A 115,343-nucleotide genomic window follows, 5' to 3' on the forward strand; every position below is an offset into this window, starting at 1 on the left:
TTGACTTTGCTAGCTTGTTTCTTACTTTTTTTGGAAACATCTTTTTGTTTCCTGTCCTATGAATTGATTGGTGAAACATCTGTTTCATCGCTTTTTCATCTTCGTTTTGTTCAGTTTTCAAAGGTCATTCTTTCTTTTGTCCTGTGCGCGCTTAACGCATCAGCAACGTTTATAAATATACCAACTTTTTATGCATTCGTCAATAGTTTTTCTCATTTTTTTTTAATATCCTGAAAAACAATTTGTTTTTAACTGTATAAATGATTATTTTAGCACGTTTAGGTAATGTATATTTGAACTCCTTTTTCTTCAAACTGTAGCTTTAGAACGGGATCAATTTCGCTTCCTGTAATAATATACGAGAGGTCATCGAGTTCTGCATATTTATATAGTGACAGTCGGCCGAATTTTGTATGGTCGGTCACGAGAATGACTTCGTCGGCGGAGTGGATCATTTCTTGTTTAGCGGGGACGAGATATTCGTCGTAGTGCATTAAACCTTTGTCGCTATCTAAAGCCGGAGTTGTCACGAATGCTTTGTGGACGTGCAAATTGCGCAGGGTGCCACTTGTAATCATGCCGTTTAAGATGTAGGTTTCTGGATAGACGACTCCACCTGTTACAATAATTTTTGATTTTGAGAAACGCAAAATGGAAGCTACATTGATATCATTTGTGATGACGGTTAGGCCTGAACGTTCTTTTAGCGCTTCTGCGATATGACCCGTTGTAGTACCAGCATCAAGTAGAATCGTGTCGCCTTCTTCGACCATTTCCGCAGCATAGGTCGCAATTTTCTTTTTTTCTTCATAGCGGACTTCGCTTCGTTTCTTCCAATCGGGTTCTGAAACGACCTTTTCTTCTATCATAACGCCACCGTGGGTTCGCTTTAGTTTTTTGTCTTTTTCTAGTGCTGTTAAATCGCGGCGGATGGTGGCTTCGTGAACTTCAAAGTGTTTCGCAAGTTCGCTTACCGTTGCAATCTTTCTTGAGCGTACATATTGGACAATCGCGCGCTTTCGTTCAATAGAGAGCATTATTTTTTCTCCTTTCCTACAAAAGAAAAGAGCCCTTACGAAACGCAAGGACTCCTCGAACATTTTAGTCGTTTAAGCGTTTTTCAAGTTCCGCTTTTTTCTCTTCAAAACCTGGTTTACCTAGGAGCGCGAACATGTTTGCTTTGTAAGCTTCCACACCTGGTTGGTCAAATGGATTCACGCCGTTTAAGTAACCGCTAATGCCTACTGCTTTTTCAAAGAAGTAAACAAGGTAGCCAAATGTGTATGGGTCAAGCGCTGGCACTTCGACTACAAAATTCGGTACTTCGCCGTCAGTATGCGCAAGAAGCGTTCCTTCAAATGCTTTTGTATTCACGAAATCAACCGTTTCGCCTGCTAAATAGTTTAAACCGTCAAGATCAACTTCTTCTTTATTAATGGTTAAATTATGACGCGGAGTTTTCACTTTGACTACCGTCTCGAAAAGATTGCGACGACCGTCTTGAATGTACTGACCTAGTGAATGTAAATCAGTTGAGAAGCTCGCGCTGGACGGGTAGATACCTTTTTGGTCTTTCCCTTCGCTTTCGCCAAACAATTGTTTCCACCATTCATTGAAGTACTGCAAACCTGGTTCGTAGCTGATTAAAAGCTCTGTTACCTTGCCTTTTCTGTACAGCACGTTACGTGCTGCCGCATATTGATACGCGATATTTTCTTTTAAAGAAGGTTTTGAGAAGTCTTTAGATGCAGCTTCTGCGCCTTCCATCATTTTTTTAATGTCTACACCGCTCACTGCGATTGGTAGAAGTCCTACTGCAGTTAGTACAGAGAAACGACCGCCAACATCATCTGGAACTACGAAAGTTTCATAGCCTTCGTTATCAGATAATGTTTTAAGCGCGCCTTTTGCTTTATCTGTTGTGGCATAAATACGTGATTTCGCTTCTTCTTTGCCGTATTTTTTCTCTAAGAGTTCTTTAAATACGCGGAATGCGATGGCAGGCTCTGTTGTTGTACCTGATTTTGAAATCACGTTTACAGAGAAATCACGATCGCCAACAACTTCGATTAAATCGTGTAAATAAGTGGAGCTAATGCTGTTTCCTGCGAAGAAAACTTGTGGCGTTTTACGCTCTGCTTTATCCAGCACATTATAGAAGGAATGATTTAGTGTTTCAATCGCGGCGCGTGCCCCTAAGTAAGAGCCGCCGATACCGATGACGATTAAAACTTCGGAATCATTTTTAATTTTTTCTGCTGATTTTAAAATGCGTGCGAATTCTTCTTTATCGTAGTTACTTGGCAAATCAACCCAGCCAAGATAGTCACTTCCCGCACCAGTACCGTTATGTAACATATCATGCGCTGCTTTTACTGCAGGTTCCATGTACGCTAATTCGCGTTCTTCAAAAAAACGCAATGCTTTGGAATAATCAAAACTAATGTGTGTCATTATTTTCCCTCCAAAAATTATAAAGATTTCTGTTTTAACTTTATCTCAAAAGGCGAACTTTAGCAAGGATTGTCGCTAGCTGACAGGAAATTCATTATGATGATCATAGAGCACACCTTTGTCAAAAATCAGTTTATTGAGCGGCGTCTTTTCTAACTCGAGAAGGCTGTCTGCTGTAGGAATCGACAACCATTTCACACGAAAGACGCTTTCATCGTTTTCTGGCCAATTAAAATCCCCCATTGCAGTTGCACGGAACACAATTGTGCAAACGTGTTCCCACTCTGTCCTGCGCTCTTTACAAAAAAGGAGACTGTCGACGGAAATCGTCACATTCGTTTGTTGTTTCACTTTAAGAACGAGCGCTTCTTCCATTGTCTGGTCTTTCTCAACTACGCCCCCCGGGAACCCCCAAGAAAGATCCCGTTTACGCACTGCTAAAATCTCATCTTTTTTCTCATTGTAGATAAATCCTTCAACGTTAATCGTTCTTTTCATGGTATCCTCCCTTTTCGTTTGAAAATGATTAAACTACCTGAACTAATTAAAAACTGAAATGGCTATTACCCTAAATTTAGTTTGACTAATTGTCAATTGATGAAATACTGATTAAAACGTGAATTATCTGACTTTTTGAAATAAAGCTTCGGAAGCTCCTTGTCGAAAGAAGTTTCCAAACATGCTTACTTATCTGCTTTTTCAACCCATTCTTGCAGTTTATCTCGGAGTGTGTTAAAACCTTCGTCTGCACCTTTTGTTTCTTTTTTAGGCGAGGAATTTCTCTCTGGTTTTACTTCCTCGGTCGCACGAATCGAAAGACTAATTTTATTATTTTCTTCATCCATATCAAGAATTTTAACTTTCACTTCTTGTCCGATTTCTAAAAAATCATGGATATCTTTAACAAAACCGTGCGTCACCTCTGAAATATGCACAAGCCCTTGCGTTTTATCATCAAGCGCCACGAACGCTCCGTATCCTTGAATACCTGCGACTTTCCCTGTTACAACGTCGCCTACTTTAAATGTACTCATCTACAAACACACCCACTTTCCAAAATACCGATAATGTACAATTATACCACTTGCTTAGGATTACCACAATTATTCATTACTTTGATTAAAGCTGATGCAGCTTTCTAAAATTGTGTTACAATGGCATTATAAAAAAAGAAATGCTTGTCGAAGGAGGAACTAAATATGAGTCAATTTGATGAAGTAATTCCGCGCCTAAATACAAATTCTGAAAAATGGGACGGGGCGGAAGCCTTATTTGGAAGGAAAGATATTATCCCCATGTGGGTTGCTGATATGGATTTCCGGGCGCCGAAGCCTGTTTTAGATGCCTTCCGAAAACGAGTTGACCACGGTGTTTTCGGCTATACGAAATGTGAAGATGGCATGACGAAAGCCATTTTGAATTGGAATAAAACGCGGCACGGATTTGATGTGGATTCGGATGCGATTTTATATAACGCCGCTGTTGTCCCTTCGATTTCACTCGCGATTCGGGCGCTAACGAAACCTTCAGAGAAAGTCTTGATGCATTCGCCAATTTATCCGCCGTTTTTTAAGGTGACTGGCGATGAAACGAAACGCGAAGTCGTGCTTTCACCGTTAAAACACACGGGCACGCGGTTTGAAATTGATTTTGCCGATATGGAACAGAAGCTTGCCCAAAATGATATTCAGCTATTTTTACTTTGCAATCCGCAAAATCCGGGCGGAATTTCCTGGAAAAAAGAAGAACTTACGCAATTGGTTGAGCTTTGTGCACGTTATAATGTGCCGATTGTGTCGGACGAGATTCATGCGGATTTAGTGATGAAAAACCATGTACATACGCCGCTTGTTAAGGTGGCACCGTATTACAAGGAGCAAATTATTACGCTGATGGCACCAACGAAAACGTTTAATTTGGCGGCTTTGAAAGTGTCCTACTTGATTATTGATAATCCAGATTACCGGGCGAAATTCCGTGAGTTACAGCAATATGTGCATGCGCCAGGCATTAATGAATTTGGTCAAATCGCGCTTGAAGCGGCTTATAATGAAGGTGCGGAATGGCTAGATGAGCTGCGCGATTATATTTACGAAAACTTCCAATATGTCAAAGCTGAATTGAATACGCATTGTCCTGAAATCGGCGTGACGGAGCTTGAAGCGACTTATCTGATGTGGCTTGATGCACGGGCGCTCAAAAAAGATGAAGCGACGCTGTATCAAGATATTATCGATGCGGGTTGCGGCGTTCAAATGGGGTCAGGTTTTGGCGCGGTGGCCGATAAATTTATCCGCCTGAATATTGCTTGTCCGCGTGAAACACTTAAAAAAGGCGTGGCTGCACTAATTGCGGGGATTCAAAAATAGTAAACTAAAACCAGACTGAAATGGTCTGGTTTTAGTTTGTAGAAAAGGCTACATAAAAGGCATCTCGCACGTTTAGCACGACGACAAGCGGTAAATATCGGCGTCTGTAAATCAGGTTTTTGGTAAACCACATGGAACCTTGTTATACTAAAATTGTAGTATGGTTTTTAGGAGGAACGAGGAAAATCGTTTTTTCTTTATTTTTGTAAAAGGAGTTGGAGAAGTTATGTTTTTAGGGCTACGTGAAATGCTCTATTCAAAATTGCGATACATACTTGTGACAGGCATCATGGTTTTGATTATGTTGCTCTCACTGATTTTATCAGGCCTTGCAAATGGTCTGGCATACGATAACGCTTCTGCAGTTGCGGATAACGGGGTTCCGTTTTATGCGATTGCGAAAGATGCGCAAGGTAAAGTGTCACGCTCACTTTTTGATGAAAGCGAGTTGGCAAGTGTTCAAGAGGATAAAAGTGTGAAGGAAGCAGCGGTGCTTGGGCAATCGATGCAAACATTGAAACGCGAAAGTGATGATAAGAAGTTCAGTATCGCTTTTTTCGCCATTCAACCTGGCACTTTCCTCGATCCAAAAATTTCATCTGGTAAAGGGCTTGAAGTGACGAAACCCGATGAAATCGTAGTAGATTCTTCTTTGAAAAAAGATGGGATTAAACTTGGCGATATTTTGATGGACGACCAACTTAACAAAGAGCTAACGGTTGTTGGTTTTACGGAGAATAAAAAATATAGTCACGCGCCCGTTGTTTACATCAACATGCCGACTTGGCAATCTATTAATCCGGTTTTATACCACCAAAAAACACCGCAAGTTAGCGCGATTGCAATCCAGCCTAAAGGCGATACTGTCAATTTAGCGAACAAAGACTTGTCTGTTTTAACGCAAGCTGAATTTTTAGACCAGATTCCGGGCTATTCGGCGGAACAAATGACGCTAAATATGATGATTTATTTCTTAATTGTGATTGGCGGCTTTATTTTAACGGCGTTCTTCTATGTGATGACGCTTCAAAAGACGACACAATTTGGGATTTTAAAAGCGCTAGGCACCAAGTCCGGCTATATCGCGGTGAGCGTGATCACACAAGTTATCGTGATTTCCCTCATAAGCATTTTAATCAGTGTTGGGGTTACGCTCTTGTTGCCGAACGTGTTGCCTGAGGCGATGCCGTTCCGCTTGTCGAGCTTCACAATTAGCTTATATAGCGTGATTTTCTTCGTTGTAGCGCTGATTGGTTCACTGCTTTCGATGTGGAAAATTAATAAGGTTGATGCGCTTGATGCAATTCGCGGAGGTGATGAATGATGCGTCCAATTTTACAATTTGAAGGTGTAACGAAAAACTATAAATCTGGTCCCACTACGATTCATGCTTTGCGTGAGACCCATTTTGAAGCAAACAGCGGTGAGCTCATTGCGATTGTTGGACCGAGTGGATCTGGTAAGAGTACTTTCTTGTCACTGGCGGGGGCGCTACTTACGCCTACAGATGGCAAAATCATTTTAAACGGGCAGGAAATTAGTCAGCTAACGAAAAAAGAACAGACGCAAATTCGTCTGACGGAAATTGGTTTTATTTTTCAAGCGGCGCACTTAGTCCCTTACCTTCGCGTGGTGGACCAAGTCCGTTTTATCGGGCAACAAGCGAAGCAAAATAAAGATGCGGTGACCGAAAAGAGTGTCTCCCTTTTGAACCACCTTGGTCTCGAAACTCGGACAACTTTTTATCCAAAAGATTTATCTGGTGGTGAAAAGCAACGGGTTGCGATTGCGCGGGCCTTAATTAATTCGCCGTCCATCATTTTGGCGGACGAACCGACGGCAAGCTTAGATACTGAGCGGAGTCGAGAGGTTGTACAGTTGCTCCGTAGCGAAGTAGAGGGCACGGAGCGCGCGGCGATTATGGTGACGCATGATGAGCGCATGCTTGACTTATGCGACCATGTTTACCGCATGGAAGACGGGCGTTTGACGAAAGAACGTTAACAATTAAAAAAAGCGTGGGAAAACTCTAAACCCACACAAAATCAGAGTGATGACAAATGGCTAGATTCTAGGCAAAACCGAGTACCGCACCGGAGCGTACTTGAGTACGTGAGGAGCGGAACGCAGGTTTTAACGACGAAGATGGCCGTTTGTCATCACTCTGAAGCGTAGGAACGATGTTCCTACGCTTCTTTATTTATTTTCTTCAATCAATTTAAGCGCTTGAGCGTAAACTGTTTCGCCGTCCATTTTCCCGTATGCCATCATATCAATAACATCAACTGGAATGCGTCCTGCGGCTGCATCTTTAACTGTTTTTTCTTGGTAACGCACTTGCGGACCAAGCAACACGACATCAGCATCTTTAATAACTTCATTAATTTCAGCTATTGAGTAAGCAGCAATTTTTGCTTCATCGCCTTTTGCAGCGGCTGCTTTTTCCATTTTTGTAACGAGTAAGCTTGTGGACATCCCTGCCGCACAGATTAAAACGATATTATTCATTTCTATTCTTCCTTTCCAATTAAACGGCTATTGTTGTAACACCTTCATTATACAATACGTGTAGTATTTTAAACAAGTAAACGTTATCAACAACTTTATCTCACTAAATACACACGCATTTTTAAAATAAACTAAAAATAGATTGCACTTTTCCCCCAAAAGAGCGATAATAGACAGAAAATACGTAAAATTTCGCTTAAATTAAACTAGACAGGAGCTGTATACATGAAAGTCGTTAAATTTGGTGGAAGCTCTCTAGCTTCCGGACTTCAACTGAATAAAGTATTAGATGTAGTGAAAAGTGATGCTATGCGCAAAATCATTGTCGTTTCTGCGCCTGGAAAGCGTTTTTCAGATGACACGAAAGTAACTGACCTTCTCATTGATTGCGCGGCAAAGGCCTTGCTTTCGGAAGACACGACGGATATTTTCAATCAAATCGTCGCACGCTATCACGATATTGTGTTGGACACTGGTATGAGCGAGGCCGTCATATCGGAAATCAGCGACAATTTAACGACCATTTTGCAATCTGATAAATCCAATCCCGACCAATTTATGGATAAAATGAAAGCGAGCGGCGAGGACAATAACGCAAAATTAGTTGCCGCGTTTTTCAACCACAAAGGTCTTCCTGCAACTTATGTTAACCCTAAGGACGCGGGGCTTTTCGTGACCGAAGACCATGCTCATGCGCGTGTTTTGCCTGAGTCTTATGATAATCTTTTCGCGCTTCGCGATTACCCGGGACTTGTTGTTTTTCCTGGTTTCTTTGGCTATACGAAGTCTGGTGAGATTACAACATTCTCACGTAGCGGTTCAGATATTACGGGCGCGATTGTCGCAAACGGGATTCAAGCGGAACTTTATGAAAACTTCACCGATGTTGATGCTGTTTTTGTTGTAAACCCTGCTATTGTTAAAAAACCCCAGCAAGTGGCTGAACTTACGTACCGCGAGATGCGTGAACTTTCTTATGCCGGCTTTTCTGTGTTCCATGACGAAGCGCTCATTCCAGCGTTTCGGGCGGGTATTCCAGTCCACATAAAAAACACGAACAACCCCGAAAGCACTGGGACGCGTGTGATTCATGAAAGAGATACTTCGAATGGTCCTGTTGTAGGGATTGCCAGCGATGACGGATTTTGCAGCATTTACATTAGCAAATATTTGATGAACCGCGAAATCGGTTTCGGTAGACAAGTCCTCGAGATTTTAGAACAAGCGGGACTAAACTACGAACATATGCCGTCTGGAATCGATGATTTAACGATTATCTTGCGGGAAAATCAACTCGATGCGGCGTTAGAAAAAAAACTAATCCACGAACTCACGCACAAACTAAATGCCGACCTAGTTTCCATCCAGCACAACCTCTCCCTCATCATGATTGTAGGCGAAGCAATGCGTCAAAACATTGGGACAACATTCCGAGCTAGCCGCGCCCTCTCTCATGCAAACGTCAATATTGAAATGATTAACCAAGGCTCTTCCGAGGTTAGCATCATGTTCGGCGTCAAAAAAGAAGATGAACGTACAGCCGTTCAAGCCCTTTATAATGAATTTTTTCAAGAAGTAGAGGTATAATAAAAAGCGAGGACAATTTGTCCCTCGCTTTTTCTGTTATTCAACAATATTAATTTTTTCGATGACAACATCATGGACTGGTTTATCTTGTGCGCCTGTTTGAACGCTTGCGATATTATCTACAACGTCCATTCCTTCGATGACATGACCGAAAACAGTGTGGCGTCCATCTAACCATGGTGTCCCGCCTTCTTTGTAAGCTTCAATAATTTCTGTAGGGAAACCAGCTTCTTCCATTTGTCCAATCATTTCTACTGGCATATCCGGTTTTTGTACAATGAAGAATTGGCTTCCGTTTGTGTTCGGACCTGCATTGGCCATTGATAAAGCACCACGCAAGTTAAATGCGTTTTTTGAAAACTCATCTTCGAATGCCTCACCCCAGATGCTTTCACCGCCTGTTCCGATTCCGTCAGGGTCGCCGCCTTGAATCATAAATTCAGGGATAACACGGTGGAAAATCAAGCCATCGTAGTAGCCATTTTTTGCGTGTGTCACAAAGTTCTCAACGGTTTTTGGTGCCACCTCTTTGAAAAGCTTCAGCTTAATTGTGCCGCGATTTGTAACCATTTCAGCTAAGATTTCGTTCTCAGCGATTTCTTTTGATAATTGTGGGTATGTCATATATGATTAGCTCCTTTGTCATAATTTACCTTCCAAACCAGATTATTAAAAGATTTACGAAAACCGCAACCATATAAAGCACTAAAATTGTTGCGAGTGTCCATATGATAATTTTTTTAACCATGAGGCGCTCCTTTTGTTAGAAGAGCGACTCTTGCCGCTCTGATTTATTCAGTACTTCTTTATTCTAATAAAAAACTGCGCGTTTTGAAACTAAAACGAACGGAGATGTCAAAATATGTCAGTAAAAAAACGCAATTTATACATTTGCATGCTGGCGAATTTACTTATGTCTGCTAGCACAACGATGATTATGCCCTTCTTATCTCTTTATATTGAAACTTTCGGTGACCATGATCCGGCTTACGTACAAAAATGGGCTGGCTACATATTCGGCGTCACCTTTCTAGTCGCCTTTATATTTTCACCGATTTGGGGACGGATTGGCGACCGATTTGGCTATAAAAAAATTCTCATCTTTACTTCATTTGGTATGGCGATTAGTATTTTTCTAATGGGCTTTGCTCATTCCGTGACATACTTATTTATTTTGCGAATCTTCATGGGGATAGTCACTGGGTTTATCGGGATTTCAAACGCGTTTATCGCGCGCCAAACGGATAAGCATGAGGCCGGCAAAATCCTTGGTACGCTCCAACTCGGCGGGGTTACAGGAATGCTATTCGGTCCGCTAATTGGTGGTGCTATGGCGGATTTATTTGGTTTTAAAAACACCTTTACTGTAACGGGAATCGCGATTTTAATTGCTTCATTTCTCGTTGCCTTTGGTTTAAAGGAAGTGCGAAGCGAAACACAAAAAACAGGTCGGCCAATTTATTCGCGGAGAGCCGTCTTGAAGAAAATTTTCACCCTAAGAGTGCTCTTTACAGTGATGGTCATTACAGCGCTTATCCAAATTGCGAACTTCAGTGTTCAACCGCTCCTTGCGCTTTATGTGGGGGAGATGACGCATTCGTCTAACGTCGCTTTCATGTCTGGGCTTGCCTTCTCGGCTACTGGGTTTGGTAATCTTGTTATGACGCGTAGTTGGGGGCGTCTTGGCGATAAGTATGGCTATGAGAAAATCTTAAATATTTTACTAATACTTGCGGCGCTCACAGTGATTCCGCAGGCGTTCGTCTCGCATTTATGGACGTTCATTATTTTTCGCTTTTTATTCGGCATTGCGATTGGTGGTATGGTTCCTTGTATCACGGCGTATATTCGACTCGCTGCTCCTGGTGCGATGCAAGGCGAAATGCTTGGTTATAACCAAAGCGCGCGTTTTTTAGGAAATGTCATTGGGCCAATTCTTGGTGGAACGCTCGCGGGCTTCGTTGGCATCAACAACGTCTTTTTATTCATGAGCGGCATGTTTTTCGTCGCCTTCTTCATTTTACTCTACGCCCTTCACGCGGATAGAAAACGCCATCTGAACGTGGATTGATTAGAAAAATGAATTTGCGCCATTCAAAACGGAGACAAAAACTCCGAAGATTGCCGTTTGTCATCAGTATAAAAAGTGAAAAAACTCTAAACTTAAACCAAACAAAACGGACTACACACAATCAGACTGATGACAAATAGTGAGATTCTCACGCATTGCCGAGTACTGCACCGGAGCGTACTCGAGTACGTGATGACTGAAAACAGGAAGGGCGTAGTTTGCCCGACCATGTGAGACGTTAGGCGAAGCGGAGCGGAACGCAGGCAAAAACTCCGAAGATTGCCGTTTGTCATCTGTATGAAAGGTAAAAAAACTCTAAACTTAAGCCAAACAAAACGGACTACGCGCAATCAGACTGATGACAAATAGTGAGATTCTCACGCATTGCCGAGTACTGCACCGGAGCGTACTCGAGTATGTGATGACTGAAAACAGGAAGGGCGTAGTTTGCCCGACCATGTGAGAAGTTAGGCGAAGCGGAGCGGAACGCAGGCAAAAACTCCGAAGATTGCCGTTTGTCATCAGTCTGAAAGGTGGAAAACTTGTTAAGAGAACAAGTTTTCCACCTTTTTTTCCACCAAAAAAGTATGCTATAATAAATTGTATTTGCTTTTTTTCAAAAAATGTAAGTACTTGCTTAAAAAATAAAAACGTTACGTTTGAAATAGATTATCAAAAAGGAGGAACCGACTTTGTCATTGTTGCATCTTGCAATCATTCTGCCATTTATCGTGGCACTTATTATCCCGCTTATTTATAAGTGGACGAAAAAAATTCATACTGGTTGGCTTGTTCTACCGGTTCCAATCGTGCTCTTCATTTACTTTTTAACTTTTATTCCGGAAACAATGCAGGGAGCTACAACAGAAACCTTTGCTTGGATTCCTGAATACGGAATTAACTTCACTGTCGTTGTAGACGGTCTTAGCTTATTGTTCGCCCTTTTAATTACGGGAATCGGTTCGCTTGTTGTGTTCTACTCTATTTATTATTTAGGAAAAAACAAGGAACGCTTAAACAATTTTTACGCCTTTCTGATGATTTTTATGACAGCGATGCTTGGCGTTGTACTTAGTGATAACCTCATCGTTCTTTATCTATTTTGGGAATTGACGTCCATTAGTTCTTTCCTTCTCATCGGCTACTGGTATCACCGCGAGCGTTCTCGTTATGGCGCTAGAAAATCAATGATGATTACTGTTTTTGGCGGTTTAATGATGCTCGGCGGATTCCTAATGCTGCACATCATGACGGATAGCTTTTCCATTCGGGAAATCCTCGCAGCTAGTGAAGCTATCTCACAAAACGCCCTTTTCATTCCCGCAATGATTTTAATTTTACTTGGCGCGTTCACAAAATCCGCTCAAGTACCTTTTCATATTTGGCTTCCTGACGCGATGGAAGCTCCCACACCTGTCAGCGCTTATCTTCACTCCGCTACAATGGTTAAAGCAGGTATTTACATCGTAGCACGCTTTACACCGCTTTTTGCCGTTTCATCAGTTTGGTTTTGGACGGTCACCATTGTCGGCAGCATTACACTCCTTTGGGGCTCGATTAATGCGACGAAGAAAAATGACTTGAAAGCCATTTTAGCTTACTCCACCATCAGTCAACTTGGTTTAATCATGACACTGCTCGGAGTCGGGGCCGCCAGCTTACATTTTGATAATTTAAGCGATGATATTTACGTTCTTGCCGTTGTCGCTGCCGTCTTCCACCTTTTCAACCATGCAACATTCAAAGGAAGCCTGTTTATGATGACGGGGATTATCGACCACGAAACCGGCACACGTGACATCAGACGCCTCGGCGGACTTATGCGCATCATGCCTATCACCGCAACAATCGCGTTCATCGGAACATTCGCGATGGCCGGATTACCACCTTTTAACGGCTTTTTGAGTAAAGAAATGTTTTTAGAGAGCCTTGTTAACCTCACGCACCTTAATCTTTGGAATGCGGATACTTGGGGAATATTTATTCTAATTAGCGCGTGGATCGCTAGCGTGTTTACGTTTACGTATAGCATGATTATTTTCTTTAAGACTTTCACTGGCAAACAAAAGCCGTACTTATTGCCAAAGAAACCACATGAGGCACCTTTTGGCTTATTGCTACCTCCATCGATTTTAGCATCACTTGTACTTTTGATTGGGCTATTTCCCAATTTGATTGCCGCACCAATTTTAGAACCAGCTGTGAAATCCATTGTGCCATCGCTTGCGACAAATGATGATTTCCACATTCACATCGGCCTTTGGCACGGCATTACACCGGCCTTACTTATGACTATAGGCATCATCATTGTTGGAACACTAGTTTATAAGACGCATCGTTACTGGAAGCCATTTATTACAACACGAGTACCTAAAATGCTCCGAATTGGCAAAAGCTATGATAGAGGCATGTCTTACCTTGAACAAGGTTCCTACCGCATGACGATGACCATCATGACAGGGTGGCTACGCACCTATTTGAACTACATGTTATTTGCTTTTATTGTTCTTGTCCTTGGGTCACTCATTCTGACAGGCTCACTAAATTTTAACTTTGATAACTTAACGGCTATCACACTTGTGGACTATGTTTTAGCCGCGGTAATTCTTGTGACCTTAGTAGGTACGGTCTTCTCGAAATCGCGCATTACGTCCATCATCTTGCTTGGTGCGATGGGCTACACGATTAGTATTTTCTTTGTAATCGCTCGTGCTCCAGACCTTGCGCTAACGCAGCTCGTGATTGAAACGATTTCTGTTGTACTCTATTTACTCGTCTTCTATCATTTGCCACAGTTTAGTAATATTGAAGAAAAGCCGCGATTCTTTTCGGTTAAAACGTTTTTAAGTATTGGGGTCGGCATCACGATTACACTCGTCGCATTATCTGCCTACGATACAACGTTTTATGATTCTATTTCGCAGTACTATATCGATAACACATATAAAGAAGCTGCCGGAAAGAACATTGTAAACGTGATTCTTGTTGACTTCCGTGGTTTTGATACATTGTTCGAAACGACTGTTCTTGCTATTGCATCTATTGGGATTTTCCAAATGATTAAACTACGACTTACGAAACGGAGGGATAAAAATGAAAACCAATGACGTACTGCTCCGCAATGTTACAAAAGTGGTGGCATTCATCATCTTTTTATTTTCACTGCACCTCTTTTTCGCGGGGCACTATAATCCCGGCGGCGGCTTTGTTGCTGGACTTACGAGCGCTGGCGCCATCACGCTTACCCTCCTTGCTTACGATATTAAAACGGTGAAAAGCATGCTCAATATGAATACGATAATCATTACAGCTATTGGTCTTATTTTCGTCGTAGGTACTGGGCTGCTGGGTGTTTTCAGCGGAAAGCCGTTTTTGACGCATTTATATGGACATGTCGACTTGCCCGTTCTAGGCGATACGTCCCTTCATACTGCGACATTATTTGACTTAGGCGTCTATCTTGTCGTTGTCGGCGTAACGCTGACGATTATTCAAACGATTGGGGAGAGTGACTAAATGGAATTATTAATGTCTATCCTCATCGGCTTAATGTTTGCCGCTGCTGTCTATTTAATTTTATCAAAAAGTTTATTGCGGATTATTATTGGAACGGCGATTTTAAGTCACGGCGTCAATTTGCTCGTTTTAACGATGGGCGGAATTAAACGTGGTGATGTGCCCATTTTAGGCTTGAAAGTCACCGCCTCTTATAATGATCCACTGCCACAAGCGCTCATTTTAACCGCCATTGTTATTAGCTTTGGTGTCACCGCTTTTTTCCTAGTTTTAGCTTACCGAGCTTATCAAGAATTAGACAGCGAGAGCGTATCCAAAACGAGAGGACATGAAGCCGATGATGAATAATATTATTTTACTGCCCATCTTTATCCCGCTAGTCGGCGCTATTATTTTAATGTTAGTGCCAAAAAAAGTCATCGTTCAGCGCACGATTGCTCTGATTATGAGTTTACTACTTGTTGCTTCAGACCTTTTCTTACTCTTTTATGTAAAAAATAACGGTATCACAACGCTCAATATTGGCAATTGGCGTGCGCCCTTTGGGATTACAATCGTAGCCGATATGTTGGCCGCTCTTCTAGTCGTAACAACAAGTTTAGTGTTAACTTGCGTTATCATTTATTCGTTTTACACTATTGGCAAAGCCCGCGAAAAGTTCCTTTACTACCCGTCAGTTCTGTTTCTCATCGTCGGTGTAAATGGCTCCTTTTTAACAGGTGATATTTTCAACTTATTCGTGTTTTTTGAAGTGATGCTCATGGCGTCTTACGTCCTGCTCGTCATTGGGGGCACACAAATCCAACTGAAAGCGACCATTAAATACTTGCTCATCAATGTGGTCGGCTCTGCTTTTTTCGTCGTTTCAATCGGTATTTTATATTCAATGATTGGTACGCTAAACATGGCGGATATTTCTCAAAAAATCAATGCCCTTAACGGTGCAAATACAGGCATGATAAGCGTTTCCGCCGTTATGTTTCTGTTCGTTTTTGGGTTGAAAGCTGGACTCTTTCCGCTTTACTTCTGGCTACCGGGCTCCTATTTCGCGCCACCAATGCCAGTCCTCGCCCTCTTTGGCGCACTTTTAACAAAAGTTGGCGTTTATGCAATTATTCGGACGTATAGCTTATTTTTCGCAAAAGAAACCACATTCGCGATGCCACTCCTCGGGGTTTTGGCGCTCTTAACTATTATTCTAGGCGTAATTGGGGTTATTAGTTATTACGATATGAAAACTATCGTTATCTATAACATTTTAATTGCGATTGGCGCGATTTTGTTCAGTGTTTCCATCATGACTCGCGAATCCATGACCGGTGCCGTTTACTACCTGATTCACGATATGATCATTAAATCGGCGCTTTTCCTCATAATCGGGGTTATTATGGCGATTACTGGCACGTCTACGGTGAAAAAATTCAGCGGTTTAATGACCGTAAAGCCGACACTTGGCTGGTCGTTTTTCATCGCGATTTTAGCGATTGCCGGGATTCCACCACTGAGCGGATTTTTTGGAAAACTATTGATGGTAGAAGGCGCCTTTAGTACTGGCGAAATTTTCGGGGGTATCGTCATCCTGCTATCAAGCTTATTCGTTTTAATGTCACTCATCAAAGTGTTCACTCGCGGATTTTGGGGTGAGAAAAGCGGCAAATTCAATCTCGCTATTCCCTATAAGAAAATGATGTTTCCGGTCGTTATTTTACTCGCTTGTTCCGTTTTATACGGCGTCTTTTCAAACGCGCTTTATCCGTTTATAAGCGATGCTGTTGATCCAATTATCGATCCGAATATTTATATTAATGCTGTGATAAAGGAGTGATGACACATGGCGTTTCAATTGATTATTAACGTTATTTTAGCTTGCTTTTGGATGTTCCTTGAGTCATCCTTCACGTTCGGTACATTTATTATCGGCTTTGTGATAGGGATTGTGCTACTGTTCTTCATGCGGCGCTTTCTTGGCTCAACGTTTTACTTGTTCCGTCTTTTTGCGCTCATTAAGTTGCTATACAATTTTTTGCGCGATTTAATTGCATCGACCATTCATGTGAGCCGCATTATTTTAAAAAAGGATATGAACATCCGTCCAGGGATTTTTAGATATGATACTTTGTTAGAAACTGACTGGGAAGTAACCATGCTTGCGCTTATGATTACGCTCACGCCTGGAACGCTCTCCATTGATATTTCTGACGATTATAAATCGATTTATGTTCATTCGTTACATGTTCCAAATATCGAAGAAGAAATTGCCACCATTCGAAAATCATATGAGGGTGCCATTATGGAGGTGTTTCACGGATGATTTTAAAGATTGCCCTATCCATCGCACTTTTACTTTATTCCATTTCCACTTTCCTGTACTTGTACCGTATTTTAAAAGGTCCTACTACGTCAGATAAAGTCGTGGCACTCGATTCTATCGGCATGAATTTAGTCGCCACTGTCGCACTTCTATCAATGTTTTATGACACAAATGCCTATTTAGACGTCATTCTTTTAATTGCGCTTCTTGCGTTTATCGGAACGGTTTCCTTCTCCAAATTTATTGAGAAAGGCAAGGTGATTGATCGTGAACGTGATAATTGAAATCATTATTTCTATTATGGTTCTCCTCGGCGGTTTATTAAGTATTTTAGCCGCTATTGGTGTCATTCGCCTGCCAGACGTCTATACGCGCACACATGCGGCTGGTATTAGTAATACATTCGGTGTTAGCATTCTCTTATTCGCAACTGTTGGGTTCTTTTTCCATTCCGGCGAAGGTTTCAATGCCCGCGTTTTGCTCGCCGTTTTCTTTATTTATTTAACGACGCCTGTCGCTTCCCATCTTATCAACCGTGCTGCCTATGACACAGGCGTGCCGCTTGCAATTCGGATTCGCGACCAATTGCGTTCGGTCAAGAAAGATGAAATTAAAGCAAGGAAAAATTTAATTATTCGTCAGGAGCAAATTGAAAAAGCACGTCAGGAGAAAGAGGAACTCGAGGACCGCCTAGACTACGAGCTTCGCGAGGAACAAATTGATGCCCGCGAACGCAATGAGGACTTAGAGCGCGAGCATGACGAGCAGACCATCGAGGAAGAGGCGGATGATTCGGAAAATCAAATCATCGAACAAGAAGATAGCCATACTGAAAAGAAACAAGACGATTAAATTAAAAAACCCGATTCCACGTGAGGATTTCGGGTTTTTGTTTACTCAATGCGTTTTTTCTTGACGGCAATTGTTACGCGGCTCACGCAAATGATTTGGTCTTCGCTTTCAATTTGAACTTGCCAAACTTGGGTGGTGCGACCGATATGTATAGGTTCTGCTATAGCGTAGATGTCGCCACTCTGAACGCTCCTCAGATGACTGGCGTTGATGTCTAGCCCGAAGGCGATTTCGTCTTCTGCGACTGATAGCGAGGCGCCAATGCTTGCTGCGTGTTCTGCGAGCGCCACCGAAACGCCACCGTGCAGAAAGCCAAAGGGTTGTTTCACTTTATCCGTAACTGGCAATTTTAGTTTAACGTAACCTTTTTCAGCGGACACAACTTCAATTCCGATATTTTCTCCAAAATCCATATTTTCACCGTCCTTTTTCTTTTATTATAAAGCTTTTCGGGAATTTGGCAAAAATTGGGTTTTCATTATTTTGATTGTGGTAAAATAAGAACAAAGAAGAAAGACTGGGGAGATTGCTATGACCATTTTTGAAAATGTACCTTTGGTAGCCTCGATTGTTGCCATTTTGTTTGCTCAATTTGTTAAAGTTCCGATTCGTTTGATGATTTCAGGAAGGTTTGAATGGGGACTAATGTTTTCAACTGGTGGCATGCCTAGCTCCCACTCTGCTGCTGTGACTGCTCTCATGACCACGCTTGCGATTGAACATGGCTTAGGTTCGCCATTTTTCGCGATTGCTGTAGTATTTGGCATCATCGTCATGTTTGACGCGACCGGCGTTAGACGCCAAGCAGGGGAACAAGCTGCGGTTTTAAATAAACTTGTGAGTGATTTCCAAGAATTTGTGGAACATGCGAAAGGTTTAACGGCTTCTGAACAAGCTGAAAAACAAAAACATTTAAAGGAACTTTTGGGGCATAAACCGATGGAAGTTTTCTTCGGCGCCATCACCGGTATAATAATTGGCTTTTTAATCGCCTTTTTGATGGGAAGTTTGTAAAGATTCACCAATCTGTCACAGCATTTCTATTTTCATCATGCTAAAATGAAGATAATGCTGGAACAGAGGAAGTGATATTTTTGATTACCGTGGTAAAATTCTTAGACACCCGAACCGAAGAACTCGTTAATTACTGGTTGAGCACCTATTATGTTCGCTCAGAAGAATATGCGATTCGCAGACACGCGATAGGTTTTTTAGATGCCGAGCGCCGCGAAGCTATCCTTCTTTTTAAAGAAACACTGCACTGTTTTGGAAAAAACGAGAGTATTCCTTACCTTAATGAAATTGTTGAAGACCGCCGTGATATGCAAACACCATTTCATGACGCTTATATAAATTTAGAAACTTTTTTTACAGCAATGACCGAGTTCTTAATGATTCATTACGAAAAGAAAACATTAATGTGCTCACAAGAAGCGCTTTTCGAGGTGATTTTAGAAATCCGTAGAATAGAAGCGTCAGCTTGCTTGACATTGGTGAATGGGTATCATTCAGTGTGAGGCATCGAAAAGATATGAAGAATCGTCCTTCAATAAGACTAATTTTTAAGGAAAAAGCATAAATCTAGTAATAATCACATTTTTAAATGGATTTTACTGGACTTATGCTTATTTACTTTCCACAGGCATTAAACTCTTTCTTCACCTTCATTTACTATATGATAGTAATGAACCCCGTGTTCTTTCTTCCAATTAGTAACAAGTTCTTGATATCTATGCTCATCTTCATCAACGTATCCCTTAAATACAACTCGGTCTATATTTTCTTCATTAAAAAAGAAAGTTTCTTCTGGATGAATCCCTTCTGGATAAGCACATGCCACATAATCAAAAAAGATCTCTTCCTTGTCTTTTTTAATTGCTTGATTACGACCAATGACCATTAACTTTTTATTACCTTGTTTTAAATAAATAATTGTCCCAAGTTCTAGCATATTTTCCTCCTTCCTCTCTATGATTGCACATGTATTCTTTTAACGAGCAATACTATCTTATCAGCTTAGAAATTACAGATATATTTAATGCTAGCGAAGGATATATCACTTAGCATAGCATTTTTTAGTTGCCTTTATATCTGATTTAAACGTAAATTAAGCCTTTTTACTGCTGTTTCTCATTTACTCTCAGTAACTACAATACTATATACTTTAGGCAATCTCATAGTACCAATTCCAGTATATAAACAAACCAATAAGAAAAAAATAAAAATAAAATAAAATATTAGAGAATGATATAAAATAAACATGATGCATCCAAAAACAACAAAGAACGTAAGAATCAAAAAGATTAAAATATTTTTCATATAGAATAGAAATGCATCAAAAGAGGATGATTTAATCTGAATATTTATCGTTTCACTTCCAACTAGCTGTTTGAGAATCTGTTGATTTCTCTTAATTACAAAAAAATAACTCAAAAAAATCAACAAAGCACTCACTGTCAGAAGAATGATTGAAAACAAACTAGATAAGTTGGTATCCAAAGCATTCACGTATTTCCGAGAAGAAAAACCGCCTATAGCAACCACACTCAGAACTATTCCTGTAACTAAGCTTGAATCTACAGGTCGCTTTTCGAGAATAGCCTTGCTTTTATCTTCTGCTATTAGTAAGTATGCATTTTTTTTCCTAGACCAAGTAAACACCGAAGCTAACCAGCCTTTTTTGGAAGCCATATCGATAATATATTGCTTATTATTATATTGTATAATCTTAAATTGAGTATTTTTAGTTCCCTTTATTTCTTGATTCATATTACCGCCCTTTCCACATCGGTCCGGTTATTACTAATTTATCAGCAGATTCTACAACAGCTTGTCCAAAATCATCTAATTTATTACCTACATAGTCAACACCGTCTTGAATTTTCAAAAAGTTATTTTGATATACCCAATCTGCTCCATATGATACCGCTACCCCTACACCAACAGCAAGGCTAGCTACCCAGCCACCTGGATTAGAAAATGCCACAAGTGTCAATCCAGCCCCCCCTAATCCTGCTCCAGCAGTAAAAGTTCCATGGGCAATACCTTGACCAATTGTTTTCCCATCATTCACATCTTGCCAGGTACCGATCCCAATTCCAACAGCTGTCGAGGCATATCCTCCATACTTCGCTACTTTTCCTAAGCTTTTCCCAAAACTAATAGCTCCTGGATCTAATGTTTTTGCTCCAGCAAGTTTTCCAGATTGTTCAATTGTAAATAGCAATAATTCATTACCTGTGTCAGCCAAGATACTGTCTTTATTATCCTTCAAATATTTCATAATAGGCTCCGGAATCTGGTTACCTGGATTTTGGCCTATATAAGCATCAAGACGACTAATATCCCGTTCACTTAGATGAGGCACTTTCTTCGCAATAGCATCGATTTCTGCTTTCGATACGACATTCAGCTTATTTAACTTATTAAGCCAATTTATTGACGCATCAACAGCTGGTACAAATGAATGAGTTGAATTATCATAGCTTCCACTATTCAAATAAGAAATCCCTGTTGAAACATGCTCCAGTAATTGATTAGATAAGTCATATAGTTGAGCACAGCTCGAATCAAAATCATGTAGCTTTTGAATTTGTTCAATTACTTCTTGCGTTCTCATTAATCGATTTTGTGAAACTGCAATGTAGTTTTGATTAGTTGACTGTGCTTCATTTAAATAATTAGATAATGAATTCATTTGAGTAACTAAGCTTTGTATATTATCAGCATCAATTTTTGCTGATGGAGAACTATCTACTTGTACCGCAAATTGTTCTTTAAAAACTTGATTGGCATCTATAATGGCATCATTAGCTGCAATTAGTCCGTCTATGATAGGTATATGTATGTTAATGAAGTGATTTCTCATATTCTCATAAGTTTTTCCCTTTAAAGAATCTATTTGATGTAGCTTAGAGAAAGTAGCTTTCAACTGTTTGTTAGCTTCATTTTTTTGTTTTAGAATGGCATCAATACTTTTAATTTGTTCATTAATCTCAGACATATCAATTCTTAATCCCATTTATTACTAATCCTCCCTCGCCTCAGTTCTATAGTTTTTTTCTAGCTCTCTTATACTTTCTTGTAATTGTATCTTGTCCCTTTTCATCTCATCATAACAATCATAAAACTGCTCATTTGTCATTTTTTCTTCTTGAAATAGTTCATCCTTTGCCTGAAAAATAAAATGCTTTGCTTCTTCACCCTGCCAATAATATTCTAGTTCGTCAAACAGTTGCTTTCCTTTACGTAAAGCTAACTGATAGTCTTGCTGCGCTTCTTTCAACTTTGCTATTCTTGCATCATGTTTTTCATATTCTTCCTCTGCTACTAGCAATTGATAGCGAATTATTTTTAGCTTCTCAAATAAATCATTCAACTTAATCACCTCTATTTAATCCAGCGCATCCCGGAAGCAATTTCGTGATCCATCTCGGAAAAAGTTGTAGCTGTCTGAATTATCCTTTCAATGCTTTCTTGTAAGGAACTGGCATATTGATCAGTATAAAGCAAACTATTACTGAAAGCTTCTTTCATTTTTTCACTTGGTGTAACAGTTGAAAATGATCCATTTGGTGTGATTTTTTTTGTTTCTTGTAGCTTTTCACACTTCCTTTTCAAATCATCAGCAAATTGTTGAGCATCTCTTTGATTCGATTTAATTTCTGGCATCATAACTCACTCCTACTAAACTTATATCACATTTGTACTTTAGAATACTTGTACTACATGATTGTCTTTGCGTTTGGAATACCCCATAATCAGTTACACAATTCACAATACCTCCTGAATATCCGACGAATAACAAAATTACTTCATTCCTAAATACAATTTTTTCTTTCATTTCGGTTTATTTACTCATATGTATACGATACCATAAATTAATTGGCTTGTCTGTATTGAATTCGTGATTTTTTTAACTTCTTGTTTCAGATTTTTTATCCGCTCGCTTCCAGAGCTCATTCAAAATAATAATGACAATACTACCCATAAAAATACTTGTAGCAAGAAGCAAGAAATTCCCGGTAAACAAAGTCGAATAATGATTTTCAAGAACTCCAGACACCCTTCCCGAGTAACCAGCAGCAATTGTAAAAATAAAAAGCACAGCAAGATATCCGTAAACTAATAACTCAGTAATTACCAAAAGAAAGTTCATGCTAAATTTGTTCAAGTATATACCTCCTAGTTTTAATTTTCAAAAATAACACATCTACAATTTCAATATATATTAACCTCCCATTAAAAAACACTCCCTTTAAAGTAGATACTAGAATTTTTTGATTTCTAGTATCTACTTTAAAGGGAGTGTTTCACTCATTTAGATAATGTAATAGCTGCTATTTATAAAACTTAAACTTACCTTTATTCACCATCACGCTAGGTCCGCCGATTTGGAGCAGTGCCCGGTCATCGATAACCTTTTTCATCACAGATGCGGGGTAGCCTTTTAAGTTTTTGCCGAACACAATTCCGATGGCGTCGTTATCGCCGATAGAACAAACTGTTCCTTTTTCGTGATACTCGAAATCAACAAGATCCGTGTCGCCAGTTGCAAGTTTCGCTAAATTTATAGCCGCGATATCGGCTTGTTGCATCGCGATTTGTGCAGTTGGTGGGTACGGACGATCATTGGCTGGGTTAATGATTAGTGAGCAATCGCCTACGATAAGAATTTCTTCATTGCCTGGCACAGTTAAGTTGTTATTCACTTTCACACGGCCGCGGCCTTGTTCAAATCCAGAAGCTTCAATTACACTGTTGCCACGAACGCCGGCTGCCCAAATAATTGTGCCCGCTTTAATTTCTTTCACTTCATTTTCACTTGCAGCATATTTCACGCCTTCTGCGGTCGCTTCTTTTACTGGTTTCCCAACTAAGAATTCTACGCCGCGGTCTTCCAAAACGCCCACGCCATAATCTACTAATTTCGCATCAAATTGTGGCAATACTTTAGGCGATGCTTCCAAGCAGAAAATGCGTACTTTTTCGCGCGGTACGTCATACATTTTCACAAGTTCAGGAATACGATTAGTTAGTTCCCCTAAGAACTCAATGCCCGTAAATCCTGCACCACCAACGATAATCGTTAGCAGTTCGTCTTTTTGCTCCGTTTTCCACTTCGCAAATTGTGATTCAATGTGGGCGCGAATTTTCTTAACAGATTCCACACTCGTAATCGTTAACGCATATTCTTTCAATCCAGCAATACCGAAAGTTTCAGCTTCCGAACCTAAACCAATTAACAGATAATCATAGGAAACCTCACCATTATTCGTTAAAGACACCGTTTTCTCTTCTTTATTGATTTTTACAACCGTATCTTGAATAAAAGTGGTTTTGCTTGGATCAATGACTTTGTCTAAGGGATACACGAGTTTTTCAGGTTCAAGTGTCCCTGCCGCTGCCTCATGCAACCAAGTCGTTTCGTGGTGATAGTCATTCTTGTTTACAAGTACAAGTTCAGCATCTGCATTTGAGTTTTGCAATTTCTTTAACGTTTTTAATCCACCGTAACCAGCACCTAGAATGACGATTTTCGGTTTATTCATCTGTAATCACATCTACTTTCCCTTTATATTTTTTTCACAAACTAAATTAAATCGCGAATATTCTCCGTGTTTCTTATGTAGATTGCGCTAAAAATCTACCTTAAGTGAAATGTTCCACTTATAGTTTCTATGATAGACGTTTTAGGCAAGTATTTCAAGAATTGATGCTTAGAAAAATTGGTACATTTAAGGCTTTCTAAGTGGTACAGTCATTTTTCACACCTTGAAATGCAACTGCTAATTATTTAGACCGTTTTGTTCATATTTTAACAAAAATTGGTATGGTGTACTGGAAATTTCCCCCATATAGTCCTCCTACCCAACATTGTGAAATTCGAAACATATGGTTTTAAGCAAAAGTTGCATCGCTTTTAATTTTTTTATGCTAGAATGGATATATTATTTGATTGAAAGGGGAGTTTATTTTGGATGATAAAACCAAAATTTATGATATAACCATTATCGGCGGCGGCCCCGTTGGACTTTTCGCAGCTTTTTATGCCGGCATGCGCAAAGCCAATGTGAAAATCATCGAAAGTTTACCCCAACTAGGTGGCCAATTAACCGCGCTTTATCCTGAAAAATATATTTATGATATTCCCGGATTTAAAGCTGTGCGTGCCCAAGAACTTATCAATAATTTAACTGAGCAAATGCAACCGTTCAATCCTAGTATTTGTCTTGAAGAAGCCGTTTTGCAAGTGGAAAAACAAGCGGATGGCACATTTGAAATTACTACAACGAAAGATGTTCATTATAGCAAGACCATCATTATTACAGCCGGAAACGGTGCGTTTGAACCGCGTAAACTTCAATTAAAAGAGGCGGAGCAATTTGAGGGTGCGAATTTGCACTATTTTATCAACGACTTAAATCGCTTTAAAGGGCGACGTGTTGCTGTTTGTGGCGGCGGTGATTCAGCAGTCGACTGGGCATTAATGCTTGAACCTATCGCGAAATCAGTTACGATTATTCATAGACGCGGAGCGTTTCGCGCGCATGAGCATAGTGTCGCAAACCTTGAAAAGTCTTCCGTAACAGTTTTAACCCCATTCATTCCAACTGCGCTACACGGGACAGAAGCGGGCATCGAACGAATTGTTTTAGACGAAGTAAAAGGTTCTAGAACAGAAACGCTCGAAATTGATGATTTTATCGTTAATTACGGCTTCGTGAGCCAACTTGGTCCTATTAAAGACTGGGGTCTAACTATCGAAAGAAACTCCATTGTCGTGAATTCAAAAATGGAAACATCGATTCCCGGCATCTATAGCGCAGGCGATATTTGTACGTATGACGGCAAAGTTAAACTCATCGCCACTGGATTTGGTGAAGCGCCGACAGCCGTCAATAATGCTATTAATTTCATCGACCCGACAGCACGCGTTCAACCGATGCACTCCACATCCATGTTCGCTTAAACCAAAAAGGAACCTAGCTCTTCAGCTAAGTTCCTTTTACTCGTAAAAACCCTATCATAGTGTCTTTCTTTTCATCATCTTTTTATTTATTGATGCTTAATTAAGCGTCTATCTTTATCATTGTAAATCTGTTCCTGAATGTTCCGCATTCTTACCTTAAGCTCTGCCAACTCACGTTCCATCGTGGCACTTTCTTCTTTTTTCTCTCTGAGTTTTGCGCGTATCCTCCTTAACAAATTTATCACCTCATATATTCTTTTTTCTCTATGATTAAATGGTATCATAAAACGAGGCTTCAAAACGTAAAATACCCTAGAAACCCTATTTTTAGTCCTAAATAACAAATGTAAGCATAATTTTCACATTTTGTGTAGACTGTTCAGAATTTTCAGCCTCAGTTTTATTTTGCTCCGTCAGGGGAAAAAGACAACTACCAAAACTAAAAGGAGGCCAATTTATGAATGTTTTAGTTATTGGAGCAAACGGTCAAATTGGAAAGCAAATTGTGCGCGAGTTGGCACTGGAAAAAGGTTTCTTTGTGCGCGCCATGATTCGTAAAGCAAGCCAAATGGACGAATTAGAAAAACTAGGTGGCAAGCCCATTATTGCTGATTTAGAAAAAGATTTTAGCTACGCTTACGATGAAATCGACGCCGTCATTTTTGCCGCCGGTTCTGGCGGGCATACAGGTCCCGAAAAAACCATTAGCGTTGACCAAGATGGCGCCATCAAAGCCATTCAATTTGCCGAAGAAAAAAATATTAAGCGTTTCATTCTAATCAGCTCCATTTTAGCTGGCGAACCTGAAAAAGGTCCCGCATCGCTCGCAAATTACTTAACCGCAAAAGGTCATGCCGACAATGCGCTGTTAGCAAGTCAGTTAGACTTCACCATTTTGCGTCCCGTCACTTTAACAAACGACTCGCCTACGGGGCTTGTGGACGATGCTAGCGAATTTGGCCAAGCTACTATCACCCGCGCTGATGTCGCACAATTTGCGTGCGCTATTTTGTCTGAGGCGACCACATACAGGAAAATTTATACTTTCCAAAATGGCCAAACTCCTATCTCCAATTATATTCACTAAAAAAGCCGAGGATTTCCTCGGCTTTTGATTTATTTAAATTGGATTTTCTTCAAGAAATGCATAAATGTTACGTAATAGTTCAGCGGCATCATTTCCGCGCACCACTTCGCCGTCCACAAGCGCAAAAAGACTTGTCGCACATAAATCGCAGTAGGTGAGGCAGTCATATTCCACGACGTCCAAATTTGGATCTTCATTCAAACGCTCATAGACTTCCTGTGCCCCGCTCGCTAAATTATTGACGCAAAATTCCACAATCGGATTCACGTTTTTTTACTTCCTTTCTTTACAACGGAAGCCTTTCACACTTCGTCTTTCTACATCGTCGGAACATAGCCACGATCAGTCATCACTTTATAAATATCCTTAAGTCTTGGGTTTCCTTCTGCAATAATTTCATCGTCCACCACAATGACGGGGTACATATAATCTTCATCGACAAATTTCCTCGCTAAGTCCCTTACATTAGAGTCAACTTGCTCTGGGTCAAAAATATCGACATATTCAACTTCAAACGGTTGATCTTGAAACTTTCTCGAAACAGCTGCACGTAGCCATTCTTCCGTTTCTTTTGAAGAAGGTGCACCCACACAGCTCGCGCAAATAACAGAAGAACCATACACATAAAGTTTCGCTTGATTTTCCATCGCAACTCACCTCACACACATTGTACTAAAAAAAACTAGCAAAATCGACTTTTCTGTTTCAAATGAATAAATGTGAATTTTACTGATTAGATATTCATTGACAGTGTTTAAGCAGTATATTATAATAATTAAAACAATTCTGTCACTTTAACGCTTGTTGGTGATAAAGCGGCAAATGAATACTGGTTGTTTCCGTGAAAAAATCACGGTTTATATAACAACACTCCCTTTTTGGCTGGTTAAATAACCAGTCTTACGCGGCTTTACCTACCGCGTTTTGCCCGTTCCTTTCTGAGCCTTAGGAGCGGGCATGTTTTATGTCAAGTGCTTCCATCTCTCCTTCACTCCTGTTATAATAATGAATATCACTTGAAAAGGAGTTTTGTTTGCGTATGGAAGAAATTAGTTTTGATGCAGTTGACAAAGCTTTACAAAAGTTCCGTCCGTATTTACTCCGAGATGGTGGCGATTATGAACTTATTGATGTGACGCCAGATGGCATAGTTAAAATTAAACTTCTTGGCGCTTGCGTAACCTGTCCCAGTTCGGATATGACTCTAAAAATGGGCATTGAACTCACACTTTCAGAGAAAATTTTTGGCTTTAAAGAAGTCGTTCAAGTTTTTTAAGGAAAATGTTAAATGAAACGTAACCGCGCCATAATCTGACTGATGACAATGCGGATTGTCGCGTTTTAGTACGAGGAGGAATTTTACATGGTAGAAAAACAAAGTGTTTTAGAACAAAAAGCGCGTACAATGCTGACTGAACGCGGCGTAACAATTGATGACATCGCCGATTTAGTTTTATTTCTACAAAAAAAATATCATCCGAAGTTAGAACGATCGGTTTGTATTGAAAATGTCGAACAAGTTTTAAGTAAACGCGAAGTGCAAAATGCCATTTTAACAGGCATTCAATTGGATATTTTAGCCGAAAAAGGCGAATTAATGCAGCCGCTACAAAATATTATTAGTAACGATGAAGGTTTGTATGGTGTTGATGAAATTTTGGCGTTGTCCATTGTTAACGTCTATGGCTCCATCGGTTTTACCAATTATGGCTATATTGATAAAGTAAAACCTGGCATTTTAGGAAGGCTGAATGAACATAATAGTCAAGACGTTCACACCTTTTTAGACGACATTGTGGGAGCTATTGCAGCTGCGGCCGCGAGTAGACTTGCCCATAGTTATCACGATGATATTGTGCAGTGAAATGAAACAAAGCCTAGCAGCTCGAGATTGCTAGGCTTTTACTATTTTAATCTGATATTATTAGCGCTTCATATGGTCTTAGTTGAAGCGTGCCTTTTAGTGCTCGGCCTTCCTGTTCGTAGTTAGCAAGCAATACTTGTCCGCCTTTGTCTAACCATGTTAATTCGCGCAAGTCGATGGTCGCTGACTGCTCATAAAAGTTAGCAACGACTAATAAATGGCCCTTTGCTGTATTCCGCGTATAGGCAAAAATTTGGTTATCGTGAAGGAATAGCGGTTGATAATCTCCTTCTGCAAGAATCTGTTGTGTTTTACGAAGCTTAATGAGTTGCTGATAATATTTAAACACTGACTTTGCCGCTGCCTGATCCGCCGCAGCATTCACTGTTGTTGCGTTTTTGCCGGCGCCAATCCAAGGTGTACCAGCAGTAAAACCATTTGCCTCACTCGTATCCCACGTCATTGGTGTGCGACCATTATCGCGCGACTTATCCGCTAAAATGGCCAATGTTTCTAGTTCGCTATTTCCAGCCATTTTGAGCCTCTCATAGGCATTCAGTGATTCCACATCACGATACTCATCGATTGAACGGAAAGCAGGATTACCAGTAGCAAATTCTTCCCCTTGGTAAATATAGGGCGTCCCTTGCATACCATGCAACATTGTGGCTAGCATTGTCGCACTTTCATAGCGATATTCTTCATCGTTACCAAACCTCGTTACTGCGCGTGGCTGATCATGATTATTCCAAAACAATGCGTTCCAGCCTCCGCCTTGATACATGCCAGTCTGCCAGTCTGCAAATAATTGTTTCAATTCAATAAAATTAAATGGTGCTTTAGTCCACTTTGCTTTATCTTTATAATCAACTTTTAAATGATGAAAATTAAACACCATATCTAGTTCTTCATTCTCTGGATTCGTATAAGCGACACAACTTGGCAAACTTGTTGAGGACATTTCTCCAGTTGTTAGTGCATCTGGAAAGTCGGTTAAGACTTCTTGATACATTTCGTGTAAAAATTCATGAATTCTCGGACCATCTGTATAAAACTTGCGGCCATCATCAGTCGCCGATAATAGGCTATCATCTAAGAAGCGCTGATCTTTCGATAGTAAATTGACCACATCTAGACGAAATCCGTCAATTCCCTTTTTAAGCCACCAACGCATCATCTGATAAATTTCTGCGCGCAACTTCGGATTTTCCCAATTCAAGTCAGCCTGCGTCACATCAAATAAATGTAAGTAATAATTTTCAGTTCCCTCGTTGTATTCCCATGCGCTACCACCAAATTTTGACTGCCAATTATTCGCTTGCTCGCGCCATATATAATAATCATAATAGGGATTCTCGCGTCCCGTTTTTGCCTGTATAAACCACTCATGTTCCGTTGAAGTATGATTAACAACTAAGTCCATAATGATTTTTATTCCTTTTTGATGCGCTTTAGCAAGTAATTCATCAAAGTCAGCCATCGTGCCATATTGGGGGTCAATATTATAATAATCAGCAATATCATAGCCATTATCGCGCTGCGGCGATACATATATCGGCGTCAACCAAACATAATCAACGCCTAGTTCCTCTAAATAATCTAAACGTGCAATAATTCCTTGAATATCCCCTATGCCATCACCATTACTATCCTGAAAACTTTTCGGATATATTTGATAAACAACAGATTGTTTAAAATTTGTACTCATTTCTTAGCCTCTCTTCAATCAAATGCCTTTTGGTATTTTATCTGTTCTACATACCGAAATCTGTATCCTCTGGCGTTATTATTTCTTGTCCGCCAGCTTTTTTCACTGCCATTTTATGGAATACAAAAGTTAGCGTCATCGGCACCGCAATCGCTACAATCATTGCAATGGCGAACGGTAACCAATCTTGCGGTTGAATGGATAGAATTCCTGGCAATCCGCCGACACCGATAGCATTAGCCATTACACCGCTGACAGTGGATACAACGGCGGCACAAGCAGATCCAATAATCGCAGCATAAAACGGATAACGGAATTTCAAGTTGACTCCGTACATGGCTGGTTCAGTTACGCCAAGCCAAGCTGAGATAGTTGAAGATGTTGTGACTGATCTCGTTTTCGAATCTTTGTATAAGAAGTAGCATGCAAAAGCGGCAGCACCTTGCGCAATATTGCTTAAAGCAATCATCGGCCAAATCATTGTTCCACCAAGATTAGCAATCAACTGTAAATCAACTGCAATAAAGGTATGATGTAATCCCGTAATCACAAGCGGCGCATATGCTAGACCAAAGATAATCGCTCCAATGAAGCTGAACGACCCTGTCAACAACCATTCAAAGAAGAAGGCAATGCCGTTCCCTACTTCTCGTGAGATTGGTCCAATAATCGTATAGGATAATACTAACGTAACTAATAAAACTGTAATTGGAATAATGACCATTTTTAAAGCATCGTGGATATATTTGTTTAAAAACGTTTCCATTTTGGCAAGGACAAGACCGCCAATTAAAGCTGGTAGCACTTGTGCTTGGTAGCCCACTTTTTGAATCTCAAACCAGCCGAAATCCCAAACGGGTACTTCACCTGCTGCATTAGCTGCTGCATAGTCGTAAGCATTCAGCAATTGCGGGGATACTAACATAATTCCGAGCGTAATTCCAAGTACTGGTGTTCCACCGAATTTTTTCACAGTAGACCAACAAATCGCGACCGGGAGGAAATGGAAAATTGCTTCCCCGGGAACCCACAAGAATGCATTCAGCGAATCCACCCATGGATACATTTGTGCTAACGTTAAACCGCCATCAAATTTGATTTCACCAATGATATTGCGCAATCCTAAAATTAAACCGCCTGCTAATAAGATTGGAATAATTGGTACAAAAATTTCTGCCAAGTTAGCAATTAGGCGTTGCACGATATTTTGATGTTGTAAAGCGTCTTGTTTTACTTCTTCCTTACTTACTTTTTCAACACCGCTCACTTCCGCAAAATCTTTATAAAAGTCAGCAACTGCATTTCCGATAATGACTTGAAACTGTCCTGCACTCGTAAAAGTTCCCTTCACGTCGTCAAGCGTCTCAATTTTTGCTACATCAGCCTTGCTTTCATCTTTTAAAACAAATCGAAGTCGTGTCACACAATGCGTTAATGACACAATATTCTCTTTTCCGCCAACATAATCAAGCAACAGCTCAGCTTGTTCCGTATATTTCCCCATACTTTACCCTCCTAAATTGAAAGCCTTTACATAATACTATAACTTGTTCGAACATGATTGTCAACGTGTTTAAACAAGTTTGTATGAAAAATAATTTTAGGCATAAATAAAATAAGCATATATTCAGTAAAAGCCCGTTTATAATAGGGAATGATTACTGAATGTATGCTTTTAACGCCGGGCAATGTCGGTAAAAACAAAGCGGTCCGGGCGATGTCTTGACTGAGTATATTCAAATAATACGCCGTTTTGTAAGTAAACAAAGTTATGGACAACCGCAACTAGATCAAAATCAAGCATATCAAGATGTTCATAATCATCAGCTGTTGCACGTTCAATCACAATATTTTTTTTGGCAATACCAATTTCAATCGCCAACTCTTTTTCTATAAATGTATAAATCGATTTTTGAGCAATTTCTGGGGTTAATCCCGGTATGAGCTCCCGCGCAAAATAATTCACATCAAGAATAATCCGTTCATTTTGGAGCGAACGTACTCGCTTAATATGCGTTAATACAGTATTAGGTGCAAAGCCGCTCTTGTTTGCCAACTGCTCATCAGCAATCATATGTTCAAACAAGGCTACATCAGTTTGGAAGTTTTCCTTCGTGCGCACCATAACTTCTTGAAAGCTTTCAAGACCGTTAATGGCAAACTCAAAAGAACGATTTTCCAGCACAAAAACACCCTTGCCTTTCTTGCTCACGACTAAACCATCACTAATTAACGAATCGATTGCTCGGCGAATCGTATTTCGACTTACACCATACTTTTCAGTCAATTGGCTTTCAGAAGGCAGCTGTTGCTGATATTCATTATTTATAATTTTAGTTTTTAAGTCCTCATAGATTTGATAATATTTGTTCATGTTGCAAAGCACCACCTAAACTGTATTTTATCATACATCGCGAATTGTTGAAATCAAATTTAGTTGGCAGATTTCCGTATTTCCACCTGCCGAACGGAGTTTTTATTCATCGCTAAAATGGTAAATTGCCAGCCAGATTCTTCTACGACATCGCCGCTATCCAAATTGAAATTTTGTAAAAACAGCCAGCCGGATAATGTGTGCACGCCTTGCCCGACAAGTTCGATTCCTAAAACTTCCTCTACGCTAACAAGCGGTTCCGAGCCTTCCACAACAAAATGGTTTTTTGCAAGTCGGCGAATCCCTTTCGGATTTTTCGCTTCCTCCATATCGCCGACAATAATTTCCATCACGTCTTCAAGTGTCACAATGCCCGAAGTCCCGCCGTACTCATCTGTCAAAACAGCGAAATCCGCCGCACGCTCCTGCATTTTCACAAGCAATTCTTCGAGCATAATACCTTCAAACATTTCAAGCGCTTCTGTTATAAAGGGGCGAATTGATTTTCCTAGGATATTCTGGTCTTCTCCAAGCCCTGCCATGACACCGCTCACTTGAAGGATACCGACAATTTTATCTTTGTTGTTTTCTTCGGTGACTGGAAAAATGTGATACGTATGTTGGGCGGTCAATTTTAGTAAGTCAAGAACTGTAGCCGTTTCGTCAATCGTAGCGACTTTCAGGCGGGGGATCATAATTTCATTTGCGGGGACGTCCGCAAGTTTGAAAATATTTTTCATATATTTGAATTCTTGCTGATTTAAAAGTCCTTGGCGGTAGCTATCTTCGAAAATAATCTTTAACTCGGTTGGCGTCATTTGCTCACTATTCGCTTGATTTTTAGCCCCAAAAGGTTTTGTAATGAGGTTGGCGGAGCGATTTAGTAGCCAGTTTAGCGGGAAAGTTAACTTATACCAATATACGAGCGGACGCGCGATAAGGAGCGCCACTTTTTCTGTGCTTTGAATGGTCAGCGTTTTCGGTGCTAGTTCACCGAGAACGACATTGAAAAATGTGATGAGAATGAACGAGACAAAAATGGAGATGGGGCCTTCGAGCGAACTCGGCAGCGGCAACCATTCAAATACTGGCGCAAGGAATTTTTGCATAGTCTCTTCGCCAATCCAGCCCATTGCAAGTGCTGCTAGTGTATTGCCAAGCTGGCAAGCCGCCAAATAATCGTTCATATTTTGCGTCACGCGTGCAACGTATTTTGCGCGCTTATTGCCACTTTCGACAAGACTTATAACGGTTGGCCTGCGAATCGCGACAATGGCAAACTCAGATGCTACGAAAAATGCCGTTGCTACAATTAGAAATACAACAAAAAGGTCATTCAAAATATCCACGCTCACCCCTCCTTTTTCCCAAGTAAAAAAGCGTCACAAAAACGCTCTTAAAATTGCCACTCTGCTAAACTAGAAAGCGCATAAGTAGGCTGAATTTCCTTTTGTGCCAGCGCTTCTTTGGAAGTAAAACCTGTGTGGACAATAAGCGTGTCCATCTCCGCATGAATCCCCGCTAAAATGTCCGTTTCATAATTATCGCCAACCATAATCGCGGCGTCCTTCGTTACGCCAAGCCGCGCGAGCGCTTGATTCATAATAATTCGCTCGGGCTTTCCGATGATTGTGGGCGCCGTTTCACTCGCAACCGATACCATCGCCGTAATCGAGCCGTTTCCAGGGAAAAGTCCACGTTCAGTCGGAATTGCCGCATCGGCATTCGTCGAAATAAACCGCGCCCCGCCGCGAATCGCAAGCACTGCCGTCGCCACTTTTTCGTACGTCAAGCTCGTGTCCATGCCCACAACGACAAACGCCGGGTTCTCCGTCTGCACCTCAAATCCCGCATCAAACAATGCCGTTTCAAGCCCTTTTTCTCCTATGAAGAAAACGCTTCGTTCATCGGTTTGTTGCGTCATAAATGCGGCTGTCGCCTGCGCCGAAGTAAAAACATCCTCTGGTGTGGCTGGAATTCCCATTTCATTCAAGCGTTCGCTCACCTGTTCAGGCGTTTTCGTTGAATTATTCGTCACAAATAAATGTGGAATATTTTTTTCATTCAACGTTTTAACGAACGGAATCGCATCTGGAATCACCGCTCCGCCGCGATACATCGTTCCATCTAAATCAATTAAATACGCATCGTATGGTTTCAAACTAAAAACGCCTTTCTATTTCTTAACTTTTTTCAAAACAAAGTATGCACAGCCAAAATTACAGTATTCGTATAAATATTCTTTTAGCGTGCTAATTTTATTGTCGTAAGTAGATTTGCGATTGTTATCTTCAAAAAAACCTTTTAGACGCAGTTGGTCGTAACCATAGTCACCAACGATATAATCATAGCGAAGTAAAATATCGCTAAAGCGTTCCATTAGTTTTTCTTCATCGAAACATTCACGGTAATTCGTTAGCAGTTCATATTCTTGTTTTTCTATTGTAATCATTCTTTTTCCTCCCCGTACAGTTTTTTTAGCTGCCATGTTAAAATATCACGGAGTAATTCCGGTGTATATACTTCTTTTTTCTTTACTTGTTTAATAATCGGGAAAAATGGTGCGTAAACGAACGTATCGTGGGTCACAATTCGGTAGTTCCGACTAGGGTCAATGGGTTTTCCGTCCCAGAGTGGCGCGCTAGAAGTGGGGTCAAAGCCCATGCGTTTCATTAAAACGGCACCGAAAATTTCGCCGCGAAAGCCAAATCCTTTTAAGGGGAATTCTCTAAGCTCGTCTTGTTTACGGACGATTTCCTGAATTAAAACTTCAAGCTCTTGCCCTGAAAGCGTCACCGCAATTAAATTCAGCGGATGCGGCAAGAGTTGGTGGATGTCAAACGCGGTTACGTCACCTTTTTCAAGGTCCGACATATAAATTCCGGCATTCGTTAAAAAGGTATCCGCCCCGCTAAAAGCGCAAGCTGCCTCGTAGAATACCTCTGCGATTTTTGACTCTCCAAACCAATTATGCTCTAACTTTTCAGGGAGTGCAACCACTTTTTTAGAAAGCATATTTTTTCCTTTTTCAAAAAAGGCGGCAATTTGCGCCTCCTCATCATTTGGCGCGGGGAGCGTCTCCGTTTTGTATACTGTAGCTGTTTTCCCTAAAACCGCGTTTTCATCACTGAAGGTCACGGTCACTTCGCCAACATATTCGCCCCATCTGCCGCACGCGGCAAGTAGCGTCGAGCCAATTGTTTTCCCGTTTTCAAGAAGATGATGCGTATGGCTTCCTAAAATCACGTCAATTTCGGGAATTTCCACTGCGATTTGTTCATCGGACGGCAACCCAAGGTGCGAAAGCAAAATGATGAAGTCAGTATCTGCATCAAGCGCCGCAATTTGTTCGCGGATACACTGGATTGGTTCTCTAATGCCCCAGCCAAGCGATTCATAATACTCGCTAAACGCCGCCGTCACACCAATAACCGCCATTTTAATCCCGTTAACTTCCTTATAAATAAAAGGCAACGCCCAGTCCACTCGCTTTGTTCTTGCCACGTCGCTATATACATTCGCACATACGACCGGAAAATTAGCATTATCATAAAGCGTTGAAAGCTGTTCATGGGACAATGTTGTACCTTCATTATTTCCAATTGTCACCGCATCATACGCTAATTCATTTAGCAATTCCACATTCGCTTTTCCCGCACTGCCTTCTGTTAACGGATGAACGCGGTCCAAAAAATCACCAATGTCAAACAAAAGGCTGTCGCTCGCATTTTCTTCCTTTTTTTCAGCCAAAAAGGTTTTGATTCGCGGCCAATTTTCCAAGTGACTATGGATATCGTTCGTATGCCAAATTTGGAGTTTTTTCATAGCATCATCCCCTTTTTCTCCCTCTATTGTAGCTTAAAATCCTGTTTTTGACACGCAACTCCGCTCCCGCTCTTTTCATTTTACTTTTTTTGGCGTATGATAAAAAGATGATGACTAACAGAAAGAAGTGAACTTATGGACACGCAAACGATGATGATACTGATTATCGCCATTTTTGCCGGAATACTCGGATCAATTCTCGGGCTTGGCGGCGGAATTATTATTACACCTGCGCTAACGCTCATTTTTGGCATCGACATTCAGTATGCAATCGGCGCAAGCATTATTTCCGTCATCGCGACCAGCAGTGGCTCCGCGATTGCTTACATAAAAGATCACATCACAAATCTCCGCGTCGGCATGTTTTTAGAAATCGCCACCACAATCGGCGCAATAACCGGGGCCTTCGTTGGCGGACTGCTATCCGCAACCGCGCTCTATATTATTTTCGGTCTACTCCTCCTTTATTCCAGCTATAATATGTTTAAAAAAGTAGGTTCCGAATTTCCTGTCAACGTAGAAAAAGATTCTATCGCTACCAAATTGAAACTCCACGATAGTTATTACGACAAGGCGCTTCGAAAAGAAATTCCGTACAATGTTGCAAACGTAAAAGCAGGGTTTGGCGTCATGTACGGAGCCGGCGTCGCAAGCGGCTTACTTGGAATCGGCAGTGGTGCGTTTAAAGTCATGGCACTCGACGTCTTCATGAAAATGCCGCTTAAAGTGTCCAGTGCAACGAGCAACCTTATGATGGGCGTGACCGCTGCCGCAAGCGCGACCGTATACTTATTCAAGGGCGACATCGATCCAACCATTGCGGCCCCAGTTGCCATCGGCGTTTTAATCGGCGCCACAATTGGAACGCGCGTTATGCAACGCCTAAAAAGCAAAGTCATTCGCATCGTTTTCATCCCAGTGCTTTTATACGTTGCTATCCAAATGATTCTTGAAGGATTGGGGTGGATTTAATTGGCGAGCGATAAACAAAAAGAAGAAGAAATGTATCACGTTGAAATTATCGTCGGCGGACTGCTTCGCATCGGCGTTTTAGTCAGCGCAGCAATTATAATTTTAGGCCTCGGTCTTTACATGGTCACTGGCGAAAGCGGCTATCCTGGGTCAACCTATCCAACATCATTCACAGCGATTTTTTCTGGACTTGCCGCATTAAAACCATTTGCGATTATGATGTTTGGACTGCTCTGCCTGATTTTCACGCCCGTATTTCGCGTTATCGTTTCCCTCTTTACTTTTTTAAAAGAAAAAGATTATTTATATGTTGGCATTACCGGTATTGTCCTTTTCATCTTGTTAATCAGCTTTTTAATTGGTAAAGGATAAAAAAATGAGATTTCCGCGTTTTAGGAAATCTCATTTTTATTTATAATCCAAATGCTTCATAAATATTTTTGAAGAAGATGTCTTCATTAACAATCTGCCATTTTTCTTTATCATCAGGATTTTGCTCCAGTTCAAGTTTAACTGTTACCGCCTTTTCTTCAGCAGGGCTTTCTAAGTACATCGTTTCAAGCGACTTATAACTCACTTCGTTAATCACCGCATTCAACTCTTCTTCCGAACTATCTGCCGTAATTTTCTGTTCTGTTTGATTAATCAATTTTTCGATTTCTTTATTGACAGTCCCACTATCCGTGTCTAGCCCTTTTACAGCAATCATCAAAGTCGCCTTTTCACTGCTTTCATCTTCAACTTTAATCGAATAGGAACTCACCTTTTCTAAATGTTTTTGTACCTCTTGCTGAAAGTCCTCCAGCTCTGACTTCGACTTATCTGGAAATTGTTCTTGAATAGATGATACAAATGTATTTTGATTTTCTTTAATCATACTTGCATCATCAATTCCAAAAATCGCTTTTAATTCAGGCGTCGATTCCTCATAAATATAACTTTGTATGAGTGCATCACCAGCTTTTTTAGCATCTTCTGGTTGTTTGCATCCTGCAAGCACGAGGAAAATGGCACCCAAAATCACTAAAAAGAAATATTTCTTCATTTTATTCTCCTAACGATGGCTTTGATTATATTTTTTCTTTTCTTCAATAATGCGTTGACGCTCTGCATCCGAAAGATTAGGATCGCTTAATTGATTTCCATATTCACGATTTTTCTCCCCAATTTCTCTTCCACTTTGGCTCGCACCTGTAGTCGCATCTGGCTGTTCGCTTTGCGTACTTGAAGACGATTTAGACTCAGCACTCTTTTCTGTTCCTGACTGGCTTTCTTGACCATTTGAAGTTGCAGCTTGTTTAGACTGTTCCGCTTGTTTTGCTGCTGCCTCCTCACGAGCTTCTTGCTCTTTCTTCGCTGCTGCAGCTTTCTCAGTAGCCACTTTTTTCTCTTCCACTTTTTTCACATGTGTTGTATCCACTTTTACTTTTACTTTCGCGCGAATCGCAGCAATTTTTTTCTGAATCGCAACCTCTTGCACTTTATTGAAAGTTGATGGCGCAGTTGCTTTAGCTGAGGGCTGAAATAAAATGGATAGCATTACGAGGAAGCAAACCATACAAACTGCTTTCACATATTTTTTTTGTAACATGTTCTACTCTCCTTTTATATCATGCAAAATGGAGCCCGAATAAACGGGACTCCACAGAATTATTTAACTTTAAATTCAAATTTTGCATTGTTAGTTTGTTTGACTTCATACTCGAATTTTTCAAAGTCTTTTTTAAGATTTAATTTAGATGTTACATGATTAATGATTTGTGTTTTATTTTTGTTTTGGAAATCGAAGCCGTTAAAGATTTTTTCGATAGCAACTTGTGCATCTTTACCTTTTAATTTTTGACCAGTGAATTCATTTTTGTATTCCGCTTCCACTTTACCATTACTTTTCACTTCGTAATCAATTTCAACATCTTTCTTTTTATACTCAATTTCAACTTCTAAATCTTTAATTTTTAAAGCAGTTGCTTTTGTTGTATCTTTATCAGGAGTTGGTGTTGCAGCTTCCTCTTCTTTTTCAGGAGTTGGGGCTGGTGTTGGAACTACTGTAGCCGTTGAATATGTTCCAAAGTTCACTTGCGTTGTCCAGTTGTTAGCCACATAAATGACTTTAAGACCTACTTTTTCTCCTTTAGAAATCGAAGTTAGAATACCTTTTAATTGGTTAGCGTAGCTTATAGAAGATGCTCTTGAAGCAATTACTTTCGCTTGAGCTTTCGTGAAGCCAGCATTTTCCCAAGTTTTAGCTACTTTAAATTGGTTGTAAACTTTTGTGATATTCGCTGTTGTAAGTTTGATACCTGTAATTTTTTCTACATCAGCTTTACTAAATTCAACAACTTTCTTATACGCATCTTGATAAACAATTTTCCCCGGTACTGTCGCTGCTTCGGATACTGTTGGAGCTAGCGTTGCCACACCTATCGTTAAGGCTAGCCCTGTGATTGCTGTTACTTTTACAAATTTGTTCATGTCTCATTTCTCCTTTGTCCTATAAATTATGTAGTATTGTTTTATTTATACTAGCTAAACTTAGTATATACACTACCCTTTTATTCGTCAAGCTTTTTCTACTATTTTTTTTATAGTAGTGAATATTCATTTGTACAAAACCGTTGAAAATGCTATACTTAGAGATGTTCTTAACTAATATAAAAAAGTGAATAGCGAATGTAGGAGGAAAGAAAATGCGCTCATCCGCACAATTTAAAAAAGGAGTTCTCGATATTTGTGTCCTTTACTTATTACAAAAGACAGATCGTTATGGGTACGATTTGACGCAACAAGTAAATAGTTATATTCCAATTACCGAGGGAGCTCTTTATCCATCACTAAGACGACTTGTAAAAGAGGGCTATTGTTCTACCTATTTGCAAGAATCCCCTAACGGACCGTCTCGAAAATATTATCATATTACGAACACAGGTCGAATTTACTTAGAAGATATGCTCGAAGAATGGGATGAGTTCGTCACAAGTTTTAACCAACTACGAAAGGAAGCGGATATCAATGACTAAACATCAATTCCTTAAAGAATTAGATAAAGCATTTTCTGGCTTACCTAAAGAAGAAAAAGAAGAACTTATTCAATATTACGAAGAATACTTAGATAACGCACGCTTAGAAGGAAAAACGGAAGCTGAAATCTTAGAAGAACTAGGGAAACCTAGTCAAATTGCTGAAGCTTATTTGGAAGCGAATAGCGTTGTCCCACTCGAGCAAAAAGCTTATGAGCAACTTGCTTTAAAAGGCTTTTGGAAAAGATTCTTCATTCAATTTCTCTTTATAGGTGGGCTTCTCTTACTTGGAATCATTTGTTTAAGTAGTTTTGTCAGCATTTTTCTCTTACTTGCAGATATCATCTTCTTTAGACAAATCATTCTGTTCCAAATCTTTATTTTATTATTCGCAATCGGCGTTTTATATATAACAATTCTTGGCATCAGACAATTGTGGTTCATTTACACAACACGAAGAGGGCGGTTTTTATGAAAAAACATGTTTGGGTTAGTAGTATCTTTTTAATTGTTGGCGGCATCGGGATTTTGTTCTGCCTATTCACGCAAAATTTTCAAGATAGCGGCAAAAATTATACGAATAACTGGCAATTTACCAATGAAGAATTTGCTAATTTAGACCTTTCTAGCGAGAAAAATGTGGCAATCAACATTGAAGAAGCCGATGTCGAAAAGCCCACTGTTACTATTTCCGGCAAGCTTTCGAATCGGGAAATTCAAGATTTAAAACCAACTTCTTCAAAAAACAGTACGGAAATTAAGATTGGGACTTTTCGGACGTGGCTAGAGCGCTGGCACCTTCCCGCATATGGCACGCAAAAAGTGCGCGTTAAAGTTCCGAAAGATTATTCTTTTAAAACCCTTTCGGCAAAATTAAACAACGGTAATGTCCACATCAATGAATTAACGGGCGAAGGTCTTTCGATTCGGCTTAGCAATGGGGATTTTGTAGGAGAGCAAAGTGCCTTTAAAAACGCAAAAATCACAACCAAGTCGGCTGGAACTGATTTGACGAACTGGACAGGAAATATCACGTTAGTTTCTAGTTCCGGCAATCAAATTGTTAAGGATTCCACTGGTGACTTTTCGCTTCACAATTCGGATGGCATGTCACAAGTTCACAGGCAAAAAGCGGAAAAAGGTGAAATTGACAATACTTCCGGTAAAGTGATTACTACACGCATCAAGTCTGGCCTCCTTACGATTGATTCTCAAAATGGAACAAACATCATTGAACAGCTCGAAGGAAAACTATTTTTAACTTCTTTAAACGGAAAAAGTATTTTAAGAGCTAATTACGGCGAGCAAATTGTGGAGAGTAAAAACGGTGATATTATTGTGGAGGAAAATGCGGTTAGCGGAAATATGAATATTAAGAGTGAAAATGGGCTAATCAAAATGACGCTTTCAAATGATTATCATCAAGAGAAATTCCAAATTGTTGCGCCGCATGGCCAAGTGACATCTGATTTTTTATGGCAAAACAATGCGAAAAACGCTACGGTGAAAATTCAAACTTTGCGCGGTGAAGTAAAAGTTTTAGAGGGCGATGCATAAAATTTAAAAACAACACGTGCAATCAGATTAAACGGAAGCGGACTTTGTCCACTTCCGTTTTTTTATTCTGAAAATAGGTCCATTTGCATTGGCGCTAGACCAGTGTATTCGATTTTCATTTTTTCTTGTAAATGCTTGGCGTTATCTGCTGCATCACCGCCACTGTTATTATTGAAAATGACAACAACCTCGCCTGATTCTTTTTGTAAATGTGATACGTATTTCGCCCATTCAGAAATTTCTTCCTCGTTATAACGATAAAGCGTTCGTACCTCTCGCCACTCTGGGCTGTTCGCTTTCATCCAACCATATTGGTTTCGACCGTGTAAGCGAACTAAAGTTACATCCTTATTCGTTCCTCGTAGCACGATAGGGACACTGCCCGAACCAACTTGCGGCTCATCCACTACGACATGAATCAAATTCAATTCTTTTAAAAAAGCGAGCGTTTTTTCTTTATTTGCTTCGCTATACCAACTTGCATTTCTAAACTCAACGGCAACAGGTAAATCTCCCATTTGTTTGGCTAAATGGCGTAAATAAGCCACATTTTCCTTTGTACAATTAAAGTACGGCGGAAACTGGCATAACACGGCTTTTAATTTTCCACCTTCACTTATTGGTGCGATGGCATCCATGAAACGACGATACATTTCAATTTCCGAATCAAAATAATCTTGCCATTTTTTATGCGTTGTCATGGCGCTAAAAGCCTTGACGACAAAGAAAAATTGTTCTGGCGTATCATTTACCCAATTCGCTGTCGTACGTGGTGACGGAATGGCATAAAAGCTAGTATCAATCTCAACAAGCGGAAAATGCGCCGCATAATCGACTAATTTATGTTTATTGGAAAGATTTAAAGAGTCATGGTCACTAAACCCCGTCAAACCAATCGTTATCATCTGCATCCCAACCCTTCTCGTCATTTTATTTTATTATACCGCAAAGCACAAAAAAACAGAATGCATGTGCATTCTGTCAGCATGTCATTCATGCGCAGGCAAGAACTATCAAAAGAAGAAAAATCGTTTCTTTAGCTCAATTGGATCATAAGGATTGAATACTTTATCATTCAAGAGCGCTTTCGCGTTATTTAAAAAGTAATTGCTTTTTTCTCGACCCTCTATTCGACGAAGTTTTTGGAGCCCATCTCGCATATCCAGCGAACGTCCCGCATATGAATGCGCATCTGTTGCAATAAAGTGCACGAGATTAGCTTTTATCAACTGGTCGCTCAGCTTCTTAATACTTTTATCTATCGCTCCCATATAAGAACCCCACGTTAACTGCGCAAACGCCCCCGCATCAACCAGCTCATACAAACTTTCTAAATCACGCATGACCTCCCGATTTCTCTCGGGATGCGCAATAATTGGTATATAGCCTTTCATTTGTAAATTAAAAAACAACTCTTGGGTGAAAAGGGGGATGGAGTCTGTCGGGAATTCGATTAGGATATACTTCGTTCCGCCAAGTGTTAGCACCGAACCGTCTGATAGCCCTTCAAGCATTTCACCGTGAATGCGGACTTCCTGACCTGGGTGAACGGTTAGCGGGATTCGCTCCGCAAAAAGAATCTCATTGAACGCTTCCACTTGCGCCTTGACTGCATCGCCTGGATTAACAAATTTTCCTTTTAGATGATGGGGCGTTGCAATTATGTCATTGAAACCTTGTTCTACAGCTTGCCTAGCCATTTCCAAGCTCACTTCTATACGTTTAGGGCCATCATCAATTCCATGTAATATATGGCAATGAATGTCTATCATCTTACGCCAACTCCTTTTAATCTAAAAAAGCGGATGAAGCGAGCGATTTTCTTGCACGCCTGAAATCGCCCTTGCTAATATCTCACCAATTGTAATCAATGTCATTTTATCTTGCCATTTTTCTTCTGGAATATCAATGGCATCTGTTAACACAAGTTCTTGTATCGGCGAACTAGCAAGCCGTTCTGCTGCGTCTCCTGCTAAAACAGCATGAGTGGCACAAGTTACAACTCCTGTAGCGCCATTTTCAAGCAATTTTTCAGCGGAAGTAGTTGCTCGGTATCCGGTATCAATAATGTCGTCTACGACAATGGCAAGCTTGCCGGCTACATCGCCGATTATACTTGAAATTTCACGTTCGTCTGGACGCGGTTTTCGGTTTAAAATCGCGATTGGCGCATTCATTTTGTCGGCCACTCGGCGAGCACGAACAACTCCGCTGTGGTCTGGCGCCACAATCACCACATCGTCGTTTCCATATTTTTCAACCAAATGCGCGGTTAAAAGTGGTACAGCCGAAATGTGATCGATTGGGATATTGAAGAAACCTTGGATTTGTGCAGCATGTAAGTCAACTGAAATAAGTCTTGTTGCACCAGCCTGTTGCAGTAAATTAGCGATTAATTTGGCCGTTATCGGCTCTCTGCTTCGTGCTTTTCTGTCCTGCCTAGCATAAGGATAATAGGGCATAATAACGGTTATCGAATGCGCTGAAGCACGTTTTAATGCATCAATCATAATAAGCATTTCTATAAGGCGTTCATTTACATTGCTATTCGCCGACTGGAGTACATAACAATTGGTTCCGCGAACGCTTTCTCCGATGTTGATTTTAACTTCGCCATCACTAAATTTTTGCAACTCAATCTCACAAAGCGGCACGCCTAGTGCTTTTGAAACTTTAACCGCAAGCGGCCGTTCATTTGTTACAGAAAAAAGCCTCATTTCATTTGACATTCTTATCCCCTTCCAGCAAACTAATTTGACACTTAATATTATATAAAACAAGTTGGGTTGTCGCAACCATATTCATTTAATATAGAAAAAGGCATACCCGTTCTATGATAAATCGGTATGCCCTTTGCTTCATTTATTTTTTTAAATCCGCTTTAATTTCTTTTAATCGATTCGGTGTTACATCGTCGCCTAATGGATCTACAATGGTCACATGATGTAAATTATCTTGAAGCGTCCCGCGAATCATTTGGCAATATTCTTTGCGAAGTTCTGCTTGATGCGCTTTTTCAGCTGCCGTAAGCCCTTCGCTTTTTTGTTTTGCCCCGTAATGATTGATTTTTGCTAATAATTCTTTCATGTGATCCCTCCTCTAACTGGTTACCCTTAGTAAGTAACTAACAAAATAATAACACATTGGTCAAAAATAGTCAAATCGTATTTGTTTTGCTATTATCGCACCATGTTTCATGCTAAAATAATGAAAGACAACTTATCCGAAAGAAGGAGACAATTTGAAAGAATTTTTTCAGCTATTAAAACACGGAAATAAATCGGCACTGATGGCGGCAATTGTAAATGCAGTCGTTTCACTCGTAAAAGGCATAACTTATATGTTTACTGGCAATGTGGCGATGTTCGCTGAAACGCTACATAGTTTAGGCGATGCTGCCAACCAGCTTTTTGTTTTCACAGGATCTGCTCTTAGTAAAAAACGCCCGACGAAACGCTTTCCAAAAGGCTTTGGCCGTGTCGTCAATTTAGTTTTACTCGGCGCTGTCCTTGTCGTTGGCATCATGGCGTACGAAACCATTAAAGAAGGCATCACCCATATAATCCACCCCAGTGAATCGACTGGTTTTTTAATCAACCTAATTGTTTTACTTACTTGTACGCTTTTAGAAGCGACTGTCCTCGTGAAGGCGATGCGCGAAATTACGCATGAGACGGGCGTTCAAGCGAAAGGATTCAAACTTTTCCCTGCTGCGATGAAAAATTTAAAGTCAGCGAAAGCCGCTACTAAGCTTGTTTTTATGGAAGATTCTGTTGCAACTGGCGGTGGGCTTTTGGCTGCCCTTGCTGTTGTGATTTCCCATTATACACCATTCCATCAAGCAGAAGGAATTGCTTCGATTTTAATTGGCCTAATGATGTTTATCGTGGTTGGCGAAGTGTTCCTAGACAACGCTGCTGGTGCGATTGGAGAGTCCGACGAAGGCATGCACCTCCAAATTGGGCAGCTTATTATGACCGACCCTGATGTGAAAGATATCCAAGTTTTAACTGTTTTAAAAGAGGGAGATTCTTTCCATGTCGATGCTGAGGTTGAACTTGACTCCTCGCTCACGCTTGCTGAAATCGACCAAATTCGCGAACGTATTGAAGATTCTGTCGCCACCATTCCACACGTAGCCGATGTTATGATTACGTTTGATGAAGTGGATTCCGTTATGGACTGGGAATTCGGCGACGGAAGATAAAACTAAGAACGGAAAATCAACAAACTGATTTTCCGTTCTTTTTAAATTAAATTGTATTTTTTCAAACTATCTATTGCCGAAAGAACGGCCTCTTCCTTCGTTGCAAGTTGCTCCCAACCTAAGACTTCTTTCGCCTTGGCATTACTGATTTTCCGGTTCATCTCTAAAAGTAACAACCCTTCTTTCGCTTGACGGTTAAACCTCGCACCAATTTTTATGAACCAATTAGGAATGGTTCTTGTCGTTACTTTGTCTGCTAACTCTGGTCGTGCTTTTTTTAGTAGTTTAGCTATTTCTAGCATGGAAATTTCTCCGTCTGCCGAAGCAATAAACCGTTGCATTGCCGCATCTTTCGTTGTCATAGCACGAATATGCATGCTAGCCACATCACGAACATCTACCACATTAAGCGGTATATTGGGAACTTTTTTTACTTTTGGGTCTAGTAGCATTTTAAGCAAACCAAAACTCCCCGAGACGTGACTATCTAACGCAGGTCCAAAAACGGCTACCGGATTAATTGTCACTAGTTCTAAATTCGGATTCTCATTAGCAAACTCCCAAGCTGCTTTTTCTGCCAAAAGCTTAGATTTTTCATAAATTGAAAGCCCTGCCTCATGTTCGTTCGTCCAATTTTCTTCTGTAGTTGTCGAATTTAAATCCTTATTACTAAAACCTACAGCTCCGAAATTAGATGTCATTACAACACGTCTTACACCTGATTTATGTGCAGCCTTTAAAATACGTAAGACTCCTTCAATCGCTGGCCGAATTGCCTCCTCTTCATTTTTAGGTATATCGAAAAAAACAGGCGATGCAACACTTAGTACATATTCACAATCTTTCATATTGTCTTCCCAGTTTTTGTCGCTAGTTAAATCAGCTTCAACAAATTCAAGCGTGTCCACACCCACACCATGCTCTAGCAAAGTATCTAAAACTCTTTCTTTACTATTAAGATTGCGAACAGTGGTTTTTACATTATATCCTTGCTGCAATAATTGTAAAATAATTTGCATACTCATAAAACCTGTTCCACCAGTTACTAAAACTTTATTTTTCATGCCAATTCCTCCAAATATCATCTTTATTTACTAAAATAACTTTTTAAGCTATTATTAGAATAAACCCTAGACCATAGTCTAGAGCAAGCGTTTATTTTTAGGAGGAACTATGACTTATACAATTAAAGAAGTCTCTGAAATGTTTAATTTAAGTATCTATACAATTCGTTACTATGATAAACAAGGATTACTGCCATTTGTTTCAAAAAATAAATCTGGCTACCGAGAGTTTACGGAATCGGACTTACAGTTCATCCACACAATTTGTTGTCTAAAAGCGACTGGAATGTCAATCAAAGATATTCGGACTTACATTTCATACTGTATGGTCGGAACTGAATCGATTGCTTCGCGAAAAAAATTACTTTCTGATCATCGTGATAAAGTTTTAGAAGAAATAGCACTATTACAACAAAATTTAAAGGGTGTTGAGCAAAAATTGGATGTTTACAGCTCCCCAATGGCCGCCGAAATTATTGAAGCACAGCGCAATTTTGTCCGAAGCGAAAAGGAAAAAGCAGCTCTTTTTAACCCCTACTAAAAAGCTGCCTTTTCCTTCTATTCTTTATGTTCTAACACTGTACGACCGTTAAGCTTTTGAATTTCCCTATTGTTTGCCTCATAATATCGGTCAAACTCCTTAATTTGTTCACTTGAAACTTCTACGGGATTTGCCATCACATACCATTCCACATTTTCTGAAAGAGGAGGAGTTGTAAGCGATCCTAAATAATGATAGTAACTTTTATTTTCTGGAAGCATACTTGCCACATTAATCGTATCTCCAACTTTTACTTTTTCACCTTTTTTAATATTCGCAAGCACCGTATTAAAACCTGCGTTTTCCTTACCCTCTTTAAAGAACACACCAATTACGGCGATTCGTCCATCTTGCGACTGGTTGACAAAATGCGCTTCAATCGGATAATGCTCCCCATTCAGCGTGTGCTCACTTTTTGCGTGGAAATGGAACTGACTAAGTTCAAAGTTACGCCCGTTAATCTTCGCCGTACCCGTATCATCAACTTGAATGCTATGCCCGTTATCCACCTCATCTACTACAGCATCTGAATAATCAAGCTCAATTTCTCCAGAATCTTTCATCGGCTCGGTTTTAGCAGTTTCAATATTAATTGGTGACTGCGAATCCCCAGACTCAAATTTCCAATCCTTTTGATTTTTATAATCGATATGGTCACTTGATTCTTTCTTCACCACTTTTTCGCTCGCTTTTGGCTCTGTATCATTCGAACAACCCGTAAGAAACGCCACGGCCACAAGCATTGTAGCTGGAACTAACAACATTTTTTTCATTTAATTAACCTCCGTAATATTTAATCAACCTAATTAACATACCAATAATGACACCTAAATGCTGTAGACAAATTGTGACGTTTTTCACAAAAAATGAGACTTTTAGCGCCGAATATACACAAAAAAAACACCCGCTTTAATAAACGGGTGCTCCTGTCTTTACGAGACATAATGCGGTTTTCTGCGGGTCTCCACAAACCCATAAATGCAGAAAACACTCGGCAGCTAAAAATCACGCTGCATAAGGCTCATCGCATGACCTTTAATATAGCATTTTTTTATTTTTTTGTAAAGCTAGCAAAAGACCAACACCAAGCTTCCGCAATCAACTCGTGTCCTCTTTTTGTCGGGTGAACCCCGTCAGGCGCAATTTCAGCATATCCTTGCGCGATCCCCGCTGCGTTTAACATCCCATCAAGCGGCACATACAACGCCCCGTACTCATCAGCAAGCTCCCGCACAGCATGAATTTTCGGATCCAAGTCAGCCCGCCAGTCTTTCCTATCCGCCGGAATTGGCAATACAAACGGCTCCATTAAAATTAGCTTCGCCTCCGTATTTTGAGTAGCGTCCTCCAAAACATCTGCATACACCGCTTTGAACGCGCTAGTCGAAGTATCCCGCCATTCCGAAAAGCTCCGCCAAGTATCGTTAACCCCAATTAAAATCGACAAATAATCCGGCGCAAGCCTAATTGCGTCTTGTTGCCAGCGCGCACGCATATCCGTCGTTAAATCACCAGAAACACCACGATTAATCACCCGAAATTCAGGCAGCATTCGCGAAATCATGGCCACATAACCCTCGCCTAAACTCCCACTATCCGCGCGATTCCGTCCCGCATCCGTAATACTGTCACCTTGAAAAAGTATCGTCTTCATAAAACTCCTCCTAATTTATAAAAAAACACCAACAAGTAGGTACTCGTCAGTGTTCATCACATCATACAACTTTTTCTTCCAACCAGTTTAAATCATCCAAGAAATAAAGCAAATCTTCTTCTAGAATGTCGCGTTCACAGTCGTTCACAATATCGTGACCACTTCCTTGATAAAAACAAAGTTGTTTTTCCGCCGTATGAATATTTTTGAAAATATAATTCGCGTTATCCGCGTCAATTTCCTCATCTTGGCAACCTTGCCCAATCATTGTTGGCACATGGATTTTTTCAATATTATCCGCCACAAATTTATAAAAATCAGAACGTGCGTCTGCCATCTTTTTAATTTCCGGTTCATAGCTTTTTAGCATCGCTTCCGCAGACGCCGCTTCAAAACCTTCTTTTGCAAGTTGTTTTAGCAAATATTTCTCTACTGGAATATAGCGCATTTTGCGATTAACGTTCGCACATAAAGGTACAATCGCTTTCGGTGAAAATGATTCCGCCATTTTAAGCGCAAACACGCCACCCATCGCAACACCAATAATCGCAATTTCATGGTATCCTTCTTTTTCCAAAAACTTATACCCAGAAACAGCATCTTCGTACCACATTTCAGGCGTCGTTTTCAAGAATAACGCTGGCTCATCTCCGTGTCCACGGAAATTCGGAGCATACACCGTATACTCATTTTCAGCTAAATATTCTCCTAAACTTTTGACATCTTCTGTAGTCCCTGCAAAGCCATGCAAGAGTAAAACAGCACGATTTCCCGCTTTTAACATAAAGCTACGATCCGCACTCATTTTTCAGCAGTCCTCCTACCCTTAAAATAAAGGTTTTGTGAATTACAATAGACCTATCATAACGCGAAGTTTGGCAACTGTCAACCCTAAAAATCTACTGCTTTTTCCTGACTAAAACAAAGTTAAAAATCCCACAAAACACCCCCTTCTCCGCCTAAAATCCCACAATAAAAAAAGCCCGGCGAGCCATGCGTTTCCGCATCGCTCACCGAGCTCAGAATTCAATTATTTTTTCAAGTTGTAGAATGCTTTAAGACCACGGTATTCCGCAAGATCTTGAAGGTTATCTTCAATACGTAATAATTGGTTGTATTTCGCAACACGGTCAGTACGAACTGGCGCACCAGTTTTAATTTGACCAGCATTTGTTGCAACTGCGATATCAGCAATTGTGGAGTCTTCAGTTTCACCAGAACGGTGAGAAACAACTGCAGTGTATCCAGCTTGTTTAGCCATTTCAATCGCATCTAAAGTTTCAGTTAAAGTACCAATTTGGTTAACTTTGATAAGGATAGAGTTCGCGATACCTTTTTCGATCCCTTGCTCTAATTTTTCAGTGTTTGTTACGAATAAATCGTCACCAACTAATTGTACTTTAGAACCAATACGTTCTGTAAGAAGTTTGAAACCATCCCAGTCGTTTTCATCTAAGCCATCTTCAATAGAGATGATAGGGTATTTGTTAATCATTTCTTCATACCAAGCTACCATTTCTTCAGAAGTACGTGTTACGCCTTCACCTTTAAGTTCATATTTACCAGATTCACGGTTATAGAACTCAGAAGATGCAGCATCCATTGCGATTCTAACTTGTTCGCCTGGTTTGTAACCAGCAGCTTCAATTGCTTCGATAATCGCTTCAATTGCTTCTTCATTAGATTCTAAGTTTGGCGCGAAACCACCTTCATCGCCAACACCAGTGTTAAGACCTTTACCTTTAAGAACACCTTTAAGCGCGTGCACAATTTCAGCACCCATACGTAAAGCTTCTTTAAAGTTAGCAGCACCTACTGGCATAACCATAAATTCTTGAATATCAACATTGTTATCAGCATGTTCGCCGCCGTTTAAAATGTTCATCATTGGAACTGGAAGAACTTTCGCGTTCGTTCCACCAATGTATTCGTATAAATGTACGCCTAATTCGTCAGCAGCAGCACGAGCAGCAGCTAAAGAAACACCAAGGATAGCATTAGCGCCTAATTTACCTTTGTTCGGTGTACCATCTAAGTCGATCATCGCTTTATCAATACCAATTTGATCAGTAACATCAAAACCGATAATTTTATCAGAAATAATATCATTTACGTTTTCAACAGCTTTCAAAACACCTTTACCAAGGTAACGACCTTTATCGCCATCACGTAATTCTACAGCTTCGTATTCACCAGTAGACGCACCACTTGGAACAAGCGCACGACCAAAAGCACCAGCTTCTGTATAAACTTCTACCTCAACAGTTGGATTACCACGAGAATCAAGAACTTCGCGAGCATATACTTCAGTAATAATAGACATTAATATCTTCTCCTTTGTTGGGACTCTTCGAACAAAGTGAGTTAGAGTCCCAATATGCATGTGAGCAAAGCGAACATGTAATCCTCAAAAGACTCTTCGAACAAAGTACTTTCCAGAACCACAATCCTCAAAAGCCCCTTCGAACAAAGTACCTTCCAAAATCACAATCCTCAAAAGCCCCTTCGAACAAAGTGCCTTCCAAAATCACAATCCCCAAAAGCCCCTTCGAACAAAGCAACTCCACCACACACATATTGGAATTCTCTCAACTCGTCCAATCCCACATTTTAAATTACATTTTTATTGTAGCTTTGTTTTAGTAAAAACAAAAGTAAAAACTGTTTTATTTCTCAATTAAACTTTCACCAGTCATTTCAACTGGCTTTTCTACGCCTAATAAATCAAGCATAGTTGGTGCCACATCCGCCAAACGGCCGTCAGCGCGTAATGTTGCACCTTTTTTCGTTACGATGACCGGAACCGGAACTGTCGTATGCGCAGTATGCGGTTTTCCTTCTGGAGTCGACATCGTTTCAGAGTTTCCGTGATCCGCGAAAATAACAGCAGAACCACCTTTTTCTAAAATCAAATCAACTACACGACCTAGATTTTCATCCACCGCTTCAATCGCTTTAATTGTTGGCTCAAGCATACCAGAGTGACCAACCATGTCCGGATTCGCGAAGTTTAAAATAATCGCATCGTGCTTGTCGTCTTTAATATCTTGAACAAGTGCGTCTGTTACTTCATAAGCACTCATCTCTGGTTTTAAATCATAAGTTTCAACTTTTGGTGAGTTGATTAAAATCCGATTTTCGCCTGGAAATTCTTCATTTCTTCCGCCATTCATAAAGAATGTAACATGTGGGTATTTTTCCGTTTCAGCAATTCGCAGTTGCGATAAGCCGGCATCAGATAATACTTCCCCAATTACGTTTTTCATTTCAATTGGCTCGAAAGCTACTTCAGCGTCAATACTTGGATTATACAAAGTCATCGTCACAAATTTCACGTTTTTAGGATGTTTCTCCCCACGTTCAAAATGTTCCCATTCTTTGTCTGTAAAGGCATTTGAAAGTTGGATAGCACGGTCTGGACGGAAGTTAAAGAAGATGACTGCATCATTATCTTTCACCGTCGCAGTAGCTTCGCCGTCTTTCGCAATAATTGCCGGCACAACAAATTCGTCGTTTTTCCCATTTTCATAAGAAGTTTCAACTAATTTAATTGGATCCGCAAATTTTTCACCTTCACCGTACACAAGCGCTTTATAGGCTTTATCAACACGTTCCCAGCGCTTGTCGCGATCCATCGCGTAAAAGCGTCCAGATACAGTCGCAATCTCACCATATCCAAGTTTTTGAATAGCTGTTTGAAGTTCTTTTAAATACTCAACAGCAGACTGTGGCGCCACGTCACGACCATCTAGGAAAGCGTGGATATATGTGTTTGGAACACCTTTCGCTTTCGCTGTTTCAAGTAGTGCAACAAGATGGTTAATGTGACTATGAACACCACCGTCAGAAAGCAAACCGAACAAATGCAAATCGGAATTGTTTTCCTTCGTATGATTAAATGCGTTATTAATGGCTTTATTTTCTTGGAACTCGCCTTCCGCAATTGCTTTATCAATACGTGTTAGGCTTTGATATACGATACGACCTGCACCGATATTTGTATGCCCTACTTCTGAGTTACCCATTTGTCCATCTGGAAGACCGACATCAAGACCCGAAGCTTTTAACGTACTATGCGGAAATTCAGCCCAGTAACGGTCGAAATTTGGTTTATTTGCTTGTGCAACAGCATTTCCAACTGTTTCAGCACGTTGTCCAAATCCGTCCAAGATAATAATCGCTACAGGAGATTTACTCATTTTATTTTACTGCCTCCAATAAAGCTAAGAAAGATTTAGGTTCTAAGCTTGCGCCCCCTACAAGAGCGCCATCAATATCTGATTCCGCCATGTATTCAGCAATATTTTCTGGTTTTACACTTCCGCCGTATTGAATGCGAACCGCTTCTGCCGCTTCTTTAGAAACAGCGTCGGCAATTTCTGCGCGGATAACCGCACAAGTTTCGTTTGCATCTTTACTTGTAGAAGATTTACCAGTACCGATTGCCCAGATTGGCTCATAAGCAATAACTGTTTTCTTCACTTGTTCTTCAGTAAGCCCTGCAATAGCAGAACGAATTTGACCACGAACCCAAGTTTCAGTTTGACCAGCTTCACGTTGGTCAAGTGTTTCACCACAGCAAATGATTGGTGTCATGCCACGTTTGAAAATCGCATGTGCTTTTTTATTAATATCTTCATCTGTTTCATGGAAATACTCACGACGTTCAGAGTGACCGATAATCACATAAGATACGCCAAGATCAGCAAGTGCAAACGGACTTGTTTCTCCAGTGAATGCACCTTCATCTTCTGAATAGCAGTTTTGAGCAGAAATTTGCAAATCAGTTCCTTCCGCTAAACGAGTTAAGTCACGAAGGAATAAAGCTGGGGAAGCGACTACAGAATCAACCGCGCTTTTAGCTGGCACTTTCCCTTTCACTTCTTCTACAAATTCTGCAGCTTTAGCCGCTGTTTTGTTCATTTTCCAGTTTCCAGCAATAATTGGTTTACGCATGAAAAACATCCTTTCGAACTAAAAAATTTGTTTTTATTTATCGCTAATAGATGCAACGCCTGGTAGTTCTTTACCTTCTAGATATTCTAGAGAAGCACCGCCGCCAGTTGAAATGTGCGTGAACTTGTCAGCAAATCCAAGTTGCATAGCTGCAGCTGCCGAGTCACCACCACCAATAATTGTTGTTGCATCTTTTAAGTTTGCGATAGCTTCACAAACACCAATTGTACCTTTTGCAAAATTGCTCATTTCGAAAACGCCCATTGGACCATTCCAAATAACTGTTTTCGCTCCTTCAAGCTCTTTCGCAAATAGTTCGATTGTTTTTTCGCCAATGTCAAGTCCTTCTTCGTCAGCAGGAATAGCATCAGATGCAACTGTGTGGAAAGGAACATCATTGCTGAACTCTTTCGCTACAACAGTATCAATTGGAAGAACAAGTTTATCACCAGCTTCTTCCATTAAACGTTTTGCAAGATCCACTTTATCCGCTTCAAGAAGAGAAATACCGACTTCATAGCCTTTTGCTTTCATGAATGTATAAGCCATACCGCCACCAATTAAAAGTTTGTCTGCTACTTTTAATAAGTTTTCGATAACGCCAATTTTATCGGATACTTTCGCGCCACCTAAAATCGCTACAAGTGGGCGATCTGGGTTTTCAACAACCCCACCGATAAATTTAATTTCTTTTTCCATTAAGAAACCAGCTGCAGAATCTAAGTTAGAAGCAATTCCAACATTAGAAGCGTGCGCACGGTGAGCTGTACCAAAAGCATCGTTTACGAATACATCGCCTAAAGATGCCCAGTATTTGCCAAGCTCAGGGTCGTTGCCGCTTTCTTTTTTACCTTCAACGTCCTCAAAACGCGTATTTTCAAATAAAAGAACGTCTCCGTCTTTCATATTAGAAATAGCAGTTTCAAGTTCAGCGCCGCGTGTTACAGGAACAAATTTCACTTCTTTGCCAAGTAATTCGCTTAAACGTTCAGCAACCGGGCGAAGGGATTTGTCTTTTTTATCTTCTTCAGTTTTCACTTTTCCAAGATGGGAGAATAAAATTGCTTTTCCGCCTTCTTGTCCAATATATTTAATAGTTGGAAGAGCAGCTACAATACGATTATCGTTTGTGATTTTGCCGTCCTTCATTGGCACGTTAAAGTCAACGCGAACAAGTACTTTTTTGTCTTTTAAGTCTAAATCAGTCACTACTTTTTTAGCCATTTGGATTCCTCCTGATAATAACAAAATACACAGTCGCTCGTGTAGTTTGAGTTTGTAACATAAAACTAAATAACTTCAGAAAACAAGCGGAAACAAATACATGTCTCCGCCTATTCGTTTAAAACTTATTTAATTCAGGCTTATTTTGCAATTTTAGCGAAGTATTCTAAAGTACGAACTAATTGAGCAGTGTAGCTCATTTCGTTGTCATACCAAGAAACAGTTTTAACTAATTGTTTGTCGCCAACGGACATAACTTTAGTTTGAGTTTCATCGAATAAAGAACCGTAAGTGATACCTTTAATATCAGAAGATACGATTTGGTCAGCAGTGTAACCAAATGTTTCTGGATCGCTTGCAGCTTTCATTGCAGCATTTACTTCGTCAACTGTTACTTGTTTGTCTAAAACTGTTACAAGTTCAGTAAGGGAACCAGTTGGAACTGGAACACGTTGAGCAGCTCCGTCTAATTTACCTTTAAGGCTTGGTAATACTTCACCGATTGCTTTAGCAGCACCAGTAGAGTTAGGAACGATGTTTTCAGCCGCTGCACGAGCACGACGGAAGTCACCTTTAGGGTGTGGACCATCAAGAGTCATTTGGTCACCAGTGTAAGCATGGATTGTAGTCATAAGACCTTCAACAATACCAAAGTTGTCGTCTAAAGCTTTAGCCATTGGAGCTAAGCAGTTAGTTGTACAACTTGCACCAGAGATAACTGTTTCAGTTCCGTCAAGTGTTTCATGGTTAACATTATAAACGATAGTTTTCATGTTACCAGTTGCTGGAGCAGAGATAACAACTTTTTTAGCCCCTGCTTTTAAGTGTAATTCAGCTTTTTCTTGTGTTGTGAAGAAACCAGTACATTCAAGAACGATTTCTACACCTAAGTCGCCCCATGGTAATTCTTCAGGGTTACGGTTAGCTAAAACTTTAACTTCTTTTCCGTTAACTTTAAAGAAACCATCGTGTACTTCAACATCTTTACCGAAAGTACCTTGTGTTGTGTCATATTTTAAAAGGTGTGCTAACATTTTAGCATCTGTAAGGTCATTGATTGCTACTACTTCAATTCCTTCTACTTCTTGAATACGACGGAATGCTAAGCGTCCAATACGTCCAAAACCATTAATACCAACTTTAACTGTCATGAGTTATTTCCTCCTTGAAAATAAGTGAAATTTTTTTATTTCAAATGGGTTTTACTCCCATTTAAAAGCATATTTGCTGCTCCTTCGTCCGTGACTAAAATCGTATTTTTCGGAGCGCTTTTCATATACGATTTAATTGCTTTCGCCTTTGAAGTCCCACCAGCAACAACAATGATGTGCGGGATTTTGGCTAAATCTTCAAATTGCAGGCCGAATGTAGAAACTTTATGTACGACTTCACCTTGCTCATTGAAATAATAACCAAATGCTTCGCCAACTGCCTCAAGACGTGTAATCTTATCGATAACTTCATCACTTGTATGGCGGCGTTTCGCCATCGTAAGCGCGTCACCGATACCATGAACGATTGCGTTTGCCGATTGCACCAAGCGCAAACCTTCTTGAATCGCAGGTTCTTTCATAAGAGATTGATAAGCTTCTTCACCTAACTGTTCTGGCACGTATAGAACACGGTGTTTAGTACCTGTTTTTGTTGCGATGCGGTCGCAAATGGTGTTGGCTTGATTATCTAAATCTTCGCCGATTCCACCTCGCCCAGGAACGAAAAGCAACTCTCGCCCTTTAGCAAAATCGCTTGGCATTGTATCTGCAAAGGTTGCCATTGTAGAACCACCCATGACAGCTACAACATTGCGTTTTTCAACTAATGCTAAATCAAGTTGTTTTACAGCAACACGACCCATTTCCTCGCGTACCCACGGCGTAATATCACTATCTCCCTGCACGACTAAACATTTCTTTATTTGTAAAAGCTCCGCCAGTCTATTTTCTGCAGAATGTAAACCAGATAGTTGATTCATTATGCTTTCGAGATCACGAAAAACAATGAGCCCTTCTTTTGTCACAGTCATTCCTGATGATGCAATATCAATCAGTCCTTGCGCTTTCAAAAATTCAACTTCGCCGCGAAGAACGCGTTCACTCATGCCGAGCATTCCTGCTAGAGTCCGCCTGCCAACAGGCTCTGCAAAATAAATGGAACGAAGTATTTGATAGCGTTTTTGCATGACCGCTAAAACGTCGGGTAATAGCTTTTGTTGAATGTTAATTAAATCTGACATTTTAATTGCTCCTCGCTTTTGGACACCATTCGACCCGCATAGTCATCAAGCGTCCCGTTGAAACTAAAAAAAGTGGAGATAAAGGTTTCTAAGTTTTCGACTGGATGAATTTTTCAAATCATACGTCTTTCTCTTTTTCTTACCTTCTCTCGCTCTACGTGCATTATGATGAAGCTTTATCATTCCTTTATTACCCTACAACATTTATTTTAACAGCCTTTTGGAATTTCTTCAAGTAATAAGTGGGACATTTATGAAAAAGCAATCATTTTTTTACAAAAGGAAAATATTTCATTTTACTTAGAGCTTCTTATGACTAGCTTCATTTGAAATAGCGCCCTTGCCATGTTTCCATAAAAAAAGACAAATTTCGTCCCATCATTTTTAAAACTGGGACAAAATTCGTCTATCATTCATCAAATCGTTTTCTTTTAGAAGAAGATGGAATTCGCAGTTCTGTCCGATATTTGGCAATCGCCCTACGCGAAACTTCAATCCCTTTTTCTGCAAGCAAATCAACAATTTTCTGATCTGAAAGTGGTTTTCGCTTGTCTTCTTCTTTTACAAAGTCAAGAATCAACTGTTTAATACTCGCGCTTGAAACATCTCCTGTATCCGTTGCCGTTTCCTTCTTCTTTTGTAAACCGGACGCAAAAAAGGACTTTAGTTCAAACACACCTTGGCTTGTTTCAATATATTTCCCGTTCACAGCTCGACTAACCGTTGATTCATGGACGCCAATTTCTTCAGCGATTTCTTTAAGGGTTAGCGGCTCTAGATGGGCATTTTCTAAAAAGTGAGCTTTCTGGTGGGCAACAATTGCTTTGCCGACACGTTTTAATGTATCCTCGCGCTGCTCCATGCCTTTCATAAGCCAGTCATACTCGCCAGTTTTGTCTTTCAAAAAGTTCAGCACATCTTTTTCCTTCGTGTCGCGCATCATTTTATAGTAGTTCTCTTGGAATCTAATTTGTGGAATGAATTGTTTCGCCACTGAAACGAACAGCTCCTGTCCAACTTGTTGCAAAATCAAATCCGGGACAACGTACTGCACGCGTTCCGTTTCAAATTCGGACCCTGGCTTAGGATTTAACGTCTGCACAAAATCAGAAACTTGCTGAATCTCTGAAAGCGGGACATCAAGCGCGCTCGCGATGCTCTTCCACTTTTTCTCCGCAAAAGCAGTAAAATGTTCTGAAATCACATCGTACGCAATATACGGCGCGTCTATCGAACGATCAATCTGCAACAAAATGCACTCCTTCGCGTCACGCGCACCCACACCAGCCGGCTCTAGGCTTTGTAAAACTTCAAGACCCGCGAGCACATCCGCTTCGCTCATCAAAAGCCCGCTCGCAATCGTTTCAATGTCCGTCACTAAATAACCGGCATCATTCAAACTTTCCACAAGATACAGCAAAACAATTTTTTCCTTGTAGCTTAATTTCATAAGCGCGATTTGATTCTTCAAAAAATCAGGCAGCGTTTCCTTGCTGTCCGCAATTTGTTCCAACCAGTCATTATCCGTATCATAATTTTTTTTGCGCTTCGTATAACTGTAGTCTGTTGCAACATCAATGCCAGCGACCACTTCAATTAGAGGGTTTTCCAGAGCTTTATCTTCCAAAAAAGTCGTTAAGTCAGCCGTTGTAAATTGTAGCATTGCAATAGATTGGGAAAGTTGCTGCGTCATCGCAAGCTTCATCGATTGTTTTTGTTGCTGCTTTTGCACATAATTGGATTCAAATCTCATGTCAAAACCTCCTTTTCATCTATTATTATAACACGGGATTAAAACACCGTTAAAAGACAAAGTTTTCAAAAAATAACTTTGACGCGTTTGCCTGAATCACTTATACTTAAAATAACAAAAGAGGGCTTCATGGAAATACAACTAAAGTCAATTAAGCATACACTATACTTTCGACTTCTTTTCATCCTTGTATTACTTAGTCCATGGATTTTCGGCTTCAGTCAGAAGCAAGGCCAGCTAGCCATTCTATTCATGGCCAGTGTTTATTGCGCTTCAAAAGCTTTAAAAAGTCTACTTTTAATTTTAAACCCTGATGAAAGTACGGCAAAACAAAAAATCTCTACGTTAGAATTTATTATCTATACCGCTTTCATCATCTATATTTTCATCTTATTTTGCACTAAATTTTTAACAATTTAAAGTATAAATCCAGCAATACTGCCATTTACAAAAATGGGGTTACTGGATTTATACTTATTTTTTGTCGCTGTCTGGCCGCTTCTTTATCGCGGTAAATGATTCATGAAATTTTTATAAGCAAAACCTTCCACGTCTTCTTCGGAAAAATGTTGCCGTAATACTTCGATAAAATCTTGATATTGCCCAGCATGTTCAAGTCCTTTTACATGCGAAGGAATCCCATCAAAATCCGAACCAAATCCAATATTGCGAATGCCGCCTAGTTCAGCAATGTGCTCAATATGGCGCACGATATCTTCCATTTCTGCAGTGCCGCTATTCGTTGTGAAAAGCGGGTGGAAAACTACGTGAATCATCGCATCGTGCGCAATCATCGCTTTCAATTGGTCATCATCTAAATTACGAACATGTGAACAAATTGCTTTTGCGTTTGAATGGCTCGCAATTGGGAATTCCGAAGCGTCCATTGCATCCCAAAAACTTTTGACGCTTAAATGCGAAACGTCCGTAAAAACTTTTCGTTCATTTAAACGCCGAATGATTCCCTTCCCAAATTGCGTGAGCCCCGCCCCACGCGGTTCAAGAATACCATCTGCCGCTAAATTCGCATTGTTCCATGTTAGTCCCACCGAAAGCACACCGTTATCTAGCACTTGCTCCAAGCGATCTAAATCCTGACCAATCGGCTCCACCCCTTCTAATGTTAATGCCGCCGCAATTTTCCCATCAGGCAAAGTTTCCAAATCCGTCCATTTTTTGAGCGGCTTTATTATGCCGTCACGATGCAAAACGTGTTGCTTGAAAATATTTCCTTGCTCCACCGTTTTTTTCCACTTTTGCTCAACAGGCACTTCCGGATCTAAAAAAATGGCAAATCCCTGCAAAAAAATATCTCCCGCAAGCAGGCGCTCAAAATTCACATCCAGCTCCGCATCGTCCTGAAACGTCATGCGCCCCTTGGCTTTTTGCAATTTATAAAGAACATCACAGTGCATATCAACAATTTTCATGATTAAAATCCTCCCTCTAAAATAGCGCTTGTCCCTCGAGACTCAAAAGTTTCTGTACCGTGCTTTGATGCCATTTCCGCCCAATAACCCGCTTACTAACTAAATATTTGCCTTCCTCAAGCTTCCCATCTTCCGTGAGCGCTTGAATTTTCAGTTCATAAACAAGCGTTTTTTTACGCATTTCAATTTTATGTAACTGGGCCTTCTCTAGAAAATGCATTTCTGCTTCACCTAATTTAAATTGAAAGGTGAACATGCCAACGTTTGTAAAAGCCAAGATAAGTGTATGACGCGTTCGCATTGTTGGACCAGCATACATGAAATGTATCTCAGAAATCGAAAGCGCGTTTTCTTTCGCGTAGCTAAAAAGCTCATTTTCAAGCCTATCTTTCAAACCCATTTAATCACCTTTTCTCATTAATAGTTCCATTATAAACGGGATTTTTAAAGAAGGGTAGGAAAATCTTCATTTTACTATCGAACAAGTTATAATTTGCTTTAAAAGCAATGTTTTCAGCTGTTCATTTTCGTCATACAATTCCACGATTTCTTCCCGCATATCAATAAAACTTGGAAAAAGCGCTAAGTCAACATGCTTCAACCGGATGCAAACCGCCTTTTTCAAATTCATTGCATTTAATAAAGTAAAGATGATTTCATTTTTCATCATTTTCTCCTGTTCAAATAAACTATACATATCGTCGCCACCTATTCAACTTCTTAATAACCATTATACGAACATTTGTTCTTTTTTAAAATAGGTCGAATGGACGAAACAAAGGACTAGAGTATATTCCAGTCCCGTGTTAATTGATTATTCGTTCAGTTTTCCAAAGGAGGTAAAGTCAATTAATCTTTCTATATTCGTCACAATCTTAGCGAGTTTCTTTTGCGTGTTTGTATCATAAGTTATCTGTATCAAAATAAGCAAGTAATTGGACGCATGTTTTGTCTTTCATTGCTCAGACAGAAGCTATTTTTAGGTCAGCATTAAAAAAAGTTGCTGGATTTTCATGTCGCACTATTATGAAAATAGAATGTAAAAGTTTAAAACAAAAAGAGCCAAAACAGCTATACAACGCCATTTCAACTCTTCTTTAGAGCGCCCTCGGAGGGAATCGAACCCCCATTTTAAGAACCGGAATCTCACGTGCTATCCTTTGCACCACGAGGGCAAATAAATTTACCGTACGAATAGTAATTATAGCGGAAGCAGTGTACTTTGACAAGTTTTTAATCAAAAGAAAATGTTTTAAGAGTCTTTCATTTGACCTAATTTGACCAATATTGTATGATGTAATCAGTGAATGGGCGATATGCCCATCTTAAATTTTAGGCTTATAGGAGGAATCTTGATATGAATTTAATCCCTACAGTAATTGAACAAACAAGCCGCGGGGAACGTGCTTACGACATTTATTCCCGTCTTTTAAAAGACCGTATTATTATGCTTGGTTCTGCGATTGATGACAATGTTGCGAACTCGATTGTTTCGCAGCTACTTTTCTTGGACGCCCAAGACCCTGAGAAAGATATTTTCCTATACATTAATTCGCCAGGTGGTAGCATTTCTGCTGGAATGGCGATTTATGACACAATGAACTTCGTAAAATCCGATGTTCAAACAATTGGTATGGGAATGGCTGCTTCGATGGGATCGTTTTTACTAGCTGCAGGAGCTGATGGCAAACGTTTTGCGCTTCCTAATACGGAAATCATGATTCACCAACCTCTTGGCGGAGCCCAAGGACAAGCTACTGAAATCGAAATCGCAGCACGCCACATCTTGAAAATCAAGGATCGCATGAATCGTATTTTATCCGAAAAAACGGGTCAAACGCTTGAAGTTATTGCGCGCGACACTGACCGTGACAATTTCATGGACGCGGAACAAGCGAAAGAATACGGCTTGATTGATGATATTGTTGTGAATAAGAATAATTTGAAATAATGAAACGAAAAAATCCGAACTCAGACGAGTTCGGATTTTTTGTTTTACCACCCGCGACTATACTGTCTCGGACCATCGATTGTTTCCCCAAGTTCAATGGCTGCTTCGCGTGCAAAATACGGGTTGCGTAGTAATTCGCGGCCGATGATGATTAAATCCGCGCGGTCATTGCACAAAATTTCTTCTGCCTGTGTGGCGTTTGTGATAAGACCTAGAGCGCCTGTTGCGATTCCAGCATCACGGCGAATCAATTCGGCAAATGGCACTTGGTAGCCGGGATAGCTAGACGGTGCTACGGGCACTAGGCCACCACTTGATACGTCTACCAAATCGACGCCGTCTGCTTTCATCCATTTTGCAAAAGGCACGTAATCTTCTGGTTTTAAACCACCGTGCGCATAGTCTGAGGCTGAAACGCGTACAATGACCGGGCCGTCCCAAACTTCGCGCACCGCTTTTATAATTTCACTAACAATGCGGTAGCGGTTACCCGCAGGGCCACCGTATGCATCTTCACGGCGATTTGTAATTGGCGATAGGAATTGATGTAGCAAATATCCGTGTGCTGCATGCAATTCGATGACGTCGAATCCGGCTTCTGCCGCACGATAAGCCGCACGTTTAAAGTCTTCCACCACTTCTTTTATTTGCTCTAAAGTTAGCGCGTTCGGTTCGCTGTATTTCTCACTAAATGCGATAGCAGACGGCGCAACAATTTTCCCAGGAAGTTCAGCTTTTCTACCCGCATGAGCAAGTTGAATTCCTGCTTTTGCTCCGTGATCATGAATTCCGTCTGTAATCCGCTTGAGCGCTGGGATTTGCTCGTCGCACCAGAGGCCTAAATCCTTTGTGGAAATGCGGCCGATTTCTTGAACAGCAGTCGCTTCCAAAATCACGAGTCCCGTTCCACCAGCGGCGCGGCTCATATAGTGTGTAAGGTGAAAATCGGTTGCAATGCCGTCTTCTTTATCGACCGAGTACATGCACATCGGCGACATCACAAGGCGGTTCTTTAAGGTAACATCTTGTAATTTGTAACTGGAAAATAATTTCGACATCAACATTCGCATCCTTTATTTTATACTTTGAACATTTAAACCTATTTGTGAAGGGGTTTCCCCGTTTTTCAGGCGTTCGGCAATTTGGTCGATTTTTCGCAAACGATGATTAATGCCTGATTTTGAAATGGCGCCATTTGAAAGCATTTCGCCGAGTTCTTTTAGCGAAACGTCTTCATGCGTGATGCGCAGTTCTGCAATTTCACGCAAGCGCTCTGGTAACGCTTCTAAACCAACTTCAGCGCGGATAAATTTAATGTTTTCGATTTGTCTAACTGCCGCATTGATTGTTTTATTGAGATTTGCTGTTTCACAGTTAACAAGGCGATTGACGGAATTTCGCATGTCGCGCATAATCCGAACGTCTTCAAAGTGAAGCAGCGCCTGTGTTGCACCAATAATACTCAAAAATTCCGTGATTTTCTCGGCTTCTTTTAAATACGTAATGAAACCATTTTTCCGCTCGAGCGTCCGCGCATTTAAGTCAAATGAATTAAGCAACGCGCATACCGCCTCATTATGTTCCTCATAAACCGAGAAAATTTCAAGATGATAGGACGACGTTTCCGGATTGTTCACTGAGCCACTTGCTAGAAAAGCCCCTCGCAAATAAGCACGTTTTGCATTCCGTTTTTTTACAAATGCCCTATCAATCGACTTCGTAAACGTAAAATTATCTTGCAAAATATATAAATCTTCAAGAATTTCCTTCGTTTTCGCCTTCAGCCTAACAATATACACATTATTTTTCTTTAACTTCATTTTTTTTCTGACTAAAAGCTCAATCGGGACGTCGTATAAACGCTTTAAGAGTTGATACATCCGTCTAGCAGTGGCTGCGTTCTCCGTTTGAACGTCCGTCACCATCAAACCATTTGAAAATGACATCGCACCGTTCATTCGAATGAAGGCGGCAAGTTCGGCTTTCGCCTCATCTTCTGTCACTTCCATATTCGTCAGTTCTTTTTTTGTTTCCGAGGCAAACGACACAACATTCACTCCTTTTCATCATTGGGAAGCATGCTTAAAAGAGCTTGCGCCACTTTTTCACCATCATGCCGGACAAGGCGATTTTCTGTTGAAAGAAAATCATGATACACTTCTTCAACGCCAATTTTTTTAAGCGCTGCGTCACTATGCGTCACTTGTCGAACATCGTCCGGAAATAGCAATTCTACCGGAACTTTTTCAGTATTAATTAACATTTTCGTAATAAATGGCGTTCCCACATGCTCGTGAATCGCCTGAATATGGTCCGCATCACTAAAATAATCCGTCTCACCAATTTGAGTTAAAATATTCGTGATGTAAACTTTCTCTGCTTTTGATGCCACAATAGCCTCTGCTAATCCTTTAACGAGTAAGTTTGGCATGATGCTCGTATAAAGGCTGCCTGGGCCGATAACAATTAGGTCTGCGTCTTGTACTGCAGCTACGGCCGTTTCAAGCGGCGCCACATCTTCTGGGTCAATAAACACCCGTTTAATTTGCTTTCCTTGTAAAGGAATAATCGATTCTCCGGTTACAATTTCCCCGTCTTCCATCTCTGCTTTTAAAACAAGCGGGTGGTCGGTTACGGGAATGACTTTGCCGCGAATGCGCATGACTTTGGAAAGAACATCAATGGCATCTACATAGTTTGCGTTTAGTTCAGAAAGCGCCGTTAAAATGAGGTTGCCTACGACATGACCCGATAAATCACCGTCCACTTTGAAGCGATACTGAAAAAGGTCAACGAGGCGCTGATCAGCGTTTGATAAAGCAACCATGACATTGCGAATATCACCGGGTGGAAGCACGTTCATTTGCTGCCGAATTTTCCCCGAGCTACCGCCATCATCAGCAACTGTGACGAGCGCAGTTAAATCAACATTTTTATTTTTTAAGCCTTTTAAAATGACGGGAATGCCAGTGCCACCGCCGATAACTACAATCTTCGGTTTCCTTGCTTTTTCCATGCTACTTTTCCTTTCTGCGTTTCATATCTCGGTGTGAAATCGTCGTTTCGTATTTACTTTGCAACGCTTTTCCAATGTATTCAGAAAGTGCAACAGAACGGTGTTGCCCGCCCGTACAGCCAATCGCAATGACAAGTTGCGTCTTCCCTTCGCGTTTGTAATAAGGCAGCGTAAAATTGAGTAAATCAAGCGTCTTATCCAAGTAAGTTTGCGTTTCTGGCCATTTCATCACGTAGTCATAAACATCTTTGTCAAGTCCTGTTAAAGGACGCATCTTATCAATATAATGCGGATTCGGCAAGAACCTTACATCAAACACAAGATCCGCGTCAATCGGCAAGCCGTACTTAAATCCGAAAGACATCACTTGCACATTGAAAACATCTTTATCCTCTGCTCTAAACTCTTGATTGATTCGTTCTCTAAGCTCGCGCGGCTTCATATTCGATGTGTTGATGACAAGTTGCGAGCGACCTTTCAAATCACTTAATAAATCGCGTTCCGCTTTAATACCTTCTAAAACGGAGCCATTTGGTTCAAGTGGGTGGTGCCGTCTTGTTTCTTTATAGCGCGAAACTAAAACCCCATCATCTGCTTCTAAAAAGAGAATTTTAGTCGTAATAAAAGAAGTGTTATCGAGTTCATCTAGCGCTTGCTCAATGGAGTCGAAAAAGTCACGTCCGCGTAAATCCATAACAAGTGCAATTTTATTCATTTTGCCGGATTCCTTCATAAGCTCCCAAAACTTAGGTAACAAAGTCGGCGGTAAATTGTCGACACAGAAATAACCAAGATCCTCTAAAGACTGCATGGCAACCGTTTTACCTGCCCCGCTCATTCCAGTAATAATAACTAATTGCAATTGATTCGTTGCCAAAAGCACTCATCCTTCCATCGTTCACTATATCTATTATTCTACCATAATCACCACTATAATGATGCAAAAAGAGGCTTCGCATCTGCGAAAACCCCTTCTATTTTAATGCTCAACAAGCTCTAAGAGTGCATCTCGAACTTTCTCGAGTTTTTTCTGGCTAGCCGCTTCAGTTGCCCCTTTTATACTAAAGTAGAACTTGATTTTTGGCTCTGTTCCAGATGGTCGTAAGCAGAACCATGAACCGTCAGTCAAGTAAAATTTAAGCACATCCGCGCGCGGAAGCAAGATAGGCGCGGATTCGCCAGACGCAATAAAATTCGTTTCACTGCGCAAGTAATCCTCCACACGCTCGATTTTCTCGCCACCCATACCAGTCGGCAATTTCTCGCGGAAGCTCGTCATAATTTCTTTAATCCGCTCCGATCCGTCTTTTCCGCTAAGCGTAAGCGACACAAGATCCTCTTTATAAAAGCCAAACTGGGAGAAAATATTGTCCAATTCTTCGGAAAGCGTGAATCCACGCTCTTTAGCATCCAGTGCCACTTCTGAAATCGCAAGCACCGCCTGGATAGCATCTTTATCGCGTGTGAATGACTTCACCATATAGCCATTACTTTCTTCATAGCCAAATAAAAATGTATTCGAACCTGTTTCTTCAAAACGCTTAATTTGTTCGGCGATAAATTTAAAGCCTGTTAGAACTTCAATCATTTCCGCCCCGTAAAATTCAGCGATTTCGCAACCAAGGTCACTTGTTACGATGGATTTCAAGACGGCCGCGTTAGCTGGCAACTCGCCTTGGTTTTTCTTTTGTTTTAGCAAGTAGTTTAAAATGAGGGCGCCGATTTGGTTACCTGAAAGCACGTTGTATTCGCCGTTTTTCGTGCGAACAGCCACGCCTAGACGGTCCGCATCAGGATCCGTTCCAACTAAAATATCCCCATCGTATTTTTCACCGTATTCAATCGCCAGTAGGAAAGCTTCACGGTTTTCTGGATTTGGTGATTTTACCGTTTTAAAATCTGGATCGTTTTCAAATTGCTCCGTCACCCGAATGATGTTTGTGAATCCAACACTTTCAAGGGCAGGCACGCCTAGAATGCCACCCGTCCCGTGAAGCGGCGTGAAGACAATCTTCAACGTGTCACCTTTTTCTTTTACAAGCGCTTTATTCACCGTAACCTCTTTTAATTTTTCCAAATACGGCACGTCCACTTTGTCGCTGATAACTTCAAGCAACCCGCTCGCTTTGAGCTCGCTCGTATCGCGAATTTCCACCGCAAAAATGTCCTCAACCGAATCAATATATTCCGTCACCGCGTCCGCTCCTGCTGGTGGCATTTGCCCGCCGTCCTCGCCGTAAACCTTGTATCCGTTATATTCTGGCGGATTGTGGCTCGCCGTAATGACAATCCCACTGAAGCAGTTTAAATCGCGAACCGCGAAAGAAAGTTCCGGCGTCGGGCGAAGCGATTCAAACACGTAACTTTTTATCCCGTGGGCGCCTAAAACCGAAGCGCTCTCGTACGCGAATTCTTGTGACATGTGACGAGGGTCATAGGCAATGACTACACCGCGTTTTTTCGCCGCATCCCCATTTTCTGCTACAAATTTTGCAAGTCCGTAAGACGCCTTACGAATCGTATAAATGTTCATGCGATTAGTGCCCGCACCAAGAACACCTCGCATTCCAGCAGTTCCAAATTCCATATTTTTATAAAAACTATCTTCAAGTGTCTTTTCATCACCGCTCAAGCCATCAAGCTGTTTACGTAAATCAGCATCTAGTTGCGCATTGTTTAACCATTTCTCATATTCTGTATTCCAATTCATCGTTCATAGGCTCCTCTCACAAATACCTTCTGTTATATTTTATCAGTTTCAAGCTTTATTTACAAAAAAGCGAAAAGTCGTTTTGGAATAAAAAGGCTTTTCAGGGCGCAGCACGCTATCACCAAAATGCGGGTGGTGAATCGCATCTGGTAAAATTTGCGTTTCAAACGTAATACCTGAAAAAGGCCGAATTGTTTCACCAAAAACTTTGTAATCGCCAAACAACGTATTTCCTGTATAAATGACAACGGCTGGCGCGTCCGTCTGAACAGCCACCCCGCGACCAGTTTCAGCATCCATTAAAACGGCATCTGGTTGCCCCGCTTCATGTTCCAAAACGAAGCCATGATCGAGGCCACCGCTCGCAAAATCGATTTGCGGGTCACCTTTTGAAATGGCGTCTTGAATTTGTTTTTTCGCAGTAAAATCAAACGCGGTTCCTGTAGTCGCTCTAATTTCTCCAGTTGGAACTAAATCGGCGTCCACACATGCGAATGCGTGACTTCGCACAAAAAGCTCATTCTCGAAAACCGCCTTTTTAACATCCCCCGAAAGGTTAAAATATGTATGATTCGTCGGGTTGAACAGCGTCGGCTGGTCGGTCTTCGCCTCGTATTCAATCACCCATGCATCGTCATCCGTCAGCGTATAGCGCATCACCACATCGACTTCACCGGGATAGCCGTTTTCAAAGGCAGGGCTCTTGTAGGAAAAAATAAGCGAATTTTGTACTTCTTCCACTTGGAAAATCGCCTTACTGAAATTCGGACGGCCTCCGTGCAGCTGGTGGTTCCCATTATTTTTCACAACGTCATATTGTTTACCGTCAAGCACAAAAGTGCCGTTTCGAATCCGCCCCGCAACACGACCAACAAAAGCCCCAAAATAAGGCGAATGCGCCAAATAGTCAGCTAAATTGTCAAACCCTAAACTAATATTTTGAAACTCGCCAAAACGGTCTTCCGTTACAATACGCGTCACAATCCCACCGTAATTTAAAGCCGAAAATTCCGTGCCACGATTATTTTTAAGTGTGTACTCATAAATTGGTACTCCATCGATTTCACCAAAAATTCGTTTCAATTTGTCCCTCCTTCGTCGTCAAACATACAAACTGACGACAATTCAAGTCGCCAGTTCAAACGCTATTTTATTCTACATACCCGTTCGGATGGCCCAAATGCCATTTCCACGCGGTTCCAATGATTTCCTCCATATCCGTATGTTTCGGCGTCCAGCCAAGAACTTGACGAGCCTTCTCACTCGAAGCAATAAGTGTACTAGGGTCACCAGCTCGGCGCGGTCCAATTGCAGCCGGAATTTCCTTACCTGTCACACGTCTCGCCACATCAAGCATTTCCTTCACAGAAAAGCCGTTGCTACTGCCCAAGTTGAAAATATTGCTCACTCCACCATTTTTCAAATACTCCAGCGCCAAAATATGCGCATCAACCAAATCCACCACATGTACGTAATCGCGCACACATGTGCCATCTTCCGTCTGATAATCGTCACCATAAATTGATAATTCCGCACGCTGCCCTAAAGCCACCTGCAAAATAATCGGAACTAAATGTGACTCGGGATTGTGGTCTTCACCTATCGAGCCATCTTCTTTCGCTCCAGCAACGTTAAAATACCTTAGCGATACGTAACGTAACTCGTGAGCCAAGTCACACCAGTGCATCATTTTCTCCATAATAAGCTTTGAATCTCCGTAAGTGCTCTCAGGATTCGTTGGCATGTCCTCTGTAATCGGTACACGCTCTGGCTCGCCGTATGTCGCCGCTGAAGACGAGAAAACGATGTGCCGAACGCCAAATTCCTCCATCACTTCAAGCAGAACTTGCGTCCCGTAAACATTATTATTTAAATAAACGAGTGGAATTTGCATCGATTCCCCAACAAGCGAGTTCGCCGCAAAATGGATTACACCCTCAATTTTTTCTTTTTTAAAGACACTTTGTAAAAAAACTTTGTCCCGAATATCACCTTTATAAAAAGTCGCCTGACGATTCAAAGACGCCTGATGCCCCGTCTGCAAATTATCAACAACAACGACATCATACCCTTTCGCTAGCAACCCATCTACCGCGTGAGAGCCAATATATCCAGCCCCACCTAACACTAAAATACTCATCTCGTCGACCTCCTTACGCCGCTTCTTCTTGTACCATTTTACAACAGTTCCAAGCAATCGTCACCCCTAAATAAAAAACCCCCTCAAAAAAAGGGGCCCCCGCATCATTCCATCACGGTCGAAATTTCCCGGTACCGCGCTTCATTTTCACATTGCGGCAACGTTTTAACTAACAGATCATGATTTTCAAAAACAATCTCATCAAATTCCGCATTCGATAAATAAAAAGCGCTCATATGCGAGAAATAAACGAATTGCAACATATTTTCATATTCCGGTACGTCTTTTATCTTCAAAACTTTCCGCACAAAGAAGTTTACAAGCGCGTCGCCCGTCTTCACATACCAGGGAATACGAATAAGATTGACATCGAATTCTTGATGCGCCTCAGCCCATTGTTCCGTCGCCTCATTCTGCACCGTAAAAGCGACCTCTTTTCCGCCCGCAGCCTTAACCTTAGTCACATCGATAGTAACAACAGCAATTTTTTTCATTAAAACGACATCCTTTCGTTCTTTAAAAAAAGATTTTACATAAAATTTTTAGTTCATTTATTTTTTATCACTAGAAATAAATTCAAATGTTTTTACAAGTAAGTACAGCCAAAAAATAAAAATTAATGTCCTAGATATAATATACCCATCCACGCCCAATTAAATAGTAGCACATTCCAGAGAATAAAATCCACACTAAAAGTATTAATTTTCAAACTATTTAAGGAAGTTGCAAGAAAAAAAGACTGCCTACAATTGGCAGTCTTTTAACCTTATTCACTCACCGCTTCAAGCGATTCTTTTAATTCTTCTACAAATTTTTGTGCGTTTTGTCCAGCTAGGCCGCCGTCACCGGTTGCCGTTACAATTTGGCGTAAGCTTTTTGCGCGAACATCTCCAGCAGCGAAAATGCCCGGAATACTCGTTTCCATTTCTTCGTTCGTACGAATGTAACCTTCATCGTCGGTAATGCCGAGGTCGTTGAACGCGCTTGTTAGCGGGACAAGGCCGACATAAATGAATACGCCATCAGCTTCTAAATCATGTTTAGAGCCATCTTTTGTGGACACTAAACGTACGCCAGTTACTTTTTTGTCGTCGCCAACAATTTCTTCCACTGTGGAATCCCACACAAAATCCACTTTTTCATTTTTAAACGCGCGATCTTGCAGAATTTGTTGTGCGCGCAATTTGTCACGGCGATGCACGATGGTCACTTTATCTGCATAACGCGTCAAGTAAGTGCCTTCTTCAACTGCCGAATCGCCGCCGCCAACAACGACTAAATCACGATTTTTGAAAAACGCTCCGTCACAAACCGCACAATACGATACGCCGCGGCCGCTTAACTCGTCTTCGCCCGTTACACCAAGTTTACGATGTTCGGCACCAGTCGCAATAATGACCGCACGCGCTTTATAGCTTTTCGAACCAGCCGTCACCAGTTTATATGCTTTAAAATCTTCAATCCCTTTAATGTCACCATACGCATATTCCGCGCCAAATTGCTTCGCGCCTGCAAACATTTTATCCGATAAATCTGGACCTAAAATGCTATCAAAACCCGGGTAGTTTTCCACGTCCGCCGTGTTCACCATTTGCCCACCAGGCACGCCACGTTCTATCATTAATGTATCTAAATCAGCACGGGAAGTATAAAGCGCTGCCGTCATGCCAGCAGGCCCAGCTCCGATGATAATTACATCATAAATTTTTTCTTCACTTACCATTTTACATCCTCCTAAGGTCGCTCTTTAAAGTCTACACCTAGCTTAATACGAAACAGTAAGTTCGTCTATATATATGCTCACACTACTTGAATAAATCAATATCTTGTATTTTTTGGTCTAAAGCCGCTTGTTTAATTTGCGCTGGACTGCCAAAACGGGTGACGAAGCTCGATAAAACAGCTTTCTTCTCGTACTCAGGTAAGAGGATTTGTTTTTCAGTAATCTGCCAAACCGTTTTTACAACTTGCATATAAAGCGCTAAGTTTTCATCCGAAAGAGGTAGGCTTTTGCGTCTTAGTTCTTCGAAAAGTTCTACCATATAGCGACTATTTTGCTCGGGAATGCCTTCTGCGAGAAAGACAAATTGCGTGAAAACGAGGTGCTCCTCGTACGTCCAATTCGTCATTTCAAACAGCGGGTGAAAAAGCACAAGTTCCGCGCGCGCAGGTGAAATTGAGAGCGCATAAACGCCTAGATAGTGCAGCGTACGCTCTTTCGATGCCAGAAGTTGCAAAACGTTTGGTACATGCGCCGCAAAATCATTTGCCGCTTCATCAAACGGAAAATCTTCTTTTTCATATACGTCACAGTTTAAAAATTGCGCCCACATTTCATGCGCAAATTCAATATTACCTAAATAAAAAGCGGTTTTTGCCCGGTAATAATAAAACTTCGGTCGTTCGGTTACCTCTAAATCAACAATATCGCCCAGAAAATCGTCCGCCGTCTTATACGCCCCCATCATAGCATGTACGTAGCCTAACCGTTCCCGGTGATGCGTCAAAATAGGCACAATTTTCGTAAGCTCCGCGTAAAGTTGCTGAACTTCTTCTTCATTCGCCTTGAAGTAATGATACATAAACAAATCAATGCGCCCTAACAAATTGCCGCTTGACCGTTCTAGTAAATCGTACAAAACTTTAAGTCCTTCCTCCTCGCGAAGCTGCTCAAAATAAAGTGCCGCCAGTTGGTTGTAAGCCGGCCAAAAGTTCGGTTTCTCATCAATAACTCGCTCTAAAACGCGACAAGCCGAAACACTATCTTCCTCCGCCAAATAGCGGTTGATTTCCTTTTTATATTCATAAAATTCCTGTTCCACTTTAATAAATTTATTTTCAAGATTTTGCCCGATTGGCGTTTCTTCAAGTAAAACGTCCATTAAATCGTTCGCCTCTTCCACATATTCGCCTTCTGGATCCTCCGCCACATACCGCTTAGCGTACTGAAGCGCCCGTTTAAAGTCCTTCAAATAAGCAAAATTGTTCGCAATAAAGTAATAACAATAATACATATTTCCATCCAAATTTTCTAAAACGTAACGCAAAAGTTGATTCGACTTATGAAATTGCCCAATTTCCGTATAACAAATCGCCAGCTGACAAATGATGACCGGCTCAAAAGGCTCTAAATCACGCGCGCGCTCCAAATAGCCTATCGCTTCCGTCATCTTCTCCTCGCGAAAAGCCACAATACCTCGTTCAAAATAAAATTGTCCGTTTGGGAGAAAGTGAATCACTTTCGGTTCCCGAAACCGTTTTTCTGCCATTATTTCTCCCCTCCATTTCGTTTATTTAGTATATCATAGTTCGCGTTTCCGTCAATACAGCAAAAAATCCCATTCTCGCTTAAGAATCGGATTTTTCTCTAATCACAATCGGATTACCAAATGCCACGCTACCCGCTGGAATATCTTTCGAAACGACTGCACCGGCGCCAATCACAGCGCGGTCGCCGATTTGGACGCCCGGTAAAATAATGACGCCCGCACCAATCATGACATTATCGCCAATCGAAACAGCGCCCACGCGGTATTCATGCACTAAATATTCGTGGGTCAAAATCGTCGTTTGATAGCCAATAACTGAATTTTTACCAATCGTAATCTTTTCTGGGAAAAATAAATCAAAGGTCACTTTAAACGCAATTGCCGTTTTGTCGCCAACCTTCATGCCTAACAGTTTGCGATACAAATTGCGTTTGCCACCCATCCACGGGAAGTAGCGCGCAAATTCGATAACCACAGTGTTTTTAAAGGTGCGCCAAAACGGAACCGTCTTGTAAACGTGGTTGAGCGGGTTTTCGTTCGCAACTTTCGGCTCGTAACGCTTGTAGTTTCGCATATCAGGCCTCGGTACGGACAATCTCAAGTAGATCGCCCATCGTTTTTAACATGTAGTCTGGCTCAAATTGCGTCAAGTAATCCGGACCTTTAATGCACCATGAAACGGCCGCCGTCTTCGTACCCGCGTTTTTCCCCGCGTGAATATCGTGGAAATTATCGCCAACCATAATCGCCTCGTCTGCCTCTGAACTTAGCAGCGCAAGCGCCATTTCAATTCCTTCCGGGTCAGGTTTCGCCACTTTCACTTGGTCGAGCCCGATGACGACCTGAAAATATTTATCGAGGCCAGTGAGTTTCAGACCTTTCATGATGACATCGTACATTTTCGTGGAAACGACCGCAAGCTTGTAATCTTCCTCATAAAGCGCGCGAATTGCCTCGTAAACACCGTCATACTCTAAGATGAGATCGTCATGGTGCACAATATTAAACTCGCGATAATACGCAATCATTTCGTCCACTCGTTCTGGCGCTAAGCTCGCAAAAGTTTCCGTAAGCGGCGGACCAATAAATTGCAAAATTTCCTCTCTTGAAAAGCTTCTTTCTGGTAAAAATTCCGCCAAGGTTTTCTTAAACGTTTCGATGATGAGTTCATTCGTATTGATCAAGGTTCCATCCAAGTCAAAAAGCAAAGTCGTAATCTTTTTCGTCATACTTTCAACCTTTCCTTGCCGAAGCAAAGCTTATTTTTTTGGCACTTCCCCGTATTTGTCCGCTAAATAATAAGGTGGATTTAGTTTGATTCGTCTATAAATAATCATGCCAATTGACACTACAATTAAAATTACAGCCAGTACTTGTGATACTCTCATGTCGCCCCACATCAGGCTATCCGTACGCATTCCTTCAATAAAGAAACGACCAAATGAATACCAAATTACGTAACCCAAAAACAGCTCTCCGCGGCGAATCTTCGTCCGGCGTAAAACAAGGAGTACAACAAACCCAAGCACATTCCATAAACTTTCATAAAGAAAAGTGGGTTGATAATAAGCGCCGTCTATGTACATCTGATTGATGATAAAGTCTGGCAGATGCAAGCTTTCCAAGAAACTACGCGTCGTTTCCGCCCCGTGTGCCTCCTGGTTCATAAAATTTCCCCAACGTCCAATCGCTTGCGCAATCAGTAAACTTGGAGCTGCAATATCCGCTAGTTGGAAAAAGGAGATTTTCTTGATACGCGAGAATATGATAGCCGTACCGACCGCCCCAATAAGCGCCCCGTAAATTGCAATCCCACCGTGCCAAATTTTAATGATTTCGCTTGGATTATCTTTATAGAAATCCCATTGGAAAATAACGTAATAAATGCGAGCACAAATAATTGAAATCGGAATTGCCCAAATTAATAAGTCCACAAACAACTCTTTATCAAAACGGCGTTTAGTCGCCTCTCTTAGTGCCAAAAGTAGCGCTACAACCACACCTAGCGCAATAATAATGCCGTACCATTTAATGGAGAAGTTACCAAGTTGAATTGCCACCGGATCAAGCGGTGTAATTTGATTTTCCATTCCGAACCTACTTTCTTTTCTTCATTTTCACTATTCAATTTTACCTTTTCTCGCACAAAAAAGAAAGAAGCTTGACCAAATTGCCAAGCCTCCTTCGTTAATCGTTCATGCTATTTTGGCTAATCAAATTGTTTAAGTCACTTGTGAAACGTTCCGCCGCATTATATCCCATATTTTTCAAGCGGAAATTCATTGCCGCCACCTCAATGATGACAGATAAATTTCGGCCTGGGCGAACTGGAACGGTGATTTTAGGAACGTCCATATCGAAAATGCGCGTTTTTTCCTCGTCAAGTCCCACTCGGTCGTAATGTTTCGTTGGATCCCAATTTTCAAGGTGCACAACAAGCGTAATTTTCTTGCTTGACCGAACTGCCCCTGCCCCGAAGAGCGTCATCACGTTAATAATTCCGAGACCGCGAATTTCAAGCAAATGCTCAATAATTGCTGGCGAAGAGCCAATTAAGGATAGTTCATCTTCTTGGCGGATTTCAACATTATCGTCGGCAACTAACCGGTGACCTCGTTTCACCAGTTCAAGCGCAGTTTCACTTTTCCCAACGCCACTACTACCGGTAATTAAAACCCCAAGACCATAAATATCTACAAGCACCCCGTGCATCGAAATAACTGGCGCCAATTTACTTTCCAAAAAGTTCGTTATATAAACAGAAAGACGCGTCGTTTTGAGTCTCGAACGGAGCACCGGGATTCCAGCCTCGCTAGCCGCCTGAATTAGCTCTTTCGGTGTTTCTAAATTCCTCGAAACAACAAAAGCCGGCGTTCGCTTCGTGCACATTTGCTTATAACGCTTTAACCGCTCACTAGGCTCCATTCCTTCCGAAAACGAAATTTCCGTCATGCCGAAAAGTTGCACACGGTCCTCTGGATAATAAGAAAAGAAACCAGTTAATTCAAGACCTGGCCTTGATAAATCACTCGTTGAAATGGGCCGCTCTAAACCTTCTTCGCCGCAAATCAGCTGCAAGTTAAGCCGCTCCACTAACTCCTTTACCGTCACGCTTTTTGTCATGTAAGTCCCTCCACTACGGTTTTTCTTTTATTTTACCATGGATCACCAGATTCGAATAGCGCAAACAAAAAGTTATGAGCGACTGCTCATAACTTATCGCCGATTCTTATTGTCAAAAAGAACCGAATTAATAATCATATTGGCAAAAGCCATAATAGCCGCTAAAATAAGGGCTGTTCCAAAACCGTCAATATTGAAAGAACTTCCCATAAAATACGTTGTCAGTTCCAACATGAGCGCATTGACTACAAAAGTAAATAAGCCAAGCGTTAAAATATTAATCGGCAACGTCAGCAGTAGCAAAATCGGTCGAATGAGCATATTCAAAATCGCTAGAATAAAGCTCGCCAGTATCGCCGTAGTAAAACCATCTACGTGAAAACTAGAAAAGAAGCCCGATAACGCTACAAACAGTACTGCATTAATTAAAACACCTATTATAAAACGCAAAATCTATCACTCCCACTCTGTACTTGGAGCTTTCGGCATAACAATCGCTGCAATAATATAGAGTAGAATTCCTGTACCAGCGAACAATGAGATAACCGCCCAAGCTAGGCGAATCCACGTTACTTCAACACCAAAGTATTCTGCAAAACCACCACATACACCAGCCAACATTTTTTGGTTGTTAGATTTCGTTAACTTTTTCATTTACTTTCCCTCCTGATTAAAACTATTTTTCTTATTTCACTTCTTGCTGTTCAAGCTCTGTTACTTTAATAATACCCGTGTTTACATTCGCCTGAATTGTTCCCGTGCTAATCTCTTCCGCATTTTGCGTAAAGACAAACGTCTGATTCGAGTTGTCCCAAACTTTTGCATTCTTCAAATCGAAATAAATCTTCTCACGTCTAGTCCCAAGCGTTCCGTCCACATTCCACGATGCGGGAATTTGGATGCGAATATCTCCATTTGGTGCCTTTAAATCAGCCGCCGTGGCTGTATCATTGTAAACTGTATAATCCACGTCACCATTAGCCGTTTTAGCAACCGTTGTAAGCAAGTTTCCAGCAATCGAAACATCACCTTTTTGCGTTGCCAAATCTACATTTTCAACATCGGCGCGTTTAAAGAAAATTTCTCCGTCCGTTACTTCGGCACTTAAAAACTTCCCACTCGCCCCAGCAGATCTCACGTCGCCATGGCGCACTTTTAAAATACTATCTTCAACAGACACATCATCAAATTTCAAGTTTCCGTTAAGTAACTGAATTTTCATTTGTTCATAAAGCCGTTTTGGCACTGTTAGCACAACATCTGTTTTTAATACATCATTCTTAGATTCAAATGTAAATTGTTCTGGCGTAATTTCAAGCATGGTTTGACTGAAAAAATAGTCCCACAATTTGTCTTCGCTTAATTGACGAATGGAGCGTGCTTTCTCATGCACAGCTAGTACAACGCGCACTTTTAAGTCATCCTTTTCCCAAACACGAAGCGTCACATCACCGGTTGCAACTTGAACTTTCAACCCTCTAAATGTTGTAGCATCAAAGCTGAATTCACGGGACGGCCTTGGTCGACTTCCTGAATGATTTCTTTCCGCATGTTGCATGCTTACTTTTTCGTGATGCATTTTATGATTCATATGCGCTTCGTGGTGGTGTTTTCTTCTGTCATACTGCCTATTTCTACGCGCTTCCATACGACGTTTTCTCTCATCAATACGTTTACGATGATGATCAAGCACTTCTTCCGTCGTCATATTTTCAGAAGGAATCACAAACAGGGCAATGATATAGGCAATAATTGCGATACCCGTTTTCATCGTAAAAACAGCGACAACAATGAAAATCAAACGTAGAATCGTTGCATCAATACCAGTGTATTCAGAAATACCACCAAAAACACCGCCGATTTTACGATCAACACGAGATCTTCTTAGTTTTTTGTCCATACTATGCGCTTCCTTTCAAGAGTCTTCGCCAAGCGAAGACTCTGAGTTCCGTTTTATTTTACACGTTTCACTTAGATTCACGAATTTTGACACTACCTGTTGTAGCTTCCGCCTCAAGTTTAAGTGTATCACCTGCAGCAGGTTTCGTGAAGACCATCGTTTTACTTACAGATTCAGATTTTGAATCCAACACTTTCGCATCTTTCACATCTAATAATAATTTACCGAGGTTCGTATGAAGGCGCCCGTCTAATCCGAGTTCTCTCGGCACAGTAATTTCTAGGTTCCCTGCACCAGTTTTTGCTTTTAAGAATGCCGCTTCTTCATTTTGCAAGTGATAATTGACATTCCCATTTTTGGTCATTAAATTGGTTGAGTAGAAACTACCTTTTACTGAAACATTGCCATTAAAGGTTTTAAGTGAAACATCGCGCACGTTTCCGTTTTGCACGCGTACATTACCGTTAATCGACTCGATTTCTGTCAATGTCGCTTGGATTGTACCGACACTAATGTTCCCATTTGTTGTTTTCGCAAACAAGTCACGGCCAGTTAGTTCATCAATGTGGAAATTACCATTTAAAATTTTCACTGACACATAATCATATTCACGACGTGGCAAGTATACTGTTAAATTCGTTACGATTTGCTTGGATTTAGATTCAAAGCGAAGCGTTTCTTCATCGACACGAAGCGTTGTGCGGTCAAAGAAGATTTTCATTGCTTCTTCTTCTGGGTATTCTTTAAATAGTTTAATCATCGCATGGACGCGAATATCATCATTATCGGACGGTTTAAATTCAATGTTTCCATTTGCCACTTCAAATTCTAAAATCGAAAGCGTTGTATCATGATAAACAAATTCGCGTTCAATTTTTGTTGATGTTAAAAATGGAAACGGCATATCTTTCACTTGATTGAAAGCACTGCTTAGGAATGAACCAATTTTTTCACCAGCTTGCGATAAATCGTTCATCACATTTTTCATTGATTCTTCGCGTTTTTCCTTTTCAATACGAGCACGTTCCTCATCTTTTGCTCTTTGCTCTGGACGTTCTCTACGCGGTTTCTTCGCTTCTCCTCCGCGATACGGATTACCGGCTGTATTCCAGCCTTGCGAGTAGTCATAACCTTGTTCTTCTTCCTCGTTCTCAAAAGCTTCCTCATAAGAAGTTCTGCGCTCAGCTTGACGAATATTTTCAGAGGCTGCTGATTTGCCTTCTTTTTTCGAAATATTTTCAAGTAGCGTTAGCGCTTCTTCCGTTGAGATAACACCTTGTTTCACGAGTTCTAAAATGCGTTTACGTTCGTTTTCCATTCCAGTTCCTCCTAAAAAATATATTGTAAGTAAAGTCATTAAATTCATAGGTCTTTTAACTATATGTTCATTATGAAGGATTCCACGTCATCTGTCATACAACTTAAGAACGATTCTTTCTTTAGACTTTTGGGGAAAAGGAAAAGCCTGATGAGAAGACTCCCTCCCAATCAGGCTTTTAAGTTTTATTTCTGGGCACTTTCAATCCGATTTTTCGTTCGCTTTTTATCGCGTTCAAGAACCCGTTTCAAATATTTACCCGTATACGATTTTTTCGAACGTGCCACTTTTTCAGGTGTTCCCGTCGCAATAATTTGACCGCCACCATCGCCGCCTTCCGGACCAAGATCAATCAAATAGTCCGCTTGCTTAATGACGTCCAAATTGTGTTCGATAACTAAAACGGTATCGCCATTTTCATCAACTAAGCGCTGTAGCACTTTTAAAAGTCGACTAATATCATCGGCATGCAAACCAGTTGTTGGCTCATCTAAAATATAGAATGATTTACCGTTACTCCGCTTATGGAGCTCAGAGGCAAGTTTAACCCGCTGTGCTTCACCGCCTGATAAAGTCGTGGCTGGTTGCCCAAGACGGATATAGCCTAAGCCAACGTCGACAATCGTCTGCAATTTGCGCGCAATTTTAGGTTGATTTTTAAAGAATGCCAAGCCTTCTTCAACCGTCATCTCTAAAACTTCCGCGATATTTTTCCCTTTGTAGCGAATATCTAACGTTTCGCCGTTGTAGCGCTTCCCGCCGCAAACTTCACATGGCACATAGACATCTGGCAAAAAGTGCATCTCAATTTTGATGATGCCATCACCTTTACAAGCTTCACAACGACCACCTTTTACATTAAAGCTAAAACGACCTTTTTTGTATCCGCGTACTTTCGCCTCATTCGTAGAGGCAAATAAGTCGCGAATGTCATCGAATGCGCCCGTATAAGTCGCCGGATTCGAGCGGGGCGTCCGCCCAATTGGGGACTGGTCAATATCAATAATTTTCTCCAAGTGTTCCGTCCCTTTAATCTCCTTATGCGCGCCCGGTTTCGCATTCGCCCGGTTTAACTTGCGCGACAGCGCTTTTCGTAATACTTCATTTACAAGCGAGCTTTTTCCAGAACCTGAAACGCCCGTCACACATGTGAATGTTCCAAGTGGGATATCCGCACTGACATTTTTCAAATTGTTCGCCTTCGCACCAACAATTTCGATTTTATTGCCATTTCCATCTCGGCGTGAACTTGGTACTGGAATAAATTTTTCTCCCGAAAGATATTGGCCAGTTATGGAATTTTTATCTTTCGCAACCTCTTCCGGCGTCCCAGCAGACACAATTTGACCGCCATGTTCGCCAGCACCAGGTCCAATATCAATTAAATAATCCGCGGCCATCATCGTATCTTCATCATGTTCCACGACAATAAGCGTATTTCCAATGTCACGCATGTTTTGCAACGTTTCAACTAGACGGTCATTATCGCGCTGGTGCAAGCCAATGGACGGCTCATCTAAAATGTACAGCACACCCGTCAAGCGGGAACCAATTTGTGTCGCTAGTCGAATTCGTTGTGCCTCCCCGCCCGAAAGCGTTCCAGCCGCCCGACTAAGCGTTAAATAATTTAAACCTACATTATTTAAAAAGCCTAGACGACTCCGTACTTCTTTTAAAATTGGAGCCGCAATTTGACTTTCCTTTTCTGAAAGAGCTAGCTCTGAAAAGAATTCCAGGCCTTCCGTCACAGAAAAATGGCTGATTTCGCCTAGATGTTTGCCATCAATTTTCACTGCTCGTGCTTCTTCCTTCAAACGGTAACCATGGCAAGTTGGACACGGTAAGTCCGTCATATATTGCGCCATCTGTTCACGCGTAAAGTCCGAATTTGTTTCCCGGTAACGCCTTTCCACGTTCGGTAAAATCCCTTCAAATGGCATCCATGTTTCTCTTGTCATTCCAAAATCATTTTGGTATTTAAAGAAGAATTCTTGGTCACCCGAACCATTTAAAACGATATTTTGTTCTTCTTTCGATAGCTTTTCAAACGGCTTCTTCATATCAATCCCGAATTCCTTACATGCCGATTCCAGCATTTGCGGATAATACTGCGAACTAATTGGACGCCACGGAACAATTGCTCCGTCCTTTAAAGAAAGCGAAGTATCTGGAATGACCGTTTCAACGTCCACCTCTAGTTTCGTACCTAAACCATCACATGTCGGACACGCGCCAAATGGACTGTTAAAAGAAAACATGCGCGGCTCTAGTTCCCCAACTGTGAAGCCACAATACGGGCAGGCATAATGTTCGCTAAATAGTAATTCTTTTTCGCCCATAACATCAACAACCGCATAGCCGTCCGCTAATCGAAGTGCGGATTCCAGCGAATCGTACAAGCGCGACTGAATGCCTTCTTTAATAACAATTCGGTCAACGATGATTTCAATAGAATGCTTTTTGTTTTTTTCAATTGTAATCTCGTCGTTAATATCATAGATTTCTCCATCAACACGAATGCGCACGTAACCTTGTTTTTTGACTTCTTCAAGCGTTTTTTTATGTGTGCCTTTTTTGCCAGAAACAATGGGTGCCATCACTTGCAGGCGTGTCTTTTCAGGGTATTCTAAAACGCGCTCCACCATCTGCTCAATGGTTTGTGATGTAATTTCGATGCCGTGGTTCGGACAAATTGGGTGCCCAACACGTGCATAAAGCAATCTTAAATAGTCATGAATTTCCGTTACGGTTCCGACTGTGGAACGTGGATTTCGACTTGTCGTTTTTTGGTCGATGGAAATAGCTGGGCTGAGCCCTTCGATTAAATCTACATCTGGCTTATCCATTTGGCCTAAAAACTGGCGTGCATAAGCTGATAGCGACTCCACGTAACGACGCTGACCTTCCGCATAGACTGTATCAAAAGCTAGGGAAGATTTCCCCGATCCAGACAGCCCCGTCATGACGACCAGTTTGTCACGCGGGATTTCAACGTCGATATTTTTTAAGTTATGGGCTCTTGCCCCTTGAATGATAATTTTATCTTTATTCAAATTCGTTTCATCCTTCCGCTTTTAATTCGAGTAATGCATCACGAAGTTCCGCTGCACGTTCAAAGTCAAGCGCTTTAGCCGCCGCCTTCATTTCGTGTTCCATATCTTCAATAAGCTGTCCGCGCTCTTGTTTTGTTAGTTTACTTAAATCTGGACGTGCCTCTTCTTCACCTTCTACAGCAGTAGTTGCCGCAATTACGCCGCGAATTTCTTTGCGAATCGTTTTTGGCGTAATGCCGTGTTCTTCATTGTACGCTTCTTGAATATGACGACGACGTTCGGTTTCTTCCATTGAAACGCGCATTGAATCGGTAATTTTATCGGCGTACATAATAACTTTTCCGTGTTCATTACGCGCCGCACGACCCATCGTTTGAATAAGCGAGCGTTCTGATCGCAAGAAGCCTTCTTTATCCGCGTCTAAAATTGCAACAAGGGAAACTTCTGGCAAATCTATTCCTTCACGAAGTAAGTTGATTCCGACTAGGACGTCAAACACGCCAAGGCGTAAATCGCGGATGATTTCAATCCGCTCGAGCGTCTTCACTTCCGAGTGGAGGTATTGCACTTTGATGCCAGCTTCTTTTAGATAGTCCGTTAAATCTTCCGCCATCTTCTTGGTCAGTGTTGTTACGAGTACGCGTTCATCTTTTTCTGTGCGCTCATTAATTTCATCCATTAAATCATCGATTTGCCCTTCAATCGGTCTAATTTCAACAACAGGGTCAAGCAGTCCTGTTGGCCGAATGATTTGCTCGATAACATCTGGATTTTTCTCGAGTTCGTACGGACCCGGAGTTGCAGAAATAAACATAATCTGATTGATGTGTTTCTCGAACTCTTCTAAGCGTAGCGGGCGGTTATCGAGGGCTGATGGCAAACGAAACCCGTGGTCAACAAGCATCTGCTTCCTTGCTTGGTCACCGTTGTACATTCCGCGGATTTGCGGCATGGTTACGTGCGACTCATCGATAACAATTTGGAAGTCATCAGGGAAATAATCAAGTAGCGTATACGGCGTCGAGCCTGCTGGGCGATGTGCCAAATGCCTTGAATAGTTCTCAATTCCTGAGCAATAGCCCATTTCTTCCATCATTTCAATATCATAGTTTGTTCTTTGTTCTAAGCGTTGCGCTTCTAAAAGTTTATTATCCGCACGTAATATTTTTAAACGTTCTTCGAGTTCGATTTTAATGTTTCCAATTGCTTTTTTGAGCGTATCTTGGCGGGTAACGAAGTGAGATGCTGGAAAAATTGAAATGTGTTCCCGCTCACCTGTAATTTCTCCCGTGAGTGCGTCTACTTCGCGGATTCGCTCGATTTCATCACCAAAAAATTCAACGCGAATACAATGCTCGTCACGCGACGCTGGAAAAATTTCAACCACATCGCCGCGAACACGAAAACGTCCGCGCTGAAAATCGATGTCATTGCGGTCATATTGAATGTCCACCAAGCGGCGTAATAAAACATCGCGACTGATTTCCATACCTGGACGTAGCGACACAACTAATTCCCGGTATTCTTCTGGTGCACCTAAACCATAAATACACGATACGCTGGCAATAATAATCACATCGCGTCTCTCGAGTAATGAAGCAGTCGCAGAATGGCGTAATTTATCGATTTCGTCATTAATGCTAGCATCTTTTTCAATATACGTATCACTTTGCGGGACGTAAGCTTCCGGTTGATAATAATCGTAGTAACTAACAAAATATTCCACCGCATTGTTTGGAAAAAATTCCTTAAACTCACTATAAAGTTGTCCAGCTAGCGTTTTATTATGCGCCATAATCAGCGTCGGTTTATTGACTTCTTGAATCACGTTGGACACCGTGAACGTTTTCCCTGTTCCGGTTGCCCCAAGCAAAGTTTGGTGTTTTAGGCCGCTATTTAAGCCAGCAACTAATTGCTCAATTGCGCGCGGTTGATCTCCAGATGGTTGATATTCTGAGACGAGTTCAAATTTATCGGTCAATGTGAGTCCCCCATTCCTGCTTCATTTTTTTCTCCACTTTCAGCTCTTCTATTTTACCATAAAGCACAATTATATCCTAGCAAAAACCGAAAATACGTTCGGTTGTTTTTGTAAAACAGAAAGAACGCAATCATTTTGATTACGTCCTTCTTTTTCTATTTTACCACTTTATCGCATATTTACCTATTTATGTGCTTCCTCTCGGCCGCGAATACGTTTCAACATATTTGTTGCTACCATAAACCCCACTGTCATGGAAAAAGCATCAATTATAATAAGCCACCACGTATCCGTGTAACCAAGTTTGGCGCTAGCAGCAATGAGTCCCACCATTAAAATCAACGCCACAAAACGATTTAACGTGACACGCGCAAAAATAATGACAAGTACGCCCGGGAAGAAAATTGCCGATAAAATTTGGTCCAGCATCGTTCATCTTCCTCTCACCATTTCGCTAGTTTTGTCCATCTTGAAGCGCTTTTGTTGTTATTTCAGCCGTAAGTTCTGGCAAGTCCGTTTTGCGAATGCCTTTTTCACCAAGCATGTCTGGTAAAATTTCACGCAAGAAATATTTCACACTTTCCATATCACGATACTCATAAATTGTTGCGAGTGCTTCACTATAAATTTCAACAAAAATATTTTCTGGGTTGCCTTTACGAATTTCGCCAAATGATTCGTACAACAAGTCAACTTTATCTGAAATGGCTAAAATTTTCCCTTCAAGCGTCATATCTTTACCTTCTTTTAAAAGATGGCGATAAGTCGGCTGAAATTCTTCTGGTATTTCCCGCTCAATAAAATTTTGCGTCATGCTTTCTTCCACTTCAGAGAGCATTTCACGAAGTTCAGCTGTGGCGTATTTGACGGGTGTTTTTATATCGCCAATAAAAAGCTCCGAGTAGTCGTGATTTAATGCGCGCTCATATAGTGAGCGCCAATCCACTTCATTGCCTGCTTGCTCTTCCACATTTCCAAAAAACTGAGCGATTTGTGTCACTTTAAATGAATGTTCTGCCACTGAGTGCTCTTGATATTTAAATTTCCCGGGACAACGATAAATGTTTTCTAAATCAGATAAACTTTGAAAATATTGATGAATGCCCATCAAAATCACTCCTTCCATTCATTATTCTTCGCGTTTTTGATTTTTGTTTGCTGGATTCGTATTTTCTACTTCGCGCATAATGAGCGCGGAACCGTATCCTAACAGCGCAATGATTGCACCGGAATAGGATCTGAAGTTTTCTGGAGCAAAAATGGCAATGATTGCTGAAAATAAAAACGTGGTTAAAATTCCCCAACTAAATAGCTTAGTGCCTCTTGAAGTGCCCACTTTCATTTGTGAATATATGCCAACATAGCAAACTGCTTGTATGAGTATAAATTGGATGACGCCGAGCACGATGACAACAGCCAATTGATTGTTCCAAATAAGTCCTAAAACCGTTACTGCAACCATCAAAATGATTCCAATAATCACTAACATTTTTTGTGTTGCCGTTAATTTTTTCAATGCTTTTCCCCCAAAGATTTGTTTGCTTTTACTTTACCATAAAAAAACAAATAATGCTGTAAGGCTACTCGTGGTGAACATGCCGGATAGCTTGCGCGAGTAGTTCTAGCACATGGTTATCATCTTGAGAATAAAAAATGGTCGTCCCTTGTCTACGTGATTTTACTAACCGCAAATTTTTTAAAAAACGCAATTGATGCGATACAGTCGTTTGGTTAAATTCAAGTGTCCGGGCGATTTCATTCACTGAATACTCTCGTTCCTGAAGTAAATTTAAAATTTGCACGCGCGTAGGATCCGCTAGTGCTTTAAATATTTGAGTCACATTAAAAAGGGTTTCTTCATCTAAGATTGAATGGTTCATTTCCTCACTCCATTATTATATGGTCATATATTCATATGATAGCGTTAACCAATCCATCACGCAACTAATGTGCCAACATATGCCTGAACAATTTGGTTAAATCTGCACTTCATTTTGCTAGGCGTTGCATGCAAAAGAGTACATTTTTTCTATGAAGATGCGAGTGTGCTATACTTAACATTATAGATGTAAGCCCGTAGTTTAAACTTACCAAGGTGTCTACACGACAAGCAAATATTGCTCCCAAAAGTCTTTTTGAAAAGCAAGGATTCTAAAAAAACATGTGATTTTTATAGGTACGCCACTTCATTCGACTTGTTTTACAAGGAAAACTCCCTTTTTATCCAAAAAAATTTGCTCATACTTTAACAAAACGGGCCAACTTCTGATGCGAAATGAAAATTGATAACGTTTTCAAGACCTTGTAATTTATCCCTCTAAACCTTAAGGAGAATCATGCATGTACTTATTTACTGGACTATTTGTATTTGCCCTCTTCTCAAATTTCATCGCCCAATTTATTCCTATTGGTGGAATCTTGGAAAACGGTATTGTACTTGTATTCCTCATTGCCGCCTTCTTTAAAGCTGTGTATGAATCTGCACAGGGCAAAAAAAGCATTTCAGGCAGCGGAATTTTCTTAATTGGTGTCATCTTTTTATTGTTCATTGTTGCGATGTCGCCGAATGTGTTTTCTCTGCATCAAAATACGCTTATCAATCAGCTGCTTACTTTTTTTAGTATGGTTAAATTTGTTTTGCTTTATTTAAGCGGGCAATATCTTTTTCAAAACATTGAGCTCACCTCTACCAAATCGTTTTTTACAGGCTTAGCTTGGTTCATAACACTTAGTTGTTTAGCCGTCTACATAATCAACTTTTTTATCCCTCTCTTGCAGCCATTTGATATGCGATTTGACCGTTATACCTATTCATTTGGTTTCGGTCATCCTGCGCAGTTTGCCTTAGTTATTTTAATTTTATCAAGTTTAGCTACCTTTTTTAAACTCATTGATCAAAAAAAGCCGCCTTATCTTTATTTAGCGCTCAATTTCATTTTGATTTTTATTGCAGGGAGAAGTACTTCCATCGGCTTTTATCTTTGTCTATACCTTTTACTGCTTCTTTTTCCGTATCTTAAACGGATTCCAATTGCGATTATCGCGTTACTTGGTGGGGGATTCATTTGGCTAAATGCAGATCGGATTATGAATCAACTTATCGGAAACACACAAGAAGCTCGTGGCTTGTTGCTCAGAACTTCGTTTAAAATCGCCCAAGACTATTTTCCATTTGGCGGGGGACTGGGCATGTTTGGCTCCCATGCTGCGCGCGTCAATTATTCACCGTATTATGCGTATTACAATTTAGACAGTGTATGGGGACTCGCGCCAAGCAACCCCCAATTTGCCACGGATTCTTATTGGGCGATGCTGCTTGGCGAAGTAGGTTTTCTCGGTTGTTTGCTCATGATTATTCTTTTTGTCGCGCTACTGATTACCATCACAAAAAATCTTCCAACTACAGATATCAAATTAAAGTTTATCGTCATTTTACCCCTTGTTTATGCCCTCATCACAAGCCCAATTGACACCACTTTAGTATCGAAAAGCATTGTTGTTATCACATTTAGCGTACTTTATATGCGTATTTTCCTTCAAAACAAAAAACCTAGCATTAAATGCTAGGTTTGATAATCACGTAGGAAATAATTTTACAGATTCGTGCTTCTTTTTTGTGATTCTCGAATTCAAATACATCGGCGAAATAGACGTGCTGACCATTTTTTTGAATCATCGTTCCGTTAAGTGAGCCCAATTTGCCGTGCGATACAATGGTTTCAAGCTCTAGTGATTTTATTGGTTCAGAATGGCTGAAAAGCTCGTTCATAAAGTTAGTTCGGCCACGGATTTCAAATTCACCTGGGACACTCCAAACAAAGTTTTCCACCAAAAGTGCTTCTAGGGTTTTACGGTCTGCTTTTGCTGTTGCGATGGTGTAATCCCGCATGATTCGACGTTTAGGTGCGTTGTCACAGTCGGCTGGTACGATGATGGTAAATGCTTGATTCCCGTATTTTGTTTGAAAAGCTAATCCGCTCTCGGCTAGCGCTTTCCGCAGTATTTCAATTGCTTTTGGACCAACTCCGTGCAAAGCGAGGAGTGTCTTTTCGTCGTACGCTACGACTTGTTCTAACGTCGTAATTCCCTCGGCTTCCAAAGCTGATGTTGCCGGTTTGCCAATTTTCGGTAAGTTCGTCATCCACTTCGCCCTCCCTTGTTTACGAATATTATAGCATAACTATGCAAAAAGCGTGTCCCTCCCACAAGGAACACGCTTTTGCTATTGATTCAGCTCTTCAATTTCGCCGCTCTCCAAGTACACAATCCACTCTGAAACGTTTGTAATATAGTCACCAATCCGCTCCAAATTTTGCGCAACTAGTAGTAAATGCGTAATATCCTCTAAATGCTCAGGATCTTCTTGCATTAAATCAATACATTTTTTCGAGACTAGACGGTGCAATTTGTCGACTTCGTTATCGCGGGCTGCAATTTCGCGGGCAGCGTTTGCGTCTCCTGCTAGGTAGGCGTTTAAAACGTCATGAAGCATATTTTTGACGATTTCGCCCATTTCAGGAATTTCCGGAATCGGTTTTAGCGCTTTGCTGTTGCCAAGATGAATTGTCGCTTTCGCAATGCTGACAGCGTGGTCGCCAATTCGCTCCAAATCGGAACTGGCCTTCATCACCGTTACAATTTTACGTAAATCTGTTCCAACTGGTTGTTGGAGGGCAATTAATTCGAAGGAGCCTTGTTCAAGCGATAGCTCCATGTCATTAATTGCTTTGTCTTCCGCAATGACTTGTTCTGCCAGCAATTGATCTCTTTCCACTAGCGACTTGACTGCCTTAAAAATTGCTTCGTTTACAAGGACGCCCATTTTCAACAAGTGTTGGTGTAACTCATTTAACTGCTCTGTAAATAATTTTCTTACAACCATCTATGCACACTCCTTATCCAAATCGACCAGAAATATAGTCTCCTGTTTTTTGTTCTTTCGGGTTTGTAAAAATCGTCGTCGTATCGGCAAACTCAACAATCTCGCCGTTCAAAAAGAAAGCTGTTTCATCGGAAATACGCGATGCTTGTTGCATGTTATGCGTCACAATGACAATCGTATAATCTTTCTTTAGCTCTAAAATAAGGTCTTCTACTTTTGCGGTTGAAATTGGGTCAAGCGCCGAAGTTGGCTCGTCCATTAAAATGACTTCCGGTTTGACGGCCAGCACCCGTGCGATACAAAGACGTTGCTGTTGCCCGCCTGACATCCCTGTTGCTGGTTTATCTAAGCGGTCATGAACCTCTTCCCACAAAGCCGCCTGTCTTAAACTGCGCTCAACGATAGCATCGAGTTCCTTTTTATTTGTCACGCCGTGCATGCGCGGGCCATATGCGACATTGTCATAAATGGAAAACGGGAATGGATTTGGTTGTTGGAACACCATGCCCACACGCTTTCTAAGGTTTACCATATCTAATTTCGCTTGATTGACTTCTCCATCTGCAATTCGAATGCTTCCGGTCGTCTTCACATTCGGAATCAAATCATTCATGCGGTTTAGCGTTCTTAAAAACGTGGACTTCCCGCAACCTGATGGGCCGATAAGCGCCGTCACATAGTTTTCTTTAATCTGTAAGGAAACTTGTTTGAGGGCTTGTTTTGTTCCATAAAATAAATCGACTTTGTCCGTCTCAATCATAAATTTCGTTGCTTCAGCAGTTTCTACCAATTTATTCGCCTCCCCTTATCCAAAGTTTCCTGAAATATAATCTTCTGTACGTTTTTCTGCCGGATTTGTGAACAATTCTGTTGTGCTCGTAAATTCGACCACTTCGCCTAAATAGAAGAAAGCTGTATAGTCGGATACACGAGCCGCTTGTTGCATGTTATGCGTCACGATAACAATCGTATATTTTTCCTGTAGTTCATTAATTAAATCTTCTATTTTACTTGTGGAAATCGGGTCAAGCGCTGATGCTGGTTCATCGAGCAAGAGAACTTTCGGCTGCATTGCAATGGCACGAGCGATACAAAGACGCTGCTGCTGCCCGCCGGAAAGTGAAAGCGCACTTTTGTTGAGGTCGTCTTTTACTTCGTCCCAAAGCGCTGCACCGCGCAAGCTTTTTTCCACACGTTCCATCAATTCTTTTTTATTTTTCATGCCGTGGCGTTTTAAGCCAAACGCAATATTTTCATAAATCGATTTTGAAAATGGGTTCGGCTTTTGAAACACCATACCAATTTCCTTGCGCACTTTGTATAAATCGACTTCTTTACGGTTGATATCAATGCCGTTATATAAAATTTGTCCGTCCATGCGGCAGCCTTCAATTTCATCATTCATTCGGTTTAAAGCTCGTAAATACGTGGATTTCCCGCAGCCAGAAGGCCCGATAAGAGCCGTCACTTTATTTTCTGGGAAAGCAAGATTGACTCCTTTAATCGCATGGTTATCACCGTAATAAACGTGAAGATCCTTCGTTGCCATCGCGTGACTATCCATTTCAAAAGGAGGAACAATCGCTTGTGTTTCTTCGACTTCCACATTTATTGGCATCGTTTTTGTGATCATCATTTACAAAACTCCTTTTAAGACGAAGACGTCATTTTTTTGAATACAACTTTTCCAAGGATACGCGCTAAAATGTTGAAAAGCAGTACAGAGAGAATGAGCACCGCCGAAGCACCGTCCGAAACTGCACGTGCATCTGGCATGATTCCTTCTCCGTTAATTTTCCAAATATGAACCGCAAGCGTTTCCGCAGGACGGAAAATATTTAATGGCGACGTAATCTCAGCCGGATTCCAGTTTGTAAAATCAAGCACCGGCGTACTTTGCCCCGCCGTAAAAATGAGCGCCGCCGCTTCGCCGAACACCCGACCAGCTGCCAGAATAATTCCGGTAATAATCGCTGGTAAAGCTGCTGGGATTAAAACGCGCGTAATAGTCTCCCACCGGGTTAACCCGAGAGCCAGTCCTGCTTCGCGCTGAGTGTTTGGAATCGCATTTAAAGCATCTTCCACTACTCGAATTAAAAGCGGTAAGTTAAAAATCGTGAGCGTCAGTGCTCCGGAAATCACCGAGAAGCTCCAGCCCATTTGAATAACGAATACGAGGAAGCCGAAAAGGCCGACAACGATAGATGGAAGTGAACTTAAAACTTCGATTGTTGTCCGAATCAAGTCCGTCAACCAATTTTTCCGAGCGTATTCCGCCATGTAAATTCCCGCGCCTAGCGCAATCGGAACTGAAATGATCATCGTAATAATGAGCATGTAAAATGAATTCCAAATTTCAGGTCCAATCCCGCCGCCCGCTTGGAATGATTTCGGCGGTGTCGTTAGAAACTGCCAACTAAGTTGCGGGACACCTTTGACTAAAATATAACCGAGAAGGCTTGCTAAAATGATGACGATGATAGCTGCAATGGCATAAAATACGCCCGTTGCAATTTTATCTTTAGTTTTTACATTCATTTCGCTTTCCTCCTACGACCGATGAATCGGATAATGATGATGAAGAATAGGGACATCGCAAGTAATACCATGGCAAGCGACCATAAAACGTTATTTTCAAGTGTACCCATGACAGTATTTCCCATGCCCATCGTTAAAATACTGGTTAAAGTGGATGCCGGCTCAAATAATGAAGTTGGAATAACTGCCGAGTTCCCGATAACCATTTGAACGGCTAAAGCTTCGCCAAATGCGCGTGCCATACCGAATACGATGGCGGTCATAATACCTGCTCGCGAGGAGCGTAGCACCACACGCCAAATGGTTTGCCATCTAGTTGCCCCAAGCGCAAGAGAAGCCTCGCGGTAGTGACGTGGCACCGACTTAATCGCGTCCACAGAAAGCGATGTGACCGTCGGCAAAATCATAATTGTAAGAACGACAGTAGCCGCCGCAATTCCGAAGCCGCTACCTGAAATGTGTTCCCGAATAAACGGTACGACCACACTCAAACCAATGAAACCATAAACGACCGAAGGAATACCTACAAGGAGCTCCATGACTGGTTGTAAGATTTTTTTCCCAAAGCGAGGAGAGATTTCAACCATAAAAATGGCGGCACCAATTGCAAGCGGACCAGCGATACATGCGGCTAGAAGTGTGACCGCAAACGATCCGATAATCATCGGTAGTGCGCCAACTAAAGCATTGCCTGCCGCATCAACTTTTGACGGATTCCAATCTGTTCCCGTGATAAAGTCAACAAATGAAACATTATTTACAAAAAAGGTGGATAAACCTTTTGAAATGACAAGATAAAGGATAGAGATTGCCGCTAAGATCATAATACTAATGCAGAGGAATGTAATGAGCTTTCCTCTTGTTTCTAAACGCGCTTTTTTCGATGTTTTTGTCAGATTTTCTTCATTAATGATTTCCAAGGCTAAAAACTCCTTTCAGTCCCTAACATGCGGGTAAGTCTCCCTTGTTAAACAAGAAAGACTTCCCGTAAGTAGCAGGCTTCCGGTCATTTTTTCCTTTGCCTGCTTATTTTTTTATTTTACGTCTGTTAATTTTCCGTCCGCGTCACGTTCCACTTTCATGGAGTGAATCGATTGGTAACCTAATTGTGGCACTAGGTCATTTTGAATCGTTTCGCTCGTCATATATTCCAAGAACGCTTTCGTTGCGCCTTTAGGCTCACCATTCGTGTACATGTGCTCGTAAGACCAAATTTTCCAATCGTTTGTTGCAACGTTATCTTCATTTGGCTCGACGCCATCTACTTTTAGACTCATAATAGAATCATCAATATAAGAGAAAGCAAGGTAGCTAATTGCGCCTGGCGTTTCGCTAACAATCTTACGAACCGTTCCAGAAGAATCTTGCTCTTGTGCTTTCATTGGCGTAGCGCCTTTTAAGCCCCATTTTTCGAAAGTAGCACGCGTTCCGCTACCTTCAGCGCGGTTGATAACTGTAATTTTTTCATTTTTACCGCCAAGCTCTTTCCAGTTCGTTACTTTACCAGTGAAAATATCAATTAATTGTTGTTGTGTTAAATCTTTCACGCCAACGTCTTTATTTGCAACAGGCGCCATTCCGACAACCGCTACTTTATGATCAACAAGTTTCGAAGCATCTACTCCGTCCTTCTCTTCTGCAAAAACATCGGAGTTCCCAATTTCAACTGCCCCTTGCCCAACTTGTGTTAAGCCAGTACCAGAACCGCCGCCTTGCACGTTAATTTGTGTTTTCGGGTTTTCTGATTGGAACTGTTTACCGCCCGCCTCTACAAGCGGTTGAAGTGCCGTTGAACCAACTGCTGTCACTGAACCAGAAACTTCGTCGCCAGTTCCATTTGCTTTATCACTCGATGAACTGCTCCCACAAGCAGCTAAAACTAACATTAACGCTGAAAGAACTGTAAGTAATCCCAAAACTTTTTTATTCATAATTTCGTTACCCACCTTATTTTTTAAATTAGTGTTTCTTACATGTCTAACTATAACCGTTCGTAGTTAAGCTCATATGTAGCTAATGTTAAGAAATTGTAAACCCGCTTTTTTTATGTAAATTTCGTTAAAAAGAGATGTTAAAAACATGGTTTTTACGCCGTTTTCATTACAAAAATTTGTAGCTGCCGTAAATAAAAAAAGTGCCAAATTAAATTTGGCACTTTTAAGGACTTTACCATTTAGCATACGACCATAGAAGTGGATTTATTAATATCCGATGCGTTGCTGGGCCATATTGTCCATCCACTTTTAGACCATTACGTGCTTGAAAAGCTTTCACCGCCGCATAAGTCGCTGGACCATATTGTCCATCCACATCAAGCGTTGGATACCCTGAGTAATAATCTTTGCTGTTTACCACATGATGATAATTATTTAACCACGTTTGAATCAATGCAACATTATAGCCGTTGTAGTATGCTGCTTCTACTTTTTGTTCCGGAGCAACGGTTGAAACACCAACAAAGCCAACTGATAAAATCGCCACCATGCAAATACTTGTTAATACTTTTTTTAGAATCATGTTTTCCATCTCCTTCTCTTTAGTATGGAATTTATTATATCATTAGAATAGTATGAATTGTGTGAACTTTTTAAGTATTTTTTTCAACACTATATAAAAAATCCATACTTTTTTATCACAAAATTGTTAGTTTTTAAAAGTAGTTTCATTTACGCCCATTAAATTCCCCTTTACAAACCACAAAAATATCCTCCTTTTTTGAAAAAAGGAGGATATTTCTTTAGTTATGTGATTTTGGTAAACGCACATAAAATTTAGTACCAACATTTTCCTCGCTAGTCACTTGAATGGTTCCGTCCATCATTTCGACTAAGTGTTTCACAATTGACAAGCCTAAACCTGTTCCGCCAGAATGTCTAGTTCGCGCTTTGTCGACGCGGTAAAAACGTTCAAAAATGCGGTCTAAATCCTTCGCCGGGATTCCAATTCCGTTGTCTGCCACAACCAATTGGATTTCGTCGCCTAGGTCTTCTAGTTGGAGGACAATGCGGCCTTTTAAAGGCGTGTATTGAATCGCATTGGATAGCAAATTAATTAAAATTTGTTGCAAGCGGTCACGCTCATTTTCAATGAAAAGCGGCTTTTCATGGTCCCAAATTTGTTCAATCGTAATTTCTTTTAATGAAGCAAGCTCGCTCACCGTTTTAACCGACTGCTCCATTACTTCATTCATATTGATTTGCTCCACTTGAAGCGGCAGCGTTTTTTGTTCAATTCTCGACAAGGCTAGAATATCTAAAATTAAACGGTGCAGGCGGTCGCTTTCGTCTTTGATGATTGTTAAAAACTGCTTTAATAGCGCCTCATCGTACATCGCGCCGTCAAGAAGCGTTTCCGCAAAACCTTTTAGCGCCGTGACAGGCGTTTTTAGTTCATGCGAAACGTTTGCAACGAATTCTGAGCGGACGTTTTCCAAATGTCTAATTTGCGTAATGTCATGCAGCAGGAGGACTAGACCCGAAATCTCACCATCTTCCATCAAAATCGGCGATACGCTCGCATCTAAAATCATTTCTCTTGGGAAATAAATCGCAATTTCTTGTTGCTTCATGCGTTTGGTTTTCAGCGTTTCCTCAATCAATTCGCTTAAGCCGTAACTTTTAATGACCTCATAAAACGGCTTGCCCGTAATCTCCTGTTCTCCGAGAATATGGTACATCATTCGGTTCGTCATCACAATTTCCTTATCATGATTAATCAACATGACCCCGCTCACCAAATTTTCCACAATAGCCGTAAGTCTTTGCGAGTTCTCACGGATTTCAAACATTTGCGTTTCTAAACTTTCGGCCAGTTTGTTCACACTGCTGGAAAGATCCTGTAGCTCCCCGCTTGATTTCCCGTAAATTCGACTGCTATATTCGCGATTTGCTAAATCCGTTGAAACATCAATAATTTCCTGAACGGGCTTCGTAATCCGACGCGCAATCACAAAACTAATGAGCGCAATCAAAATGAGTGCCAAACTGAAAATCAGGAAGAGATTGCCCCAAAGCGTGTTGATTGCGGATTCTACCGATTCAAGCGAAACCGAAATTCGAAGCGCCCCAGCCGTTTCACCGTCTTGTACGATTGGCACCGCCACATAAAGCATACTATAACCGAGCGTATCACTTTCACGCGTCGCAATCCCAACCGAATCCCCATTTTGCAAAACTTCTTTAAATTCCGGGCGATTCGCATGATTTTCAAGTTGTGTCGGATCCTCTTTCGAATCAGCAATGACACGCCCGTCTTTATCAACAATCGTAATACGTGCATCCACTTCTTCTGTCAGCGGACTAAGCTCTGCCTGAATTTCAGCACTATTTTTATCTAAATCCGTATTTTCAATGTTTGTCGTATGCAAAAGCACCCGCGCCTCATCTTCCAACTGGCTTTCTTTCATACTTAAATAAGTCGTCTTCATCAGTTCGCCTGAAAACAAACCAACGATACCCATTGTTACAAAAAATAAAATGAAAAAGGAAATCCCGATTTTAAACCATAACTTTTTCATAGCTCATCCTTTACATTCTCCATTTTATAGCCAAAACCGCGAATCGTCTTAATATAGCGCGGTTGTTTCGTGTCCGCCTCAATTTTATCGCGCAAATGACTTACATGCACGTCCACAATGCGCGTTTCTCCGATATAATCGTAATTCCAAACCGCGTCCAGCAATTGGTCACGCGAAAACACTTTCCCGCGGTGGTTCGCCAAATATAACAGCAGCTCAAATTCTTTCGGTGTTAAATCAAGTTGCTCACCGCGCAAAAAAACCTCGTAGCTTTCCCGGTGTATTTCTAACTCCCCAATTTCCAAAATATTTTCAACAGAAGCAGGCTCTTTCTCGTCACGCACCTTATCCACACGGCGCAAAATGGCTTTAATTCTCGCAACCACTTCTCTTGGGCTAAACGGCTTCGTCAAGTAGTCGTCCGCGCCTAGTTCGAGGCCGATAATTTTATCAAGCTCCTCATCTTTAGCCGTCAACATCAAAATCGGAAAATCATATTTATCTTGGCGCAATTTTTTGGTCACTTCAATGCCGTCCATTTTCGGGAGCATTAAATCAAGCACAATTAAATCCGGTTTTTCCGAAATCGCAAGCTCATAGCCCATCTGACCATCTGTTGCCGTCACCACTTCATAGCCCGCTTTTTCAATATTAAATTGAAGTAACGTCACAATTGAAACCTCATCATCTACAACTAAAATTTTAGCCACAAAAATCTCCCTTTCCTGACAAATTCCGCACTTTATCTTAAATATAGCATGAATTTACAATTTCTGGATAGCAATACATCTATCTTTACAAAAACTTAAAACGAGCACCAAACAAAATCCAAATTTTGCTTAGCACTCGTTTTTATTTATCGTGGTTCAACTAAAAGAATCCCAAGCTCAAACGACTCATTATCGTATAGCGCCGTCTGTTCAATGCGCGGCTCCCCGTTTTGATCCATCACCTTCAAGCGACAGAAAGCTCGATTAATATTAAGCGCCTCATACATGTCCGCCCGCGTTTTAACCGCCATTCCGTTCACTTCCGTAATTTTTTCACCCGGCGTTAAATTCATTCGCGCTGACGGCGAACCCGCTCTAGCACCCAAAATTACAATGCCATCAGGTTGCGGCGCGTATTTTTGCGGTGCCATCTTATCATTTCGATAATAGCGCCACATAATCCAAAACCTAGAAATAATTGCGAGCACAAAAGCAAACAATGTCAGCACCGGTATCACAATACTCAATAAACCAATTCCCGCAATAAAGACCGCGAGCGTCATTACTTGTCCCGAAATCTGTTTGCTTAAAACTTGGGGCAGTTCCGAACGCGTCTTTTGCTCAAAACCAATAATAAGCGGCAATATAATGAGCGTATAAGAATCCGTTCCAATATTAAAGACCGGCCACCACTCAAACAAATGGGTGATTTCCGTCCCCGGAATGAAAACAACAAGTGGGATAAACCATAGCTTGCGCAATTGAAATGCGCCAACTAATTTCCCGCGCCTGCTTTTCCGAAGTGACGGAGAAGGTGAGCTTGCACTCGTGTGGCTGATTAAATAGGCTTCAACAAACAATGCAATCGCTAGTAAAAACGTCATTGCCACCATAAAATTATCTACATTTAAATTATCATAGAGTAAGTACTTATCTTGAAGCGGCCCAAATTGTATATCGAAATAATAACAATAATAAAAGACTAAACTCGAAATACCAATCGTAATCGCTGCTGAGCTTAAACGAAACATTGATGTAAGTAGTGCTAAAATTGTTATGGCATTAAAAATAACGAGCCATGAAATCATCACACTAAATCCAGAGAAGAACAATAGAATAGAGATTAAAAGCGCAACAAACACACCTAATGTGAAAAAGTTTTTAAGTTCTAGCCATGGTGAATAGATTCGCACGCTAAATGACTTACGTTCCCACTTGATGCGGTTAAATCCAGCAAGAATAACGAAGAGGATGGCCAAATAAAAGACCGGCTGAAGAAATAAACTCGCCAAACCTTTTAAAATGATTTCGATTACTTCCATTTCCATCCCACCCTTCTACTTTCTTTCTATAATATTGGCGCCAGCAATCTGCTGACAGCTTCTTTCAATTTTATCCAAACCGAACGCTCTTTATAAAGTTCAGGCGTAAGCTGATAGGATTTCAAAATATCTTCCAAAAAGATATCTTCCAATTTTTGTGCAAAAGCCTTCTCATAAATAAACGCATTCACTTCAAAATTTAGTCTAAAACTACGAAAATCCATATTCGCCGTTCCAACCGAAGCAATTTCTCCATCAATGACAAGCATTTTGGCATGAATAAAGCCATTGTCATAAATGAAAATTTTCGCCCCCGTCTCCATCAATTCACCTGCATAACTTGTCGTAGCGCGGTAAACAAACGCATGGTCCGGCTTATTTGGAATCATGATACGCACATCAATTCCCGAAAGTGAGGCAATTTTTAAAGCCTCAAACAAACTCGCATCAGGAATAAAATACGGTGACTGCAAATAAATTGATTTTTTAGCGGAATTAATCATTTTAATATAGCCATTTTTAATTTGCTGCCATTCCGAATCTGGGCCGCTTGAAACAATTTGCAAACTCGTATGCCCACCACCATAAAAAGCAGGGAAATAACGCGCTTTATAGTCCACCTTATGGCTCGGCGCAGCCGAATTCCAGTCCATAATAAACCGCGTCTGCATCGCATAAACCGCTTTCCCGTGCACACGAAGATGCGTATCACGCCAGTAACCAAACTTTTTCGATAGACCCAAATATTCGTCACCGATATTAAACCCGCCAATATAGCCAACTTCACCATCAATAATCGCTAGTTTTCGGTGGTTTCGATAATTCAATCGAAAGTTAATCAGCGGAAGCTTCGAAGGAAAGAACGGCCTCACTATACCTCCATTTTTCTCCAGTTGATGAAAGAACGACTTCTTCGTTGTCCTTGAGCCCATGGCGTCATAGATGACTTTCACGTTTAGTCCCTCCGCGGCTTTCCTTTCAAGCAGGCGGACCATTCGCTTTCCAAGCTCATCCGAATGAAAAATATAATAAATAATATGAATGTGATCCGTTGCATTTTCAATATCCTTCATCAAGGCTTCAAACTTCTCATGCCCATCCACATAAACATCCACTTCATTGTCTTGCGTCAAGATTGCACCATCATTTACAAGTAGCAAATAAATTAAATCCCGATATTTTCTTACATTCGAATCACTAAACGGAAATTCTTTCTGTCGAATTAATTCAATTTGATTGTCTGTTGATTCTCTTATCCCAATTTTTTCCTGCCCTTTCCAGTCAAAAATCTTCTTATTTGAAAGTTTTCTACCAAATATCAGGTAAATAACGAATCCAAGGATAGGAATAAACGTTAAAACTAGCAGCCACGCCCAAGTTGCTGACGTATCTCTACGTTCTAAAAATACTGTTACCGCTGCGAAGAAAACATTTAAAATTAACAGGACAATGAGAATTGCTGTCAAAATCCCCATTTTGCTCTCTCCCTTTTTGATTTATTCTATCCAATCATATCATAAAATCCCCGTTTCCGCCCATTTTACAACAAAAAAGCAGATAAAATTACATTTTAGCAATTCTTTTCCAATAGCAAAAAAAGTTTGGAACAAAATTTTGTCCCAAACTTTTTTTAAACTTATAAATATGGTGCTGGATTGACCGGAACGCCATTTTTATGAATCTCAAAATGCAAATGCTGTCCTGTCGACTGACCCGTAGAACCCATAATTCCAATATTTTGTCCTTGCATCACTTTTTGACCTGCGACAACACTCAAGCTTCCCGCACGCATATGTCCATAAAGCGTTTGATAACCATTACCATGATCAATTTCCACTACGTATCCGTAGCCTCCATAACCACTACCCGATGCTCCGAAACCGGAAAAAACAACCGTTCCACTTGCGGCCGCAAAAACAGGAACCGTTCCCCCTGCTGCAATATCTTGCCCTTTATGAGATTCATATTGCCCTGTTACCGGGTTTGTCCGCTCACTAAATCCTGAGGTTAAAATACCCGCGGCTGGTTTGATAAACATTCCGCCAGAAGATGCAGGCGCCGAGTATGAACTTCCTTGTGAAGGTTGCGACGGCGCGCTTGCGCTACTTGTAGTTTGTCTACTGCTCGCCTTACGCTTCGCTTCAGCAGCTTGTTTCGCCGCCATTTCTTTCTTATGTTGCTCTTCCGCATACGCGGCCGTTAAGTTCGCAGCCACTTGCTGTTCTTCCTTCGACAAATTGGCTTTTTGTGCTTCCAAGACAGCCTTTTCCTGATTTGTCTTATCTTTTTTCGTTGCTAGCGTAAGTAGCAAATCATCCTGCTCCGCTTTTTGACTCTCCAAATTATTTTTGATTACTGTAATTTGCGTAGCAAGCTGATTCAATTCTGCTAATTTCTTCTCAGAAGTATCTTGCATTTTTTTCAAAAGATCTTGATCTTCCTTCTGCTTCTTCATGATTTCCTGATCGGCATTCACAATCTCAGTAACAAGTGATGCCCTTCCAAAAAAGTCGGCAAAATCTTCTGCTTGTAGAAGTACGTTTAAATAACTCTGTCCGCTTCCATTCGTTTGAATCGCACGCGCCCGATTATCAAGCACACCTTTGCGCTGTTTAATTTCTTCTTTCAAGTCCGCAATATCAGCCTTTAATTGCTTAACTTTGCCTTCCTCCGTGACCACTTTCGCTTGTTGCTCTTTTAACTTCTTGTTCGTTGCTTCAATTTCTTTTGAAACTTTCTCTAGCGATGCCGCTACATCTTGTGACTCCGCTTCTAAGCTTTCCATCTCCGAGTTCTTTTGGCCAATATTGCCTTCCACTGAAGATTGTTGTTCTTGTAACTTTTTCTTTTGACTCTCCATACCATTTATATCATCTGCAAGTACATTCAGCGGTTGCGTAAGGAATGCAACAGTAGTCAGTACCATTACCCCAGATATTAATTTCTTTTTCATTTTTTGGAAAAACCCCTAACTTTTTTATTACTTTTGGCAAAAAAGGATAGAAAAATACCCTTGCCGCCAAGACAAAGGTACTTTTCTATTTTCAATACATCAAATTTATTTTTAGAAGTTAGCTACACGACCGTAACCAACTAAATACTTAGCCCAGTAGCCGCTAGAAATATTATCATACATAACGCCATTATTTTGTGCGTTAATCATTTGACCGCCACCAACATAGATACCTACGTGTGCGATTCCACTTCCATAGTTAAAGAATACTAGGTCGCCTGGTTTCGCTTGGCTAGCACTAATTTTTTGAGCAGCTGCATATTGTCCACCAGAAGTTCTTGGTAAGCTAATGCCTGCTGCACGGAAAGCGTAAGAAGTAAATCCAGAACAGTCAAATGCGCTTGGACCAGATGCACCTAATGAATAAGGTTTACCAAGTTGTGCACGTGCCGCTGAAATCATTGCAGAATATCCGCTTCCAGATGGTTGTTGTACATTACTGCTGGAAGAGCTATTATTGTTGCTATTTTTGTTCGCAGACGTTTTAGCCGTTGAAGATGATGATGTTCCTGAATTGTTATTTTCAACACCTGCAGTTGGTGCTGCCGCTGCTGTTAATGCGCGTGCACGTTCAGTTGCTGCCGCCGCTTGTTTATCACGTTCACTTACTAAGCCTGCTTTAGCATTTTCAGCACTTGCTTGGTCAGCCGCTAATTGTGCTACAACAGCTTCTTTTTCAGCTTTTTGTGCTTCAATTTTATTTTGTTCAGCTTCAAATTTATGAATCGCTTCTTTTTGAGATTCTTGTTTTTTCTTCACAGAAGCTTGCTTTGTTTTTAACGCTTCTTCATCATTTTTTTGATCATCCAAAATTGCTTTGTCAGAATCAACTAGTTGGTTAACTGCAGAAACACGGTTAACTAAATCAGAGAAATCTTCAGACCCTAAAATTACATCTAAGTATGCGTTGGAGTTAGAAGTTTTTTGCATTGCGCGTGCGCGCTCTTTAAGTACTTCTTCACGCTCTTTAATTCTCTCGTTGATTTCTTTAATATCACTGTTTAATTCTTTAAGCTCTTTAGTAGTATTGTCAAAATCCGCTTGAATTTTCTTAGCATTCTTTTGAGCAGCTTCCATATCAGCAACTAATTTAGATAGTTCAGATTCTAAATCACCTTTTTTTGCCTTTAAGTCGTTAATTTTTTTGTCTTGTGATTGAATGTCAGTATTAACGTCTGCAAATGCGTTTGTTGTAAATACCGGTGCGATTGTCATTACTGTTGCTAGTGATACTGCAATTAAAGCGTTCTTTTTCAAAGAATTTACCTCCTAAAAAGCTCCCTAAGCTTTTCTTTGTTTTTTTTGTTATTATTTTCGTTCTTAAACTTTTAAAAATCTTCTAATTGAGATAGCACTTCCCCAAACACCAATTAAAACGCCGATAACAATAATTAACGCGCTAATTTCATACGCAAAAGGTGTCGGTGGTAAGAGCGAAAGTGATGATGTTGCAAGTTTCGGGTTTAATAGGTTATACGTGTTAATGTAACCTACAAAAGTTAATACAACTGGAATGATTGAACCGATAAGACCCAACCACGCCCCTTCTAAAACGAATGGCCAGCGTATAAACCAGTTTGTCGCCCCAACAAGTTTCATGATTTCAATTTCTTTTCTTCTTGAGAAGATTGCAATCTTGATTGTGTTTGAAATGAGGAACATCGCTGTTAATAGTAACCCAATGCTTAATACTATACCAGCATATCTTGCCCATTGCAATGTATCAAATAATTTATCTACGGTTTTTTCACCATATTCTGCATCATCTACGTATTTTAATTTTTCAATCTTAGTTGCTACAGTCTTCGTTTGTTCTGGCTGTTCTGCTTGAACGATAAATACATCATGAAGTGGATTATCTTGCTTGAATAACTCGAAATTCTTTCCATATGTTCCTACTAAATTCTCCAATTGTTCATCTTTAGAGGAGAAAGTTACAGTATCCACGCCGTCAATCTTTTCGATGTTTTTCTTTAGCTCATCTTCTTGTTCTTGTGTAGCTCCGAGTGAAATATGCACGTTAATTTGCACATCATTTTCAACATCTGAGGCTAGCTTATTCATATTCATTAAAATGGAGAAGAACACGCTCACAAGAATAAGTGTTACTGTGACTGCACTCGCTGCTGCAAAAGTCATCCAACCATTTCTGTAAAGACTTTTGAAGCTTTCTTTCATATGTCTTCCAAAGGTTTTAAATTTCATATCCATATTCTCCTTGCTGCTCATCACGTGCGATACGACCATTTTCGATAGCAATAACACGATGTTTCAACGTGTTCACAATTTCTTTGTTGTGTGTTGCCATCACAATCGTAGTGCCTTGACGATTAATTTCCTCAAGGATATTCATGATTTCCCATGAAGTATCTGGATCGAGATTACCGGTTGGTTCATCGGCAATCAAAACTTTCGGCATATTCGCGATGGATCTAGCAATCGAAATACGTTGCTGTTCTCCACCTGAAAGCTCATCTGGTAGCATTCTAACTTTGTGCTTTAAATTAACTAAATCTAGAACTTCCATAACACGTTGTTTAATTTCAACCGGGTCTTTTTCTACTACTTCCATTGCGTAGGCAATATTTTCATATACCGTTTTGCTAGAAAGTAATTTAAAATCCTGGAAAACAACGCCAACATCACGTCTTAAATATGGAATTTCTCGATTTTTCAAGTTGATTAAATCAAAATTATCAACTTGAATGTTTCCTTTGGTCGCTCGTTCTTCACGATAAATCATTTTTATAAAAGTGGATTTACCTGCTCCACTTGGACCAACCACATAAACGAATTCCCCTTGGTCAATTTTGATATTTAGACCATTAGCAGCAGTAATGCCGTTTGGGTACTTCTTATACACGTCTTCCATCAATATCATTTTATCACCTAATTTGCCTTTCTTAATAAAGCGTCATTTGTAAGGTAATGCAATGATAACCTTTGACATAAAACTGTTATGCTGTGCCGGATACACTTCAACACAAAGTCTATTATAACATCCTAGTTTTTCATCAGTAGGTTAATTGCATTACAGTTATATTTCAGCCTGTGACAATCTCATTTGTTAACTTATAAAGAACTTTTTCGTATGTTTAAAAACTAAATTTTTGAGTTTCGTTTTGAGTTGGAATTACAGCCTATTTTTAGGCATATTAAAAACCATCTACATGGTCCCTCTTTCCACTGCTCCTATTGTATCCTTTTTCCCCTCAAAATAACATTACAGCCAGATTAAAAATGATTACAGTTTCCAACGATTGGGATAGACCAGTCTTCCTTACTACCTCAACTTGTTTGCATATGCACAGATGCTTTCTGTCATATATCTGTTATATAAAAAAGGTGTAACTAATCACTTGTATTAGTTACACCTTTTTTAGCAAGCCGCTCACCGCACCATACTCAGCTACTGACAAACAGTAAAACTCTAGGCAAAAGGGAGCGGAATACAGGCTTTAACAGCGAAGATTGCCGTTTGTCATCCATATCGCGTTACACCGTAAAACCTTCACCCATCACTTCACTAGCGCTCATCACAACAACAAACGCGTTGGCATCAATTTCCTTCACCACTTCTTTCAGCTTCGGAAACTCTCGTTGTGAAATCACACAAAGCAAAATTTGCTTTTCATCTTCGGTATAACCGCCTTTAGCAGAAAGACGCGTAATCCCTCTATCAATTTTGAATAAAATCGCCTGCCTAATTTCCTCTTGATTTTCAGAAATAATAAGCACCGTTTTGGACTGGTTTAAACCGACTTGAACCAAATCGATTGTTTTGCTAGTCGCGAACAAGGCAATTAAGGCGTAGAGGCCCGACTCAATACTAAAGACAAACATCGCCGAAATCACGACAAGCCCATCAATGATTGCCACGCAGATGCCTAGCGACAGATGGAAGTATTTATGCACAATTTGGGCAAGGACATCAGTCCCACCAGTGGAAGCCTTCCCGCGAAAGACAATTCCAAGCCCGAAGCCCACTAAAATGCCGCCAAACAAAGCAGCGATAAGCGGTTCGTGCGTCCACGGAGCAAAATCCTGTGACAGATAAACAAAGAGCGGAATGGTCATCGTTCCTATAAATGTTTTAATCCCAAATTGGTAGCCCAAAAAGAACACACCCGCAATGAAAAGCGGAATATTGAGCGCCCACTGGATAAAAGCTGGCGTCCATCCCGTCAAATAATTCACAATTGTACTAATACCACTTACGCCGCCAGAAGCAATGTGATTGGGGAGCAACAGCACATTAAAGGCTATCGCAATAAAGGCTGCCCCAAAAACAACATACAAATAATCTAGCGTTTTCATAAGCCACAATTTTCTCGGCGCGCGATTTCGTTTTTTAGTCATATGAACACCCGCCTTATTGAATGCGCGAACGCAAATATGCATTCACGAATTCATCCAACTCACCGTCCATGACAGCTTGTGTATTCCCCGTTTCCACATTCGTCCGGTGATCCTTCACCATCGAATATGGGTGGAAAACATACGAGCGAATTTGGCTACCCCAGCCGATTTCCTTTTGTTCTCCGCGAATTTCTGCTAGCTCTGCCTCTTTCTCCTCTTGCTCTTTTTGGTAAAGCTTTGCCTTAAGCATTTTAAGCGCCTGTTCCCGGTTTTTCAATTGCGAACGTTCCGACTGGCAAGTAACCACAATTCCAGAAGGCACATGCGTCATCCGCACAGCAGAATCCGTCGTATTAATATGCTGACCACCAGCACCCGTCGCGCGGTACGTATCAATTTTCAAATCTTCCGTCCGCACTTCAATTTCAATATCATCATCCATTTCAGGCATCACATCAATCGACACAAAAGACGTATGGCGACGACCAGATGAATCAAATGGCGAAATCCGCACCAAACGATGCACGCCTTTCTCAGCTTTTAAATAACCATAAGCATTATGCCCTTTAATGAGTAGCGTAACGCTTTTGATCCCCGCTTCGTCGCCCGCCTGATAATCCAGCGTCTCCACCTTGAAGCCTTTTTTCTCCGCAAAACGTTGATACATACGTAAAAGCATCGAACCCCAGTCTTGTGATTCCGTACCACCAGCCCCAGGATGAAGCTCTAAAATTGCATTATTTTTATCATAAGGATCACTTAACATAAGCTTGAGTTCAAACTCATCAAGCTCTTTTACAAACGTCATGAGTTCCGCTTCCAGCTCATTTTGCAAATCAGCATCCGCTTCCTCACGAAGGAGCTCCAAGCTCACCTCTAAATTTTCCTGTTCTTCTTCTAATTTATGAAAAGCATTGTAAACCTCTTTCAAACCATTCGACTCATTGATAACTTTTTGCGCCGCCTGTTGATCATTCCAAAAATTTGGATCAAGCATTTGATTTTCCAACTCCGCAATGCGCACCTCCATCGTTTCTAAGTCAAAGAGACCCCCTAAAGTCTGTGATTTGGCTCGCCGTTTTCTCAAGCGAATTACGAATTTCTGCTAATTCCATAGTTATTTCCACCTTTTTTTATTATTCTAAACTTATTTTAGTATATAAAAATCAAGAGCATAAAGCCAGAACATTTTTTTCCGAAGAAAAGGAGCGCCAAAATAGCGCCCCGAGATTTTTATGCTTCCTTACCATGACAATTTTTATATTTCTTACCGCTGCCACAAGGACAAAGATCGTTACGTCCGATTTCCTCACCCTTAACAACTGGCTTGCGTTTCGCTTCTGGCTTCCCTTCATCCGGATTAACAGCTTCCCCTTTCGCCACTTGCTCACGTTCAAGGTTCTGTCTAATTTCAGCTTTCATGATGTAGCGTGCAACATCTTCATCGATTGAAGAAATCATTGCCTCAAACATCGCGAAACCTTCCGATTGATACTCACGAAGCGGATCAATTTGACCATACGCACGCAAATGAATCCCGTCACGAAGGTGATCCATCGCATCAATGTGGTCAACCCATTTCGTATCCACAACACGAAGCAGGACAACTTTTTGGAACTCATTAAATTCTTCTTCAGGTAAAAGCTGCTCTTTTTCGTCATAAGCTTCTTTAATTTTTTCTAAAATAAAGGCTTCAATGTCTTCCGTGATACGACCTTGTAAATCATCTACCGTAATCGCGCCTTCATGAAGTAAATTCGCATCCACATAATCCACAATACCTTGTAAATTCCAATCTTCTTCAGCCTCATGCGACGAAGCATTTGAAATGACAACATAATGAACCGCACGTTCAATCATTTTTTCAATAATTTCACGCAAGCCATTTTCCGCTGTAATAACATCATAACGCTGTTTATAAATCACTTCACGTTGTTGACGTAAAACATCGTCATACTGAAGAACTTGTTTACGAGAATCGAAGTTGTTTCCTTCAACACGTTTTTGTGCAGACTCAACCGCCCGACTAACCATCTTGCTTTGAATCGCTTCCTCATTCATTCCGAAGCGTTCCATCATACTCTTCATGTTGTCAGAGCCAAAGCGACGCATTAACTCATCTTCCATCGAAAGATAAAATTGTGTCACCCCTGGGTCCCCTTGACGACCCGAACGACCACGCAACTGATTATCAATACGACGTGACTCATGACGTTCCGTACCAATTACAGCTAAACCACCCGCCGCAACCGTTTCCTCATCAAGTTTAATATCTGTACCACGACCGGCCATATTCGTTGCGATAGTAACCGCGCCGTGTTTCCCTGCATTCATAATAATATCCGCTTCGCGCTCATGTTGTTTCGCATTCAAGACGTCATGGCGAATCCCTTTGCGTTTCAACTTGCTCGCAATCAATTCAGATGTTTCAATTGCCACAGTACCAACAAGAACAGGTTGCCCTTTCGCATGGCGCTCAGCAATATCTTCCACAACCGCATTAAATTTCGCATCAATTGATGTATAAATCAAGTCTGGGCGATCATCACGAACAATTGGGCGGTTCGTTGGAATTTCAATAACACGCATATTATAAATATCGCGGAATTCTTCTTCTTCCGTTTTCGCCGTACCCGTCATCCCCGCCAATTTTTTATACATACGGAAATAGTTTTGGAACGTAATCGTCGCCATCGTTTTCGACTCATTTTGAATCGTCACATGTTCCTTCGCCTCTAAAGCTTGGTGTAAACCTTCACTGAAACGACGACCTTTCATAATACGACCCGTAAATTGGTCAACAATTAGAACTTCATCATCTTGAACCACGTAATCCACATCAAGCGCCATCGTGTAGTTTGCTTTCAGCGCTTGCGCAATATGATGCAGCAAAACAGTATTTTCTAAATCATACAAGTTCTCAACATCAAAATATTTTTCACCACGTGCCATACCTTCTTCGGTTAAATTGACAGATTTTGTTTTAATATCAACCGTATAGTCTTTCTCCTCCGTCAAAGTCGTCACAAAAGTGTCTGCGCGAACATATAAAACATTCGATTTTTCAGCTTCACCCGAAATGATTAGCGGTGTACGCGCCTCATCAACTAAAATCGAGTCAACTTCATCAATAATCGCGAACGAAAGCGGTCTTTGTACCATTTGGTCTTTATAAACCACCATGTTGTCACGTAAATAATCAAAACCTAATTCATTATTCGTACTATACGTGATGTCACACGCGTATTGTTCCCGTTTCTCCTCGCTAGAAAGTGCATTTAAATTTAACCCAACCGAGAGACCTAAAAAGTTGTACAACACGCCCATTTCTTCCGAGTCACGTTGTGATAAGTATTCATTGACCGTAACAACGTGGACACCTTCACCAGAAAGCGCATTTAAATAAACCGGTAACGTCGCCGTCAAAGTTTTACCTTCCCCGGTTTTCATCTCTGCAATGTTACCTTCATGAATAACAATACCACCCATAAGTTGAACACGGAATGGATACATGCCAAGCGCACGTTTTGCACCTTCACGCGCAACAGCAAAAGCTTCAACTAGAATATCATCTAAAGTTTCACCTGCTTGCACACGTTCCTTGAATTCTACTGTTTTTGCTCGAAGATCGTCGTCTGAAAGCGCCGCTGTTTCATCAGCCAGTGCTTCAATTTGATCGGCTTTCTTTTCAAGATATTTGATATCTCTTTTACCCGATTCAAAAATCTTTTTTAACATTCCTGCCATAATTGATTCTCCTCCACATAAATTGACTGCTACCTCTATTTTAAATTTCCAGATTATCTTATACAAGATACACTTATTAATTTTATCACTTATTCTCCAAAATTGAAAATAGGATTGATTATTTATACCCCGATTTATAAGCTACCAACCATTATAACACCTTATACCCAAAATAGATGTGGATATTGTGTGAAAAAGTTTAACTTCCTGAAAAAAATTTTGTTTTTTTGGTTCACATAAAAAAACTACTTATAACTTCTTTCACTGCAATTTGGTCTATACCATATTAATATATATCTTATTTTTCCATGTTTAGCCTCGATTTCCTCGGGTATTTTCAAGAGCACGACCAAATCGCGCTCACAAATGTAAGCGCGTACAAAAAGAAGGAGGGTTTTTATGTTAACTCAAAAAAGAAGATGGATAGCAGGAAGTGTTTTAGCAGGTATTGTTGCAATTGGACTTAGCTTTACGGGAGGCGAAACAGCCAAAGCAATAACAGATGATGCCACAATCATGCCAGACCTTACAAGCAAACAAGTACTCGTAGGTTATTGGCATAGTTGGAAATCAACTGGAAATGATGGCTACAAACAAGGCACATCAGCAGACATCGCGTTAAAAGATGTAAACTCAGCTTATAATGTCATTCCTGTTGCCTTTATGAAAGGCGATGGCGTTAACCGCATTCCAACATTCAAACCAGTTGGCCAAACAGATAACGAATTTCGCGCCCAAGTCGCGGACCTAAATAAACAAGGACGAGCTGTACTTTTAGCTCTCGGCGGTGCTGATGGACACGTCCAACTGCAAACTGGCGACGAGCAGGCTTTCGCAAATGAAATTATTCGTCAAGTTGAAACATACGGCTTTGACGGCCTAGATATCGACTTGGAACAAACTGCCATCACGGCAGGAAACAATCAAACCGTTATTCCCGCGGCACTAAAAATAGTAAAAAACCATTACGCAACAGAAGGAAAAAACTTCATGATTACAATGGCGCCTGAATTCCCTTACTTAAAACCAGGCGGTGCCTACGAAACGTATATTACTTCCCTAAATGGCTATTATGACTACATCGCACCACAACTATACAACCAAGGTGGCGATGGCGTCTGGGTGGACGAAACGAACCAATGGATTGCGCAAAACAATGATACCCTCAAAAAAGAATTTTTATACTACATGTCCGATTCGTTGATTCACGGAACACGCGGCTTCCTTAAAATTCCTGCCAACAAATTAGTCTTAGGTCTTCCAGCCAATAACGATGCTGCCGCAACCGGCTACGTCATAAATCCACAAAACGTTTACGATGCCTTCAACCAATTGAAAGCTGACGGCACCCCACTTAAAGGACTCATGACCTGGTCCGCAAATTGGGATGTCGGTAAAGATAAAAACGGCGTCCTTTATAACAATGGATTCGCAAACGCATACGGTCCATTTTTAGGAACTAAATAAATAAAAAACGTCCTGCTCGATGTGGCAGGACGTTTTAATTTCAAATTAATTTGTTTCAATCAAACCATATTTTCCGTCTTTACGACGGTAAACGATATTTGTACCATCAGATTCAGCATCTGTATAAACATAAAAGCTATGCCCTAACAGATTCATTTGAAGTACCGCTTCTTCACTATCCATTGGTTTCAAATCAAATTGTTTTGTACGTACAATTTCTAAATCAGATTCATGTTCATCTGGTGCGCTTTCACTAACTTCTCCAAAAGCAAAGAAGTCTTGTTGTGCACCTTTATCACGCATTTTACGATTCACTTTTGTTTTATGTTTACGGATTTGTCTTTCTAATTTATCTGCAATCAAATCAATACTTGCATATAAATCTCCGCTTGTTTCTTCAGCACGAAGAACAAGATTTGGGAGAGGAATTGTTACTTCAACCTTTGCATTTTTATCAGAGTAAACTTTTAAATTCACATGCACATTTGCATCTGGAACCTCTGTAAAATAACGTTCGAGTTTATCGATTTTCTTCTCAACGTAATTACGAATCGGTTCTGTTACTTCAATATTTTCACCACGAATGTTGTACTTAAGCATTGTAATTCCTCCTTTGGGATAAAACAAAAATTCTTTCGAAGAAGAAGCTTCTCTTCTTACTTCTAGTCTAAGGTATAATGCCACTTTTTGCAAATATTTACTTAGGCAAATACGGAATTTTCGTCTTCTCCTACTTTACTAATTCATTCCACTTTTTCTAAAAAACAAACCTCATTTTCAACTATTTTCCGAATAAAGCAGTAAAGTAAATCTCTTCAACACTTTTTATACAATATTTTCCAATGAATTCTTGCTCACGCTCCTTTTCCCATTCTACAATAGTGAATATATTTAAATAAGCAACCTCATCCATTTTAGTTACGTGAGCAACCTCAAGTCCCGCTTGCTTTAACACTTCTAGCTCAGGATTATAGCCTAAATCATCGTTTATTTTTTCCGTTTCAATATACAGTAACTTATCAAAACTATAGATTTCGGCTATCAACTCACTAAAGACCCCAACTAATGCATAATCACCTAGTTTTAAAAATCGTTCTAGCAATTCTTCAACAAAAATCGATTTCTTAAAAAGGACTATTTTATTTTCCGCACTCAACTCCTCACAAATAAACTCTTCACGGCAATTTGAGCACATCAGGCTTTTTTTGTACGGAGATAGTAATGTCTGCCAAGTAAATTCTCGTTCAATTCGTTGGTAGCAAATGCAGCATTTATTTGTCACCAAGCAGCCCTTCTTCCCACCCGATTTTATTCATAAGTTTAATATGTTGAATAGCTCGCATCATTTCGTTTGTTTTTCCAAAATGAAAAAAACAAACTTCACCTGCCGGAAAATCTCGCTTCCTTCCAACTCTTCCCGCTATTTGAACCAGTGCCGCTTCAGTGAAAATTGAACCCTCGCTACCAAAAACAGCTACTTGTACATCTGCAAATGTCACGCCGCGTTCTAAAATAGTCGTCGTAAGTAAAATTTGGATAGCTCCATCTCGTAGTTGTTGCACTTTTTCCTTGCGTAGCTTGTCCGCTGAATGGACTGTAGTCAACTGCTCAAATCCGTATCGTTTCATAACTTCACTAAATTCAAACATAACATCGATTTTTGGGAAGAAAATTAAGATGGGCTTCTTTAATTTTGCATAGCGCATTATCCAAGTTAAAACTTTTTTGGAAATCCGTTTTTTATTTAGCTGTTTTTGCCAATCTCCAATCCAGCAATTATGTGGCACAGGTAACGGAAAGCCGTGATACCTCGCTGGAATTTTTACGTAGTTGCGTTTTCCTATCAAGCACTCCTGTTGCCATTTTCTTTCTGGCGTTGCCGTCACAAAGATTTGGATAGCTCCTTCGCTACCCGCTTTTCGAACCGTGTATTCAAGGCAAGGATCTTTGGCGTATGGAAAGGCATCGACTTCATCAATAAATATCAAATCAAAGTAGCGATAAAAGCGCATCAATTGATGTGTTGTTGCAATGACAAACGTTTCATTGTTGAAAACTGCCTCTGAATCCCCGTAAAGGCATACTTGTGGAACATCAGGAAAAACATCTTGCAAACGTGGCGCCAGTTCAATGCATACGTCTACTCGCGGTGATGCTAAACAAATTCGCAAGCCCTTTTCGAGACCCGCTTCAATGCCCTGAAACATCATTTCCGTTTTACCTGATCCTGCGACAGACCATAACAAAAGTGATTTCTGCTCTTGAATAGCATTTAATATCGCGTCAGCTCCCCTTTGTTGCGCAAACGAAAGCACACCTTCCCACATTAACGGTGCCTCAAAATAAATTCGTTCTGTTTCTGCTGGCTTTTGATAATAAAATTTCTGTAAGCTGCTCACTCGTTTCATTAGCAGACAATTTCTGCAATACCGTTCATTGCTAGGCAAATTCGCAAAACGCTCAGCTTGATTATTCCCGCACCTAAAGCAAAATGGGCTCACATCTGTTTCAACGATACTTGGCAGCGCCTCATAATTTTCCAGATGCGTTACCTCGTTTTCGAAATATAAAATACCTTTTGCCATAAATCACCTCGTCCACTTAGTTATACCTTATTTTCGTTTTCTTTGCAGAAGCTAAAACCACTTTTTCGAGGGGTAAAAATACGGTTTTGTCTTAGTGAAAAACATGATTTCCTGTACCGCAAAATATGATTTCCGCTGCCAACCCAACTTTTTTATACAAAAAAACTCAGTGATCTAAATCACCAAGTTTTTAAGTTTATTTAATTGACCATGTGAGGCCTAGTGCTCCCTCGCCTAAGTGCGTGCCGATAACTGGGCCGAAATAGCTGAGGTGGAATTCAACTTCTGGAAACATGCTTTGTAACTCATCTAACCATTTTTGCCCTTTTTCAGGCGCATTTCCATGAATAACATAAGCTTGTTCCGCCTCTTTTTTTTGAACTGCTTCTTGCAGGACTTCTTCAATCCGCTTCAATGCTTTTTTTTGCGTGCGCACTTTCTCAAAAAGAACGATTTGTTTATCTTGGAAATGCAAAATCGGCTTGATTTGCAACAAGCTTCCGATGATAGCCTGAGCTCCCGTTAAGCGTCCGCCGCGCTGTAAAGTATTTAAATCATCAACCATGAAATACGCATCCATGGTATTTTGAATGGCTTCGATGTGCGCTAAAATTTCGGATACGTTTTTTCCTTCCGC

The 115,343-nt window shown here is 40.8% G+C and carries 120 protein-coding genes and 1 tRNA gene (1 of these 121 running past the window's edge); 28 read left to right on the forward strand and 93 right to left on the reverse strand.

Annotated elements, in window-relative coordinates:
* Positions 1-278 precede the first annotated feature (278 nt).
* The 4 genes from BN1609_RS07320 to yugI form a co-directional block, all read right to left on the reverse strand.
* On the reverse strand, positions 279-1,037 hold the full coding sequence (locus BN1609_RS07320; RefSeq protein ID WP_088809834.1) for a DeoR/GlpR family DNA-binding transcription regulator: 759 nt from the start codon (positions 1,035-1,037) through the stop codon (positions 279-281).
* Positions 1,038-1,101: 64 nt separating this feature from the next.
* Positions 1,102-2,454 carry a glucose-6-phosphate isomerase gene (locus BN1609_RS07325; protein ID WP_088809833.1) on the reverse strand — a complete coding sequence of 451 codons (1,353 nt, stop codon included), beginning with the start codon at positions 2,452-2,454 and terminating at the stop codon, positions 1,102-1,104.
* A 75-nt stretch (positions 2,455-2,529) separates the two neighbouring features.
* On the reverse strand, positions 2,530-2,952 hold the full coding sequence (locus BN1609_RS07330) for an NUDIX hydrolase (protein ID WP_088809832.1): 423 nt from the start codon (positions 2,950-2,952) through the stop codon (positions 2,530-2,532).
* Between the two features lie 185 nt (positions 2,953-3,137).
* The gene (yugI, locus tag BN1609_RS07335) at positions 3,138-3,488 is read right to left on the reverse strand and encodes a S1 domain-containing post-transcriptional regulator GSP13 (protein ID WP_088809831.1); all 351 of its coding nucleotides are present in this window, start codon (positions 3,486-3,488) and stop codon (positions 3,138-3,140) included.
* 165 nt (positions 3,489-3,653) lie between these two features.
* On the opposite strand from yugI, the gene BN1609_RS07340 reads away from it, so the two are divergent.
* From BN1609_RS07340 to BN1609_RS07350, 3 genes are all read left to right on the forward strand, one after another.
* Positions 3,654-4,823 (forward strand): MalY/PatB family protein, encoded by a 1,170-nt coding sequence (locus tag BN1609_RS07340; RefSeq protein WP_088840715.1) that lies wholly within the window; start codon positions 3,654-3,656, stop codon positions 4,821-4,823.
* A 226-nt stretch (positions 4,824-5,049) separates the two neighbouring features.
* Entirely contained in the window at positions 5,050-6,147 is a 1,098-nt protein-coding gene (locus tag BN1609_RS07345) for an ABC transporter permease (RefSeq protein WP_088809829.1), read from the forward strand.
* Entirely contained in the window at positions 6,147-6,827 is a 681-nt protein-coding gene (locus BN1609_RS07350; protein ID WP_088809848.1) for an ABC transporter ATP-binding protein, read from the forward strand. Before BN1609_RS07345 ends, BN1609_RS07350 begins: the two co-directional genes overlap by 1 nt.
* Positions 6,828-7,019: 192 nt before the next feature.
* Here BN1609_RS07350 and BN1609_RS07355 read toward each other — a convergent pair whose 3' ends face one another.
* Positions 7,020-7,331 (reverse strand): PTS sugar transporter subunit IIB, encoded by a 312-nt coding sequence (locus tag BN1609_RS07355; protein WP_088809828.1) that lies wholly within the window; start codon positions 7,329-7,331, stop codon positions 7,020-7,022.
* A gap of 225 nt (positions 7,332-7,556) precedes the next feature.
* On the opposite strand from BN1609_RS07355, the gene BN1609_RS07360 reads away from it, so the two are divergent.
* The gene (locus tag BN1609_RS07360; protein WP_088825706.1) at positions 7,557-8,918 is read left to right on the forward strand and encodes an aspartate kinase; all 1,362 of its coding nucleotides are present in this window, start codon (positions 7,557-7,559) and stop codon (positions 8,916-8,918) included.
* 36 nt (positions 8,919-8,954) lie between these two features.
* On the opposite strand, the gene BN1609_RS07365 is transcribed toward BN1609_RS07360, so the two are convergent.
* Complete coding sequence (locus BN1609_RS07365) at positions 8,955-9,542, reverse strand: peptidylprolyl isomerase (RefSeq protein ID WP_088809826.1); 588 nt, start codon at positions 9,540-9,542, stop codon at positions 8,955-8,957.
* 238 nt (positions 9,543-9,780) lie between these two features.
* Between BN1609_RS07365 and BN1609_RS07370 the strand changes: the two genes are divergently transcribed.
* The 8 genes from BN1609_RS07370 to mnhG all read left to right on the forward strand — a co-directional run bounded on the left by BN1609_RS07370 (position 9,781) and on the right by mnhG (position 17,668).
* Positions 9,781-10,989: a lmo2377 family MFS transporter gene (locus BN1609_RS07370; RefSeq protein WP_088809825.1), complete on the forward strand. Its 1,209-nt coding sequence runs from the start codon at positions 9,781-9,783 to the stop codon at positions 10,987-10,989.
* 692 nt (positions 10,990-11,681) lie between these two features.
* Complete coding sequence (locus tag BN1609_RS07375) at positions 11,682-14,096, forward strand: Na+/H+ antiporter subunit A (protein WP_088809824.1); 2,415 nt, start codon at positions 11,682-11,684, stop codon at positions 14,094-14,096.
* Positions 14,083-14,505: a Na(+)/H(+) antiporter subunit B gene (locus BN1609_RS07380; RefSeq protein WP_088809823.1), complete on the forward strand. Its 423-nt coding sequence runs from the start codon at positions 14,083-14,085 to the stop codon at positions 14,503-14,505. The genes BN1609_RS07375 and BN1609_RS07380 overlap by 14 nt, the downstream gene beginning before the upstream one ends.
* Positions 14,506-14,853 carry a Na(+)/H(+) antiporter subunit C gene (locus BN1609_RS07385; protein WP_088809822.1) on the forward strand — a complete coding sequence of 116 codons (348 nt, stop codon included), beginning with the start codon at positions 14,506-14,508 and terminating at the stop codon, positions 14,851-14,853.
* On the forward strand, positions 14,846-16,330 hold the full coding sequence (locus tag BN1609_RS07390) for a Na+/H+ antiporter subunit D (RefSeq protein WP_088809847.1): 1,485 nt from the start codon (positions 14,846-14,848) through the stop codon (positions 16,328-16,330). The genes BN1609_RS07385 and BN1609_RS07390 overlap by 8 nt, the downstream gene beginning before the upstream one ends.
* 6 nt (positions 16,331-16,336) lie before the next feature.
* Complete coding sequence (locus BN1609_RS07395) at positions 16,337-16,816, forward strand: Na+/H+ antiporter subunit E (RefSeq protein ID WP_088809821.1); 480 nt, start codon at positions 16,337-16,339, stop codon at positions 16,814-16,816.
* Positions 16,813-17,100 carry a Na(+)/H(+) antiporter subunit F1 gene (locus tag BN1609_RS07400; RefSeq protein ID WP_088815737.1) on the forward strand — a complete coding sequence of 96 codons (288 nt, stop codon included), beginning with the start codon at positions 16,813-16,815 and terminating at the stop codon, positions 17,098-17,100. The genes BN1609_RS07395 and BN1609_RS07400 overlap by 4 nt, the downstream gene beginning before the upstream one ends.
* Positions 17,084-17,668 (forward strand): monovalent cation/H(+) antiporter subunit G, encoded by a 585-nt coding sequence (gene mnhG, locus BN1609_RS07405; RefSeq protein ID WP_088809819.1) that lies wholly within the window; start codon positions 17,084-17,086, stop codon positions 17,666-17,668. Before BN1609_RS07400 ends, mnhG begins: the two co-directional genes overlap by 17 nt.
* A 41-nt stretch (positions 17,669-17,709) precedes the next feature.
* Here the strand turns inward: mnhG and menI are convergent, their stop codons facing one another.
* Positions 17,710-18,081 carry a 1,4-dihydroxy-2-naphthoyl-CoA hydrolase MenI gene (menI, locus tag BN1609_RS07410; RefSeq protein WP_088809818.1) on the reverse strand — a complete coding sequence of 124 codons (372 nt, stop codon included), beginning with the start codon at positions 18,079-18,081 and terminating at the stop codon, positions 17,710-17,712.
* A 118-nt stretch (positions 18,082-18,199) separates the two neighbouring features.
* On the opposite strand from menI, the gene BN1609_RS07415 reads away from it, so the two are divergent.
* Both BN1609_RS07415 and BN1609_RS07420 read left to right on the forward strand, forming a co-directional pair.
* The gene (locus BN1609_RS07415; RefSeq protein WP_088809817.1) at positions 18,200-18,682 is read left to right on the forward strand and encodes a divergent PAP2 family protein; all 483 of its coding nucleotides are present in this window, start codon (positions 18,200-18,202) and stop codon (positions 18,680-18,682) included.
* Positions 18,683-18,771: 89 nt separating this feature from the next.
* Positions 18,772-19,185, forward strand: coding sequence for a hypothetical protein (locus BN1609_RS07420; RefSeq protein ID WP_240310352.1), 414 nt, complete (start codon positions 18,772-18,774; stop codon positions 19,183-19,185).
* 128 nt (positions 19,186-19,313) lie between these two features.
* Here BN1609_RS07420 and BN1609_RS07425 read toward each other — a convergent pair whose 3' ends face one another.
* The 7 genes from BN1609_RS07425 to BN1609_RS07455 all read right to left on the reverse strand — a co-directional run bounded on the left by BN1609_RS07425 (position 19,314) and on the right by BN1609_RS07455 (position 24,219).
* The gene (locus BN1609_RS07425; protein WP_088825708.1) at positions 19,314-19,619 is read right to left on the reverse strand and encodes a DUF4176 domain-containing protein; all 306 of its coding nucleotides are present in this window, start codon (positions 19,617-19,619) and stop codon (positions 19,314-19,316) included.
* A 179-nt stretch (positions 19,620-19,798) separates the two neighbouring features.
* Positions 19,799-20,437 carry a DUF443 family protein gene (locus BN1609_RS07430; RefSeq protein ID WP_088815740.1) on the reverse strand — a complete coding sequence of 213 codons (639 nt, stop codon included), beginning with the start codon at positions 20,435-20,437 and terminating at the stop codon, positions 19,799-19,801.
* Between the two features lies 1 nt (position 20,438).
* On the reverse strand, positions 20,439-21,689 hold the full coding sequence (locus tag BN1609_RS07435) for a T7SS effector LXG polymorphic toxin (protein ID WP_088815741.1): 1,251 nt from the start codon (positions 21,687-21,689) through the stop codon (positions 20,439-20,441).
* A 6-nt stretch (positions 21,690-21,695) separates the two neighbouring features.
* Positions 21,696-22,046 carry a DUF3958 family protein gene (locus BN1609_RS07440; RefSeq protein WP_088815742.1) on the reverse strand — a complete coding sequence of 117 codons (351 nt, stop codon included), beginning with the start codon at positions 22,044-22,046 and terminating at the stop codon, positions 21,696-21,698.
* An 11-nt stretch (positions 22,047-22,057) separates the two neighbouring features.
* Positions 22,058-22,339 carry a TIGR04197 family type VII secretion effector gene (locus BN1609_RS07445; protein WP_162859621.1) on the reverse strand — a complete coding sequence of 94 codons (282 nt, stop codon included), beginning with the start codon at positions 22,337-22,339 and terminating at the stop codon, positions 22,058-22,060.
* Positions 22,340-22,583: 244 nt separating this feature from the next.
* Positions 22,584-22,841, reverse strand: coding sequence for a hypothetical protein (locus BN1609_RS07450; protein ID WP_088815744.1), 258 nt, complete (start codon positions 22,839-22,841; stop codon positions 22,584-22,586).
* Between the two features lie 166 nt (positions 22,842-23,007).
* Positions 23,008-24,219 carry an NAD(P)/FAD-dependent oxidoreductase gene (locus BN1609_RS07455; protein ID WP_088809815.1) on the reverse strand — a complete coding sequence of 404 codons (1,212 nt, stop codon included), beginning with the start codon at positions 24,217-24,219 and terminating at the stop codon, positions 23,008-23,010.
* Between the two features lie 425 nt (positions 24,220-24,644).
* Between BN1609_RS07455 and BN1609_RS07460 the strand changes: the two genes are divergently transcribed.
* The gene (locus BN1609_RS07460; RefSeq protein WP_088809814.1) at positions 24,645-25,640 is read left to right on the forward strand and encodes an NAD(P)/FAD-dependent oxidoreductase; all 996 of its coding nucleotides are present in this window, start codon (positions 24,645-24,647) and stop codon (positions 25,638-25,640) included.
* 86 nt (positions 25,641-25,726) lie between these two features.
* On the opposite strand, the gene BN1609_RS07465 is transcribed toward BN1609_RS07460, so the two are convergent.
* Positions 25,727-25,924: a hypothetical protein gene (locus BN1609_RS07465; protein ID WP_088809813.1), complete on the reverse strand. Its 198-nt coding sequence runs from the start codon at positions 25,922-25,924 to the stop codon at positions 25,727-25,729.
* 173 nt (positions 25,925-26,097) lie between these two features.
* Here BN1609_RS07465 and BN1609_RS07470 point away from each other — a divergent pair, with 173 nt between their 5' ends.
* Positions 26,098-26,727 carry an SDR family oxidoreductase gene (locus BN1609_RS07470; RefSeq protein WP_088809812.1) on the forward strand — a complete coding sequence of 210 codons (630 nt, stop codon included), beginning with the start codon at positions 26,098-26,100 and terminating at the stop codon, positions 26,725-26,727.
* A 33-nt stretch (positions 26,728-26,760) separates the two neighbouring features.
* Here BN1609_RS07470 and BN1609_RS07475 read toward each other — a convergent pair whose 3' ends face one another.
* A complete protein-coding gene (locus tag BN1609_RS07475) occupies positions 26,761-26,994 on the reverse strand; it encodes a YuzB family protein (protein ID WP_088809811.1) in 234 nt (77 codons plus the stop codon).
* Positions 26,995-27,044: 50 nt separating this feature from the next.
* Positions 27,045-27,374, reverse strand: coding sequence for a YuzD family protein (locus BN1609_RS07480; protein WP_088809810.1), 330 nt, complete (start codon positions 27,372-27,374; stop codon positions 27,045-27,047).
* A gap of 392 nt (positions 27,375-27,766) precedes the next feature.
* On the opposite strand from BN1609_RS07480, the gene BN1609_RS07485 reads away from it, so the two are divergent.
* Both BN1609_RS07485 and BN1609_RS07490 read left to right on the forward strand, forming a co-directional pair.
* Entirely contained in the window at positions 27,767-28,003 is a 237-nt protein-coding gene (locus BN1609_RS07485) for a NifU family protein (RefSeq protein WP_088809809.1), read from the forward strand.
* Positions 28,004-28,090: 87 nt separating this feature from the next.
* The gene (locus tag BN1609_RS07490; RefSeq protein WP_088840716.1) at positions 28,091-28,591 is read left to right on the forward strand and encodes a phosphatidylglycerophosphatase A; all 501 of its coding nucleotides are present in this window, start codon (positions 28,091-28,093) and stop codon (positions 28,589-28,591) included.
* Positions 28,592-28,637: 46 nt separating this feature from the next.
* Here the strand turns inward: BN1609_RS07490 and treC are convergent, their stop codons facing one another.
* The 7 genes from treC to BN1609_RS07525 form a co-directional block, all read right to left on the reverse strand.
* Positions 28,638-30,299, reverse strand: coding sequence for an alpha,alpha-phosphotrehalase (gene treC / locus BN1609_RS07495; protein WP_088840717.1), 1,662 nt, complete (start codon positions 30,297-30,299; stop codon positions 28,638-28,640).
* Positions 30,300-30,345: 46 nt separating this feature from the next.
* Positions 30,346-31,803 (reverse strand): PTS system trehalose-specific EIIBC component, encoded by a 1,458-nt coding sequence (gene treP, locus BN1609_RS07500; RefSeq protein ID WP_088809806.1) that lies wholly within the window; start codon positions 31,801-31,803, stop codon positions 30,346-30,348.
* 171 nt (positions 31,804-31,974) lie between these two features.
* Positions 31,975-32,673 (reverse strand): trehalose operon repressor, encoded by a 699-nt coding sequence (treR, locus tag BN1609_RS07505; protein ID WP_088809805.1) that lies wholly within the window; start codon positions 32,671-32,673, stop codon positions 31,975-31,977.
* 59 nt (positions 32,674-32,732) lie between these two features.
* Entirely contained in the window at positions 32,733-34,022 is a 1,290-nt protein-coding gene (locus tag BN1609_RS07510) for a hemolysin family protein (RefSeq protein ID WP_088809804.1), read from the reverse strand.
* A gap of 47 nt (positions 34,023-34,069) precedes the next feature.
* On the reverse strand, positions 34,070-34,834 hold the full coding sequence (locus BN1609_RS07515; protein ID WP_088815748.1) for a TIGR01457 family HAD-type hydrolase: 765 nt from the start codon (positions 34,832-34,834) through the stop codon (positions 34,070-34,072).
* A 15-nt stretch (positions 34,835-34,849) separates the two neighbouring features.
* Positions 34,850-35,161, reverse strand: a complete 312-nt coding sequence (locus BN1609_RS07520; protein ID WP_369821464.1) for a YutD family protein — start codon at positions 35,159-35,161, stop codon at positions 34,850-34,852.
* Complete coding sequence (locus BN1609_RS07525; RefSeq protein WP_088815749.1) at positions 35,122-36,498, reverse strand: bifunctional UDP-sugar hydrolase/5'-nucleotidase; 1,377 nt, start codon at positions 36,496-36,498, stop codon at positions 35,122-35,124. Before BN1609_RS07525 ends, BN1609_RS07520 begins: the two co-directional genes overlap by 40 nt.
* 135 nt (positions 36,499-36,633) lie before the next feature.
* Here BN1609_RS07525 and BN1609_RS07530 point away from each other — a divergent pair, with 135 nt between their 5' ends.
* Positions 36,634-37,470 (forward strand): sulfite exporter TauE/SafE family protein, encoded by an 837-nt coding sequence (locus BN1609_RS07530; protein ID WP_088809800.1) that lies wholly within the window; start codon positions 36,634-36,636, stop codon positions 37,468-37,470.
* 30 nt (positions 37,471-37,500) lie between these two features.
* Positions 37,501-37,842, forward strand: a complete 342-nt coding sequence (locus BN1609_RS07535; RefSeq protein ID WP_088809846.1) for a DUF1634 domain-containing protein — start codon at positions 37,501-37,503, stop codon at positions 37,840-37,842.
* Between the two features lie 40 nt (positions 37,843-37,882).
* Here BN1609_RS07535 and BN1609_RS07540 read toward each other — a convergent pair whose 3' ends face one another.
* Genes BN1609_RS07540 through BN1609_RS07550 form a run of 3 tightly spaced genes read right to left on the reverse strand, consistent with a single transcriptional unit; the run spans position 37,883 to position 39,942 of the window.
* Positions 37,883-38,515 carry a DUF5105 domain-containing protein gene (locus BN1609_RS07540; RefSeq protein ID WP_088809799.1) on the reverse strand — a complete coding sequence of 211 codons (633 nt, stop codon included), beginning with the start codon at positions 38,513-38,515 and terminating at the stop codon, positions 37,883-37,885.
* Between the two features lie 9 nt (positions 38,516-38,524).
* Positions 38,525-39,061 carry a hypothetical protein gene (locus tag BN1609_RS07545; RefSeq protein WP_088809798.1) on the reverse strand — a complete coding sequence of 179 codons (537 nt, stop codon included), beginning with the start codon at positions 39,059-39,061 and terminating at the stop codon, positions 38,525-38,527.
* A 59-nt stretch (positions 39,062-39,120) separates the two neighbouring features.
* A complete protein-coding gene (locus BN1609_RS07550; protein WP_088809797.1) occupies positions 39,121-39,942 on the reverse strand; it encodes a YusW family protein in 822 nt (273 codons plus the stop codon).
* 215 nt (positions 39,943-40,157) lie between these two features.
* Here BN1609_RS07550 and BN1609_RS07555 point away from each other — a divergent pair, with 215 nt between their 5' ends.
* From BN1609_RS07555 to BN1609_RS07565, 3 genes are read left to right on the forward strand one after another with little or no spacing between them, the layout of a single operon-like run.
* Entirely contained in the window at positions 40,158-40,487 is a 330-nt protein-coding gene (locus tag BN1609_RS07555) for a PadR family transcriptional regulator (protein ID WP_088809796.1), read from the forward strand.
* The gene (locus BN1609_RS07560) at positions 40,480-40,962 is read left to right on the forward strand and encodes a DUF1700 domain-containing protein (RefSeq protein WP_088809795.1); all 483 of its coding nucleotides are present in this window, start codon (positions 40,480-40,482) and stop codon (positions 40,960-40,962) included. The genes BN1609_RS07555 and BN1609_RS07560 overlap by 8 nt, the downstream gene beginning before the upstream one ends.
* Positions 40,959-42,044, forward strand: a complete 1,086-nt coding sequence (locus BN1609_RS07565; protein WP_088840718.1) for a DUF4097 family beta strand repeat-containing protein — start codon at positions 40,959-40,961, stop codon at positions 42,042-42,044. The genes BN1609_RS07560 and BN1609_RS07565 overlap by 4 nt, the downstream gene beginning before the upstream one ends.
* 62 nt (positions 42,045-42,106) lie before the next feature.
* Here BN1609_RS07565 and BN1609_RS07570 read toward each other — a convergent pair whose 3' ends face one another.
* From BN1609_RS07570 to BN1609_RS07585, 4 genes are all read right to left on the reverse strand, one after another.
* Entirely contained in the window at positions 42,107-42,949 is an 843-nt protein-coding gene (locus tag BN1609_RS07570; protein WP_088825744.1) for a DUF72 domain-containing protein, read from the reverse strand.
* A 108-nt stretch (positions 42,950-43,057) separates the two neighbouring features.
* The gene (locus BN1609_RS07575) at positions 43,058-43,816 is read right to left on the reverse strand and encodes a tyrosine-protein phosphatase (RefSeq protein ID WP_088809793.1); all 759 of its coding nucleotides are present in this window, start codon (positions 43,814-43,816) and stop codon (positions 43,058-43,060) included.
* A 21-nt stretch (positions 43,817-43,837) separates the two neighbouring features.
* The gene (locus tag BN1609_RS07580) at positions 43,838-44,773 is read right to left on the reverse strand and encodes a ribose-phosphate pyrophosphokinase (protein WP_088809792.1); all 936 of its coding nucleotides are present in this window, start codon (positions 44,771-44,773) and stop codon (positions 43,838-43,840) included.
* A 133-nt stretch (positions 44,774-44,906) separates the two neighbouring features.
* Positions 44,907-45,131 carry a DUF896 domain-containing protein gene (locus BN1609_RS07585; RefSeq protein ID WP_088809791.1) on the reverse strand — a complete coding sequence of 75 codons (225 nt, stop codon included), beginning with the start codon at positions 45,129-45,131 and terminating at the stop codon, positions 44,907-44,909.
* A 154-nt stretch (positions 45,132-45,285) separates the two neighbouring features.
* Between BN1609_RS07585 and BN1609_RS07590 the strand changes: the two genes are divergently transcribed.
* On the forward strand, positions 45,286-46,251 hold the full coding sequence (locus BN1609_RS07590; RefSeq protein ID WP_088815750.1) for a cation diffusion facilitator family transporter: 966 nt from the start codon (positions 45,286-45,288) through the stop codon (positions 46,249-46,251).
* Between the two features lie 41 nt (positions 46,252-46,292).
* Here the strand turns inward: BN1609_RS07590 and BN1609_RS07595 are convergent, their stop codons facing one another.
* Positions 46,293-47,315: an aldehyde reductase gene (locus tag BN1609_RS07595; RefSeq protein WP_088809789.1), complete on the reverse strand. Its 1,023-nt coding sequence runs from the start codon at positions 47,313-47,315 to the stop codon at positions 46,293-46,295.
* A 109-nt stretch (positions 47,316-47,424) separates the two neighbouring features.
* Here BN1609_RS07595 and BN1609_RS07600 point away from each other — a divergent pair, with 109 nt between their 5' ends.
* Positions 47,425-47,856 carry a MerR family transcriptional regulator gene (locus BN1609_RS07600; protein ID WP_088809788.1) on the forward strand — a complete coding sequence of 144 codons (432 nt, stop codon included), beginning with the start codon at positions 47,425-47,427 and terminating at the stop codon, positions 47,854-47,856.
* Positions 47,857-47,873: 17 nt separating this feature from the next.
* Here the strand turns inward: BN1609_RS07600 and BN1609_RS07605 are convergent, their stop codons facing one another.
* From BN1609_RS07605 to BN1609_RS07675, 14 genes are all read right to left on the reverse strand, one after another.
* Positions 47,874-48,629, reverse strand: a complete 756-nt coding sequence (locus BN1609_RS07605; protein WP_088840719.1) for a carbonic anhydrase — start codon at positions 48,627-48,629, stop codon at positions 47,874-47,876.
* Positions 48,630-48,907: 278 nt separating this feature from the next.
* A complete protein-coding gene (locus BN1609_RS07610) occupies positions 48,908-49,510 on the reverse strand; it encodes an SGNH/GDSL hydrolase family protein (protein WP_088840720.1) in 603 nt (200 codons plus the stop codon).
* Positions 49,511-49,571: 61 nt separating this feature from the next.
* The gene (locus tag BN1609_RS07615) at positions 49,572-50,315 is read right to left on the reverse strand and encodes a carboxylesterase (RefSeq protein WP_088809785.1); all 744 of its coding nucleotides are present in this window, start codon (positions 50,313-50,315) and stop codon (positions 49,572-49,574) included.
* A 225-nt stretch (positions 50,316-50,540) separates the two neighbouring features.
* Complete coding sequence (gene eno / locus BN1609_RS07620) at positions 50,541-51,833, reverse strand: phosphopyruvate hydratase (RefSeq protein WP_088809784.1); 1,293 nt, start codon at positions 51,831-51,833, stop codon at positions 50,541-50,543.
* 343 nt (positions 51,834-52,176) lie between these two features.
* A complete protein-coding gene (gene gpmI / locus BN1609_RS07625) occupies positions 52,177-53,709 on the reverse strand; it encodes a 2,3-bisphosphoglycerate-independent phosphoglycerate mutase (protein ID WP_088809783.1) in 1,533 nt (510 codons plus the stop codon).
* A 1-nt stretch (position 53,710) separates the two neighbouring features.
* A complete protein-coding gene (gene tpiA / locus BN1609_RS07630; protein ID WP_088809782.1) occupies positions 53,711-54,466 on the reverse strand; it encodes a triose-phosphate isomerase in 756 nt (251 codons plus the stop codon).
* A gap of 33 nt (positions 54,467-54,499) precedes the next feature.
* Entirely contained in the window at positions 54,500-55,690 is a 1,191-nt protein-coding gene (pgk, locus tag BN1609_RS07635; RefSeq protein ID WP_088809781.1) for a phosphoglycerate kinase, read from the reverse strand.
* A 140-nt stretch (positions 55,691-55,830) separates the two neighbouring features.
* Positions 55,831-56,841: a type I glyceraldehyde-3-phosphate dehydrogenase gene (gene gap / locus BN1609_RS07640; RefSeq protein WP_088809780.1), complete on the reverse strand. Its 1,011-nt coding sequence runs from the start codon at positions 56,839-56,841 to the stop codon at positions 55,831-55,833.
* Between the two features lie 35 nt (positions 56,842-56,876).
* Positions 56,877-57,923: a sugar-binding transcriptional regulator gene (locus BN1609_RS07645; RefSeq protein WP_088809779.1), complete on the reverse strand. Its 1,047-nt coding sequence runs from the start codon at positions 57,921-57,923 to the stop codon at positions 56,877-56,879.
* Between the two features lie 409 nt (positions 57,924-58,332).
* Positions 58,333-59,676 (reverse strand): RNA polymerase factor sigma-54, encoded by a 1,344-nt coding sequence (rpoN, locus tag BN1609_RS07650; RefSeq protein WP_088815755.1) that lies wholly within the window; start codon positions 59,674-59,676, stop codon positions 58,333-58,335.
* 503 nt (positions 59,677-60,179) lie between these two features.
* The gene (locus BN1609_RS07660) at positions 60,180-61,106 is read right to left on the reverse strand and encodes a dipeptidase (protein ID WP_088809776.1); all 927 of its coding nucleotides are present in this window, start codon (positions 61,104-61,106) and stop codon (positions 60,180-60,182) included.
* Between the two features lie 16 nt (positions 61,107-61,122).
* Positions 61,123-61,506: a hypothetical protein gene (locus BN1609_RS07665; protein WP_088838988.1), complete on the reverse strand. Its 384-nt coding sequence runs from the start codon at positions 61,504-61,506 to the stop codon at positions 61,123-61,125.
* 66 nt (positions 61,507-61,572) lie between these two features.
* Entirely contained in the window at positions 61,573-61,803 is a 231-nt protein-coding gene (locus tag BN1609_RS07670) for a hypothetical protein (RefSeq protein WP_088809774.1), read from the reverse strand.
* Positions 61,804-62,209: 406 nt separating this feature from the next.
* A tRNA-Arg gene (locus BN1609_RS07675) sits at positions 62,210-62,281 on the reverse strand.
* Positions 62,282-62,463: 182 nt separating this feature from the next.
* On the opposite strand from BN1609_RS07675, the gene clpP reads away from it, so the two are divergent.
* Entirely contained in the window at positions 62,464-63,057 is a 594-nt protein-coding gene (clpP, locus tag BN1609_RS07680) for an ATP-dependent Clp endopeptidase proteolytic subunit ClpP (protein ID WP_088809773.1), read from the forward strand.
* A 44-nt stretch (positions 63,058-63,101) separates the two neighbouring features.
* On the opposite strand, the gene namA is transcribed toward clpP, so the two are convergent.
* From namA to BN1609_RS07800, 24 genes are all read right to left on the reverse strand, one after another.
* Positions 63,102-64,115 carry an NADPH dehydrogenase NamA gene (namA, locus tag BN1609_RS07685; RefSeq protein WP_088809772.1) on the reverse strand — a complete coding sequence of 338 codons (1,014 nt, stop codon included), beginning with the start codon at positions 64,113-64,115 and terminating at the stop codon, positions 63,102-63,104.
* A 15-nt stretch (positions 64,116-64,130) separates the two neighbouring features.
* On the reverse strand, positions 64,131-65,105 hold the full coding sequence (gene whiA, locus BN1609_RS07690) for a DNA-binding protein WhiA (protein WP_088809771.1): 975 nt from the start codon (positions 65,103-65,105) through the stop codon (positions 64,131-64,133).
* A 5-nt stretch (positions 65,106-65,110) separates the two neighbouring features.
* A complete protein-coding gene (gene yvcK / locus BN1609_RS07695; protein ID WP_088809770.1) occupies positions 65,111-66,073 on the reverse strand; it encodes a YvcK family protein in 963 nt (320 codons plus the stop codon).
* Between the two features lies 1 nt (position 66,074).
* On the reverse strand, positions 66,075-66,950 hold the full coding sequence (gene rapZ / locus BN1609_RS07700; RefSeq protein ID WP_088809769.1) for an RNase adapter RapZ: 876 nt from the start codon (positions 66,948-66,950) through the stop codon (positions 66,075-66,077).
* Between the two features lie 102 nt (positions 66,951-67,052).
* Positions 67,053-68,783 (reverse strand): phospho-sugar mutase, encoded by a 1,731-nt coding sequence (locus BN1609_RS07705; protein ID WP_088840721.1) that lies wholly within the window; start codon positions 68,781-68,783, stop codon positions 67,053-67,055.
* A gap of 48 nt (positions 68,784-68,831) precedes the next feature.
* Complete coding sequence (locus BN1609_RS07710) at positions 68,832-69,866, reverse strand: aldose epimerase family protein (RefSeq protein WP_088840722.1); 1,035 nt, start codon at positions 69,864-69,866, stop codon at positions 68,832-68,834.
* A gap of 67 nt (positions 69,867-69,933) precedes the next feature.
* On the reverse strand, positions 69,934-70,923 hold the full coding sequence (gene galE / locus BN1609_RS07715) for a UDP-glucose 4-epimerase GalE (protein WP_088809766.1): 990 nt from the start codon (positions 70,921-70,923) through the stop codon (positions 69,934-69,936).
* A 104-nt stretch (positions 70,924-71,027) separates the two neighbouring features.
* Positions 71,028-71,417: a hypothetical protein gene (locus BN1609_RS07720; protein ID WP_088809765.1), complete on the reverse strand. Its 390-nt coding sequence runs from the start codon at positions 71,415-71,417 to the stop codon at positions 71,028-71,030.
* 272 nt (positions 71,418-71,689) lie between these two features.
* Entirely contained in the window at positions 71,690-72,646 is a 957-nt protein-coding gene (gene trxB / locus BN1609_RS07725) for a thioredoxin-disulfide reductase (protein ID WP_088809764.1), read from the reverse strand.
* Between the two features lie 82 nt (positions 72,647-72,728).
* A complete protein-coding gene (locus tag BN1609_RS07730) occupies positions 72,729-74,192 on the reverse strand; it encodes a hypothetical protein (RefSeq protein WP_088809763.1) in 1,464 nt (487 codons plus the stop codon).
* A 79-nt stretch (positions 74,193-74,271) separates the two neighbouring features.
* A complete protein-coding gene (locus tag BN1609_RS07735) occupies positions 74,272-74,766 on the reverse strand; it encodes a DapH/DapD/GlmU-related protein (protein WP_088809762.1) in 495 nt (164 codons plus the stop codon).
* Position 74,767: 1 nt separating this feature from the next.
* On the reverse strand, positions 74,768-75,421 hold the full coding sequence (gene ppaX / locus BN1609_RS07740) for a pyrophosphatase PpaX (RefSeq protein ID WP_088840723.1): 654 nt from the start codon (positions 75,419-75,421) through the stop codon (positions 74,768-74,770).
* Positions 75,422-75,451: 30 nt separating this feature from the next.
* Complete coding sequence (gene lgt, locus BN1609_RS07745; protein WP_088815770.1) at positions 75,452-76,282, reverse strand: prolipoprotein diacylglyceryl transferase; 831 nt, start codon at positions 76,280-76,282, stop codon at positions 75,452-75,454.
* Positions 76,283-76,379: 97 nt separating this feature from the next.
* Entirely contained in the window at positions 76,380-77,315 is a 936-nt protein-coding gene (gene hprK / locus BN1609_RS07750) for an HPr(Ser) kinase/phosphatase (RefSeq protein WP_088809759.1), read from the reverse strand.
* Between the two features lie 93 nt (positions 77,316-77,408).
* On the reverse strand, positions 77,409-77,765 hold the full coding sequence (locus BN1609_RS07755; protein ID WP_088809758.1) for a phage holin family protein: 357 nt from the start codon (positions 77,763-77,765) through the stop codon (positions 77,409-77,411).
* A 6-nt stretch (positions 77,766-77,771) separates the two neighbouring features.
* On the reverse strand, positions 77,772-77,969 hold the full coding sequence (locus BN1609_RS07760; RefSeq protein WP_088809757.1) for a PspC domain-containing protein: 198 nt from the start codon (positions 77,967-77,969) through the stop codon (positions 77,772-77,774).
* 31 nt (positions 77,970-78,000) lie between these two features.
* Complete coding sequence (locus BN1609_RS07765) at positions 78,001-79,215, reverse strand: PspC domain-containing protein (protein WP_088809756.1); 1,215 nt, start codon at positions 79,213-79,215, stop codon at positions 78,001-78,003.
* Positions 79,216-79,282: 67 nt separating this feature from the next.
* Entirely contained in the window at positions 79,283-80,533 is a 1,251-nt protein-coding gene (locus BN1609_RS07770; RefSeq protein WP_088838992.1) for a DUF4097 family beta strand repeat-containing protein, read from the reverse strand.
* A 185-nt stretch (positions 80,534-80,718) separates the two neighbouring features.
* Positions 80,719-83,586, reverse strand: coding sequence for an excinuclease ABC subunit UvrA (gene uvrA, locus BN1609_RS07775; RefSeq protein ID WP_088840724.1), 2,868 nt, complete (start codon positions 83,584-83,586; stop codon positions 80,719-80,721).
* A 7-nt stretch (positions 83,587-83,593) separates the two neighbouring features.
* Complete coding sequence (gene uvrB, locus BN1609_RS07780; protein WP_088809753.1) at positions 83,594-85,567, reverse strand: excinuclease ABC subunit UvrB; 1,974 nt, start codon at positions 85,565-85,567, stop codon at positions 83,594-83,596.
* Positions 85,568-85,750: 183 nt separating this feature from the next.
* Positions 85,751-85,993: a CsbA family protein gene (locus tag BN1609_RS07785; protein ID WP_240310354.1), complete on the reverse strand. Its 243-nt coding sequence runs from the start codon at positions 85,991-85,993 to the stop codon at positions 85,751-85,753.
* A 28-nt stretch (positions 85,994-86,021) separates the two neighbouring features.
* Positions 86,022-86,675: an HD domain-containing protein gene (locus tag BN1609_RS07790; protein ID WP_088809751.1), complete on the reverse strand. Its 654-nt coding sequence runs from the start codon at positions 86,673-86,675 to the stop codon at positions 86,022-86,024.
* 21 nt (positions 86,676-86,696) lie between these two features.
* The gene (locus tag BN1609_RS07795; protein WP_088809750.1) at positions 86,697-87,083 is read right to left on the reverse strand and encodes a hypothetical protein; all 387 of its coding nucleotides are present in this window, start codon (positions 87,081-87,083) and stop codon (positions 86,697-86,699) included.
* 64 nt (positions 87,084-87,147) lie between these two features.
* Positions 87,148-87,447, reverse strand: a complete 300-nt coding sequence (locus tag BN1609_RS07800; RefSeq protein ID WP_007474071.1) for a metalloregulator ArsR/SmtB family transcription factor — start codon at positions 87,445-87,447, stop codon at positions 87,148-87,150.
* A 460-nt stretch (positions 87,448-87,907) separates the two neighbouring features.
* On the opposite strand from BN1609_RS07800, the gene BN1609_RS07805 reads away from it, so the two are divergent.
* Positions 87,908-89,134 carry a DUF4408 domain-containing protein gene (locus BN1609_RS07805; RefSeq protein ID WP_088838993.1) on the forward strand — a complete coding sequence of 409 codons (1,227 nt, stop codon included), beginning with the start codon at positions 87,908-87,910 and terminating at the stop codon, positions 89,132-89,134.
* On the opposite strand, the gene BN1609_RS07810 is transcribed toward BN1609_RS07805, so the two are convergent.
* The 19 genes from BN1609_RS07810 to secA all read right to left on the reverse strand — a co-directional run bounded on the left by BN1609_RS07810 (position 89,124) and on the right by secA (position 110,654).
* Complete coding sequence (locus BN1609_RS07810) at positions 89,124-89,708, reverse strand: DNA-binding protein (RefSeq protein ID WP_088809748.1); 585 nt, start codon at positions 89,706-89,708, stop codon at positions 89,124-89,126. The two genes, BN1609_RS07805 and BN1609_RS07810, sit on opposite strands and share 11 nt — an antisense overlap.
* An 81-nt stretch (positions 89,709-89,789) precedes the next feature.
* The gene (gene phoU, locus BN1609_RS07815) at positions 89,790-90,449 is read right to left on the reverse strand and encodes a phosphate signaling complex protein PhoU (RefSeq protein WP_088809747.1); all 660 of its coding nucleotides are present in this window, start codon (positions 90,447-90,449) and stop codon (positions 89,790-89,792) included.
* A 13-nt stretch (positions 90,450-90,462) separates the two neighbouring features.
* Positions 90,463-91,209: a phosphate ABC transporter ATP-binding protein PstB gene (pstB, locus tag BN1609_RS07820; RefSeq protein ID WP_220387162.1), complete on the reverse strand. Its 747-nt coding sequence runs from the start codon at positions 91,207-91,209 to the stop codon at positions 90,463-90,465.
* A 45-nt stretch (positions 91,210-91,254) separates the two neighbouring features.
* A complete protein-coding gene (pstB, locus tag BN1609_RS07825; protein ID WP_088809844.1) occupies positions 91,255-92,082 on the reverse strand; it encodes a phosphate ABC transporter ATP-binding protein PstB in 828 nt (275 codons plus the stop codon).
* Between the two features lie 17 nt (positions 92,083-92,099).
* Positions 92,100-92,987: a phosphate ABC transporter permease PstA gene (pstA, locus tag BN1609_RS07830; protein WP_088809745.1), complete on the reverse strand. Its 888-nt coding sequence runs from the start codon at positions 92,985-92,987 to the stop codon at positions 92,100-92,102.
* The gene (gene pstC, locus BN1609_RS07835) at positions 92,984-93,907 is read right to left on the reverse strand and encodes a phosphate ABC transporter permease subunit PstC (protein ID WP_088809744.1); all 924 of its coding nucleotides are present in this window, start codon (positions 93,905-93,907) and stop codon (positions 92,984-92,986) included. Before pstC ends, pstA begins: the two co-directional genes overlap by 4 nt.
* 114 nt (positions 93,908-94,021) lie before the next feature.
* Positions 94,022-94,918: a phosphate ABC transporter substrate-binding protein PstS family protein gene (locus tag BN1609_RS07840; RefSeq protein WP_088809743.1), complete on the reverse strand. Its 897-nt coding sequence runs from the start codon at positions 94,916-94,918 to the stop codon at positions 94,022-94,024.
* A 235-nt stretch (positions 94,919-95,153) separates the two neighbouring features.
* Positions 95,154-95,513 (reverse strand): peptidoglycan-binding protein, encoded by a 360-nt coding sequence (locus BN1609_RS07845; RefSeq protein WP_220387153.1) that lies wholly within the window; start codon positions 95,511-95,513, stop codon positions 95,154-95,156.
* 211 nt (positions 95,514-95,724) lie between these two features.
* Positions 95,725-97,503: a two-component system histidine kinase PnpS gene (pnpS, locus tag BN1609_RS07850; protein ID WP_088815775.1), complete on the reverse strand. Its 1,779-nt coding sequence runs from the start codon at positions 97,501-97,503 to the stop codon at positions 95,725-95,727.
* Positions 97,500-98,213 (reverse strand): response regulator transcription factor, encoded by a 714-nt coding sequence (locus tag BN1609_RS07855; RefSeq protein ID WP_088840726.1) that lies wholly within the window; start codon positions 98,211-98,213, stop codon positions 97,500-97,502. The genes pnpS and BN1609_RS07855 overlap by 4 nt, the downstream gene beginning before the upstream one ends.
* Positions 98,214-98,359: 146 nt before the next feature.
* Positions 98,360-99,535, reverse strand: a complete 1,176-nt coding sequence (locus BN1609_RS07860) for a hypothetical protein (RefSeq protein ID WP_088840743.1) — start codon at positions 99,533-99,535, stop codon at positions 98,360-98,362.
* A gap of 26 nt (positions 99,536-99,561) precedes the next feature.
* Positions 99,562-101,010 carry a cardiolipin synthase gene (gene cls / locus BN1609_RS07865; RefSeq protein WP_088809740.1) on the reverse strand — a complete coding sequence of 483 codons (1,449 nt, stop codon included), beginning with the start codon at positions 101,008-101,010 and terminating at the stop codon, positions 99,562-99,564.
* Positions 101,011-101,171: 161 nt separating this feature from the next.
* Positions 101,172-102,488 carry a murein hydrolase activator EnvC gene (locus BN1609_RS07870; RefSeq protein ID WP_088809739.1) on the reverse strand — a complete coding sequence of 439 codons (1,317 nt, stop codon included), beginning with the start codon at positions 102,486-102,488 and terminating at the stop codon, positions 101,172-101,174.
* Positions 102,489-102,599: 111 nt separating this feature from the next.
* Positions 102,600-103,805 (reverse strand): NlpC/P60 family protein, encoded by a 1,206-nt coding sequence (locus BN1609_RS07875; protein WP_088809738.1) that lies wholly within the window; start codon positions 103,803-103,805, stop codon positions 102,600-102,602.
* 63 nt (positions 103,806-103,868) lie between these two features.
* Positions 103,869-104,753 (reverse strand): permease-like cell division protein FtsX, encoded by an 885-nt coding sequence (gene ftsX / locus BN1609_RS07880; protein WP_088809737.1) that lies wholly within the window; start codon positions 104,751-104,753, stop codon positions 103,869-103,871.
* Entirely contained in the window at positions 104,743-105,429 is a 687-nt protein-coding gene (gene ftsE / locus BN1609_RS07885; protein ID WP_088809736.1) for a cell division ATP-binding protein FtsE, read from the reverse strand. The genes ftsX and ftsE overlap by 11 nt, the downstream gene beginning before the upstream one ends.
* Positions 105,430-106,043: 614 nt before the next feature.
* Positions 106,044-106,907 (reverse strand): YitT family protein, encoded by an 864-nt coding sequence (locus BN1609_RS07890; RefSeq protein WP_088840744.1) that lies wholly within the window; start codon positions 106,905-106,907, stop codon positions 106,044-106,046.
* 13 nt (positions 106,908-106,920) lie between these two features.
* Positions 106,921-108,022 (reverse strand): peptide chain release factor 2 gene (prfB, locus tag BN1609_RS07895; RefSeq protein WP_117612572.1). Its coding sequence is split into 2 segments (ribosomal slippage): positions 106,921-107,949 and positions 107,951-108,022, totalling 1,101 coding nucleotides; the frame shifts between segments, so codons are not numbered across the junction.
* Positions 108,023-108,140: 118 nt separating this feature from the next.
* Positions 108,141-110,654 carry a preprotein translocase subunit SecA gene (gene secA, locus BN1609_RS07900; RefSeq protein ID WP_088809734.1) on the reverse strand — a complete coding sequence of 838 codons (2,514 nt, stop codon included), beginning with the start codon at positions 110,652-110,654 and terminating at the stop codon, positions 108,141-108,143.
* Between the two features lie 399 nt (positions 110,655-111,053).
* Between secA and BN1609_RS07905 the strand changes: the two genes are divergently transcribed.
* The gene (locus BN1609_RS07905; protein ID WP_088815777.1) at positions 111,054-112,121 is read left to right on the forward strand and encodes a chitinase; all 1,068 of its coding nucleotides are present in this window, start codon (positions 111,054-111,056) and stop codon (positions 112,119-112,121) included.
* 45 nt (positions 112,122-112,166) lie between these two features.
* On the opposite strand, the gene hpf is transcribed toward BN1609_RS07905, so the two are convergent.
* The 4 genes from hpf to BN1609_RS07925 all read right to left on the reverse strand — a co-directional run.
* Positions 112,167-112,721 (reverse strand): ribosome hibernation-promoting factor, HPF/YfiA family, encoded by a 555-nt coding sequence (gene hpf, locus BN1609_RS07910; protein ID WP_088809732.1) that lies wholly within the window; start codon positions 112,719-112,721, stop codon positions 112,167-112,169.
* A gap of 181 nt (positions 112,722-112,902) precedes the next feature.
* Positions 112,903-113,403, reverse strand: a complete 501-nt coding sequence (locus tag BN1609_RS07915) for a hypothetical protein (RefSeq protein WP_088809731.1) — start codon at positions 113,401-113,403, stop codon at positions 112,903-112,905.
* The gene (locus BN1609_RS07920; protein ID WP_088809730.1) at positions 113,393-114,706 is read right to left on the reverse strand and encodes a DEAD/DEAH box helicase; all 1,314 of its coding nucleotides are present in this window, start codon (positions 114,704-114,706) and stop codon (positions 113,393-113,395) included. Before BN1609_RS07920 ends, BN1609_RS07915 begins: the two co-directional genes overlap by 11 nt.
* 196 nt (positions 114,707-114,902) lie before the next feature.
* Positions 114,903-115,343: the 3' portion of a DegV family protein gene (locus tag BN1609_RS07925; RefSeq protein ID WP_088838997.1), read on the reverse strand. It continues 414 nt past the right edge of the window; the window shows 441 of its 855 coding nt (coding positions 415-855); its start codon lies beyond the right edge, outside the window — the gene reads right to left on this strand; it ends in the stop codon at positions 114,903-114,905.

Source organism: Listeria sp. ILCC797 (assembly GCF_900186185.1).
GTDB lineage: Bacteria > Bacillota > Bacilli > Lactobacillales > Listeriaceae > Listeria > Listeria goaensis.

What these genes read in the sequence shown, in the direction of transcription:
- BN1609_RS07320 (WP_088809834.1), bottom strand. Translation starts at nt 1,037, where the DNA reads ATGCTCTCTATTGAACGAAAGCGCGCGATTGTCCAATATGTACGCTCA.
- BN1609_RS07325 (WP_088809833.1), bottom strand. Translation starts at nt 2,454, where the DNA reads ATGACACACATTAGTTTTGATTATTCCAAAGCATTGCGTTTTTTTGAA.
- BN1609_RS07330 (WP_088809832.1), bottom strand. Translation starts at nt 2,952, where the DNA reads ATGAAAAGAACGATTAACGTTGAAGGATTTATCTACAATGAGAAAAAA.
- yugI (WP_088809831.1), bottom strand. Translation starts at nt 3,488, where the DNA reads ATGAGTACATTTAAAGTAGGCGACGTTGTAACAGGGAAAGTCGCAGGT.
- BN1609_RS07340 (WP_088840715.1), top strand. Translation starts at nt 3,654, where the DNA reads ATGAGTCAATTTGATGAAGTAATTCCGCGCCTAAATACAAATTCTGAA.
- BN1609_RS07345 (WP_088809829.1), top strand. Translation starts at nt 5,050, where the DNA reads ATGTTTTTAGGGCTACGTGAAATGCTCTATTCAAAATTGCGATACATA.
- BN1609_RS07350 (WP_088809848.1), top strand. Translation starts at nt 6,147, where the DNA reads ATGCGTCCAATTTTACAATTTGAAGGTGTAACGAAAAACTATAAATCT.
- BN1609_RS07355 (WP_088809828.1), bottom strand. Translation starts at nt 7,331, where the DNA reads ATGAATAATATCGTTTTAATCTGTGCGGCAGGGATGTCCACAAGCTTA.
- BN1609_RS07360 (WP_088825706.1), top strand. Translation starts at nt 7,557, where the DNA reads ATGAAAGTCGTTAAATTTGGTGGAAGCTCTCTAGCTTCCGGACTTCAA.
- BN1609_RS07365 (WP_088809826.1), bottom strand. Translation starts at nt 9,542, where the DNA reads ATGACATACCCACAATTATCAAAAGAAATCGCTGAGAACGAAATCTTA.
- BN1609_RS07370 (WP_088809825.1), top strand. Translation starts at nt 9,781, where the DNA reads ATGTCAGTAAAAAAACGCAATTTATACATTTGCATGCTGGCGAATTTA.
- BN1609_RS07380 (WP_088809823.1), top strand. Translation starts at nt 14,083, where the DNA reads ATGAAAACCAATGACGTACTGCTCCGCAATGTTACAAAAGTGGTGGCA.
- BN1609_RS07385 (WP_088809822.1), top strand. Translation starts at nt 14,506, where the DNA reads ATGGAATTATTAATGTCTATCCTCATCGGCTTAATGTTTGCCGCTGCT.
- BN1609_RS07390 (WP_088809847.1), top strand. Translation starts at nt 14,846, where the DNA reads ATGAATAATATTATTTTACTGCCCATCTTTATCCCGCTAGTCGGCGCT.
- BN1609_RS07395 (WP_088809821.1), top strand. Translation starts at nt 16,337, where the DNA reads ATGGCGTTTCAATTGATTATTAACGTTATTTTAGCTTGCTTTTGGATG.
- BN1609_RS07400 (WP_088815737.1), top strand. Translation starts at nt 16,813, where the DNA reads ATGATTTTAAAGATTGCCCTATCCATCGCACTTTTACTTTATTCCATT.
- menI (WP_088809818.1), bottom strand. Translation starts at nt 18,081, where the DNA reads ATGGATTTTGGAGAAAATATCGGAATTGAAGTTGTGTCCGCTGAAAAA.
- BN1609_RS07415 (WP_088809817.1), top strand. Translation starts at nt 18,200, where the DNA reads ATGACCATTTTTGAAAATGTACCTTTGGTAGCCTCGATTGTTGCCATT.
- BN1609_RS07425 (WP_088825708.1), bottom strand. Translation starts at nt 19,619, where the DNA reads ATGCTAGAACTTGGGACAATTATTTATTTAAAACAAGGTAATAAAAAG.
- BN1609_RS07430 (WP_088815740.1), bottom strand. Translation starts at nt 20,437, where the DNA reads ATGAATCAAGAAATAAAGGGAACTAAAAATACTCAATTTAAGATTATA.
- BN1609_RS07435 (WP_088815741.1), bottom strand. Translation starts at nt 21,689, where the DNA reads ATGGGATTAAGAATTGATATGTCTGAGATTAATGAACAAATTAAAAGT.
- BN1609_RS07445 (WP_162859621.1), bottom strand. Translation starts at nt 22,339, where the DNA reads ATGCCAGAAATTAAATCGAATCAAAGAGATGCTCAACAATTTGCTGAT.
- BN1609_RS07455 (WP_088809815.1), bottom strand. Translation starts at nt 24,219, where the DNA reads ATGAATAAACCGAAAATCGTCATTCTAGGTGCTGGTTACGGTGGATTA.
- BN1609_RS07465 (WP_088809813.1), bottom strand. Translation starts at nt 25,924, where the DNA reads ATGATACCATTTAATCATAGAGAAAAAAGAATATATGAGGTGATAAAT.
- BN1609_RS07470 (WP_088809812.1), top strand. Translation starts at nt 26,098, where the DNA reads ATGAATGTTTTAGTTATTGGAGCAAACGGTCAAATTGGAAAGCAAATT.
- BN1609_RS07480 (WP_088809810.1), bottom strand. Translation starts at nt 27,374, where the DNA reads ATGGAAAATCAAGCGAAACTTTATGTGTATGGTTCTTCTGTTATTTGC.
- BN1609_RS07485 (WP_088809809.1), top strand. Translation starts at nt 27,767, where the DNA reads ATGGAAGAAATTAGTTTTGATGCAGTTGACAAAGCTTTACAAAAGTTC.
- BN1609_RS07490 (WP_088840716.1), top strand. Translation starts at nt 28,091, where the DNA reads ATGGTAGAAAAACAAAGTGTTTTAGAACAAAAAGCGCGTACAATGCTG.
- treC (WP_088840717.1), bottom strand. Translation starts at nt 30,299, where the DNA reads ATGAGTACAAATTTTAAACAATCTGTTGTTTATCAAATATATCCGAAA.
- treP (WP_088809806.1), bottom strand. Translation starts at nt 31,803, where the DNA reads ATGGGGAAATATACGGAACAAGCTGAGCTGTTGCTTGATTATGTTGGC.
- treR (WP_088809805.1), bottom strand. Translation starts at nt 32,673, where the DNA reads ATGAACAAATATTATCAAATCTATGAGGACTTAAAAACTAAAATTATA.
- BN1609_RS07520 (WP_369821464.1), bottom strand. Translation starts at nt 35,161, where the DNA reads ATGGCAGCTAAAAAAACTGTACGGGGAGGAAAAAGAATGATTACAATA.
- BN1609_RS07525 (WP_088815749.1), bottom strand. Translation starts at nt 36,498, where the DNA reads ATGAAAAAACTCCAAATTTGGCATACGAACGATATCCATAGTCACTTG.
- BN1609_RS07530 (WP_088809800.1), top strand. Translation starts at nt 36,634, where the DNA reads ATGGACACGCAAACGATGATGATACTGATTATCGCCATTTTTGCCGGA.
- BN1609_RS07535 (WP_088809846.1), top strand. Translation starts at nt 37,501, where the DNA reads ATGTATCACGTTGAAATTATCGTCGGCGGACTGCTTCGCATCGGCGTT.
- BN1609_RS07540 (WP_088809799.1), bottom strand. Translation starts at nt 38,515, where the DNA reads ATGAAGAAATATTTCTTTTTAGTGATTTTGGGTGCCATTTTCCTCGTG.
- BN1609_RS07545 (WP_088809798.1), bottom strand. Translation starts at nt 39,061, where the DNA reads ATGTTACAAAAAAAATATGTGAAAGCAGTTTGTATGGTTTGCTTCCTC.
- BN1609_RS07550 (WP_088809797.1), bottom strand. Translation starts at nt 39,942, where the DNA reads ATGAACAAATTTGTAAAAGTAACAGCAATCACAGGGCTAGCCTTAACG.
- BN1609_RS07555 (WP_088809796.1), top strand. Translation starts at nt 40,158, where the DNA reads ATGCGCTCATCCGCACAATTTAAAAAAGGAGTTCTCGATATTTGTGTC.
- BN1609_RS07560 (WP_088809795.1), top strand. Translation starts at nt 40,480, where the DNA reads ATGACTAAACATCAATTCCTTAAAGAATTAGATAAAGCATTTTCTGGC.
- BN1609_RS07565 (WP_088840718.1), top strand. Translation starts at nt 40,959, where the DNA reads ATGAAAAAACATGTTTGGGTTAGTAGTATCTTTTTAATTGTTGGCGGC.
- BN1609_RS07570 (WP_088825744.1), bottom strand. Translation starts at nt 42,949, where the DNA reads ATGATAACGATTGGTTTGACGGGGTTTAGTGACCATGACTCTTTAAAT.
- BN1609_RS07575 (WP_088809793.1), bottom strand. Translation starts at nt 43,816, where the DNA reads ATGATAGACATTCATTGCCATATATTACATGGAATTGATGATGGCCCT.
- BN1609_RS07580 (WP_088809792.1), bottom strand. Translation starts at nt 44,773, where the DNA reads ATGTCAAATGAAATGAGGCTTTTTTCTGTAACAAATGAACGGCCGCTT.
- BN1609_RS07585 (WP_088809791.1), bottom strand. Translation starts at nt 45,131, where the DNA reads ATGAAAGAATTATTAGCAAAAATCAATCATTACGGGGCAAAACAAAAA.
- BN1609_RS07595 (WP_088809789.1), bottom strand. Translation starts at nt 47,315, where the DNA reads ATGAAAAATAAAGTTTTAGTAACTGGTGGAACAGGTTTTATGAGTATG.
- BN1609_RS07600 (WP_088809788.1), top strand. Translation starts at nt 47,425, where the DNA reads ATGACTTATACAATTAAAGAAGTCTCTGAAATGTTTAATTTAAGTATC.
- BN1609_RS07605 (WP_088840719.1), bottom strand. Translation starts at nt 48,629, where the DNA reads ATGAAAAAAATGTTGTTAGTTCCAGCTACAATGCTTGTGGCCGTGGCG.
- BN1609_RS07610 (WP_088840720.1), bottom strand. Translation starts at nt 49,510, where the DNA reads ATGAAGACGATACTTTTTCAAGGTGACAGTATTACGGATGCGGGACGG.
- BN1609_RS07615 (WP_088809785.1), bottom strand. Translation starts at nt 50,315, where the DNA reads ATGAGTGCGGATCGTAGCTTTATGTTAAAAGCGGGAAATCGTGCTGTT.
- eno (WP_088809784.1), bottom strand. Translation starts at nt 51,833, where the DNA reads ATGTCTATTATTACTGAAGTATATGCTCGCGAAGTTCTTGATTCTCGT.
- gpmI (WP_088809783.1), bottom strand. Translation starts at nt 53,709, where the DNA reads ATGAGTAAATCTCCTGTAGCGATTATTATCTTGGACGGATTTGGACAA.
- tpiA (WP_088809782.1), bottom strand. Translation starts at nt 54,466, where the DNA reads ATGCGTAAACCAATTATTGCTGGAAACTGGAAAATGAACAAAACAGCG.
- pgk (WP_088809781.1), bottom strand. Translation starts at nt 55,690, where the DNA reads ATGGCTAAAAAAGTAGTGACTGATTTAGACTTAAAAGACAAAAAAGTA.
- gap (WP_088809780.1), bottom strand. Translation starts at nt 56,841, where the DNA reads ATGACAGTTAAAGTTGGTATTAATGGTTTTGGACGTATTGGACGCTTA.
- BN1609_RS07645 (WP_088809779.1), bottom strand. Translation starts at nt 57,923, where the DNA reads ATGTCAGATTTAATTAACATTCAACAAAAGCTATTACCCGACGTTTTA.
- rpoN (WP_088815755.1), bottom strand. Translation starts at nt 59,676, where the DNA reads ATGAGATTTGAATCCAATTATGTGCAAAAGCAGCAACAAAAACAATCG.
- BN1609_RS07660 (WP_088809776.1), bottom strand. Translation starts at nt 61,106, where the DNA reads ATGAAAATTGTTGATATGCACTGTGATGTTCTTTATAAATTGCAAAAA.
- BN1609_RS07665 (WP_088838988.1), bottom strand. Translation starts at nt 61,506, where the DNA reads ATGGGTTTGAAAGATAGGCTTGAAAATGAGCTTTTTAGCTACGCGAAA.
- BN1609_RS07670 (WP_088809774.1), bottom strand. Translation starts at nt 61,803, where the DNA reads ATGTATAGTTTATTTGAACAGGAGAAAATGATGAAAAATGAAATCATC.
- clpP (WP_088809773.1), top strand. Translation starts at nt 62,464, where the DNA reads ATGAATTTAATCCCTACAGTAATTGAACAAACAAGCCGCGGGGAACGT.
- namA (WP_088809772.1), bottom strand. Translation starts at nt 64,115, where the DNA reads ATGTCGAAATTATTTTCCAGTTACAAATTACAAGATGTTACCTTAAAG.
- yvcK (WP_088809770.1), bottom strand. Translation starts at nt 66,073, where the DNA reads ATGGAAAAAGCAAGGAAACCGAAGATTGTAGTTATCGGCGGTGGCACT.
- BN1609_RS07705 (WP_088840721.1), bottom strand. Translation starts at nt 68,783, where the DNA reads ATGAATTGGAATACAGAATATGAGAAATGGTTAAACAATGCGCAACTA.
- galE (WP_088809766.1), bottom strand. Translation starts at nt 70,923, where the DNA reads ATGAGTATTTTAGTGTTAGGTGGGGCTGGATATATTGGCTCTCACGCG.
- BN1609_RS07720 (WP_088809765.1), bottom strand. Translation starts at nt 71,417, where the DNA reads ATGAAAAAAATTGCTGTTGTTACTATCGATGTGACTAAGGTTAAGGCT.
- trxB (WP_088809764.1), bottom strand. Translation starts at nt 72,646, where the DNA reads ATGGTAAGTGAAGAAAAAATTTATGATGTAATTATCATCGGAGCTGGG.
- BN1609_RS07730 (WP_088809763.1), bottom strand. Translation starts at nt 74,192, where the DNA reads ATGGCAGAAAAACGGTTTCGGGAACCGAAAGTGATTCACTTTCTCCCA.
- BN1609_RS07735 (WP_088809762.1), bottom strand. Translation starts at nt 74,766, where the DNA reads ATGCGAAACTACAAGCGTTACGAGCCGAAAGTTGCGAACGAAAACCCG.
- ppaX (WP_088840723.1), bottom strand. Translation starts at nt 75,421, where the DNA reads ATGACGAAAAAGATTACGACTTTGCTTTTTGACTTGGATGGAACCTTG.
- lgt (WP_088815770.1), bottom strand. Translation starts at nt 76,282, where the DNA reads ATGGAAAATCAAATTACACCGCTTGATCCGGTGGCAATTCAACTTGGT.
- hprK (WP_088809759.1), bottom strand. Translation starts at nt 77,315, where the DNA reads ATGACAAAAAGCGTGACGGTAAAGGAGTTAGTGGAGCGGCTTAACTTG.
- BN1609_RS07760 (WP_088809757.1), bottom strand. Translation starts at nt 77,969, where the DNA reads ATGAAAAAGTTAACGAAATCTAACAACCAAAAAATGTTGGCTGGTGTA.
- BN1609_RS07765 (WP_088809756.1), bottom strand. Translation starts at nt 79,215, where the DNA reads ATGGACAAAAAACTAAGAAGATCTCGTGTTGATCGTAAAATCGGCGGT.
- BN1609_RS07770 (WP_088838992.1), bottom strand. Translation starts at nt 80,533, where the DNA reads ATGGAAAACGAACGTAAACGCATTTTAGAACTCGTGAAACAAGGTGTT.
- BN1609_RS07790 (WP_088809751.1), bottom strand. Translation starts at nt 86,675, where the DNA reads ATGGGCATTCATCAATATTTTCAAAGTTTATCTGATTTAGAAAACATT.
- BN1609_RS07800 (WP_007474071.1), bottom strand. Translation starts at nt 87,447, where the DNA reads ATGAACCATTCAATCTTAGATGAAGAAACCCTTTTTAATGTGACTCAA.
- BN1609_RS07805 (WP_088838993.1), top strand. Translation starts at nt 87,908, where the DNA reads ATGTACTTATTTACTGGACTATTTGTATTTGCCCTCTTCTCAAATTTC.
- BN1609_RS07810 (WP_088809748.1), bottom strand. Translation starts at nt 89,708, where the DNA reads ATGACGAACTTACCGAAAATTGGCAAACCGGCAACATCAGCTTTGGAA.
- phoU (WP_088809747.1), bottom strand. Translation starts at nt 90,449, where the DNA reads ATGGTTGTAAGAAAATTATTTACAGAGCAGTTAAATGAGTTACACCAA.
- pstB (WP_220387162.1), bottom strand. Translation starts at nt 91,209, where the DNA reads ATGATTGAGACGGACAAAGTCGATTTATTTTATGGAACAAAACAAGCC.
- pstB (WP_088809844.1), bottom strand. Translation starts at nt 92,082, where the DNA reads ATGATCACAAAAACGATGCCAATAAATGTGGAAGTCGAAGAAACACAA.
- pstA (WP_088809745.1), bottom strand. Translation starts at nt 92,987, where the DNA reads ATGAATGTAAAAACTAAAGATAAAATTGCAACGGGCGTATTTTATGCC.
- BN1609_RS07840 (WP_088809743.1), bottom strand. Translation starts at nt 94,918, where the DNA reads ATGAATAAAAAAGTTTTGGGATTACTTACAGTTCTTTCAGCGTTAATG.
- BN1609_RS07845 (WP_220387153.1), bottom strand. Translation starts at nt 95,513, where the DNA reads ATGGAAAACATGATTCTAAAAAAAGTATTAACAAGTATTTGCATGGTG.
- pnpS (WP_088815775.1), bottom strand. Translation starts at nt 97,503, where the DNA reads ATGAAAAAGTTATGGTTTAAAATCGGGATTTCCTTTTTCATTTTATTT.
- BN1609_RS07860 (WP_088840743.1), bottom strand. Translation starts at nt 99,535, where the DNA reads ATGGAAGTAATCGAAATCATTTTAAAAGGTTTGGCGAGTTTATTTCTT.
- cls (WP_088809740.1), bottom strand. Translation starts at nt 101,010, where the DNA reads ATGGGGATTTTGACAGCAATTCTCATTGTCCTGTTAATTTTAAATGTT.
- BN1609_RS07870 (WP_088809739.1), bottom strand. Translation starts at nt 102,488, where the DNA reads ATGAAAAAGAAATTAATATCTGGGGTAATGGTACTGACTACTGTTGCA.
- ftsX (WP_088809737.1), bottom strand. Translation starts at nt 104,753, where the DNA reads ATGAAATTTAAAACCTTTGGAAGACATATGAAAGAAAGCTTCAAAAGT.
- ftsE (WP_088809736.1), bottom strand. Translation starts at nt 105,429, where the DNA reads ATGATATTGATGGAAGACGTGTATAAGAAGTACCCAAACGGCATTACT.
- BN1609_RS07890 (WP_088840744.1), bottom strand. Translation starts at nt 106,907, where the DNA reads ATGACTAAAAAACGAAATCGCGCGCCGAGAAAATTGTGGCTTATGAAA.
- secA (WP_088809734.1), bottom strand. Translation starts at nt 110,654, where the DNA reads ATGGCAGGAATGTTAAAAAAGATTTTTGAATCGGGTAAAAGAGATATC.
- BN1609_RS07905 (WP_088815777.1), top strand. Translation starts at nt 111,054, where the DNA reads ATGTTAACTCAAAAAAGAAGATGGATAGCAGGAAGTGTTTTAGCAGGT.
- hpf (WP_088809732.1), bottom strand. Translation starts at nt 112,721, where the DNA reads ATGCTTAAGTACAACATTCGTGGTGAAAATATTGAAGTAACAGAACCG.
- BN1609_RS07920 (WP_088809730.1), bottom strand. Translation starts at nt 114,706, where the DNA reads ATGGCAAAAGGTATTTTATATTTCGAAAACGAGGTAACGCATCTGGAA.